This window comes from Cytobacillus sp. FSL R5-0377 (genome assembly GCF_038004385.1).
Taxonomy (GTDB): Bacteria; Bacillota; Bacilli; order Bacillales; family Cytobacillaceae; genus Cytobacillus.
The window spans coordinates 1-115,343 of the sequence record NZ_JBBORA010000001.1 but is presented as its reverse complement, the minus strand read 5'-3'; the positions used below and the strand labels follow the sequence as shown (position 1 = coordinate 115,343).

General features: G+C 41.0%; 108 protein-coding genes. 24 read left to right on the top strand and 84 right to left on the bottom strand.

Annotated features, from left to right (window positions below):
• Positions 1 to 255: 255 nt before the first annotated feature.
• Positions 256 to 405, bottom strand: coding sequence for a hypothetical protein (locus NSQ49_RS00540; RefSeq protein WP_251283001.1), 150 nt, complete (start codon positions 403 to 405; stop codon positions 256 to 258).
• A gap of 189 nt (positions 406 to 594) precedes the next feature.
• On the bottom strand, positions 595 to 1,824 hold the full coding sequence (locus tag NSQ49_RS00535; RefSeq protein WP_251283000.1) for a CNNM domain-containing protein: 1,230 nt from the start codon (positions 1,822 to 1,824) through the stop codon (positions 595 to 597).
• A 224-nt stretch (positions 1,825 to 2,048) separates the two neighbouring features.
• Between NSQ49_RS00535 and NSQ49_RS00530 the strand changes: the two genes are divergently transcribed.
• Entirely contained in the window at positions 2,049 to 3,311 is a 1,263-nt protein-coding gene (locus NSQ49_RS00530) for a TolB family protein (protein ID WP_251282999.1), read from the top strand.
• A gap of 240 nt (positions 3,312 to 3,551) precedes the next feature.
• Here NSQ49_RS00530 and NSQ49_RS00525 read toward each other — a convergent pair whose 3' ends face one another.
• Positions 3,552 to 4,613 carry a multicopper oxidase domain-containing protein gene (locus NSQ49_RS00525; RefSeq protein ID WP_159866566.1) on the bottom strand — a complete coding sequence of 354 codons (1,062 nt, stop codon included), beginning with the start codon at positions 4,611 to 4,613 and terminating at the stop codon, positions 3,552 to 3,554.
• Between the two features lie 301 nt (positions 4,614 to 4,914).
• Between NSQ49_RS00525 and NSQ49_RS00520 the strand changes: the two genes are divergently transcribed.
• The gene (locus NSQ49_RS00520; protein WP_159866563.1) at positions 4,915 to 5,745 is read left to right on the top strand and encodes an undecaprenyl-diphosphate phosphatase; all 831 of its coding nucleotides are present in this window, start codon (positions 4,915 to 4,917) and stop codon (positions 5,743 to 5,745) included.
• Positions 5,746 to 7,180: 1,435 nt separating this feature from the next.
• Here the strand turns inward: NSQ49_RS00520 and NSQ49_RS00515 are convergent.
• Positions 7,181 to 7,735: a DUF1836 domain-containing protein gene (locus tag NSQ49_RS00515; protein WP_251282998.1), complete on the bottom strand. Its 555-nt coding sequence runs from the start codon at positions 7,733 to 7,735 to the stop codon at positions 7,181 to 7,183.
• Positions 7,736 to 7,879: 144 nt separating this feature from the next.
• On the opposite strand from NSQ49_RS00515, the gene trhA reads away from it, so the two are divergent.
• Entirely contained in the window at positions 7,880 to 8,527 is a 648-nt protein-coding gene (trhA, locus tag NSQ49_RS00510; RefSeq protein ID WP_159866557.1) for a PAQR family membrane homeostasis protein TrhA, read from the top strand.
• Between the two features lie 42 nt (positions 8,528 to 8,569).
• Here trhA and NSQ49_RS00505 read toward each other — a convergent pair whose 3' ends face one another.
• Positions 8,570 to 9,943, bottom strand: a complete 1,374-nt coding sequence (locus tag NSQ49_RS00505; RefSeq protein WP_251282997.1) for an N-acetylmuramoyl-L-alanine amidase — start codon at positions 9,941 to 9,943, stop codon at positions 8,570 to 8,572.
• Between the two features lie 830 nt (positions 9,944 to 10,773).
• Here NSQ49_RS00505 and NSQ49_RS00500 point away from each other — a divergent pair.
• Positions 10,774 to 11,388 (top strand): CotY/CotZ family spore coat protein, encoded by a 615-nt coding sequence (locus NSQ49_RS00500; protein ID WP_159866551.1) that lies wholly within the window; start codon positions 10,774 to 10,776, stop codon positions 11,386 to 11,388.
• 86 nt (positions 11,389 to 11,474) lie between these two features.
• On the opposite strand, the gene NSQ49_RS00495 is transcribed toward NSQ49_RS00500, so the two are convergent.
• Together NSQ49_RS00495 and NSQ49_RS00490 are read right to left on the bottom strand one after the other, a co-directional pair.
• Positions 11,475 to 11,846, bottom strand: coding sequence for a hypothetical protein (locus NSQ49_RS00495; protein WP_159866548.1), 372 nt, complete (start codon positions 11,844 to 11,846; stop codon positions 11,475 to 11,477).
• A gap of 11 nt (positions 11,847 to 11,857) precedes the next feature.
• Positions 11,858 to 13,045: a ParM/StbA family protein gene (locus tag NSQ49_RS00490; protein WP_159866545.1), complete on the bottom strand. Its 1,188-nt coding sequence runs from the start codon at positions 13,043 to 13,045 to the stop codon at positions 11,858 to 11,860.
• Between the two features lie 175 nt (positions 13,046 to 13,220).
• On the opposite strand from NSQ49_RS00490, the gene NSQ49_RS00485 reads away from it, so the two are divergent.
• The 3 genes from NSQ49_RS00485 (at position 13,221) to NSQ49_RS00475 (ending at position 17,884) form a co-directional block, all read left to right on the top strand.
• Positions 13,221 to 14,000 (top strand): CsxC family protein, encoded by a 780-nt coding sequence (locus NSQ49_RS00485; RefSeq protein ID WP_159866542.1) that lies wholly within the window; start codon positions 13,221 to 13,223, stop codon positions 13,998 to 14,000.
• Between the two features lie 122 nt (positions 14,001 to 14,122).
• The gene (locus tag NSQ49_RS00480; protein WP_159866539.1) at positions 14,123 to 16,762 is read left to right on the top strand and encodes a hypothetical protein; all 2,640 of its coding nucleotides are present in this window, start codon (positions 14,123 to 14,125) and stop codon (positions 16,760 to 16,762) included.
• A gap of 330 nt (positions 16,763 to 17,092) precedes the next feature.
• Positions 17,093 to 17,884: a CsxC family protein gene (locus tag NSQ49_RS00475; RefSeq protein ID WP_251282994.1), complete on the top strand. Its 792-nt coding sequence runs from the start codon at positions 17,093 to 17,095 to the stop codon at positions 17,882 to 17,884.
• 349 nt (positions 17,885 to 18,233) lie between these two features.
• Here NSQ49_RS00475 and NSQ49_RS00470 read toward each other — a convergent pair whose 3' ends face one another.
• Positions 18,234 to 19,034: a CsxC family protein gene (locus NSQ49_RS00470; RefSeq protein ID WP_159866533.1), complete on the bottom strand. Its 801-nt coding sequence runs from the start codon at positions 19,032 to 19,034 to the stop codon at positions 18,234 to 18,236.
• A 286-nt stretch (positions 19,035 to 19,320) separates the two neighbouring features.
• Between NSQ49_RS00470 and NSQ49_RS00465 the strand changes: the two genes are divergently transcribed.
• Complete coding sequence (locus tag NSQ49_RS00465; RefSeq protein ID WP_201306556.1) at positions 19,321 to 19,584, top strand: DNA-binding protein; 264 nt, start codon at positions 19,321 to 19,323, stop codon at positions 19,582 to 19,584.
• Positions 19,585 to 19,718: 134 nt separating this feature from the next.
• On the opposite strand, the gene NSQ49_RS00460 is transcribed toward NSQ49_RS00465, so the two are convergent.
• The 5 genes from NSQ49_RS00460 to NSQ49_RS00440 form a co-directional block, all read right to left on the bottom strand.
• The gene (locus tag NSQ49_RS00460; protein WP_159866530.1) at positions 19,719 to 19,895 is read right to left on the bottom strand and encodes a hypothetical protein; all 177 of its coding nucleotides are present in this window, start codon (positions 19,893 to 19,895) and stop codon (positions 19,719 to 19,721) included.
• Between the two features lie 291 nt (positions 19,896 to 20,186).
• Complete coding sequence (locus NSQ49_RS00455) at positions 20,187 to 20,606, bottom strand: Mov34/MPN/PAD-1 family protein (RefSeq protein ID WP_251282993.1); 420 nt, start codon at positions 20,604 to 20,606, stop codon at positions 20,187 to 20,189.
• 10 nt (positions 20,607 to 20,616) lie between these two features.
• Positions 20,617 to 23,763, bottom strand: coding sequence for a hypothetical protein (locus NSQ49_RS00450; protein WP_251282992.1), 3,147 nt, complete (start codon positions 23,761 to 23,763; stop codon positions 20,617 to 20,619).
• A 340-nt stretch (positions 23,764 to 24,103) separates the two neighbouring features.
• Positions 24,104 to 24,787 (bottom strand): sulfotransferase family 2 domain-containing protein, encoded by a 684-nt coding sequence (locus tag NSQ49_RS00445; RefSeq protein WP_311315880.1) that lies wholly within the window; start codon positions 24,785 to 24,787, stop codon positions 24,104 to 24,106.
• 44 nt (positions 24,788 to 24,831) lie between these two features.
• Positions 24,832 to 25,935 (bottom strand): glycosyltransferase family 61 protein, encoded by a 1,104-nt coding sequence (locus NSQ49_RS00440; RefSeq protein WP_251282990.1) that lies wholly within the window; start codon positions 25,933 to 25,935, stop codon positions 24,832 to 24,834.
• Between the two features lie 316 nt (positions 25,936 to 26,251).
• On the opposite strand from NSQ49_RS00440, the gene NSQ49_RS00435 reads away from it, so the two are divergent.
• The 3 genes from NSQ49_RS00435 (at position 26,252) to NSQ49_RS00425 (ending at position 28,636) form a co-directional block, all read left to right on the top strand.
• On the top strand, positions 26,252 to 26,995 hold the full coding sequence (locus tag NSQ49_RS00435; protein WP_159866515.1) for a hypothetical protein: 744 nt from the start codon (positions 26,252 to 26,254) through the stop codon (positions 26,993 to 26,995).
• 180 nt (positions 26,996 to 27,175) lie between these two features.
• Entirely contained in the window at positions 27,176 to 27,667 is a 492-nt protein-coding gene (locus tag NSQ49_RS00430; RefSeq protein WP_251282989.1) for a hypothetical protein, read from the top strand.
• 9 nt (positions 27,668 to 27,676) lie between these two features.
• Complete coding sequence (locus NSQ49_RS00425) at positions 27,677 to 28,636, top strand: CgeB family protein (protein ID WP_159866509.1); 960 nt, start codon at positions 27,677 to 27,679, stop codon at positions 28,634 to 28,636.
• A 55-nt stretch (positions 28,637 to 28,691) separates the two neighbouring features.
• Here NSQ49_RS00425 and NSQ49_RS00420 read toward each other — a convergent pair whose 3' ends face one another.
• The 11 genes from NSQ49_RS00420 to NSQ49_RS00370 form a co-directional block, all read right to left on the bottom strand.
• Positions 28,692 to 29,570 (bottom strand): glycosyltransferase family 2 protein, encoded by an 879-nt coding sequence (locus NSQ49_RS00420; RefSeq protein ID WP_251282988.1) that lies wholly within the window; start codon positions 29,568 to 29,570, stop codon positions 28,692 to 28,694.
• A gap of 1,779 nt (positions 29,571 to 31,349) precedes the next feature.
• Positions 31,350 to 32,105, bottom strand: a complete 756-nt coding sequence (locus NSQ49_RS00415; protein WP_159866503.1) for a sulfotransferase family 2 domain-containing protein — start codon at positions 32,103 to 32,105, stop codon at positions 31,350 to 31,352.
• A gap of 45 nt (positions 32,106 to 32,150) precedes the next feature.
• Positions 32,151 to 33,206 carry a glycosyltransferase WbsX family protein gene (locus NSQ49_RS00410; RefSeq protein WP_159866500.1) on the bottom strand — a complete coding sequence of 352 codons (1,056 nt, stop codon included), beginning with the start codon at positions 33,204 to 33,206 and terminating at the stop codon, positions 32,151 to 32,153.
• A 126-nt stretch (positions 33,207 to 33,332) separates the two neighbouring features.
• Positions 33,333 to 34,064 (bottom strand): sulfotransferase family 2 domain-containing protein, encoded by a 732-nt coding sequence (locus NSQ49_RS00405; protein ID WP_159866497.1) that lies wholly within the window; start codon positions 34,062 to 34,064, stop codon positions 33,333 to 33,335.
• 105 nt (positions 34,065 to 34,169) lie between these two features.
• Complete coding sequence (locus NSQ49_RS00400; protein WP_159866494.1) at positions 34,170 to 35,213, bottom strand: glycosyltransferase WbsX family protein; 1,044 nt, start codon at positions 35,211 to 35,213, stop codon at positions 34,170 to 34,172.
• A 91-nt stretch (positions 35,214 to 35,304) separates the two neighbouring features.
• Positions 35,305 to 35,964 carry a sulfotransferase family protein gene (locus NSQ49_RS00395; RefSeq protein ID WP_236566238.1) on the bottom strand — a complete coding sequence of 220 codons (660 nt, stop codon included), beginning with the start codon at positions 35,962 to 35,964 and terminating at the stop codon, positions 35,305 to 35,307.
• 243 nt (positions 35,965 to 36,207) lie between these two features.
• On the bottom strand, positions 36,208 to 37,209 hold the full coding sequence (locus NSQ49_RS00390) for a CgeB family protein (protein ID WP_159866488.1): 1,002 nt from the start codon (positions 37,207 to 37,209) through the stop codon (positions 36,208 to 36,210).
• Between the two features lie 304 nt (positions 37,210 to 37,513).
• Positions 37,514 to 37,972, bottom strand: a complete 459-nt coding sequence (locus NSQ49_RS00385; protein ID WP_159866485.1) for a dTDP-4-dehydrorhamnose 3,5-epimerase family protein — start codon at positions 37,970 to 37,972, stop codon at positions 37,514 to 37,516.
• On the bottom strand, positions 37,969 to 38,811 hold the full coding sequence (rfbD, locus tag NSQ49_RS00380; protein WP_159866482.1) for a dTDP-4-dehydrorhamnose reductase: 843 nt from the start codon (positions 38,809 to 38,811) through the stop codon (positions 37,969 to 37,971). Before rfbD ends, NSQ49_RS00385 begins: the two co-directional genes overlap by 4 nt.
• Before the next feature lie 16 nt (positions 38,812 to 38,827).
• Positions 38,828 to 39,775 carry a dTDP-glucose 4,6-dehydratase gene (gene rfbB, locus NSQ49_RS00375; RefSeq protein WP_159866479.1) on the bottom strand — a complete coding sequence of 316 codons (948 nt, stop codon included), beginning with the start codon at positions 39,773 to 39,775 and terminating at the stop codon, positions 38,828 to 38,830.
• The gene (locus tag NSQ49_RS00370) at positions 39,772 to 40,512 is read right to left on the bottom strand and encodes a sugar phosphate nucleotidyltransferase (RefSeq protein WP_159866476.1); all 741 of its coding nucleotides are present in this window, start codon (positions 40,510 to 40,512) and stop codon (positions 39,772 to 39,774) included. Before NSQ49_RS00370 ends, rfbB begins: the two co-directional genes overlap by 4 nt.
• Before the next feature lie 353 nt (positions 40,513 to 40,865).
• On the opposite strand from NSQ49_RS00370, the gene NSQ49_RS00365 reads away from it, so the two are divergent.
• The 3 genes from NSQ49_RS00365 to sat (NSQ49_RS00355) are packed head-to-tail and all read left to right on the top strand — an operon-like array spanning position 40,866 to position 44,413.
• Positions 40,866 to 42,632 carry an SLC13 family permease gene (locus tag NSQ49_RS00365; protein ID WP_159866473.1) on the top strand — a complete coding sequence of 589 codons (1,767 nt, stop codon included), beginning with the start codon at positions 40,866 to 40,868 and terminating at the stop codon, positions 42,630 to 42,632.
• A 21-nt stretch (positions 42,633 to 42,653) separates the two neighbouring features.
• Positions 42,654 to 43,277, top strand: coding sequence for an adenylyl-sulfate kinase (cysC, locus tag NSQ49_RS00360; RefSeq protein WP_159866470.1), 624 nt, complete (start codon positions 42,654 to 42,656; stop codon positions 43,275 to 43,277).
• Positions 43,274 to 44,413 (top strand): sulfate adenylyltransferase, encoded by a 1,140-nt coding sequence (gene sat / locus NSQ49_RS00355; RefSeq protein ID WP_251282986.1) that lies wholly within the window; start codon positions 43,274 to 43,276, stop codon positions 44,411 to 44,413. Before cysC (NSQ49_RS00360) ends, sat (NSQ49_RS00355) begins: the two co-directional genes overlap by 4 nt.
• A 31-nt stretch (positions 44,414 to 44,444) precedes the next feature.
• Here sat (NSQ49_RS00355) and NSQ49_RS00350 read toward each other — a convergent pair whose 3' ends face one another.
• Both NSQ49_RS00350 and NSQ49_RS00345 read right to left on the bottom strand, forming a co-directional pair.
• Positions 44,445 to 45,239 carry a PHP domain-containing protein gene (locus NSQ49_RS00350; RefSeq protein ID WP_159866464.1) on the bottom strand — a complete coding sequence of 265 codons (795 nt, stop codon included), beginning with the start codon at positions 45,237 to 45,239 and terminating at the stop codon, positions 44,445 to 44,447.
• Complete coding sequence (locus tag NSQ49_RS00345; RefSeq protein ID WP_251282985.1) at positions 45,236 to 46,972, bottom strand: phospho-sugar mutase; 1,737 nt, start codon at positions 46,970 to 46,972, stop codon at positions 45,236 to 45,238. The genes NSQ49_RS00350 and NSQ49_RS00345 overlap by 4 nt, the downstream gene beginning before the upstream one ends.
• Positions 46,973 to 47,391: 419 nt before the next feature.
• On the opposite strand from NSQ49_RS00345, the gene NSQ49_RS00340 reads away from it, so the two are divergent.
• Both NSQ49_RS00340 and NSQ49_RS00335 read left to right on the top strand, forming a co-directional pair.
• Positions 47,392 to 48,156 carry a type II toxin-antitoxin system SpoIISA family toxin gene (locus NSQ49_RS00340; protein WP_159866461.1) on the top strand — a complete coding sequence of 255 codons (765 nt, stop codon included), beginning with the start codon at positions 47,392 to 47,394 and terminating at the stop codon, positions 48,154 to 48,156.
• Entirely contained in the window at positions 48,137 to 48,316 is a 180-nt protein-coding gene (locus NSQ49_RS00335; protein ID WP_159866458.1) for a type II toxin-antitoxin system SpoIISB family antitoxin, read from the top strand. The genes NSQ49_RS00340 and NSQ49_RS00335 overlap by 20 nt, the downstream gene beginning before the upstream one ends.
• A 261-nt stretch (positions 48,317 to 48,577) precedes the next feature.
• Here NSQ49_RS00335 and NSQ49_RS00330 read toward each other — a convergent pair whose 3' ends face one another.
• The 8 genes from NSQ49_RS00330 to NSQ49_RS00295 all read right to left on the bottom strand — a co-directional run bounded on the left by NSQ49_RS00330 (position 48,578) and on the right by NSQ49_RS00295 (position 57,219).
• Positions 48,578 to 49,948, bottom strand: coding sequence for an aldehyde dehydrogenase (locus tag NSQ49_RS00330; RefSeq protein WP_159866455.1), 1,371 nt, complete (start codon positions 49,946 to 49,948; stop codon positions 48,578 to 48,580).
• Positions 49,949 to 50,292: 344 nt separating this feature from the next.
• Complete coding sequence (locus NSQ49_RS00325; RefSeq protein ID WP_159866452.1) at positions 50,293 to 50,889, bottom strand: flavin reductase family protein; 597 nt, start codon at positions 50,887 to 50,889, stop codon at positions 50,293 to 50,295.
• A 22-nt stretch (positions 50,890 to 50,911) separates the two neighbouring features.
• A complete protein-coding gene (locus tag NSQ49_RS00320) occupies positions 50,912 to 52,159 on the bottom strand; it encodes an MFS transporter (RefSeq protein ID WP_159866449.1) in 1,248 nt (415 codons plus the stop codon).
• A gap of 24 nt (positions 52,160 to 52,183) precedes the next feature.
• Positions 52,184 to 53,692, bottom strand: a complete 1,509-nt coding sequence (locus NSQ49_RS00315; RefSeq protein WP_159866446.1) for a sodium:solute symporter family protein — start codon at positions 53,690 to 53,692, stop codon at positions 52,184 to 52,186.
• Positions 53,689 to 53,949, bottom strand: a complete 261-nt coding sequence (locus NSQ49_RS00310) for a hypothetical protein (RefSeq protein WP_159866443.1) — start codon at positions 53,947 to 53,949, stop codon at positions 53,689 to 53,691. The genes NSQ49_RS00315 and NSQ49_RS00310 overlap by 4 nt, the downstream gene beginning before the upstream one ends.
• Before the next feature lie 25 nt (positions 53,950 to 53,974).
• On the bottom strand, positions 53,975 to 54,580 hold the full coding sequence (leuD, locus tag NSQ49_RS00305) for a 3-isopropylmalate dehydratase small subunit (protein WP_251282984.1): 606 nt from the start codon (positions 54,578 to 54,580) through the stop codon (positions 53,975 to 53,977).
• Complete coding sequence (leuC, locus tag NSQ49_RS00300; protein WP_159866437.1) at positions 54,577 to 56,004, bottom strand: 3-isopropylmalate dehydratase large subunit; 1,428 nt, start codon at positions 56,002 to 56,004, stop codon at positions 54,577 to 54,579. Before leuC ends, leuD begins: the two co-directional genes overlap by 4 nt.
• Positions 56,005 to 56,016: 12 nt before the next feature.
• On the bottom strand, positions 56,017 to 57,219 hold the full coding sequence (locus NSQ49_RS00295) for a CaiB/BaiF CoA transferase family protein (RefSeq protein WP_159866434.1): 1,203 nt from the start codon (positions 57,217 to 57,219) through the stop codon (positions 56,017 to 56,019).
• A gap of 218 nt (positions 57,220 to 57,437) precedes the next feature.
• On the opposite strand from NSQ49_RS00295, the gene NSQ49_RS00290 reads away from it, so the two are divergent.
• A complete protein-coding gene (locus NSQ49_RS00290) occupies positions 57,438 to 58,109 on the top strand; it encodes a GntR family transcriptional regulator (protein ID WP_159866431.1) in 672 nt (223 codons plus the stop codon).
• Positions 58,106 to 58,990, top strand: coding sequence for a hydroxymethylglutaryl-CoA lyase (locus NSQ49_RS00285; protein ID WP_159866428.1), 885 nt, complete (start codon positions 58,106 to 58,108; stop codon positions 58,988 to 58,990). The genes NSQ49_RS00290 and NSQ49_RS00285 overlap by 4 nt, the downstream gene beginning before the upstream one ends.
• Before the next feature lie 73 nt (positions 58,991 to 59,063).
• Here the strand turns inward: NSQ49_RS00285 and NSQ49_RS00280 are convergent, their stop codons facing one another.
• The gene (locus tag NSQ49_RS00280; protein WP_251282983.1) at positions 59,064 to 60,317 is read right to left on the bottom strand and encodes a methyl-accepting chemotaxis protein; all 1,254 of its coding nucleotides are present in this window, start codon (positions 60,315 to 60,317) and stop codon (positions 59,064 to 59,066) included.
• A gap of 208 nt (positions 60,318 to 60,525) precedes the next feature.
• Positions 60,526 to 61,686 carry an MFS transporter gene (locus NSQ49_RS00275; RefSeq protein ID WP_251282982.1) on the bottom strand — a complete coding sequence of 387 codons (1,161 nt, stop codon included), beginning with the start codon at positions 61,684 to 61,686 and terminating at the stop codon, positions 60,526 to 60,528.
• 247 nt (positions 61,687 to 61,933) lie between these two features.
• Between NSQ49_RS00275 and NSQ49_RS00270 the strand changes: the two genes are divergently transcribed.
• A complete protein-coding gene (locus tag NSQ49_RS00270) occupies positions 61,934 to 62,098 on the top strand; it encodes a hypothetical protein (RefSeq protein ID WP_201306555.1) in 165 nt (54 codons plus the stop codon).
• Between the two features lie 121 nt (positions 62,099 to 62,219).
• Positions 62,220 to 63,245, top strand: a complete 1,026-nt coding sequence (locus NSQ49_RS00265; protein WP_159866419.1) for a DUF1646 family protein — start codon at positions 62,220 to 62,222, stop codon at positions 63,243 to 63,245.
• 90 nt (positions 63,246 to 63,335) lie between these two features.
• On the opposite strand, the gene NSQ49_RS00260 is transcribed toward NSQ49_RS00265, so the two are convergent.
• The 28 genes from NSQ49_RS00260 to NSQ49_RS00125 form a co-directional block, all read right to left on the bottom strand.
• Entirely contained in the window at positions 63,336 to 64,478 is a 1,143-nt protein-coding gene (locus tag NSQ49_RS00260; RefSeq protein ID WP_251282981.1) for a glycerate kinase, read from the bottom strand.
• Positions 64,479 to 64,742: 264 nt separating this feature from the next.
• Positions 64,743 to 66,011, bottom strand: a complete 1,269-nt coding sequence (locus NSQ49_RS00255) for a GntP family permease (RefSeq protein WP_159866413.1) — start codon at positions 66,009 to 66,011, stop codon at positions 64,743 to 64,745.
• A 124-nt stretch (positions 66,012 to 66,135) separates the two neighbouring features.
• A complete protein-coding gene (locus tag NSQ49_RS00250; RefSeq protein WP_251282980.1) occupies positions 66,136 to 67,236 on the bottom strand; it encodes a sugar diacid recognition domain-containing protein in 1,101 nt (366 codons plus the stop codon).
• A 94-nt stretch (positions 67,237 to 67,330) separates the two neighbouring features.
• Complete coding sequence (locus NSQ49_RS00245) at positions 67,331 to 67,939, bottom strand: precorrin-2 dehydrogenase/sirohydrochlorin ferrochelatase family protein (protein WP_159866410.1); 609 nt, start codon at positions 67,937 to 67,939, stop codon at positions 67,331 to 67,333.
• Positions 67,920 to 68,672, bottom strand: coding sequence for a sirohydrochlorin chelatase (locus tag NSQ49_RS00240; RefSeq protein ID WP_251282979.1), 753 nt, complete (start codon positions 68,670 to 68,672; stop codon positions 67,920 to 67,922). Before NSQ49_RS00240 ends, NSQ49_RS00245 begins: the two co-directional genes overlap by 20 nt.
• Before the next feature lie 31 nt (positions 68,673 to 68,703).
• The gene (gene cobA / locus NSQ49_RS00235) at positions 68,704 to 69,480 is read right to left on the bottom strand and encodes a uroporphyrinogen-III C-methyltransferase (protein ID WP_159866404.1); all 777 of its coding nucleotides are present in this window, start codon (positions 69,478 to 69,480) and stop codon (positions 68,704 to 68,706) included.
• Positions 69,481 to 69,784: 304 nt separating this feature from the next.
• Positions 69,785 to 70,384, bottom strand: a complete 600-nt coding sequence (cysC, locus tag NSQ49_RS00230; RefSeq protein WP_251282978.1) for an adenylyl-sulfate kinase — start codon at positions 70,382 to 70,384, stop codon at positions 69,785 to 69,787.
• 12 nt (positions 70,385 to 70,396) lie between these two features.
• Positions 70,397 to 71,542, bottom strand: a complete 1,146-nt coding sequence (gene sat / locus NSQ49_RS00225) for a sulfate adenylyltransferase (RefSeq protein ID WP_159866398.1) — start codon at positions 71,540 to 71,542, stop codon at positions 70,397 to 70,399.
• 26 nt (positions 71,543 to 71,568) lie between these two features.
• A complete protein-coding gene (locus NSQ49_RS00220) occupies positions 71,569 to 72,633 on the bottom strand; it encodes an inorganic phosphate transporter (protein WP_159866395.1) in 1,065 nt (354 codons plus the stop codon).
• 15 nt (positions 72,634 to 72,648) lie between these two features.
• Positions 72,649 to 73,365 (bottom strand): phosphoadenylyl-sulfate reductase, encoded by a 717-nt coding sequence (locus tag NSQ49_RS00215; RefSeq protein WP_159866392.1) that lies wholly within the window; start codon positions 73,363 to 73,365, stop codon positions 72,649 to 72,651.
• Positions 73,366 to 73,470: 105 nt separating this feature from the next.
• Positions 73,471 to 73,629, bottom strand: coding sequence for a YezD family protein (locus NSQ49_RS00210; RefSeq protein ID WP_268891662.1), 159 nt, complete (start codon positions 73,627 to 73,629; stop codon positions 73,471 to 73,473).
• Positions 73,630 to 74,177: 548 nt separating this feature from the next.
• Complete coding sequence (locus tag NSQ49_RS00205; RefSeq protein ID WP_159866389.1) at positions 74,178 to 75,242, bottom strand: M14 family zinc carboxypeptidase; 1,065 nt, start codon at positions 75,240 to 75,242, stop codon at positions 74,178 to 74,180.
• A gap of 263 nt (positions 75,243 to 75,505) precedes the next feature.
• Positions 75,506 to 76,492 carry a Gfo/Idh/MocA family protein gene (locus NSQ49_RS00200; protein ID WP_251282977.1) on the bottom strand — a complete coding sequence of 329 codons (987 nt, stop codon included), beginning with the start codon at positions 76,490 to 76,492 and terminating at the stop codon, positions 75,506 to 75,508.
• Positions 76,493 to 76,648: 156 nt separating this feature from the next.
• On the bottom strand, positions 76,649 to 77,923 hold the full coding sequence (larA, locus tag NSQ49_RS00195) for a nickel-dependent lactate racemase (protein WP_251282976.1): 1,275 nt from the start codon (positions 77,921 to 77,923) through the stop codon (positions 76,649 to 76,651).
• Between the two features lie 14 nt (positions 77,924 to 77,937).
• A complete protein-coding gene (locus NSQ49_RS00190; RefSeq protein ID WP_251282975.1) occupies positions 77,938 to 78,777 on the bottom strand; it encodes an ABC transporter ATP-binding protein in 840 nt (279 codons plus the stop codon).
• Between the two features lie 146 nt (positions 78,778 to 78,923).
• Entirely contained in the window at positions 78,924 to 79,460 is a 537-nt protein-coding gene (locus NSQ49_RS00185; RefSeq protein ID WP_251282974.1) for a gamma carbonic anhydrase family protein, read from the bottom strand.
• Positions 79,461 to 79,482: 22 nt separating this feature from the next.
• The gene (locus NSQ49_RS00180) at positions 79,483 to 80,994 is read right to left on the bottom strand and encodes a tripartite tricarboxylate transporter permease (protein WP_159866378.1); all 1,512 of its coding nucleotides are present in this window, start codon (positions 80,992 to 80,994) and stop codon (positions 79,483 to 79,485) included.
• A gap of 30 nt (positions 80,995 to 81,024) precedes the next feature.
• On the bottom strand, positions 81,025 to 81,525 hold the full coding sequence (locus NSQ49_RS00175; RefSeq protein WP_251282973.1) for a tripartite tricarboxylate transporter TctB family protein: 501 nt from the start codon (positions 81,523 to 81,525) through the stop codon (positions 81,025 to 81,027).
• A 65-nt stretch (positions 81,526 to 81,590) separates the two neighbouring features.
• Entirely contained in the window at positions 81,591 to 82,628 is a 1,038-nt protein-coding gene (locus NSQ49_RS00170; protein ID WP_251282972.1) for a tripartite tricarboxylate transporter substrate binding protein, read from the bottom strand.
• 60 nt (positions 82,629 to 82,688) lie between these two features.
• Positions 82,689 to 83,510 (bottom strand): enoyl-CoA hydratase-related protein, encoded by an 822-nt coding sequence (locus NSQ49_RS00165; RefSeq protein ID WP_341070278.1) that lies wholly within the window; start codon positions 83,508 to 83,510, stop codon positions 82,689 to 82,691.
• Positions 83,503 to 84,750 carry a CaiB/BaiF CoA transferase family protein gene (locus NSQ49_RS00160; RefSeq protein ID WP_251282970.1) on the bottom strand — a complete coding sequence of 416 codons (1,248 nt, stop codon included), beginning with the start codon at positions 84,748 to 84,750 and terminating at the stop codon, positions 83,503 to 83,505. The genes NSQ49_RS00165 and NSQ49_RS00160 overlap by 8 nt, the downstream gene beginning before the upstream one ends.
• A 165-nt stretch (positions 84,751 to 84,915) precedes the next feature.
• Positions 84,916 to 85,569 (bottom strand): GntR family transcriptional regulator, encoded by a 654-nt coding sequence (locus NSQ49_RS00155; protein ID WP_251282969.1) that lies wholly within the window; start codon positions 85,567 to 85,569, stop codon positions 84,916 to 84,918.
• Between the two features lie 253 nt (positions 85,570 to 85,822).
• Positions 85,823 to 86,815, bottom strand: a complete 993-nt coding sequence (locus tag NSQ49_RS00150; protein WP_251282968.1) for a tripartite tricarboxylate transporter substrate binding protein — start codon at positions 86,813 to 86,815, stop codon at positions 85,823 to 85,825.
• Positions 86,816 to 87,181: 366 nt separating this feature from the next.
• Positions 87,182 to 88,540: a (Fe-S)-binding protein gene (locus tag NSQ49_RS00145; RefSeq protein WP_341070277.1), complete on the bottom strand. Its 1,359-nt coding sequence runs from the start codon at positions 88,538 to 88,540 to the stop codon at positions 87,182 to 87,184.
• 18 nt (positions 88,541 to 88,558) lie between these two features.
• Positions 88,559 to 89,995: an FAD-binding oxidoreductase gene (locus tag NSQ49_RS00140; RefSeq protein ID WP_251282966.1), complete on the bottom strand. Its 1,437-nt coding sequence runs from the start codon at positions 89,993 to 89,995 to the stop codon at positions 88,559 to 88,561.
• A gap of 15 nt (positions 89,996 to 90,010) precedes the next feature.
• Positions 90,011 to 91,906, bottom strand: a complete 1,896-nt coding sequence (locus NSQ49_RS00135; RefSeq protein WP_251282965.1) for a sigma 54-interacting transcriptional regulator — start codon at positions 91,904 to 91,906, stop codon at positions 90,011 to 90,013.
• 112 nt (positions 91,907 to 92,018) lie between these two features.
• Positions 92,019 to 92,702: a hypothetical protein gene (locus tag NSQ49_RS00130; protein ID WP_251282964.1), complete on the bottom strand. Its 684-nt coding sequence runs from the start codon at positions 92,700 to 92,702 to the stop codon at positions 92,019 to 92,021.
• A 30-nt stretch (positions 92,703 to 92,732) separates the two neighbouring features.
• Entirely contained in the window at positions 92,733 to 93,899 is a 1,167-nt protein-coding gene (locus tag NSQ49_RS00125; RefSeq protein WP_251282963.1) for a pyridoxal-phosphate-dependent aminotransferase family protein, read from the bottom strand.
• Between the two features lie 396 nt (positions 93,900 to 94,295).
• Between NSQ49_RS00125 and NSQ49_RS00120 the strand changes: the two genes are divergently transcribed.
• From NSQ49_RS00120 to NSQ49_RS00110, 3 genes are read left to right on the top strand one after another with little or no spacing between them, the layout of a single operon-like run.
• Entirely contained in the window at positions 94,296 to 94,559 is a 264-nt protein-coding gene (locus NSQ49_RS00120; protein WP_251282962.1) for a hypothetical protein, read from the top strand.
• Complete coding sequence (locus tag NSQ49_RS00115; RefSeq protein ID WP_251282961.1) at positions 94,556 to 94,819, top strand: hypothetical protein; 264 nt, start codon at positions 94,556 to 94,558, stop codon at positions 94,817 to 94,819. Before NSQ49_RS00120 ends, NSQ49_RS00115 begins: the two co-directional genes overlap by 4 nt.
• The gene (locus NSQ49_RS00110) at positions 94,816 to 95,079 is read left to right on the top strand and encodes a hypothetical protein (RefSeq protein WP_251282960.1); all 264 of its coding nucleotides are present in this window, start codon (positions 94,816 to 94,818) and stop codon (positions 95,077 to 95,079) included. Before NSQ49_RS00115 ends, NSQ49_RS00110 begins: the two co-directional genes overlap by 4 nt.
• Positions 95,080 to 95,883: 804 nt before the next feature.
• Here the strand turns inward: NSQ49_RS00110 and NSQ49_RS00105 are convergent.
• The 20 genes from NSQ49_RS00105 to NSQ49_RS00010 all read right to left on the bottom strand — a co-directional run bounded on the left by NSQ49_RS00105 (position 95,884) and on the right by NSQ49_RS00010 (position 113,774).
• On the bottom strand, positions 95,884 to 96,075 hold the full coding sequence (locus tag NSQ49_RS00105; protein ID WP_159866340.1) for an IDEAL domain-containing protein: 192 nt from the start codon (positions 96,073 to 96,075) through the stop codon (positions 95,884 to 95,886).
• Between the two features lie 189 nt (positions 96,076 to 96,264).
• Positions 96,265 to 97,215: a malate dehydrogenase gene (mdh, locus tag NSQ49_RS00100; RefSeq protein WP_159866337.1), complete on the bottom strand. Its 951-nt coding sequence runs from the start codon at positions 97,213 to 97,215 to the stop codon at positions 96,265 to 96,267.
• Positions 97,216 to 97,251: 36 nt separating this feature from the next.
• Positions 97,252 to 97,626: a BMC domain-containing protein gene (locus NSQ49_RS00095; protein WP_159866334.1), complete on the bottom strand. Its 375-nt coding sequence runs from the start codon at positions 97,624 to 97,626 to the stop codon at positions 97,252 to 97,254.
• A gap of 1 nt (position 97,627) precedes the next feature.
• On the bottom strand, positions 97,628 to 97,900 hold the full coding sequence (locus tag NSQ49_RS00090; protein WP_159866331.1) for a EutN/CcmL family microcompartment protein: 273 nt from the start codon (positions 97,898 to 97,900) through the stop codon (positions 97,628 to 97,630).
• Positions 97,882 to 98,556: a hypothetical protein gene (locus tag NSQ49_RS00085; protein WP_251282959.1), complete on the bottom strand. Its 675-nt coding sequence runs from the start codon at positions 98,554 to 98,556 to the stop codon at positions 97,882 to 97,884. The genes NSQ49_RS00090 and NSQ49_RS00085 overlap by 19 nt, the downstream gene beginning before the upstream one ends.
• Positions 98,553 to 99,206, bottom strand: a complete 654-nt coding sequence (locus NSQ49_RS00080; RefSeq protein WP_251282958.1) for a phosphate propanoyltransferase — start codon at positions 99,204 to 99,206, stop codon at positions 98,553 to 98,555. The genes NSQ49_RS00085 and NSQ49_RS00080 overlap by 4 nt, the downstream gene beginning before the upstream one ends.
• A gap of 30 nt (positions 99,207 to 99,236) precedes the next feature.
• Positions 99,237 to 99,530: a BMC domain-containing protein gene (locus tag NSQ49_RS00075; protein ID WP_159866322.1), complete on the bottom strand. Its 294-nt coding sequence runs from the start codon at positions 99,528 to 99,530 to the stop codon at positions 99,237 to 99,239.
• A gap of 16 nt (positions 99,531 to 99,546) precedes the next feature.
• The gene (locus NSQ49_RS00070; protein WP_251282957.1) at positions 99,547 to 101,076 is read right to left on the bottom strand and encodes an acetaldehyde dehydrogenase (acetylating); all 1,530 of its coding nucleotides are present in this window, start codon (positions 101,074 to 101,076) and stop codon (positions 99,547 to 99,549) included.
• Between the two features lie 33 nt (positions 101,077 to 101,109).
• Positions 101,110 to 101,763 carry an ethanolamine utilization microcompartment protein EutL gene (eutL, locus tag NSQ49_RS00065; RefSeq protein ID WP_251282956.1) on the bottom strand — a complete coding sequence of 218 codons (654 nt, stop codon included), beginning with the start codon at positions 101,761 to 101,763 and terminating at the stop codon, positions 101,110 to 101,112.
• Positions 101,764 to 101,775: 12 nt separating this feature from the next.
• Positions 101,776 to 102,780 (bottom strand): ethanolamine ammonia-lyase subunit EutC, encoded by a 1,005-nt coding sequence (gene eutC, locus NSQ49_RS00060; protein ID WP_251282955.1) that lies wholly within the window; start codon positions 102,778 to 102,780, stop codon positions 101,776 to 101,778.
• Positions 102,781 to 102,792: 12 nt separating this feature from the next.
• Entirely contained in the window at positions 102,793 to 104,157 is a 1,365-nt protein-coding gene (locus NSQ49_RS00055) for an ethanolamine ammonia-lyase subunit EutB (protein ID WP_251282954.1), read from the bottom strand.
• Between the two features lie 17 nt (positions 104,158 to 104,174).
• Positions 104,175 to 105,623, bottom strand: coding sequence for an ethanolamine ammonia-lyase reactivating factor EutA (locus NSQ49_RS00050; RefSeq protein ID WP_251282953.1), 1,449 nt, complete (start codon positions 105,621 to 105,623; stop codon positions 104,175 to 104,177).
• A 149-nt stretch (positions 105,624 to 105,772) separates the two neighbouring features.
• Entirely contained in the window at positions 105,773 to 106,273 is a 501-nt protein-coding gene (locus NSQ49_RS00045) for a EutP/PduV family microcompartment system protein (protein ID WP_251282952.1), read from the bottom strand.
• A 13-nt stretch (positions 106,274 to 106,286) separates the two neighbouring features.
• Complete coding sequence (eutS, locus tag NSQ49_RS00040; protein WP_048011266.1) at positions 106,287 to 106,628, bottom strand: ethanolamine utilization microcompartment protein EutS; 342 nt, start codon at positions 106,626 to 106,628, stop codon at positions 106,287 to 106,289.
• A gap of 28 nt (positions 106,629 to 106,656) precedes the next feature.
• Complete coding sequence (eutH, locus tag NSQ49_RS00035; RefSeq protein WP_251283047.1) at positions 106,657 to 107,916, bottom strand: ethanolamine utilization protein EutH; 1,260 nt, start codon at positions 107,914 to 107,916, stop codon at positions 106,657 to 106,659.
• Between the two features lie 182 nt (positions 107,917 to 108,098).
• On the bottom strand, positions 108,099 to 108,671 hold the full coding sequence (locus NSQ49_RS00030) for an ANTAR domain-containing response regulator (RefSeq protein WP_251282951.1): 573 nt from the start codon (positions 108,669 to 108,671) through the stop codon (positions 108,099 to 108,101).
• Between the two features lie 2 nt (positions 108,672 to 108,673).
• The gene (locus NSQ49_RS00025; protein WP_251282950.1) at positions 108,674 to 110,098 is read right to left on the bottom strand and encodes a sensor histidine kinase; all 1,425 of its coding nucleotides are present in this window, start codon (positions 110,096 to 110,098) and stop codon (positions 108,674 to 108,676) included.
• A gap of 181 nt (positions 110,099 to 110,279) precedes the next feature.
• Positions 110,280 to 111,149 (bottom strand): ethanolamine ammonia-lyase subunit EutC, encoded by an 870-nt coding sequence (gene eutC / locus NSQ49_RS00020; RefSeq protein ID WP_251282949.1) that lies wholly within the window; start codon positions 111,147 to 111,149, stop codon positions 110,280 to 110,282.
• Between the two features lie 17 nt (positions 111,150 to 111,166).
• The gene (locus NSQ49_RS00015) at positions 111,167 to 112,525 is read right to left on the bottom strand and encodes an ethanolamine ammonia-lyase subunit EutB (protein WP_251283046.1); all 1,359 of its coding nucleotides are present in this window, start codon (positions 112,523 to 112,525) and stop codon (positions 111,167 to 111,169) included.
• Positions 112,526 to 112,739: 214 nt separating this feature from the next.
• On the bottom strand, positions 112,740 to 113,774 hold the full coding sequence (locus NSQ49_RS00010; RefSeq protein WP_251282948.1) for a DmpA family aminopeptidase: 1,035 nt from the start codon (positions 113,772 to 113,774) through the stop codon (positions 112,740 to 112,742).
• Between the two features lie 100 nt (positions 113,775 to 113,874).
• Between NSQ49_RS00010 and NSQ49_RS00005 the strand changes: the two genes are divergently transcribed.
• On the top strand, positions 113,875 to 115,059 hold the full coding sequence (locus NSQ49_RS00005; RefSeq protein WP_251282947.1) for an MFS transporter: 1,185 nt from the start codon (positions 113,875 to 113,877) through the stop codon (positions 115,057 to 115,059).
• Positions 115,060 to 115,343 lie beyond the last annotated feature (284 nt).

The following is a 115,343-nucleotide window of genomic DNA, read 5'->3' as shown; positions in this document are numbered from 1 at the left end:
AAATATGTATTCATCCTGCAGTATGATCATTTTTATTCTTAATCCGAGATAATCATATTCAAAATAAAAGAGAATTACAAATGATTTGCTCAGGATATTTTTTTTATCAAAAAGATCTGATGGATATTCCTCAAAAGAATGGTTATCTCCCCTTGTTTAACGGGATTTCTTGAACTGCCCCCCCCTCCATCCATGCGGAGATCATTCCAACCCTTGACGGAAATGGGCAAAAAAAAGACCCAGGATCGGGTCTTATTATTCCTTTTCTTTAGGTGAATATGGATTAGTTCCAATATTTTTTCTCATTTCATCTGTTAGTTCAAAAGGAATGCTCGAGCTTGCTTCTCCGTCCTTTTCATAGTTCATTTGTACGCTTCCATCATAGTGGAATGGTTTATTTTCCATGAAAAATTCACCTCTTTTTTATTTTTATTACTTAATTATACACTAAAAAAGACCTATTTTTTCAGAAAAAATAAAAAATATTTATTTATCTTCCTGTAACTATTGTTCCGTTTTAATGGCGACTATATCCGGATATTATAGATCAAAAAAAGAGCATTATTCCGTATTGGGAATGAATGCTCTTCAGCTTCAAGGTGTTTTTTTCTTGATTTCAACCAGTTTTATCCGGTTGTCTTCAATCGATTTTATTTCAAAGTGCAGATGATGGTATTCAAATGTTTCCCCTTCAGCTGGAAAATGGCCCAGTTCTTTTAGCAGGAATCCTGCAAGGATATCCTCATCCTCGGGAATTTTTGTTTTGAAGACTTCATTGATCCTGCGGATGGCCAGTTTGCCATGAACAATAATATGATTCTCCGTTAATTCATCAATCAGCACCTCAGTGTTGTCATCTAATTCATCTTCGATTTCCTGGCCAAGCATTGCTTCAAGAATATCCTCATGAGTGATGATTCCTTTAGTCCCGCCATATTCATCCAAAACAATGGCAAGGTGCTTCCTTTCTTTCATCATCATTTTGAATACCTTGTCAATGCTATGAAATTCGTATACAAATAAAGGCTCTAAGTCAGTAAAATCATGCAAGGCTTTCTCAGGCTGATTAGACCAGAAGAGCAGACCTTTAGCATGGAATACGCCCACAATATTATCCATATTATCTTTATACACCGGATACCTTGTAAAATGATTATCCAGCACGATCTTCTTTGCTTCTTCCATTGTGGCTTCATAGGGAATACCTTCAATGTCCATTCGCGGCGTTTTAAGTGCGTCACTGACATCTAAATTATAAAAATCAATGATTCCTTTAATCCGCTGAGTTTCTTCTTCATGGAACGTTCCTTCACTTGTGGCTATATCGACCATGGTAATGAGCTCTTCTTTGGATACTGAAACAGAATCCCCATCATTTTTGGAAAGAAATTTAATTATTCCCCTCGTAAATTTCGATATTAGAAAGGTCACAGGCTTCAGAACCAGCATAAGAAATCGAATGACTGGAAAAACAATATAAGCAATTTTATCTGCAAAGGTTGCTGCTATGGATTTTGGCAGAACTTCAGCAAATAAGATTAGCGCAACCGTCAGAAAACCTGTTGCCAGCCCTACACTGAAATTATAATCAAGGGCAATAATGGTTACCAATGTAGGCAGCATGATATTAGCAATATTGTTGCCAATCAATATGGAAGTAATCATCTCATCAGGCTTTGAAACCATATCTAAAATTCGTTGTGATTTCTTATCATTATTGTCTGCTCTGGATTTTAATTTCATTTTGTTAACTGCAGTTAATGCCGTCTCACTTCCCGACAGGAAAAAGGACATGAACATAAAGAACAAAATAGCAATAAACAAGGTTGATTTCCTCCAATGTTAATCATTTGTATTTGTTTTTACCCAATCAGCACCCAAAAAAACAGTGCTGGGCAATTTTGTCTGTTAAACCATTATTATAAAGTAAAAGCAATTTTATCGAAAATATAAGGCTTCCTTCACTGTTCTCTTTTTTATACTTTCAATAAAAAATCACTCTTTGCTCATAATAATCATGATAAAAATTGAAAGAAGATGAAATAGTTATGAACAGGATGATTATGCTTCTGTGCTGTTTCCTGCTTATTAGCCCATCAGCAGTATGGGGAAATACGGCGGATAATCAGGTACAGGCAGCTTTTATACGAAATATGCATGTATGGATTAAGACAGGAAAACTGGAAGAACGAATTACGGCAGAACCTGGCACGTTCACAAGTCCGCCAAAATGGTCCTATGATGGCCAATGGCTTCTCTATGAAAAAGAAGTGAAGGAATCCGATTCGGCTGAAACTGAGATATGGGTATATCATGTAAAGTCACAGACACATAAGAGGATTTTTAAAGGTGGCGGGAATGCCAAATGGGCACCTTCCGATTATAGAATTGCTTTTACGAGCAATGGTGGTGTCCTAAACATATCTGACCTAGATCGGTTCTATAATATTGCTTTAGGAGTAAGTGATTATAATTGGGATCCTGACGGAAAAGGGTTCATTGTGTCTTCCAGCGCCGTTTTAAGGCCGGATGGCTGGACCAGTCCCATTCTATATAAGGTTCAGCTGCCGGAAAAACTTGAAAATATGAATTTAACCCAGCATGTGAAACCCCTTTTCCCAATCCCTAAGGAAATAGGCTATGGCAAAGCTTCCATTATGTCCATCAATGCAATGTCATTTAAGTTCTCTCCAGATGGCAGATGGATCTCTTTTATTGTGAGTCCAACTGCTTCGCTGGCCATGGATAGTAATATGGTCTGCGTCATTTCAAGTGATGGGAAGAATTTCGAAGTTCTTGATGAGATGATCCTTCATTTGGACGTCCCTAAATGGGCGCCCGGCAGGAATCTATTGGGCTACATTGCAGGCGGGGGCAGAATTGTCATGGGATTCAAAAATAAAAAATTGAAGGTGGCTGAATTGCCTGCATTCAAGACCCTAAATCTTACCCCTGCTAAATTTGCAGAAATGGGCTTTACCTGGGTGGATAATGAAAGGCTGGTTGCCTCACGTGTGGAAGAAAGTGAATGGTCAAATGATCCTCAAAAACGCCCCGAACCATCACTCTTTCTAATCCACCTCGGCGATACCCAGCAGACGAGAATCACTAATCCTAAAAATTCAAATGGAGATTATAACCCTTTTTATTTAAAGACCGCTGGCAAGCTGACATGGATCAGAAAAAAACTGGCAGAGCAAAAAGGCGATATATGGCTTGCTGAGCTTAGTGGGGAAAAACCGAAGCTATGGGCAAAGGATGTAGAACAATATTCATTTTATGAAAACAATGGACAGAAAAGCGGTTCCTAAATGGAATCGTTTTTCTGTCCGGATGGTGTTCCATTCAGTTCAAATCATTTTATTGTTAGCCAAAAAGGTATATTTTTACTGTTTGAAAACCAGATCAGGTTGGCATGGTCTCATTCATCTATTTATTGCTGCTGAATACCCAGCAGGATTTATCCGTTCTGGTATCTTCTCAGAAGACCTCCTTCCATTTTTGATTTTTCTCTTGTATAATTTAGATTAAGTTGAGTTTTTTATTTATATTTAATGGCTCATTGTAGCCTCGCCGTCGTCTTCACCGGTCTCAGTTACCTTTAGAATGGCGACGGCTCCTTTTTGTGCGTGGTTAAATTGATGCGTCACTATTGGGTAGCTGCCTTCCTTCGTAACGGTAAATTCCACAATAGCTCCGCCGCTCGCCGGGAGCAAAACCGTTTGGAGACCTTTGTAATGGTTATAAGGATTGCCGTCAATGTATACGTCGTCAAACACCGTGCCAACCACATGGAAAGAGCTCACTTCATTTGGCCCCACATTATTTACATAGATCCTCACTTTGTCCCCTACTTTAGCGAGAAGCGGATTGTCCTTAAGTGTGAACGTATCCCCATTTGTATTAGGGTCTCCCGCTTTTAATGCCTTTGCAGAAAAAACTACATGAGTTGGAACACCATTTGTAAAATCATCAAGATCGTTGTATTTATACCATTCGTTTTGAATAAGAGTATATTCTCTATCAACCTCTTTATCTGTCGGATAGCCGTCTTTGGGTTTTACAATGATCGTTCCGTGCATTCCATTTGCGATATGTGATAAAACCGGTGAAGTACCACAGTGATACATAAACACACCAGGCTTATTTGCAGGGTACCTGAATGTGCCCGTTTCATCAGGTTTGACGTTCGAAAAGTCCTCTGAAGGTGCTGCATGTACAGCGTGAAAATCCATACTATGCGGTATTGCCGGATCCATGTTTTTTAAAGTGAAATTGATTATATCCCCTTCTTTGACAACAACTACCGGCCCAGGTGCTTCCCCGTTAAATGTCCATGCTTTATAGAATTTCCCTTTGTCGATTTCTACATCTGTGATTTGGGAAGTCATTTCGACATTCACTTCTTTCGCCCCGACTCTTTCAATCTTCAAGGGAACAGGTTCCTGATTTAAATTTTTGTGCGGAGCAATTGCCTCAGGCTGAGCTGTTTCTGCTGCCAGAACTTTTTCCTCGGGCTGAAGGGAATTTTGCGGTGTTCCCCCCTGGCTGCAGCCGGTTAGTAAACCTATGCCTATAGCTGAAGTTAGCAGATATTTTACCCCTTTTTTTATCTTGTTTTCCTCCTTAACTATGATTGGTTTATCTGCTTTAATCATATGGTAAACTTGGTCTAAAATTGGTGATTTTTCTCACAAGACTTAGGAATTCTGTGAAGAGTTTGTGAATAAGTGATCGAAGCCTTTGAATGGCGCTTCCTCTCTGTCATTCTTCGGTCTGCAACCAATTCTGCGTCAATTTAATAGAGACTTACATTTATATTACAATGTAAAATAGTGTTCCTATCTGCCTCAAATGGTTTATAATCATTAAATGTAGTTTATTGCATCAGATTAAAAGGAGAATTTAATAGTTATGGAATTTATTATGATTTTGAAAGCAATTATATTGGGGTTTGTTGAAGGTATGACAGAGTTTGCCCCAGTGTCATCGACAGGACATATGATTATTGTGGATGATATGTGGCTTAATACAAAGGAGTTTTTATCCAAATATGAAGCCAATACCTTTAAAGTAGTTATTCAGCTCGGTTCTATTTTAGCGGTTGTGATCATTTTTAGAGACCGGTTCATTGAAATGCTCGGTCTTGGAAAACGGGCTAAAAGCTCTGCAGAAAAACAAAATCGCCTGAAACTGTCTCAAGTAATTGTCGGGTTAATTCCAGCAGGGATTCTTGGCGTTTTGTTTGAGGATTATATTGATGAACACCTGTTTTCAACAGAGACTGTACTGATTGGTTTGGTTATTGGCGCATTTTTGATGATTTTTGCAGATATTTTTGGAAGCAAGGACCCGAAAACAACATCGGTTGACCAAATCACCTATAAACAGGCCTTATCCATTGGGCTGATTCAGTGTTTCTCCCTTTGGCCGGGATTCTCCCGTTCAGGTTCCACCATTTCCGGCGGCGTGCTGCTGGGCCTTTCACACCGGGCTGCAGCTGATTTTACTTTTATTATGGCTGTGCCGATCATGGCCGGTGCAAGTTTCCTTTCATTAATAAAGAATCTCGAATACTTTTCAGTTGAGGCGCTTCCGTTCTTTATTGCAGGCTTCATCAGTGCCTTTGTTTTTGCCTTAATTTCAATCCGATTCTTCTTGAAAATTATCGGCAAGATTAAACTAGTTCCTTTTGCTATTTACAGGATTGTATTGGCTGGGGTTATCTATTTCGTATTTTTATAAAAATGAACCCGGACTTTGGTGGTCCGGGTTTTTTGTTTTTTTGGTCATATGGAGCGGTTAATTGCTTATGGGGTTTTTATTGGTTTATTTAGGTGAGAGGATGATTTGGATTTGAAAACAGAGGTTTTGGATTTTTGAGAAAAAGGCATTTGTTCGATCCTTTATTTTTTGTTAGAGGCGGCTCTAAATTCTGACCCGAACATGAAGTTTTCAGGTTTTTGTGTCAGAAGTTGGTCTGGGGTAAGATACAATTCTTTTTGTGTGTGAAGTTGCTCCATAAATCGGACACAAAACCGAGGAATCGCCCTTATTGTGTCCAAAGTGGGCCTAGGTTCTGACTCAAAACCGAGGAATCGCCCTTTTTGTGTCAGAAGTGGGCCTAGGTTCTGACACAAAACCGAGGAATCGCCCTTTTTGTGTCCGAAGTGTCTCAAGGTTCTGACTCAAAACCCAGTATTTTCCCTTATTGTGTCCGAAGTGGGCCTAGGTTCGGACACAAAACCGAGGAATCGCCCTTTTTGTGTCCGAAGTGTCTCAAGGTTCTGACTCTATACCGAGTATTTTCCCTTTTAGTGTCCGAAGTAGCTCAAGGTTCTGACACAAAACCGAGGAATCGCCCTTATTATGTCCAAAGTGGGCCTGGGTTCTGACACAAAACCGAGGAATCGCCCTTATTATGTCCAAAGTGGGCCTAGGTTCTGACACAAAACCGAGGAATCGCCCTTATTGTGTCCGAAGTGGGCCTAGGTTCGGACACAAAACCGAGGAATCGCCCTTTTTGTGTCCGAAGTGTCTCAAGGTTCTGACTCAAAACCGAGGATTATCCCTTTTAGTGTCCGAAGTAGCTCAAGGTTCTGACACAAAACCGAGGAATCTCCCTTATTGTGTCCGAAGTGGGCCTAGGTTCTGACTCTAAACCGAGGAATCGCCCTTTTTGTGTCCAAAGTGGCTCAAGGTTCTGACGCAATACCGAGGATTATCCCTTTTAGTGTCAGAAGTAGCTCAAGGTTCTGACAGAGAACCAAGGAATCGCCCTTTTTGTGTCGGAAGTGACCACGGGTTCTGACAAAGGCCCAGGATTCGCCCTTTTAGTGTCAGAAGTGGCTCAAGGTTCGGACACAAAACCGAGAAATCTCCCTTTTTGTGTCCTAAATGCCCCCAGGTTCTGACACAAAACCCTGGATTCTCTCTTATGGTGTCCGAAGTTACCCCAAGTTCCAACTCAAATCCCCCTTTTCAAGCTCTCTTTGTCCAAACCAACTGCATCACCTTCAAACACCGTGGACTGGTCCCCCTATCAATTTCAAGATAAAAATAGTTTTTTAATAAAGCTAATCATTAACCTAGGGCTCCTCAATACAACCCGAATGAGAAATTTCTAAAACCGAGGATTTTTTCCAGAATATCTCCCAGCCGCCCTCGTTTTCACAACTTCTTATTTATCATCCGCTTCATCCTTTACCTCATCAACAATGCGTTCGGCTGCTTTTCGGTATAAGTTGCTCATGTGCACCATGGAAGCTGCCAGCAGAACTTTTTCGAGCTTGGCTGGCTGCCCTTCATTTAGATCTGCCGACCTGCTCGCCTGGTTTTCCAAATCCTTCGCAAAGGTATTGGCATTAAGTTTCGCCAAATCCAGGTAAAGCTGATAAAAATGGTCCAGATTCATCTCTCCATTTGCAGTCCTGCTGCTGACGTCATTTAGCAGGCTTTTAATGTCGCTTATAGATAATGCCCCTTTTAGCTGATAGATAAAAGCAATTAAGATAAGGTGCTCCTTGGAATATTTTTTGTTTTTAACAGGAAAAAACAATTTCCCTTTTGCATAGTTATTTATCATTGTCTTAGTAAGCACTTTTTCCTCATCATTTCTCTTCGTGCTGCCAAAGGTGTTTTCAAACAGCTGAATTACCTGGTCCATGTATAAATCTATCTGCGGGATATCTTCCAATTCAATTTGGTTATCCGCAATAAGTTTTTCCAATTCCATAGGTATCCCTCAAACCTTTCATTTATCGTTATGTAAATTTTACTTAAATGAACGCAGAATGTAAATGTTGACCAGATGATGTTTTGTATATATTATATTAAGTAGTTATAAAAACTACATGAAGATACATAAGGAGGAGATTTTATGAATTCATACATCCGGGAGCCCATAAACGGACTAACCCATTTAGCAGGAGCCATTTTATCCTTTGCCGGATTGCTTGCCATGGTAATCAAAGCCTCATTAACAAGTTCTTCACCGATTGCCATTGCCTCTGTTGTTATTTTTGGAATTAGTTTGATGCTTCTTTATTCAGCATCAGCTGCCTATCATATGGTCATCGCTAAAGATAAAGTCATAGCATTTTTACGAAAGCTTGATCATTCCATGATTTATGTATTAATTGCAGGTTCGTATACACCATTTTGCCTGATCACCTTAAATGGTGTAACGGGCTGGGTTCTTTTTGGAATTGTTACAGCTATTGCATTATCGGGCATTTTGTTTAAAATGATCTGGTTTAACTGCCCGCGCTGGCTTTCAACAGCATTATACATTGCCATGGGATGGATTATCGTGTTCGCCTTTTCTCCTCTTTCTGAGTCATTACGCTTGTCGGGTGTTCTGCTTCTTTTGCTGGGAGGCATCCTTTACACGATCGGCGGAGTAATTTATGCTATTAAGCCAAAATTTCTTGAATTCCATCATATGGGATTTCATGAGATCTTTCATATCTTCATCCTGATGGGAAGCATGGCTCATTTTCTTTGTGTGTTCATGTATGTAATTTAATCAATAGAAAAAAAGCGGACACTGTACAGTCCGCTTTTTTAATTAGATTCCTTCTATTTCCTTCAAAACAGCTTCTAATTTTTGATCCGAAAATCGGACCATATTTTTGTAAATGTTCATAATAGATTCAGCATAATTTGTTCCAGGTACGGCCCATTTGCCATTCAGTTCCCTCCACATCTTTGCCGAACCTCTTTTTACTAAGCTGAAACGCGGATCCACCAGAGGGTATTTCGTTGGCAGAGGCTGTGTGCTTGCGTAAGCATATAAATGCTGTAAATGTGCCAAAACGCCTTCTTCTTGTGTGGAGAAGCTTGCTCCTGCCGCACCATTCCCTGTTGCACCAATTCCGGCGAAATTATTCTGGCCGGGTTTAACATCACCGGTAAATCGGAGAAAGTTGGTTTCGTGCATCGCCTGTGCAAATGCCACGTCCCCTCTGATTCCATAATACTCACCGAGAGATGAATAGAATGAACCTAAATTGGGGGCATTCGGATTTATCTGTTTTGCATATTGGTTCATATGTTCTGGTGATAAATGAGTTACTCCCAGAGTGGAATAGCCTGCCGGTTCAGAAGGGACTGCCGGTGGAGCGTCAGACTGTATATAGGCATCTGATATTCCTGCCTTCTTCACTGCTGCCAGCTGTTTTTCTGCATTTTCCCTTGAACTGAAAGCCCCTGCCTGTACCCGATACCAGACCTTTCCTGATATTTGTGCAGCCGCTATAACAGATTCAATGCCTTTGCTTTTGAGGGAGGCTGCCCTTTCCTCAGCATTTTTTCTATCAGTAAAAGAACCGGCTATAACTCTGTACAGATTACTTGGGTCAGCTGGCTTTGGGGGATTTGGAGGAACGGCTGTTTTCGCTTTAAGGTTGAAGGCTTTCACGATTCCATTCACATGGCCCTGCGCCACTTTTTGTCTCCACAGCGGGTCCTTCATTAGAGCGGCATCTGCCGGATTATCAATAAAACCATTTTCAGATAATAGGGCAGGCATGGCCGACTCACGCAGCACATGAAAATCTGCCTTCTTTTTACCTCTATCAGTGAGGTTATTCAATTTGGTGACTTCCGCATGGATGATATTCTGGTAAGTGGCAGTCTGCGAGGAGCTGCTTAAGCTGCTATGAATATAATCTTCATACCCCCTCGCTGCTCCATTTGCAGCGTTACAGTGAATAGAAAGGTAAAAATCAGCCCCCCAGCTATTGGCTTCAGTTGTCCTTTGGTTCAGACTTTTAGTCGCATCATTTTCACGGCTCATCTTTACTTCTACATTCTGATAAACAGTAAGTAAGATGTTTTTTATATTTTTTGCGATATCAAGTGTAATATCCTTTTCTTTTATGCCGTTCCCCTGTGCGCCTGGGTCTGTACCTCCGTGTCCAGGGTCTAAATATAGCTTCATGGTCTCCACTCCTTTTATTAGTTATGTGCAATAGCTAAAAATTTTGGAGCATCCCAATTTATGAATCTAACATAGCAAGTATACTTGCTAATAATAGTATATGTTAGACAGCATATATGGCTTGTACACATGACCTATTTCTATCATTAGTCAGGCCCAGCAAATTTTTAAGATGATAGACCATGTTTTTATGTACATAACAGCAAGCCTGGTTTGGGCTTTCTTACCGGTTAAAACAGGACTAATATTAAGCGTGTAAAACAATAGCCTAAAATTCTCATCTTTAAGTTAATAAATCGACATCGTGGCCAGCAGGATAAGGTGGTGGTGCCCTTTTTTCAGATTGTATAAAAGGTACTTCTTTTTTCATCTCGGCACTGTCTTGGATTTCCCATTTGAATACAGTGTAGTTTTCAGTTTCCAAGTATTTTATAAAATAATCCCTGCCTTTTGTACATACTTCGGCTGAAGTTCGGACAAATGGTGAGGAACAGTAGTTACTTCAATACCCTGTCTCAAATGAAGTTCGCAGTTCTTGCCATTTTCGTCTATTCTTTCGTAATTGCAGAGTCATAGGTAATTGCTTATCATATTTGCTTCTCCACAAGTCCCCTCTAAATTAGTTTTATTTACGATTAATATATGTTTGTTAGAAATAAAAGGGATTGGACCTGTTATTCAGTTTTAGTTCAATTGTTTTTATTAAAATTTCTATAATATTAGTTGTTTATCAAATTTTTTTCCCGCTATATAGGCTAGATTCTCACTCGATATATTCATTCCAGCCGTATGCTAATGATGAAGATAATTTTTAGGGGAGTGAAAAATTCATGGGTTTGTGCGGCAAGAAATATCATAAGGGTCATGAAAAGCACGATGATTTTTGCGATGAACATGAATACGACTGCGATTGCCATTGGAAACCGGAGAAAAATAGTGATAATCATAAATTCCATCACCATTTTCATAGAAACTGTGTAGAAGAGGTGTTGGAAGCCATTGATAAAGCTCAGAGAAAGGTAAGAGATGAGGACGATTGCAAGACATCCTGTAAGGATTCCATTGATCGGCTCATGGCAGGATCCAAAAAGCCGAAGAAAAATACGATCCCATTTATCCTCTATTGTGGGGACTGTGAACCATTTAAGGCCACAGGAGTGACTGCATTTACTCATCATTCAAAAGAGAAAAAGTTTGCATGTATTACGTCTTTTATTTTTAAAATAAAAGAATTTGATGGTCAATGCGCAGTTCTTGAATTATTAACGTTCAAGCACTGCAAATCATCAAGAGATCCCTTCAAACACGCTTCAAAGGATTTTTGCTCTCCATGCAGCCAAATTGATCATGAAAATATTGAAGACCTGGCTGGTACAGGTATTTGTATCAACGTGGATCTCTCATGCTTCTGTGCCGTAACCTGCTTGCCTGCTGTCCGCATTTAGTGACTTGTAGGTATTTTTCTTGTGATGGAACTAGAGTAAAAACTGAAACAAAAAAGGTGTACCTCATTAGGTGCACCTTTTTACTTTTATCCCCCGAAAGCCTCCAGAACGTTGACTACTTCTTTTAAATCTAAATCTGCATCATCTGTCTGATTCTTAACTGTATATTCCTGATTTTCTTTCCTATTCAAAGTGATGGACCCGCCCTCTATAAGCCTTTTTAATTCTGCTATTTCAGCTAAAATCACTTCACTGCTGCTGCCTGCTGATTTAGGATGCAGATAGTTATGAAGTGCTGATAAAAGCAGATGCATTAAAGTCTGATTTGCTGAATGGTATTTAATTTGTTCCACCACTTTTGGGGATACAGTAATAGTATTTCCCGTTTTTACATCTATGAAGGATTCGGAAATCGTTATAGCAGTTTTATTAAGAGAATCCGTATATGTTTTGGACATTAGCTTCATCCCTAACTATTTACGGAAATGGCAGTGCTATTTCCTTTTTCTTTTTTTATTTGATTCATTTTCGCCAGAATCATCAAACCCTGAACATTAAGCTTTTCCATTTCTTCAGGAAACATTAGCACAATTGGCCGGCCTCTATCAGACCATTTCACTGCAGCTTCGAGTATCTGCTTTTGGGCCAGTTTGGCTGCACCACCCACTGCAATATACTTGACTGCCCCTTTAATCTCCCTCGAACTGCTCCGCACCCTGTCAAAATGCTCCAAGTATTTTGCAGCCATAGATTTTAGCTGCGGTATAATATATTTGCTGATGTCCTTTTTTACTCCTGCAAAGGGCTCCACATACCATTCTGAGATCCCCGCTGCCAATTTTTCTTCAAGCTCTGCCCGTGAATCGAAACGATATAGCTCATTTTTGCTAACCTTCTGGATAATATGGTCAAGAAACTGATTTATTCCAAAAGGTTCCCCTTCTATGGAAGCAACCGGTTTATTATGCTTTATTCCTACAAAATCAACAGAATCTCCGCCCAAATCTCCAATGATGATTCCTTTTTCGGATTCTTTAACCAGTTCATGGTTTTTAATTCCCAGAGTGTCCTGATCCCTGGTTAAACCCAGGTAGGCACAGGCTCCTTCTGCCCCTATAATTACATCTCTGATATTAAGTTTAACTTCCAGCTCTTTTGGATCAGCCAATCCAGGCACTTTGTGTAAAATAATTGTATGTGAACCGACTAATTTCTCTTTAAATACTGATTTACGCTCTTTGTATTGCGTTGTCGGCAGAGATACAGCTAATTGATCGACAGAATAGCTTATTTCCAGCTCATCAGGAGTTTGAATGGCTGCATGATATGCTGCTAATCCGAAAAGTAAAACATACGTTCGATCCTCATCAACTTTTTGATTATTGAAGGAAGTTAAGCTAACATCCTTTTGTCTGGCAGCTCCCAATCCAATATAATATATTTCTCTTTTTTCCTTAACGGCCCTGCTTTTTACTTCAACGATCAAATTCTCTTCAAGGATAGTATCCTCATCATCATATGGTTTTTCATAAAATTCGCTGTCAAAAAGCGCAATTGCATTTGGAAGCTGGTACTCGGATATTTGTCCGCTATCTGATGCCATTGCTTTATACCAGCTGTTCCCTATATCAACCGCAAGAAAATTTCTTCTATCCATTTTCCCTCACTCCTCCTTGAATCTTATGCGGGTTAGGAGTCCAGTTGTGCCCGTCTTTTTTTTAAAAAAATTTCTCCTTCAGTTTTAAAGGCTCTTTTTTTCTATAGGGCAGGTGCCCATACATAGTCATTTATCACGCATACTATGCTATATCTTGACTTCAGGAGGCCCCAATATGTCTGAACCGCATAAAGATAAACATGAGAATGCATGCTGGGCAATTACTCATAATTGTGAATGTGAAAGCTGCATCGAACATCATCCCCATGTAAACATTGGCAAAATTGTTACAAAGGTACCCGTGGTGCTGGCTGAGCTAACCTTACAAATAAATATAGATGCCTTACTGACGTTTCCAGAGCCGGTTCTGGAAATAAAGGACATTAAGAAAACAGTTAAATTAACACAATGCAGACTATTACTGCCTACAAATAAATTATTTATTAAAGGATTTGTGCGGAAAAACATTCAATATGCCAGTCCATCCCCTGATATTGAAATGCACACGGGGAAAAGCATTGCTTCTGATATACATTCATACACTGTGGATATCCCCTTTCATTGTGTGAGTGAGATTAAAAAATTCTTAACAAAGCCTCAAATGCCGGAAATGAATAATAGATTGGAATTTGACTTCCTTATTTCTAAACCTTTGCCAACAGGCCATCCCGAGAAAGATAAGCTGCAGACAAAGGACCTTTCCCAGTTCCACCAGGAAAGTATCCAGCATTATAACGAGCTTCCATTCTGTGAACTAATTTCAAGCAGAATAATAGAATGGGATGAAGCCATCGACCGGTCTCCACTTCCCAACTGCTCACCATTAGGAGAAGGTGTTTTTACAAAGGTTGAGGAGAAAATGGTTTTGGATTTAACCTTAAAAGTACTGCAAAAACAGCAGATCCGCGTATCTTCCACAACTAATGATGATGATTGTTTTGATCATTGCGATTAACGCTTTGAAGATGATTAATCTTGAAGGTAAGGAGGGGATTGGAGAGGTTGCTTTTATAGACAGCACCCCTTCCTGGAACCATGAGAAATGACAATACTCCAATTAATAATATTAAAAGAGGAATGAATAAGCAGACTGCCCAGCAAATGTATTATTATTCTGGGCAAGGGAAACCGGACAGCAAAATGATTGAAAGTGAGTCTAAGAAGTCTAAGCCTGAAGGGAAACAGGTAAAGAAGCTAAAGCCTTTGTTTTCGCCAAAAGGAGATTCAGCACCATTTATTTTTACACCTCCAAAATTAGAAGACAGGCAAGTCAGCCGTAATAAAAGAAATCCCTTAGACTCAATTTTAGATGATGGATTGATTGCACAGCCGAAACCTAAAAAAGAAAATGGTCAGATACTCGATAAAAAAAGTGTAAGTATTCCAAAAAGCTTAATGACTATGCTGACTCCTTTTTCTCCAATGCTCAGCTGGTCTCCCTCCTTACCAAGTAAATTTACAAATAAAACTGGGTATAAGGATATCGAAAAAAATGGCCAACCTGGCTATGATCATTACTCTAAAGAAAATACTCTGCCAATCCAGAACAGCATTAATGCATTAGATAAGGCAGAAATATCCCTATTTGAAAAAAGAACAAGTGCTTTCGATGAAGACAAAAGGGATACCTCTTTCCTTCAGCATGAAAAGCAGCTGGATTTAAAGACCAGTTCAAGCCAGTATGAAGTAGTGGATTTGGTAGAAGAGTTTACAGCAATCCTTGAAACTTCTAACCAAACAAACATTGACGTTCCTAATAAAGAAATAACATTAACTAATATAGATGATCCAAATTCAAGGAAAATGGACCCGCAAGAACCTATAAATGAATTTCAATTATCTTTGGAAAAAGGCTTATTACTTAATGAAGAAAGTCAGGATAAAAATGTTCAGTTTGATGAATCCCTAGACTCTAATAATGATCCCAAAGTAAATAACGATCGTTCACTGGAGAGTGAATTTGTTTCAATGCTGGAGGAATCGTCTTCTTCAGAATCGGACATTGATCCATCTAAACCGGATCAATTATTTTCAGTCGAAGCTGATAATTCATTTGGCCGTAGTGAGTCCAGTTCCTTTATGATGGAAAAATACTATGATAAATATGCTGAATTTGAAGAATCATCCTCTTCGGTGCAGGAAATGGATTATTGTTTTGGAGTTCATGAATCCTCCGATGAAAAAAAAGAAATTCTTAATGATTTTGATCAGGACGGCTCTCAAGAATGCTCCTCCCGAAAATGTGATTTACCAGCTGAAACGAAAAATACTTCTTTCCTTCCACTTCAGGAAAAATTATTCTCGTTAATGGAGGAATTATCTTATATAAGTGACCAGGTTTCATCCATTATAAGTGAGGAAGGTATTTCATATCGAAAGTATAGAGCAGATGCTGAAAATGAAAAGTATCATAAGATATCGGTCTTGTTAAATGATTTTTCTTCCATGATGGAGGAAAATGACTACATTAATGACGGAGAAGCTCAAGGTGTAGAAAAAGATAATGTTTTAAATGAAAAAAATCTTATGGATAAGTTCACGTCAGAGGGTGATTCTCCTGAAACCGTGGATAAAATGGCCCTTACTGACAGTGAAGATGGAGATGCTGCTCAAAGTGAAATGGATGTTGAACTACTAAATGACAAAGGAAGCAATCTTATTGAAAAGTTCAAGTCAGAGCTTGATTCACCTGATAGTGTAGATGAAATGCCCCCTTCTATTGTTGAAGATGGAGACACTGCTTCAGGTGAAGCGGATGATGAAGGTAATAACGATGAAAGCCGCAATCTTATTGAAAAGTTCACGTCAGAGCTTGATTCACCTGATACTGAGGATGAAATGGAGCCTTCTATTTTTCAAGATGGAGACGCTGATATGGGTGAAGTGGATGATGATATTAGTAACGATAGAAGCAGCAATCTAATCGATAAGTTCACGTCAGAGCTTGAATCATCTGATACTGAGGATGAAATGGCTCCTTCTATTGTTGAAGATGGGGATGCTGCGCCAGGTGAAGCGAATGATGACATTAATGACGATAAAAGCCGCAATCTTATTGAAAAGTTCAAGTCAGAGCTTGATTCATCAGATACTGTGGAAGAAATGCCCCTTTCTAATAGCGAGTCATCCAGTATGTGTGATAACACTGAAGAGGAAATGAATGAGAAAAGTGAATATTGCGTTTTCGAGCAGCAAGTCGCCCCTCCCTGCCGGACAGGACCAATCATTAAAGTACCTGTAATAGTTGCAAAGTCAGAATTAGAAATGAATCTATTTGAATGCCTCCCTGTTGAATTTATGGTCAAAGAAATAAAAAAAATCGAATGGTCAGTTGATTCACTGCGCTGCCGGGTTATGCTGCCATCAAACATTGCATTTATAAGAGCGATGATTTTTGCAGAAATAATTTATGAAAATAATGATACCCTGCAATTGGCGAAGATAGCAATTCCTATTGAACATACGCTGGAATTATGCTGGCTATCCCCTCCGGTGCTTCCAGAGGCTGTCAGCCAAAATGAATACATGTTTCAAGCTGAAAGTGGAAGTAATGCTCATCGTGAATTCTTTCAGCAATTTTCAGAAGAAATCTGCTGCGAGCTTAAAAAAATCCATGTTGTCTGGCATGATACTCTCGGATCCGGGCCTATTCTGGAAATCCAAGGGAATGCTATATTAAGTTTGGACTTTTTCCAAGAGCAATATGTAAAACTATAACGTGAGGGTATCTTTTAAAGGGTATCCTCTTTTTGTATTAACTTAGAAGGCAAGTGCTATACATACTGAGTCAATCATTTCGAACCTGTCAAAAACCCATAATACTTCCACTTATTTTGGATTTGCGTTCAGCAATTTAACCTCACTCATCCAAACAAGGTACTGCCTAATTAAACGATAGTTTGGATTAGCTCCTCTCCTGTTAACTATGCAAATCCTAAAGATAAGTCCCCCTTCAAAAATCCACTAATGTACTACTTCATTCATCTATAGTTTGTCTTACTTTTTGCATATGATAATTTGAGCATATTTAACAAAGGAGGAATAATTTTGAAAAAAGATAACAACTGTATCAGTACTAACCAATCCGCATCTGTAGAGCAGTGCGAGAGTTTGCCGTCAACTCCGATTACAACACCTGGAGGAGCAACTCCTGGAGGAGAAGCGATTCTAAAAGTTCCTGTAACTCTTGCCGAGCTGAATGTTAGGACAAACATATCCGCAAATATTCATTTCCCTGAACCAGTGCTGGAAATCAAGGCTATTAAAAAGAGGGTTAAAATTGTCCAATGTACACTGCTTCTACCAGGAGCTTCGGGTTTTGATCCTTTTGCACCTTCATCAACGCCAATTCCTTTATTTATAAGAGGTTTTGTCCGCAAAAACATCCAGTACGCTACTCCATGCGCATATTCCTATGGCAGTTCATGTGTTTCATCAGAAATAAAGTCATTAACTGTAGATACACCATTTGAATGTTCTACTACGATCGCTCCAGAAGACTTTTTGAACCCGCCACAGCGCCCGATGTTTAATTCTGAAGGAGAATTTGATTTCTTTAGATCCCAAGAGTTAGGAAAAGAGTTTCCTGAAAAGGACCATCTCCTTTCAAGCGATCTTTCCCAGTTTCATCAGGAAAGCCGACAATTCTATAACCAATTTCCTTTCTGTGAATTGCTCGCAAGCAGAATTGTTGAATATGATGAAGCCATAGATCGTCACCCGCTGCCGAACCACAATGCTTTTGGTGAGGGAACTTTCCAAACAATCGTTGAAAAAATGTTCCTGGAATTCACAATTAAAGTCCTGCAAAATCAGCAGGTTCGTGTGAATGTTTTATAATCTTCCTTCCTCTAAAAATTAAAACGGTTAAATTATTGCATTATCTTGGGGCCATTTTAGGACAAAATGCCCCAAGGTAATGCTTTATTATTTTCCACAAGTTATTAAACCTTCAAAATACCAGTCCGCGGGTCCAGCATATCGGTGAAAATCCAGACAAAGTATAATTCCTTAGATCAACATTAATATTACTAATATTAATGACCTTAATTAAATTCAAGTTTTTTATGTACTTATTTTATTAATAAACTATTCAAAAACCATTCTGAGTCTGTAACAGACTCAGAATGAGCAATCAGCAAATACAGGGTGATTAACTTAAAAAGAGTTAAACTCTTTTATTACAGACTTATCTGATGCGATACATACCTTGAATTTTCTCAACAAATTTCTCACGAGCCGTTGCTTGAGGCTGTACCTTTTGAGCAGGCCATGGAAGATTGCAGGCTCCCTTTTTCGGGGGCTGGACGAACTTAGGATTAAATTGCTGGTTTTGCAATAATTTAAAGAATAGAGTTATTTCCATTTTTTCTGTAATCTTTTCGAACTGCCCAAACCGGTTGAATTCCTTAAAAAGGTCAAGGTCATTAACTTCTGAGAAAATTAATTTGCAGTCAATCGGATCATTATAAAATTCGAAGGTTCTTGAACCTCCAGTTGTGTGGTCAGCACCATGTCCCGTTTTATCGAGAAATCTTCTCTCATCCACAGATGATTTTCTGCTTGGAAATTCTAATGGTGTATTAAAAACCTTAACTTGCTGATTACAGCTGAAATCAATGTCAGTGCTAAAGTCCGTAATATACCCGCTGCATTCTTCAACATATTGAATATTCTTGTGCACGACACCGGTAACGAATAACTTAACATACCCAGGGTTTTGAATGGACGGAATTGCTTTACACTGCTTGAGGGAGACATTCTTGCGAATCCATTTAATCTCTCTTGCAGGTGTAGGAAGCTTAATATCGGCTTCAACATCCGCCTGGAGCTCTACCTCTGCCAATACGACAGGAATGTCATAGACAGGAACATTTTGAATGTCTGCAATAGGGGCAAAAGATCTGGTAAAACAGTCAACTGTCTTAGTTCTCGAGACGTCGCAGGATCCGCTATGCCCATTGTTGCCGCACCCCGTATTTTTCTTCATACAATTTCACTCCTTATAGATATTAATCAAAACAGAAAGAGTACATAAGAACATGATGAGGGAATCTCTTTCTTTTGACTTACTATTTATATATGTATAGAAGACAAGGATGGCATGGACATTTATAATATGGTGGAACAATTTTTGGACATCCAATTTTTAAGATCAAATCAATCTGAGTTTTTTGAAATGACAGTTCCCCCATTTTTTGAATTAATTAACGTTCCGAAATCAGCTTAAATGCGTATGATAAACTAACTTTTAAAAATTGGAGGGAGAATTGATTTTGTCAAATACAAACCTTCGAAAAGAAAACCTGATTTATTGTTCTGTCGTAACTGAACTCCAGGCAGCACAGGTGACGAAAATTTGCCAGGATTATGGTATTCAATCGGTTATCAAGCTGAAGCCATATGTGGATATATCTCAGCTGAAAAAAGCATTAAAAACAAAAATGAAGGATAAATTATATGATCCCTGTCCCTGTGGCAAAGGCAAGAAGTTTAAGTTTTGCTGCTATAAGGACGAATTGGAGATAAAACTCTTATAATCTTGATATATATATCGCGTATTTTGTAAAATAACATATTAATAGATTAAGATTTTTAAGGGGAGCATTCTATTTGCCCCCCTTGTTTAAATTGCGGCTTAAAGAACACGGGATACTAATAGATAGCAAAATTCTTATGCCTTCTTAGCGCGTAATTTCTTTACATTCGATCCGCAGCCGCAGTCTCCATTTCCAGATCTTTTTTTCTTATAGCCCGCTCCCTTTATTGAATTACCCATGTAAATTTTATCTTCTTTTATCTGTGGATTACCTGTTTGATAACTCTTTGGCATCTCCCGTTTTTTATACAAATGAATTCCTCCTAACAAATAAATCCACCACAATATATCCTATGAGACATTTAGCTGCAACGTGTTCAGGCGAATACCCAATTTAACTGGACCAGGCCAGGCGGATGCCCGGTAAGTCTGCTTGCAGTAAATGATGCTGATAAACATAGATATTAAGTTGGTATTTTCAGCAGAAAAGACCATATCAGTTTTTCAGCAGCTTAAAAAATATATACAGTCCGAAAAATGGTAATTTCCTGCCTCAATGGCTAAATAGCTAAAAAGAATAACCGGCGCCTAATCGGTACCGGGTTAAGTGGACGAATCAATAATTTTTAGATTTAGCGGATAGTACTTCTTTCCTTCTATTTTATAGACTTTAACTTCTGTTTTTCCTCTATAAAAGGAAACAATAAAATAAGGTATTTCAGGGTAGGAATTATTATTAATATCGTGTGTTGATGGAACGGCTGGTGAATTAGGATGTGAGTGGAAAATTCCAGTTAGATCTTCACTCAATTGTTCCATTTCCTGAACGGCATCTTTGATGGATTCAGAGGACATCATAAACCGGTTCAATTTTTGAGATTCATTCTTTATTTTCCACATAGCTGTACATCGGCCATGTGCCCCTGAGAGCAGGCCGCAGGCTTCATACGGTAATTTGCTGCTGCAATAGCTTATCATATCTTCATAAATCTTTTTCTTAATCAAAATATCTTCATTTTTCATGTACTTTTCGCTAATCCTCTTTCCATTGGTTCCCGTTCCCTGGATGGGCTTGCTGTGTCGTTTTGTTCCGCAATGTGAAAAAGTCCATTGCTGGTGCGGCAGTTTGTTTTGGGACCTGCTGAAATTGCCCTTGACTGGGATGGTATTGCCCCTGAAAGCTTTGGGGACGTGCGCTGCCTCCTTGCTGCTGAGACAGCATTCTTTGGAAAAATCCGGAGGGTTGCTGGCTTTGCTGCTGTCCAGCCTGGTATTGGTTTTCCTGCGGCTGGTTTTGTACCTGCTGTTCCTCTTGGGGTGAACTTTGATCGGAAGTATTTTGAAGTAATGAAGTGTTATATGGTGATAGCGGCTGCTTGATATACTGTTTAATAAAGTTCTCCTTTTCCTCAAGGCTTGATTCCAATGCAGTAAATTGAGCCTTCATTTGCTTCATTTGTTTTTCCCAGATTTCCCTGTCCTTTTCATATTGTGAGATTTTATCCTGATACTGCTTCATATCTGCTTTGAACTGTTCTAATTGCTGGTGCAGGGCACGTTCGCTATCTTTTTTAACCTTATAGATTTCAATGTCCTTCGCCTGTAATTCTGAAGCCAGCTGGGCATTCATCTTTTCAAGCTCTTCCATTTTTTCAACAGTTGCTTTTGTTCTCTTAAGCTCACTTTTTAACTCGTCAATTTGTTTGGACCAGGAACCTTTTTCTGCATCAAACTGGTCAGATTTTTCTTTATATACATTTACCTGATCCTGAACATGCTCGAGGACCTGAAGATAAGAATCTTTTTCACGTTTATAGTGATCCGTTAATGAATTAAACTCCTCTATTTTTGTCTCAAGATCTTCTTTAAGTCTGAGTTTTTCAGATTCAAATTGTTCCAGACGTGTGAGTGAAGTTTGAGCCTTTTGCAGCTCGGTTCTCATTATCTCAATCTGATTCTCCAACTCATCCTTTCTTGCTTCTGACTTCTCATAGTCTTCCTTAATCTTTACTAGCTCCTCCATAAGCACACCCTTCTCCTTTTTAATTTGATTAAGCTCTATATTCTTTGATTCCAATTGGTGTTTTAATGAGGAAGTCATCCGTACTAATTGTTTCATTTCTGTAAATACCTGGTTTAAATTTGATGTAATTAAATCCATGCGTTTTTCGTCTGACTTGCGATGAGAAGAAAGGACTGAGAAATTCTCATTAAATTCAGCATTTTCCTTTTCCAGTTTAGCAAGCTTTTCTAGAAGATCGATTTTTTCTTTTTCAAAACTGCTGGTCTCTTCTTTTAACTTGCCCAATTCACTCTCGCGTTCTTCCAGACGGTTAAGCACTTCCAGCTTTTCTTTCTCTTTTTGTTTTAATTCTGCCTTAAAAGCTTCTACTTCTGACTTAAGATGACTGACTGACTCTACTGAATTATTTTTTTCAGACTCCAATTGGGTTATCTTTTGTAGATAAGATACGTTTGTTTGTTTTAATTGTTCCTGATTTTGGAGTAAATCCCGTAATTCTTGGCCCATTTTTTCGTTTTCTTTGATTTTTGCTGCTGCTTCATCTGATAATTTCTTAATTTGCTCCTCCAAATCTTTGGCATTTTCCTCAGCCTGGAGCCTTTTTTGAGTTGCCTCTGACAATTCACTGTGATAATGCTGATTCTCTGTTTCCATTTCACTTGCTTTTGCTTTAAGAATGCTGATTTTCTGTTCAGCCTCTTTCAGCTTCTGGCCAATTGGCTGCAATTCATTTTGTAGAGATTCAATTATTGCCTTATCTTCAATTTTTTCCTCGCGTAATTTTTCCAATTCTAATGCTTTATTAGCAAATTCCTTCTCTAATTTTCGGTTTTGCTGGAGTAAGTCTTTTTGGTTCTCCTCCAGTTGCTTCAGCTGTGCCGTTTTATCAGCGAGGTCCTTCTGAAGTTCCTGATGGGTATGTTCAGCGGTTTGGATCTGCTGCTTTAGGTGTTTATGTTCTTCTTCCAAGAGTTGCAGCTGTGAAGTTTTATCAGTAAGTTCCTGCTTCAGCTCCTGCTGGGACTGTTCAGCAGTCTGGATGTGCTGCTGTAAATGTTGAAGTTCTTTCTCCAAGAGTTGGAGCTGTGCTGTTTTATCAGCAAGTTCCTTCTCCAGGTTCTGATGGGCCAGTTCTGAAGTCTGGATCTGCTGCTTTAATTGTTCATGCTCCTCCTCCAAGAGTTGGAGCTGTGCCGTTTTATCAGCGAGTTCCTTCTCTAGTTCCTGATTGTTCTGTTCATCAGTTTTGATATGCTGCTTTAAGTGTTTATGTTCTTTCTCCAAGAGTTGGAGCTGTGCCGTTTTATCAGCAAGTTCCTTCTCCAGGTCCTGCTGATTTTGTTCAGCAGTTTGGGTCTGCTGTTTTAAGTGTTTATGTTCCTTCACCAAGAGCTCCAGCTGTTCTGTTTTATCAGCGAGTTCCTTCTCCAATTGCTGATGCGTTAGTTCGGCAGTTTGATTTCGCTGCTGTATTTGTTTATGTTTGTTCTCCAGCTGTTCCAGTTCAGTCGTCTTTTTTGCCAGAGCCGCTTTGATGGATTCGTAATCTTTTTCAGCTGACTGGATGTTTTGTAATAATTGCTTTTTCTCTTCAGTAGCCTTCTTTAGCTGTGATGCTAATTGATTTTCTCTCGTTTTTGATTCGTCTTTGTTTTTCTCATGCTCGCTTAACAGCAATTTCAGCTCATTAACATTTTCTCTCATGGTTATGAGCTCCTGATAATTATGTTTCTTTTCTGCTTCCGCTTCCTCCAGAGCTGCCGTTTTAGCTTCGAGAAATGCTTGGAGTTCCTCAAATTGCTGATCCTGATCCTTTATGTCTTCATTAAGGTACGATATCTTTTCTTTCAGGCTGCTGATTTCTTTTTCCAGCTGTTTTTTCTCTTCTAAGTGTTTTGCAGTTCTCTCCCTTTCCTGTTTGGAAATCAATTTTGGATTGAGTTCACTTTGCATGAGCCGCTCATTTTCTTTAATAAGTCTCTGCATATCCCTCTTCAGAACATCATTTTCATATTTCACTTGGTTTAATTGCTCAATATAATTTTGGACAGCTCCATCATGATTAGCCCGGAAGTATGAAAGCTCCGATTCAAGATGTATTACTTTCTGCTGCAGCTGAACATAAGTCAGTCTTTCAACTCTGCTCCTTCTTAGCATCTTTTTCCTCTCCTTTAGGCAGATACCCATTCCTTTATCTACTAGTTTATGCCTTTCAGCTAAAAACGTGTAATAATGCAGAACCAATAAATTTATCTAAGACAAACTTTGGCTGGATGGCTATACAAATAAAAAACTTGTTTCTAACATATATGTATTCAAGAAGAATAGGTAAATTATCCAAGAATCAATTAATGCCAATTCAAACAAGCCTCTTCAGTACGGAATAAATTTATTCGCATTTGCAGGCATAAAAAAAGCTAACTCAAAGTTTCGATTACATCGATCATTCGAGTTAGCCTTTTCATTATTTTTCGCTTTGGGCCCCATTTTCGCCCAATCATTTCAAAGAATTTATTTCTTTCTGTAATAACGCTTTTCCGTACTCATACAACTGAAAGTCAATTTCATTTTTCTGTTCGATCAGTTTTCTGATTTCTGCTGGAACCTGCTCCATTTTCGGGCGTCTTTTAGTTACATTGTGCTTATAATTATAAGGGACATTCCATCCAAGTTTCTTTCTCATAACAGCCATGGACTCATTGAAACGTTCCGTTATTCCAACCATCAAAAAGTGTTGTTCTATATTTTTTTTAGCTTTTTCTAATGATGGAGTACCATCACCGGAAATCATTTTCGTTTGTAAATTATATATTTGGCTTTGAATATCGCTATCCTCACACATAATAAACTCCTTTAAAGTTAACGACATAGCTTTTTTATTTAAAGGGTGCCGAGGGCTTTCCCTTAGAAAGTAATAAAAGGAAATGACACGGTCTACAGGATGACGGAGCATTGCGATATACTGAGCAGGCTGCGGTAAAACTTCATGAAGGCCAAATTGAAAATGGCCCTGTACCCACTTAACTGAAGAGAGTCTCGAGTTAGGTGTTCCCTTTAGCTTGTTATAAGCGTCCTCATATCCAGCATAAAATGAACGGATTTGACGAATAGTATACTGCTTTTCTATTATTTTCCTCATGGAGGTACCAGCTGTTTTTGGTATGTGGATAAATATTATCACCTTTTCATCCCCCGTAATTCATTATTATTCATTACAGCATTTGGTCAAAATGTTTTTATAAAATGGTGCAAATGCTCTGTGTTCAGTATCCAGTTTGCTTTATTGCCAGGAGAATTTACCTCTGCTGATTGACCGACAAAATAATGCAGCTTGCCGCCAGTTGATGTATTCACCAATATATCACTCATTTTAAAAAATGAATTAGAAGCAAGGATTAGAACTTTGGGATGATTTTGCTGAAAGACACTGTTATACATTCCTGACCCTGAAGTGCCTGCTATGACTTTTGCATTGCGGAATAAATTGATTTGCTCTGAAATTTTTAGTTCCTGAGGATGTATAATTTTGTAGCCGTTTAAAGAAAAAATCCTTTCAACAGCTTTCTCATTCAGCAAGACTCTCCTCTGATTTTTCAACTTTAATCTGGAGACATAAATCTTTTCAGGCCCTGTCCCCCTATCATAGTAGTCACCGATTGTTTTCCAAGTTTTATAGGCAAAAGATGAGGTGTATTTTCTCAAACAAAAGGACTGAACTGGTATATGAAGTCTTTCACATACGATTGGATTATCCAGATATACAATTTGATTCGTGCTAATTCCGAATGGTTTAAGAAGATCAAGCTTCCAGCCCGTTCGATCTTCTGGATTCATAATGAATTTTACCTTTTTAACATCAATATACTGAGTAATCCATAATCGGGAGATAACCTCTAATAAAAAATGGCCGAAGCCGCTTTTTTCTCCGCTTAAAAAAATACAATCACCTTTCTGGTGCTTAACACTTCCGATATTTATCTTCAGTGAAAATCGATTTAATCTCTGATTATAGGTTAGATGGTTAGTTGAGGCATTAAAATCGTAATGTCTGAAGCTATCAGGAAGGATGAATCTTCTGTTGTGGATAATAGTTTGGTTTCTTATGCATAAAGTATTTCTAAGACTTGCAACATAAAATTCCTGTGTGACACATTCATCCGGCAAGCTTATACCTGGAAAAGGCCGCACGGGTGGAACGATTTGAGTCCTTTCTGAATCACTTAAATGATATAGAGTATTCTCCGGTAATATTCCTAGTTTAAAATCCTTAAAGTCTTTAGCCGCACATATATTCCGATACGGAATTACCTTCATGTAATGTCTGCTCACATCTTTGCCCTCCAAAAATTCCAGTACAAAATATAGTATTCATCTTATTATTGATGGCTTGGATTATCGTCCAAACCATAGGAAATAACGGTTCAATTATTTTAGGCTTGACCCGGTTAACTATTGTGAGCACACTGCTTCGCAATCGGAATATATTAAAAGTGGGTTAAAGGTTTATTGGACTTATACTTTCTGGTTTGGGCAATCAGAAATGATGGCTGAATTTACGCAAAAGCCCATACACATAGCAGGAGAAGCAGCATAACATACAAGTAGGTTTAACCCTAATACAATAAAGTGAGAGGATGATCAGTTAATGGATTTTAAGTCAATTAACGGCGGACAGGAGACCTTATGTATAAAAGTAAATAAAGTATATGACTGGGTAACCCGCCAAGTAGATGTTCCACTACTTGCCTTTAATGCTAGTGATTTAGCAGCTGGCACAATTGAGTTTGACTGTGAAAATGGCGGTGTTACGCCAGATACTGATCCATGTGCAGTTCTAGGGGGGAACTACACAGTAGAGTGCTTTGCAACAGATGAAAACGGTACACCTGTTGATCCCTTAGCACCTGGATCCATTCTATGCCAGGAAATTCCTCAGCCAGATGGCCGTGCGAGCGGACAGTTCCAGTTGCCTGATGGATCAACAGTTACTTTGCAAAAGGTAAAAGTTCTGAAGAAAGGGTTTGTCGTTGTACGTGTAACGAATCCAAATGGTTTGTCTTGTACAACTGGACCTATTCCTTGGGCTGTATCTGAGAAATTCTTCTTATGTGCACCTCCAGGAACATTCCTGCAATGTGAAATCACAGACTTTGAGTGCGATGCTAACTTGATCTGCCGCGCTACAGCAACACCTGGTGAATTCGAGTTCCAGCAGCTTGATGTTTCCATTAACCTATGCCAAAACGTACAGATGGAAGCATTGGTAAAACTTGAAATTACTGCTGAGTTCTGCCAGCCGCGTCCTGACATGCCATTCGTTTGTCCGCCGCTTGCATTCCCGCCTCAGTGCCCGACTGTTTTCCCTGGTCCTGGACCATCACCAGCTTAATAGTTCATTAAAATTAGATCTAAGAGGAGTGCCCGCTCCTCTTTTTTTACATTTAAAGGCGCTGTTTGATAAAATTTTATATTTTTACTTAGCTCTTACCTTCAGAAACACTAACATTTACCCTTGCTTTAAGTCATAAAGTATAAAGAAAACATTTTGTAATGGAATAGGAGTGATACCTTGTTTTGGAAAAAGAAGGAACCTGAAATTGTTAAAAGTATCGCCTGGTTCAGTTATTCCATTATGCTTCCTGAAAAGGAGGAGGATGAAGAGGATATTATGGCAGTTGGAAACCTGAATATAAGCAATATCGGTACAGCTGCATTAAATAATCCCCTTATTTGCCTGAGGACGAAGCCTTCTGAAAATGTGCGGCTTGGCGGAAAAATCGGTTCAGTAAATCATACCGCTCTCATGATTGATGGTTCAAATACAGAAGCCTGGGTATATATAGATGATGACTGGAAGGAAAAAGCATTATCGAGCGGTGAACATTGGTTAAAGCCAAGTAAATCCAAGGCGCTTGAGCAAGGAACAAATTTAAATTTTGGTTATGAGCTGCAGGTTTCTTCTAAGAAAAAAGATAGATTCGTTCTTGTGGAAGGTTTTTTTTATTGTGATGAACAAAAAGATGGAATCAGTGCCTTAAACAGCATCTCGATTAATTTTTAGGTGAATGCTATGAGAATATTATTTATTTCATCAGGTTATACAGGGATATATAAATTTTTCGAACAATGGATTATGAGAGAGCTTCAAAAGGTGACCACTGTTAAACAATTTGATCCCCTAACTGGCATTGGAAAGCTAAAAACCACGGTAAATCAGTTTAAACCAGACATTGTCATTGTCCTTCTTGGCTTTAAGGTCCCTTTAAAATTAATCCAATGGCTAAAGGTTCAAAAGATTAAGACGGCAGTCTGGCTTACGGAAGACCCTTATTACATGGACAAAACGGAAGTGCTAATACCTCATTATGATTATATATTTACGATCGATACGGCAGCCAAAGAATACTATATTCAAAAAGGTCACCAGCAAACCTTCCACCTGCCATTAGGTACTTCTACAGAGATATTCAAGCCTATTCACGCGGGACCAGCTTTTATAAGCGATATATGTCTCCTGGGTTATCCATATCCCGATAGGGTAAAGCTGGTTCAGGATCTTCTCCAAAAAACACCTTATAAAATTAAGGTAATTGGCAAATGGAGAAATAAATTAATCCGGCTGCAAAATCATCCCAGATTGAGAATTCATGATATTTGGGTGGAACCATCGATTGCGGCTCAGTATTATAACGGAGCAAAAATTGTATTAAATACGCACAGGCCTTACAACTTACATCAAAACAAAAATCGGATTGGCATTAAAGGCAATAGCATAAATAATAGAACCTTTGATGTAGCTGCTTGCGGGGCTTTTCAGTTAATAGAGTACAAAGAAGATTTGCCAATCCACTTTATCGAAGACAAGGAAATCGTATCATTTAAAAAGGAAGAAGAACTGCTTCAAAAAATTAATTATTATATTAAACTTGAAGAAAAGCGCCAGGAAATTTCGGAACTCGCCTCTAAGCGTGTCCTAAAAGAGCACACATTTGAAAAAAGGATGGAAGACATGCTGAGTAAGTTCCAATGATAATAGATAGAATTACTTTCAGTATTAAACCATCAATTTATCATTGGCAATTAACCTACTCCGCATCTTCACTATTCCATGGTTTTGTTCCGCGATGCAGTTTTCTCTGAACCCCTTTGTCATGTACCCGATGTTCATCAGTTAATACATTTATGGGATAAAAATCCCAATGCCTTACAAGCTTTTTAAAAAAAGCTGCGTCACCGGCCTTCCAATTGTCAGGGTGGTCATCCCACCCTTTCACTACCTCTAAACAAGCTCTCCTGTGCATAAAAGAATTGTGGTCAACCCTTCCCATTGGATACCGTGTAACTCCAACCAAGGGGCGTATAAAAGTCCTTGTAATCCTATTCCCCGTATACACAATGACTTTTTGTCTGCCATATAAGACATGAATTTTGGGATTCATATGAAACGCCATTGCCATTTTCTCGAATCGGGTTGGATAGTATATATCATCATCCGTTAAATAGGTTACTAAATCTCCCGTGATCCTTTCGAGTGCCAAATTAATGCAAGTTGCATATCTGGTTGTTTTGGGTCGATCCACTTGACGTACTCCTGTCTGAATTAATGTGATCCTCGGATCTTTATCAGCAATTTCCTTTAGCACATTTTGAGTTTTTGCATTTGAATTGTCATCAACAATAATGAGCTCCCAATTAGAATAAGTTTGCTGCTGAACACTTGCAATGGCCTCACGGACTCTTTGAGGGCGATTATAGCTTGTTAAAATACAGCTTATTTTAAGGTTAGGTTTATTTTTGGTGGCTGTAGACAATTTTTTCACCTGGCTTATATCATTTTCTGAGCTGGTTTTCTTCAATAGGGCTTTGGTTTGCCTTAAAGATGGTTGAGGAGTTATTCCTCTGTTTTTTCTTCTGGGGAATTTTCCCTTTATGACTTCTGCAAAGATTTGATCTACGACCAACAAATAATACACCTCCCTTACTGCTGAATAGCTAAATAAATTGCCGATACAATTAATTTATTCACTAATTGATGGACTTAGCTCTCTTTTAAGAGGTTCGGTGTTTCATTATTTTTTAATTTTGTAGTTAGGCTGTAATGGTTTCAGGATGCCATTTGAAGACTTTACATTAATGATTCTTTTGGCAGATGGCATTTTTCTGCCTTGATACGATGCATTGGAGGAAATCTTTTTATTAACTTCATGGCAAAAGCACATAGTCTCACCGCCTTTTATTCGCACTGATTCTCGCTGGACTCTTCATAGGTCACTTAATAAGTCTGAAGCTTTCCGTTAACATATTTTTTTGTAGAGTAACCAGCTTTTGTCCCCTTCACCACAGGCATTTTATAATTGTTTGCTGTGAGTTTAACCGCTTTTCCGTAATTCGGATCACTTCCTAAATAATATTTATTTACTTTTTTACAAAGACACATAGGAACACCTCACTTTCTATTAATATTTTATGAATAAGCTTGTATATAGTTTGTGCTTTTGTACATGCTTTTCCTGTTTATTATTTTTTTTGATAGATTTTTACAAATCTTTAGCACAGATCAGTCACCAATAACATCATTGATAAGTACCTAGATTAAAAGGAAATCCAAGGAATTTTGTTTCCTTAAATTCTAATTCACATATTCATGTCTTTTCTTAAAAAAATTTAGAATTCATAAATTGCTAAACCTCATCATTTTTTGATTTCGAGGATGCCCCCAATCTCCGATATAGTCCATCTGCAATGAACTGCCTTCAATTAAATATTTAAACAAGGAAATATGGTAATGGTACGGGTTACTGTCAATATTTGTGACAATACCACCTGAATTCACCTGGTTCACCGGTCAACTTGAAACTTGCTTTCCGTCTCGAAAAAGATTGCATAAAACTTCCCTCCAGGTTTAAGGACATGTCCAATGTTAATCAAGCACCTTTCATTCACACTGCTGGAAGATGTGCAAACACCGACTGGGCAATTGCGTAGTCGAATTTCTTGTTAACAAATTAAATTGAATGCTGTCGTTTACTAATAACGTTGGTTTCTTTGACATTAACCCAGCCTTTTTAATTTCAATTTTTTTCCGGCTTCTATAAAGAAGAATTAAGATCGAGTCCAGTGTACTTTCCTTTATTTAAATACTTGATAAAGAAAATTCCTCCACGTAAACTGCCGCACCCAATTTTTAGCATCTCGTTAGGCTGCAATCCCTGCTCTTTCATAAACTTCAACTGCAATTCACCAATTTCTTTCCACATGCCGCCAATTGATTTTGATGGCTCTCCCTCAGGACATTCTAATCTGTAAGGTATAAACGGTAATATTTATTCCACAACTCAATGATCCCTCCGGCTTAGGTTTTTAAATCAATATCATACAGTCCTTACTTGCCAAAAACAACTTACGAGTAAATACCATAGTCAATTCACAACTACTTTGTTCCTCTGTCTTGCCTAAGGACCACAGGATTTATTTTAAAGATTGTTTTAATTAATAATTTTACCTGCTTAACTTTGTTACCAACAAAAATTTAAATTCACAGATAAAAATATTAAAATTATGTTGTGAAGGAGAAAAAAATCTATAGATCGAAAAAGTTGAGGATAAAATTTAAACTTAATTGATAATTTGAGGACATTGAGAACGATAAAACATTTTTATAAACATTGAACCAATCGGGGCTTTTTATATTTGAAAAAACTTAATACATCATTTGATAATCCAAGAGCTTAGATTCGAGCCAGTTATACATTGCCATTTTTTGTCTTAAAGACCTGGAGTTCCTTTTTTTGATGCGGTTCCAAATTTTCAATTTTTTTTTGCAGCAATTTTTTAGCATAATCGTACAATTCCAAATCTAATCGGTTATCCGATACGAGCTTTTCTATTAATTCTTTTGGTATTTGTTTCTTAGAAGGTCGATTATTATTAACATTATACCTCTTATAATCAACAACAAGGTTTGACCATCCTAGGGTTTCCTTCATTATAAAAATAGATTCATTAAATAACTCTGTTATTCCAACTATTGAAAAGTACTGTTCCAGATTCTCTTTTGCTTTGCTTAAGTCAGGCTCTTTTCCACCAGAAACCCAAAAAGTTTGATGATTAACATATAGGTGTTTATATCTATTATTAAATATGAAATCCTTAAAACTCATATTTTTTATAATTCGGTGCATAGAATGCCTAGGATTGTTAAGAATAAAAAAATAAAGAGATATTACCCTATCAATTGGCTCTCGCAATATAGTCATGTAAGTAAATGGCCGTGGAAAAAGTTGATGGATCCCAAAAGGAAAGTGACCAGATACACAATTTAGATTTTTTTTCATATTTTCTGAAAATAATTGCTTTATAGATTCTTGTGTGTACATTTTACCCGTTCTGTTTGTTAAAAAGATATTATTATATTGTCCTTGGAGTATCTTCTCAAGAGTGGTTCCCCCTGTTTTGAGGATATGGACAAAAATTAATAACCGATTCTCATGGTTATCCACTAATATTCCCTCCATAAAAAACTTCATAAGTCATCATATAATGCATTATTTAAAACCATTATTCCTCAGCGCTTTTTTTAAGGCTTTCAAATATTGAAATCCGTACTTCTTATCCGGTTCCAAGTATGCACCTTCTGCCCACTCATTCCATGCATTAATAAAAAGAAAGTCACTTTTATAAAGGGATACAGCTCTATGAATTTGCCGGGTTAAATATTTCGAAAATTTTTCTGGACTAGCACCGGCAAAAATTCCAGCCTCATCCCCTTTTCGGGCTGTATTGTCCCAGTCAACAAAAGCACCTGGAAATGTTTTTTTGTTTTTATCAGGTTTTCTTCTCAGGATACATGACCAGACTCGATCATAATCCTTTACATGACGATCTCCCTGAAACCCACCAACTGTTTTCGATAAATTTTGACATTCTCCGTGATAGGTTGTGTAAAGAGGTTCAAACTCAACCCTTGCATGAAATCCTTTTACATTGGAATTAGGAAAACTATTTAATGTCTCGACAAAAAAAATCCCTTTTAAACCATTTTGCTTGGCTAAGTTATCCCAGTATTTTAGCATTTCCTCGCAAAAAGGAATGTGACCTGGTCGATAAATAATAAATAAAGGTTTACCATTGACACGTATATATCTGCGGTCCAGAAAAGCCGGTAATAAATAATCAAAATGCTGTTTCCAATCTTCTTTACTACCATAGTCTTGAGGCATCAATACGTGATGATCCAATCCATCCCATCTCCTAGTCCATGGTTCATTAGCCCATGAGAGACAGAATGGAAAATCCGGTTCTCCGGTCTTGAGAACCTCTTTAAAAGGCCTCTCTAGCAGCATTTTTCCTTTAAACCAATAATGATAGTAGCAAAATCCATATATGCCGTATTTTTTTGCAATTTCCGCCTGCCATTTTCTCGCTTTTGGATCTGTTAAATTATAATAATTATTCTGAAATGGTTCTCTTGGTTGGTAATGACCTGGGAATAACGGTTTAGCTTTCCGTGTATTTGTCCATTCTGTAAATCCTTTTCCCCACCACTTATCATTTTCTGGAATTTGATGAAATTGGGGTAGGTAGAAGGCTATTATTTTCAATCTCAATCCCTCCACTATCTCTTTGTGTATTTATTCATTTTTTGTATTTTTTAAAAATATCAAAAACTTTAATCCTTATTGTAACTTTACTATTAGTTTACGGACGAATATTGTAATCTCCCTATATCAACGCTTTTGCATTGAAGTTTTAAAAGCTTTTAAAGCCTTAGTTGATTCATGCCCTAAGGCGTTAATCTCATTCTTTAATGAATTCTTAACGTATTGATATAGTTCTAAATCCATTTGATTTTTTTCCATTACTTTTTCTATTACATCATTAGGAATTTCCTTAATTTTTGGACGATTTTTAGTGACATTAAGCTTTTTATAGTTAACATTTCCCCACCCTAACTTTTCCTTCATTAAGAAAACTGATTCATCAAACATTTCAGTAACTCCTACAAATTGAAAATCCTTTAGATTTTCTTTTGCCTTTTGTAAATTAGGTAAATCTTCACCTGCTAAATACCATGTTAATCGATTATGAACATTTTCATTACTAATAAACTCTTCAAATGTCTTATTTTTAACTTGTTCATACATCGGCAAGTTAGGATTTTGAAGAACAAAATAATATAGAGATATTAATGAATCGATCGGGTCCCGTAACATAGTAACATAGTTACATGGTCTAGAAAAATGAGAGTGAACACCATACTGAAAATGTCCTAAAACGCATTTTTTTCTTCGCAAATCATTACTGGTATATTTACCTATCTGTTTTTCCAAAGAATCAAAACCGTATAATGACACTATTTCATTTGGACTATACTGACGTTCTACTATTTTACGCAGAGAGGTTCCTGCGGTTTTAGGAATATGGAGAAAGATTAACAAATTATTCTTGTTTTTATTCATATAATCACATCCCTCAATGCTTTTATCTTACGCTTGTAAATGGTATTCGGGCTAATACTATTCATCTAATAGTACGCTTTTACATTCAATTTAATCTATTAAGCACTAACTATCATCCAGTGCTTTCTTTACTTCCTCCAAATACCGAAATTTATTACGTTTATCGGGTTCTAAATAAGTACCTTCCGCCCACTCATTCCAGGCGTTTATAAACAAAAAATCACTATTGTTTACGGATTTCGTCCTTTGAATTTGCAAATGTAGATATTTTCCGAATTTTTCCGGAGATACACCCTTAAATATTAGTCCTTTTTTCCCTAATCTAGGTGAATTATCCCAATCTACAAATGATCCTGGTATAACTGGTATATTATATTTCGTAGATTGCTTTCTATTTATAATTCGACGCCATACATAATCATAATCTACCAAGGGGTAAGGTCTACGATCCAATAGTGATGGGTTTTTCGGATAATCATGGCGTAAGGTATACATGGGTTCAAATTCCACACATGCATGAAAACCCTTTTGTTCTTTATTCCAAAAACCATTTAATGTCTTTATAAAATAAATTCCGTCTAAACCTGCTTCAATTGCCAATTGGTCCCAAAACGAAAGCATCTCTTCACAACAATCGATACTTTCCGGTCGGTAAATTAGAAAAATTGGCTTATTGTTAATCCTAATGTACCTTTTATCCAAAAAAGCTTTTAACAAATAATCGAAGTGTTCTTTCCAATCTTTTTTATTTCCGTATGTTTGAGGCATTAATACATGGTTTTTTCCACCATCCCAAATGCGAGTCCAAGCCTCATTTGCCCATGAAAGACAAAACGGAAAGTCCGGTTCGCCTGTTTGAAGAACTTCATTAAAAGGTTTCTCCAAAAGCCTTTTTCCCTTAAACCAGTAATGATAATAACAGAAACCGTATATCCCGTATTTTCTTGCTATTTCCGCTTGCCATTTTCTAGCTGATGAATCAGTTAAATCATAATAATTATTCAAATATGGCTCCCTTGGCTGATTATGTCCAGAAAATAGTGGTTTAGCCTTTCGTGTATTAGTCCATTCTGTAAATCCTTTCCCCCACCATCGATCGTTTTCAGGTATGCAATGGAATTGAGGCAAGTAGAAAGCAATAATCTTCATTCTTTCACTCCTCTATCATTTATCTCATTTTTCAAATTCAGGGATTGTCCTTTGATAATGTTTTCTAAAAGAACATGTTTTTCTACTTTAATTAAAAATGCTTCAAGTGGATATCCAAAAAGGATTTTACTTTTTCTAAATTTTCATTCGGCTTTCTTCCTATTCTCTGATTGATGTTCTTAACAAACAAATCCGGTTTTTTTAATAGTTGTTCATAATGGACATCAATGATATCAGACTTTCTTTTAGCTAACATATGACGGTAGAAAATAAAATTTATAAGGTAAGGTTTCAATACTTTTTCTGCTTTTTCCAGACTTATCCCGTCCCGATTAGCCATAGAGCGAATGGAAGAATTTAAATCACGATGCACAAATATATACGTAATGTCAGATATATTTAGAAAAATAGGATTCCAGACTTCGAAGGTAATGACCGTTCTGGGATCTTTTAATCCCCATATGGGTTTAACATGGGCACTTAAAAAATTTTGAACATCCTTTTCAGGAAAAACGTATCTCAAAATTCTTGCTCTAGCTGGCGGGTTGAAAACATCACCACCACACTCTTTCATGATAGAATTATTTAAATTAACGAATTTACTATTTTCAAAATAGCCCTTGGGGTTAGCTTGATCAGGTTCAAATAGATGGTCGCCCATATGAATTCCCATATGATGCATCACGCCGGCTGTGGCGCTTGATCCAGAACGATGTAGGCAAAGCACAAGAAACAATTTGCTTTTGTTCAAACAAAATCCCTCCCTTATCCATTGACTTCCTAGCATGAGCGAATAGGAAGTTAATCGATACCACCACTTCGTTCACGTCCTCTCCTTTCGGATGATTACTCTACTGATATATAATTCAATTGAAACAAAAATGACTGGACAGTATACCTAGAGTACTTTACTCAATTATATTTTCCTCTCATAAGTTGCAGTTTATACGGAAAACGCCCAATTATTAAACACGCGACTATGGTAAAATACTGTTTAAGCAAAAACTATATCAAATAATTTTGAGATTCTGTGTGTAAAAGTATGTTCATTCCTAATTTTTTTAAACGCTCGCGACGCCACCTTCATTCTTTCCTTTTCATGAGTGAGATAATATTCTATTTTCTTAATAAGTTCTGAAGGGGATTCGTATACGGCAATATCATATCCAGGTGTATAAAAGCTGCTTAAATCCTTCCGAATATCAGTCAATTGAAAGGCTCTACATGCAGATATCTCAAATGTTCTCGGATTAGGAGAAAATGCCTGTATATTCATGCTGTTATTGGCTTTAAAGCTTTGATCGTTATGTGAACGATGCATATTAATGATTATTTTTGATCCGTTGTAGTAATTAACAACCTCTTTTGGATGCAGCCAAGTTGTTTTAATCTTGTCCTTTAACAGTTGATAGTTTGAAAGGCGGTCCCAACCCAGACCAGAAATTAGAACATTTTTACTAGACAAATAATGTGACAACTTATCGAAAAATTCGATGCGATTCCCAAATGCATTACCTACAAATAGAATATCCTTTTGATACTTAGAGTCTACAATTTTAGGGCGGTATATTTTGGGATTCACAGCAAGCGGTAGAAAGTGGACGTTCCTGCAACCTAATGATTTATAAAAGGAAAGGCAATTAATTTCTTGTGTAAAAACAAAATCAAAATAGGGGGCAATTCTTTTCGTAATATTAGAGTAGTAAGGATCATCTGTCATCCAAATTGCTGTCTTTACCCCACTCTTTGTTAATTCCTTTATTTCAATTATAGGTAATTTAAATCCATTAAAAACAAGAACAAGGTCTGGCTTCACTTTTCTGACGAGGTTTGATAAATCTTGATTTGGTAATGCTATATATACTTTTTGCGCCGTCTTTTTCAGACTTTCCAAGATTCCATTTTCTAATGGCCAATAAGTCCCTACTTTTAATCCCGATTTTACAAATATAATCGAAAGGGTTTTTAATTTATCTTCTTCAGTTAGGTTATTCATAATCACTCCTCCTTTAAACCACCTTATTAACCTCCTTATTTCGTTAATACAGACTATTCAAAAGGATTTATAGTGATTGGACGAACCTTAAAAATTTTAATTATTAATAATTAATATAGATTAGATTTAAAATATAATCTTCTTAGTATAAAAGTAATAACAATTATTATTAACCAATTAGGAAAGCAATTTAATTCCTATATTTAGTCAAATTTGTTTGTTAGTATCTTATGAGTGTTCAAAAAGCATTTGACGTCTATCCATCAAATGCTCTTTGAATGGCGATTTTAATTTTTATTTTGAACTATCTAAAACTAGTTTCCCAATTAAAATTAATGCCTGCGTCATCCCACGCTAATCGTTTTTCGTCTGGTGCATTTGGATTGTAGGATTCAGTGGTAAAATATATGATGGTAGCAGGTTTTTGACCCAGAACCCTATATCCATGTGCAACTCCTTTTGGTATAAGCAGCATTATTGGATTTTCCTCACCCATATAATAAACATCCGTTTTCCCATGAGTACTGGAGTCCTTACGAAGATCATACAGCACTACTTGAGCATTCCCAGAAGGAAAAAACCACAAATCATCCTGCTTTTCGTGATAATGGAATGCTTTAATTACACCAGGATAACTCATTGACCATGATGCTTGGCCAAATTTGGATAAAAGATGAGGCTCATCATCCCGTACGAGTTCTGAAAAGAAGCCCCGGTCATCACAATACTTTACCAGCTTTTTTACCTTTACTCCTTCTATCACAAAATAATCTCCTTCCGTATAAATTCTTTTAACGCATCCTCCCACTTTCTAGGGGAAGGTATATTCTCTTTTAATAATGCAGTGTGTCCTAGAATGGAGCTGCAGGGTCTAGGTGCTAATGCACCATATTCTTTTGTAGTGATTGGCTGAATTGTTTCAGGGTTAAATCCAGCCTCCATAAATATGGCCCTTGCAAACTCAAACCAGCTGCAAGATCCTGAGTTACTAATATGATACGTACCACTTTTTTTATCAAATAGCTGTACTATTGTCTCAACAAGGTCATTTACATACGTCGGAGATCCTATTTGATCATTAACTACCTTTATTTCCTTTCCTTTTTTACCGAGCTCTATCATTGTTTTTACAAAATTCTTTCCGTCATGTCCGTAAAGCCAAGAAGTACGTATAATTGTGCCATTATGATAATCCTGTACCATCTTTTCTCCCAGCCACTTGCTTAAGCCATAAATGGATTGTGGATTTGTTTCCTCTTCTTCCGTATAAGGCAATTGCTTATTACCATCAAAAACATAATCTGAACTAATATAGAACATACGGGCACCAACTCGACTGGCTGCCTGTGCAATATTGCCAGCACCTATTCCATTCACTTCAAAAGCCTTCTTTTGATTTTTTTCACAATGATCCACTGCTGTATAAGCAGCAGCGTGGATGATAATCTCTGGCTTTGTTTGATTAATTTTTGTTTCAGCTTCTTTTTTATTGGTAATGTCTAATTCTTTTTTTCCATAAGGAATCACTGAATGGGTTTCCGATAACTTCCTTACCAGTTGTTTTCCCAATTGGCCTTCTGCTCCGGTAATTAGAATCTTCATACCACCACCAGCCTTTTTAATTTTGGCGCTTATACCAATCTATTGTTTTTTGAATCCCTTCAGTAAAAGTGAAGAGAGGAATCCATCCCAATTCTCTTGTTATTTTAGAAGAATCCATTGCATACCTTCTATCATGCCCTGGCCGATCTTCCACCATTTCTATTAAATCTGTACTTTTACCAAGACAATTCAAAATAATTTCAATTACTTCGCGATTGGTTTTTTCCTCGGATCCGCCAATATTATAAACTTGACCTGGAACACCTTTTTCTAAAACCATTTGAACGGCACGGCAATGATCGGTTACATAAATCCAGTCACGAATATTCATGCCATCTCCATATAAAGGAATTGATTTATTTTGAATTGCATTAAAGATCGTTTTTGGAATAAATTTTTCGGTATGCTGCATTGGTCCGAAGTTATTGCTGCAACGTGTTATGATGAGTGGAAGCTGATGTGTTTTGAAATAAGATCTGACGAGCAGATCTGCAGAAGCTTTGCTTGCTGAATAAGGATTATTGGGCACTAGGGGATTTTCTTCAGTAAATGGTGAATCTGATGGCTTAAGGGACCCATATACTTCGTCTGTGGAAATTTGAATCATTTTATTTGCTTTTCCTGATAATACAGATTGGAGTAAGTTGAATGTTCCCTTGATGTTTGTTTGGATAAATGGAGTTGCGTCCTGAATACTGCGGTCCACATGTGATTCAGCAGCAAAATTGATAATTGCCTCATATTTTTGATCAAAAACTGCTTTGAGATCAGCTTCATTGTTAATATCACATTTAATAAAACGGTATCGATTTGAATTTTCCAAGTGCTTTATATTTTCATAATTTCCAGCATAGGTAAGTGCATCGATGTTTGTAATGTGATAGCTAGAGTTATTAAGCATATGGGATATAAAATTAGAACCGATAAACCCTGCACCGCCTGTAATTAATAGGTGTTTGCTCATTGGTCCCCACCCTTTTTAAAACTTTGAAATGAATATTGATTGGCTTGATACAGAGATTCATGTGTACCTGCATCAATCCACCATCCTTTTAAAATATCAAATTGCAGCAGGTCATTTTGTATATATAAATTGTTTACATCAGTGATTTCAAGCTCATTTCGATTTGATGGTTTAATAGAATTTATATAATTAAATACACTTTTGTCATACATGTATATCCCTGTAACACAATAGGATGAAGGAGGATTACTAGGTTTTTCTATAATAGACAAAATCCTTTGGCCTTCTCTATCAATTTGAGGAACACCATATCTAGTCGGATCTTTTACTTCTTTCAGAAGAACCCTTGCACCTGAGTCCTGAGCAATAAATGCTGTTACGTAGGGACTTAATGAATCTTCAAAGACATTATCACCAAGTATAACAACAAACTTTTCCTCGTTTATAAAATTTTGAGCACACATAAGGGCATCAGCAATTCCGCCTCCCTCATTTACCTGTGTTTGGAATTTTAGATTTACATTGAACTCCTCCCCATTCCCCAAGACTTTTTTGAACGAATGAAGATGCTCGTCATTTGTAACTATTAGTATTTCTTTAATTCCAGCCTCCTTTAATTTTAGTATTGGCCAAAAAATCATTGGAGAACGACCTACAGGCAATAGGTGTTTATTCATTATTTGAGTTAACGGCTTCAGCCGGGTACCTGAACCGCCAGCAAGAATAACTCCTTTCATGCAAGAACTCCTTTCAATTTTACAATTTGAAGTAACAAAATACCGGCTTTATTTTGATTTAAAACTCTTTATACTATATGTTCATACAATCTTAATGAAACAAAAATTCATAATGAACCTAAAAGATGATTAATTTGACCAAGCCTTAGAACATCAAGAGAATGTTAAACATTAAATTACTGCAGGACTATTTTATCCGATGCTCTACAATACGAACACCATGCAAGTCTTGGATAAGAATTTTTTTAATAATGCAAAATAATAAAAAACAGGCAAATATTATGTACAAGTCATCGAAATGAACATAAACATGATAAAGACAAAAAGTTACTAACAGTCTGGAGAGATCACCTATGAACCATGAGGCAATTTTTCTTTGCTTCATCTTAACATGCATGTTTATTGTTTTAATAAAGGAATGGCTATTGCCTGAGCTTACAGTGTTTTTCGCTTTGGGATCTCTTATTTTAGCAGAGATTTTGACACCAAATGAAGCTTTAGCCGGATTCTCAAACCCTGGAGTACACACCGTAGCTTTTTTGTTTATTTTAGGGGCCGCTGTGTCAAATACCGGAATACTCGATGATTTTATAAAAAGGATTTTAACAATAAATAAAAATATCCCTCAGAATATTATCCGATTGATGTTACCGGTATCATCCCTTTCTGCATTTATGAACAACACACCAATTGTTACAATGCTTATTCCAACCGTGCAGAATTGGGCGATTACTCACAATATAAAACCTTCAAAACTACTCATCCCTCTCTCATATGCAGCCATTTTGGGAGGAACAATTACATTAATAGGAACATCAACAAACCTTGTCGTACAGGGTCTTTTATTGGACAAAGGGCTCGAGGGTTTTCATTTATTCGATTTTTCCTTTATTGGAATCCCCTTAGTTCTGGCAGGCATCCTTTATTTTGTTCTGGCAGGACACAGACTATTGCCTGAGAGGGCCCACTCCATAAAAATGTTTGAAGATGGGAAGAAGGAGTTTATATTTAAATTTAAAGTGAGGGACGATTCTTCCTTGGTGGGAAAAACTATTAAGGAAGCCATGCTCAGGAACTTAAATAATTTGTTTCTGATAGAGATTATCAGGAAAGGAAAAACCATCATCCCCGATCCAAATGAGGATGTCATTCAAGCCTGTGACATTCTAGTTTTCTCAGGAAATCCAAGTGAATTTATGAAAATCAATGATCTTCTTGGGTTAGACAGGTATACACCTATAGATACATCATCAGAAAATAGTAAAAATACAACTCTGTTCGAGGTTGGAATATTGGGAAATTCTCCTCTCATAAATAAAAAAATTAAGGAAAGTTACTTCCGATCCAAATATAATGCCGTAATAGTTGCGGTAAAAAGAAGAGGAACGAAGATTACAACAGGAATAGGCAACTTAGTAGTTAAACCTGGGGACACTTTATTGCTGCTTGCTAAGAATGACTTTTCAGAGTCCTGGTCAGATTCCGAAGATTTTTATTTTCTTACTAATTCCATTCATAAAAAGAAGCCATCAACACTAGACAAATTCATCATGATGTTCATCATTACAGGCATTCTAATATGTTCATCACTGCAATTACTGTCAATCTATAAACTAACATTAATTGCATCTGTATTTTTAATAATCTCTAAAACTATAACGGCATCTGCTGCTATTAAGTCAATTAATTGGAATGTGCTCATACTAATGGGAAGCTCGATTGGGATTGGGAATGCAATTGAATCAACTGGACTGGCAAAAATAGCAGCTCAGTTATTAACCCTATTCCAGTCCAGTTTGGGTGTCATTGGAATTTTGATTCTATTTTACATCATTACTTTAGTATTAACAGAAATCTTAAATAACCTCGCAACTGCAGCCTTTATGTTTCCTATTGGCTACTCTATTTCCACTCAGCTTGATTTAGATCCAATGATGTTCGCTATGGTTACAGCTATTGCTGCATCCTGCAGTTTTTTGACACCTATCGGCTACCAAACAAACTTATTGGTGTATGGACCAGGAGGCTACAAGTTTACCGATTATTTAAAAGTTGGGCTGCCTTTAAGCTTAATTTGCATGATCATCACCATTTCTTTAATAATTCTTAAATGGCTTTAAATTGGAAAGGAGAATCACAAATTGGATAACCAGGAAAACAAAAACATTGTCTGGCATGATTCTGTTATTACAAAAGAAGATAGACAAAAGCTTCAAGGACATAGAAGCTTCATGGTTTGGTTTACTGGGCTTTCAGGATCTGGGAAATCAACTATTGCCAATGCTCTCCAGTATGAATTATTTAAAAGAGGAATAAGCGTTTATTTGTTAGATGGAGACAATCTTCGCCATGGCATTAATAAAAACCTGTCTTTTACTGAAAATGACCGAAAGGAAAATATCAGAAGAACTGCCGAAGTAGGAAAGCTTTTTGTCGATGCAGGCATTGTTGTGTTTGCTGCTCTAATTTCTCCTTTTGAACAAGATCGACAGAGCGCAAGAAATATAGTTGGGGCTGATGAATTTATTGAAGTTTATGTAAAATGTCCAATACAAGAGTGTGAATACCGTGATCCAAAAGGCCTTTATAAAAAGGCAAGGAAGGGGGAGATTAAGCAATTTACTGGGATCGATCAGCCCTATGAAGAGCCAATCAATCCGGAAATCACGATTGATACAAGCGAGCTTTCTGTGGATGAAGCGGTGACTGCTCTTCTTAAATATCTTGATAAAAAACTTCCTTTAAAAAGGAGTGAAGAAAAATGACATTAAGTATTCCCCATGGCGGAAAATTAGTTAACCGGATAGATTTAAATTATGATATTACATGTATTAAGTCTGAAATGGATATAGATGCAACAGCCCTCTCTGATCTTGAATTGATTGCGAATGGAGCTTATAGTCCTCTAACTGGATTTCTTGAGCAAAAAGATTATGAGTCTGTGCTCCATCATATGAGGTTATCAAATGGTATCGTTTGGAGTATTCCTATTACTCTTCCTGTCACTGAAGAGTCAGCGGACCGTCTCATAATTGGGGAAAAAATAAAACTGAACTATAATGGCGTATGTTATGGAATATTGGAGCTTAAACAGAAGTATATTCCAGATAAAATGCTTGAATCTCACCTGGTTTACCAAACCTTTGAAACAGCCCATCCTGGAGTAAAAAAACTATTAGAACGTCCAAAAGTATATTTGGCAGGACCGATTTTATTAACGAAGATACCACCAAAAAGCCCGCATTTTGCCCAATATCATAAAACACCACTTGAAACCCGAAAGCAATTTAATGAAAATAACTGGGAAACGGTTGTAGGGTTCCAAACAAGAAATCCTGTTCACCGCGCACATGAGTATATACAAAAAACAGCACTTGAAACCGTGGACGGATTGTTCCTAAACCCCTTAGTAGGCGAAACAAAATCAGATGATATACCTGCCGATATTCGGATGCAAAGCTATGAAGCATTATTAAAGAGTTATTACCCAAGTGATAGAGTGTATTTAGCCGTTTTTCCCGCTGCTATGAGATATGCAGGACCAAAGGAAGCGATCTTCCATGCGCTTGTCCGAAAAAACTATGGCTGTACCCATTTTATTGTTGGCCGGGACCATGCAGGTGTTGGAGATTATTATGGCACATATGACGCACAAAGAATCTTTACGCAATTCAAAGCAGATGAACTGGGCATTACTATCCTGCCATTTGAACACAGCTTTTTTTGCAGAAAATGCGAGAATATGGCTTCAAGTAAAACTTGTCCGCATGGCAAGGAAGACCATCTGCATCTCTCGGGTACAAAGGTAAGGGAAATGTTGAGAAATGGGGTCACCCCTCCTCCGCAATTTACTCGACCTGAAGTAGCTGATATATTAATTAAGGGTTTAAAACAATCATAAAAGGAGCTGTTCAAAATCTGAACAGCTCCTTTTATGGTTTATATCCAAACTCTCCTAAAGCATGCTCTTCAAAGTGATAGTCAGAACCGCCGGTCATTATTTTATTATATTTTTCGGCCAATGTTTTATAACGGTTAGAATCTTCTAATGAATGCTTCCGGTGCCACACTTCAATTCCATCCAGCGAAAGATTTAATAGTTCTTCAACAATTGTATCGTCTCTAATTAGGAGCGGATGTGCAAGGACTGCCAAACCACCTGATTCGTGAATTAACGAAATTCCCTCCTCTGGTGATAATACCATTTTGTCCACAGCACATGGTTTTCCATCAGCCAAATAAAGATCAAATACCTCCTGGACATTTTGTGCATATCCTCTATCTACAACAGCTTTAGCTATATGAGGCCGTGCAATTACGTCACCGTCGCTATGCTGTTTAATATCTTTTTCAGAGATATTTATTCCTAATTCAGCAAATTTCTTCAGGATTAGATGGGCCCGGTTTTCACGATGATCACGTATTTCCTGCAGCGTTTCCTGCAATTGGTTGGATTCCTCTATTCCATATCCAAGAATATCTATATTTTTCCCTTTGTATTTCGTGCTTAATTCTATTCCAGAAATAACATTCAATCCATATTTTTTTCCTGTTTCTACTGCCTCGTTAATGCCCTGCAGCGTATCATGATCAGTGATAGCAATTGATTCGATCCCTTTGGAAACCGCCATTTTCACAATTTCAGCTGGTGAAAGTACTCCATCTGATGCAGTAGTATGCATGTGAAGATCAAAATTCCCTCTCTTAATTATTTCTCTTAAATTCAATTGATTAACAGCTCCTCTACTTTTTGCATTAAACTATATTCGAGTTGTTTTAATATTCTTTCACTCATATCTTTAGTATAACTGTTTACAGAGAAGTAAAATTTTACTTTAGGTTCAGTGCCAGAAGGCCGAATGGAGATCCAGGAATTATCCTTCAGACTAAATTTAATGACATTGGATTTTGGCAGATTAATATACTCTTCATGCCCTGTCAGGAATTGAAGTCTCTTACTTATTTGAAAATCTTCAAATGTGGCAACCTTAACACCAGCTATTTCTTCAGGCGGGTTTTTTCTGAACTCATTAAGAATGCGCGCGATTTTTTCTGTGCCCTCTTTTCCTTTTAAAGTTAGAGATTTAAGGGACTCCTGGTAATACCCGTAACGAGCATATAGTTCATACAAAGCATCAAACAATGTCTTGCCTTTTGATTTATAATAAGCCGCCACTTCTGCAGCAAACACCGCAGCTTGTACAGCATCTTTATCCCTCACAAAATCGCCAATTAAATACCCGTAGCTTTCTTCGTACCCGAATTGAAATAGATACTCTCTATTTCCTTCAAACTCTTTGATTTTTTCGCCAATATATTTAAACCCCGTCAGTGTGTCGATTACTGTTAGGCCAAAATCCTCTGCAATGGCTCTCCCAATATCTGACGTTACGATTGTTTTGATAACCGCACCATTTTTAGGAAGTTTCCCCTGCTTCTCCTTTTGGGATAATAAGTAATGAAGCATTATAGCCCCGAGCTGATTCCCTGATAATATCTCGTAATCTCCGTTTTCATTTTTTGCAGCCACTCCCAATCTGTCTGCATCCGGGTCTGTGGCCATTAAGATATCTGCATCCATTCTCTTTCCGTATTGAATGGCCATTTTAAAGGCTGCATGCTCTTCAGGATTTGGCGATTCTACTGTACTGAAATCAGGATCAGGTTCAGCCTGCTCTGTTACGAGTGTGATGTTAAGAAAGCCAAAGGCTTTCAATCCTTCACAAACAAGTTTTTCAGCTGTTCCATGAAGAGGTGAAAAGACGATTTTTAAGTTCGTGCCTTCTTTTCTGGCAATGTTTTGATCTACTTGTATCGTTTTTAATCTTTCCAGGTATGCATGATCGATTTCTTCCCCTATGAATGTTAGAAGCCCCTTCCTAATCAGGTCTTCTTCATTCATCACCTGAACAGTTAATTCATCTTCCACCCTGTTGATGTAACTCGTAATCTTTTCAGCATCAGAAGGAATGATCTGTCCCCCATCCTCCCCGTATACTTTAAAGCCGTTATATTCAGGCGGATTATGGCTCGCAGTAATCATGATGCCTGCGGATGCATTTAAGTGACGGACGGCAAACGATAATTCAGGTGTGGGTCTCAGCTCCTGGAAAAGATATACCTTTATCCCCTGCATGCCTGCTGTCTTTGCAGCTTCCATTGCAAACTCTGCTGATTGGCGGCGGCAATCATATGCGATCACAATGCCGCGTTTTTTGGCAGTTTCTCCTTTTTTCTCAATATAATCGGCAAGGCCTTTTGCTGCCTTACGGACAGTGTATATATTCATTCTGTTTGTACCCGGTCCCAATTCTCCCCTGATGCCTCCGGTACCAAATTCTAAATCCTTATAGAAGCAATCCTCTAATTTATGCTGGTCCATATTCAACAGTAAGTTCTTTAATTCCGGATCTAAATTTTTTTGGGAAAGCCATTTTTCAGCCTTTGAATTCCAAGTCACGGTTTGGTATTCTCCCTTCTTCAAAATATTCCATTTATTATATGCAGGAGATCGTGGAATGGCTGTCCCATGGCCTATAAGAGTTTTCGCTGTTTTTTAATGTTTATTAAACTGTCAATGATTATCGGGCTTCCTAATGTATTATCAAAAGAGTATCTTCTCGAAAGCTTCTATATTCATTGCCGTAGATGATACTCAGTCGCCAGTGATCATTTGTCCAAATGAGCTCCTGACTTTGCTGTTACTATAGCAGCTTACAAATGAAAATATGATCCAGCAATAATATAGGTATTTACTCATATTTTTCCCCGAGCTTCATTTATTTTCAAATTTCTGACATAATCTCTGTTATAATGAAATTACAAATAAATTCAACAAATTTTCTGAATTTAATTCCATGGATGGACGAGGCGATATTATTGCTGATATTCTTCAAGGTTGCAGTTTGGATTATTGTTGCTTGTCTCGGTTTTTATGTTTTTTCAGTCTGGTTATGGGAAAAGAAAGTAAAAGAAAGAATGTCTGTCATAAGGAAAACCTGGTATATTCTTTATGTGCTTGGTGCCGTTATTTATTGGACCGGCAAACCGGAGTCCATTTTTACTGACTGGCAGAACTATCTGATTGTCGGGGTTATATTTGCCCTTGTTGATGCCTTTATTTTCCTTGGATCCTATCTGAAGAGAGTTGGAAATAATGAACTGGAAACAGATACAAGGGAGCTGCTTGAAGAAAATAGTGATTTGCTGAACTCGCACATGAACAAGCTTAAATCATTTCAATATTTATTGAAAAATGATCCCATAGACATTTATTATGGAAACAAGGAAGCGTATCTTGCCGGCATCGAAAAGCTGCTGGCAGACTTTGCTGAGAAAGTGGATATGAAGATATCCTTATGCAAATACTCTACCGAAGAGGAAAAGGAATATCTTCTTGAGCACTACACCGATAAAGCGCTGATTTATAGCCGCCTGGACCGCCGGGAAGTATATTATGACGCGGAAGAAAAGCTGGCGCTGATCCCGTTTTCCATATTGGAAGATGACTATGTTATTAAACTTACCTCCGACCAATTCGTAACCGAATTCGACTATTTGCTATTCACTTCACTCATATCAATATACGATCTAATGCTCCCTGCCGAACAGGAGGACGAAGACCATGAAGGAACCAGCGGATAAAAAAACAGAGAAACAGGAAATACATGCTAAAAACACGATGAAAACGCTCAAAAAGAAATCACGGGTCAGCCTGCCCGGTTTTGAGGTAAGTCCCCACACTGAAAGGATATTAAATAAGAACAAAAGGCTGATAAGCGTTTATACCAAAACGAAGGCTTAAGCATATTATGTGGCGTGGGAGGAAATTTCTTCCGCGCCCTATTCATGTTCAAATGATGGGGACATATAATAAAGATAAAAAGGGCTGATTCCAATGAAAAAAATGACCAAGAAAGTGAAAAATATTAACTTCCCCTCCTTCTCTGTTTCACCCTACACCAAAAACCTGTCCAAAAAAACAGAGGCCGCTATACAGGATTCAAATAAAGAGTTCAAACCTCCAAAAAATAATGCTTGAAAAAACCGCCTTGCAGGAAGACGGTTATTTTATAAAAAACTTCACCTTTTTTAATGCATTCTTTGTCGTCGGATAACGGAAAGGCAGATCAAATCTGGTGGTTTGTTTCAGTATGCTTTTTTCATGTGAAAACACATCAAAGCTTCCCTTTCCGTGATAAGCGCCAATTCCGCTCTCCCCTACTCCGCCGAAAGGCAGATACGGTGAACTCAAATGATAAACGGTATCGTTAATACATCCCCCACCAAAGGATATGCTGGATAGAATCTGTTTTTGTACTCCTTCGCTTTCTGTGAAAATATAAAGCGCCAAAGGCTTCGGACGTGCGGTCACCTCACCGATCATCATGGACAAGTCCTCGTATTCAAGCACCGGCAGAATCGGTCCGAATATTTCATCCTCCATGACCTTATCATTCCAGGTAATATCACTTAGAACAGTCGGTTCGATGCTTAGTGCGGTTGAATCATACCTTCCCCCGTGAATAACCGTTCCATCGGCCAAAAACTTGCTTAGGCGGCTGAAGTGTTTTTCACTGACGATTCGCGTAAAGCTGCCGGATGCAATCGGATCTTCTCCATAAAGCTCAAGTATGGCCTGTTTTAATTCTTTGAGGAATTCTTCTTTTACTCTGCTGTGGACATAAAGATAATCGGGAGCCACACATGTTTGGCCGGCGTTAATGTATTTTCCCCAGGCAATTCTTTTGGCAGCAAGCTTCAGATTGGCATCTTCATGGATGATGCACGGACTCTTCCCGCCCAGTTCAAGGGTTACAGGTGTAAGGTTTTTCGCTGCGGCTTCCATAATGATCTTTCCAACAGGGACACTGCCTGTGAAGAAAATATAGTCAAGCTTTTCATTTAAAAGCGCCGTACTTGTTTCTGCATCACCTTCAACTGCTGCAATATACTCTTCTGGAAAATGATTGCTGATTAATTTTGACAGCAATGCTGATGTTTGCGGCGTTAATTCTGAAGGCTTCAAAATGGCGCAATTTCCTGCGGCTATCGCTCCAATCAGCGGTGCAATGGCGAGCTGGAAAGGATAATTCCATGGCGCTATTATTAGTGAAACTCCATAAGGCTCGGGGTAGATATAGCTTTTGGAACCGATCTGTGCAATGGTGGATTTTACTTTCCTAGGCTTTGCCCACTTTTTTAAGTGTTTCATTGTAAAGCGGATTTCCTCTAGCAGGATTCCAATCTCTGTCAGGTATGCGTCAAACTCACTTTTATTAAGATCCGCCTTTAAAGCATCCATTAATTCCTGTTCATGCTGCTTTATGACTGAGCGCAGCTTGCTGAGTGCTTCCATTCTGAATGAGACATCCTTTGTTTTACCTTCGGTGAAAAATCTTCTTTGTTTCTGTATGAGATCGCCGTAATTTTCCATGGATACCTCCAAATGGGGTTATTTATGGATATATTATCATTTTGGCGGAGGTAAATACATTAATAGGTATGTATTGATTATAAAAACATTAGGGTGCAAGCTTTACAAATAGATTGGTCCCGCTGTTCCCTCCGAGATGCTCAGCAGAATCCGGAAGATGCGATGAGGGTGCCAAAGATTAATTCCTTTTCAATCTCACGGACCACATCCAGTTTTCTTTCTACTGCCTGCTATCGGTTTGATTCGTCTTTTCATTTCTTAAACCTTTCTATGATGGTGGAATAGCATTTAAATGAAGCTGATCAATAAAAAGAGTGCCGAACGCTGGGTCCGGCACTGGATGATTATCTGGGCAATTTAAAAAATTCCCTGCTTTCAGTATAGTTGCCTGCCAATCTGCCAAGCGGCTGCAGCTTTTCCAGATCCACCTTATAATTCCCAAGGTAGTAATCGTCTTCTATGTGATAATGAACCATTCGGCCTATAACCAGGTGATCACTTCCAAGCTGTATAATTTGTTCAAGTTTACACTCCATATGAATCGGTGCTTGCTTGACTCTTTTAGGCACCACTGAATGGCTTTCTGCAGGCGTAAGTTCTGCTAAAGTAAACTCATTTGCATCACTTGGGAGGTTCTCTGCACTTTTATGCATTTGGTTGCCCAATGGGGCAGGAACCACATTGATGACAAACTCTTTTGTCTTCCGGATGTTGACCAGTGTATCTTTTTCTGTACCTTCGCGGTCACCGACACCAGGACCAATTGAAATACAGAGCATGGGAGGATTCCTGGAGGCTACTGTAAAGAAACTAAAAGGCGCGAGATTCAGGTCTCCTTCCTCCGACACAGTGGATACCCAGGCAATTGGTCTCGGCACAACCGATCCGGTTAATAATTTATAGACATCTTTTTCTCCAAGTTCTGACGGTGTAAATTCCACTTGGAATCACTCCTTTCTTCCGTTAAATGATAATGTTATTCTTTTTATTCATAATAGTTAAAGTGGTCAGCAGGGTAAACACAATAGCCATCATGCCCGTAATTAGCAGCCAGCCTGACGAGAATTGACCGGTCTGATCCACTATAAAACCAAATAGCGGGGGTATGATTATGGCCCCGGCCGACCCCAGTGTTATACTAATTCCGCTTGAGATGCCTGCTTGTTCTTTTGGCACCAATTCACTTGCAAGGTTCATCCAGATGCCATTGAAGCCCGAAGCAGCAAATCCAAACAGAGCCGTAATAGGCGCGATTACCCAAAATGGGGCTGAGCTGATGATAGCCGCTGACGCGCTGGCAAATGCTGTAATAATAGTGATGATCATTAGAATGATAACGCGCCTGCCATCAAACAGCCGGTCACTGATTATACCCCATGCAAGCCTTCCGATCGTTCCGAATACTTCTGATATAACTAAAAGCAATCCGGATAAAATGATTGGAATCTTCAGCTGTTCATACGCAAATAAGACGATATACGTATTTAAGCACATTTGTGTACCATTCAAGCCCATAGCACTGAAGCTGATAAGCATTAATGCTTTATTTTGTACCATCTTGAACATTGATTTGTAAAATTGAAGTAAATTCGTGTCCCTGGTTTTTGCCTGTTCCAGTTCTGGCGGATCACGGTAAAAGTGATAGGAGACAAACCCTCCTGCCAATAAAAGAAGGCAAGCAATCAGCAAGACAAATCTCCATCCGAAAGAGACACTAAGGGGAAGCAGGATCAAGCTTGCCAGAGCCGAACCTGCCGTGATGCCAGTTTGCTTAATTCCCATTGCGGTCCCCCGCTGTTTAAGCGGAAACCAATAAATAATGCCCCTGTTTGTTACCGGATGCATGGATCCATATCCTATACCTCCGATAACAATCAGTAACAGGACAAGCCAAAATTCATGGAGCATACTCATGAAAAGATAACCTAGCCCCATTAAAGCTGATGCCAGAACCAGCAATCTTCGGGATCCTGCCACGTCAGTCAGAAAGCCTGCAGGCACAGAGATAATGGCCTGGCCCAAAAAGAGTGCCGCGGGGAGCATACCGATTTGCGATTTGGTCAAGGAAAGGTCCTCCCCGATTAAAACACCCAGCGGTCCAATGCTTCTGCCGACAAAGGCTACCATCAGCTGTGCGAGCAGAAGAAATAATAGCATTTTCCATGGATTTTCTTTTATGGCAAATTGCTTTTCTGCCAGTGAATTACTCATAATTAATCATCTCTTTTTTGGCTATTAAGCCTTTAAATTGATTGCTGTCATATCTTCCTCCAGAACTGTGCTCTTTGAAACAGCTGGAGCTAATAGAGAACCTGCAATACAGATAAAGAAGTTCAGTCCTAACCCAATAACTCCGCCGTGAATTCCATAGATGGTTTTATAGCCTGTAAGAGTAAGCAATCCTGCTAATATGGCTCCTGCAAGCATTCCCCAGAAGACAGCTTTTCCAGATAAGCGCTTCCAATATAAACCCAGTACAAAAGCCGGGAATACCTGAACAAGCAATTCGAATTTTAAGACGAAAATTTCATAAAGTGTTCCCGGAGGATTCCAGGCAATCCACAGAAGAAAGATGATGGCAATGATTCCGCATACTTTCCCGACCATAACCTTCTTATGTTCAGATGCCTTTGGATTGATAAATTTCCCGTATACGTCATTAGAAAGCATGGATGAAAAGCTGAGCAGAACAGAGTCGGCTGTAGAAATAATAGCAGCAACAATTCCTCCAAAGAAGATGATCATAACCCAATAGTAAAATGGATTAATGGCGGCAATCTCATTGGCCATCAGACCTACTAGCTGTTCAGATCCTGTCTTATCCAGCCCCGGAAAAAGCATGATTCCAATAATCCCTACCATAAATACAAGACCCGTTGTAATGGGCGGCATCCATGCCATGCGGGCAAAGGATTTTTTCAGTGTTTTCTCGCTTTGTGCTGAATATATTCTTTGAACAGCATGCGGATAAATACTTGCACCAAGTCCAACAAGCAGGAGCATACTCAGCCAGTTGATATTCACTTCCATTGGAGGAACCGCCGTTTTTGCAGGCTCCATTTGCGCAACATAGCTGGTAACCTCTGAGAAACTTCCGCCTACCAGGTATAATCCACCGATAAGGAAGACAATGATTCCTATCATAAGAACAATGCCTTGCATAACGTCTGTAAAAGCAACTGCCTTCATTCCGCCCATCCACTCATAGGCAAGCATAACAGCTACAAAAACGATAACAGCGATTTGGTAAGGGATCGTGCCGCCTGTCATTCCTGACACAGCCTGGCCAATTGCAACAAGCTGTTCTAAAAGATAGTTTCCAAGCCCCCAAAGCATGAGAAAAATACTAAGCAGTGTGACTGCCTTAGATTTAAAGCGGTGATCTATCCAGTCAGTAGGTGTAACAAAGTTTCTTTTTTTTGCAATCACATATAATCTTGGAGCAAACAGTAAGTAGATTCCTATAATAATTGTCATGAACGATATGGACTGAATCCATGAAAAACCTGTCCGATAAGCTGTCGGTGCATAGCCGACAATGGTATTTCCGCTATATTGCGTCGCATACAGGGTGAAAAAGAGTGCAATGAAACCGAGGTTCCTTCCGGCAAGGTAGTACCCTGAAAGACTGTGATGAAGGTTTTTCTCGCCTCTACCGGAAAGGTAACCAATTAGAAGCATGATTATGGCAAAGGCTGATAATATAATGATTCCATCTGTGCCTGCAAATGCTAAATCATTCATGCTTTATCCCCCCTTGCTTTTTCGGCTTCTTCCTGGTCCTCTACGATATTCCATTCATTTACACAAAGCCAGCTTAAATAACCGCACATGATGATTGAAAAAGCTGTCGAGATAAATGCCCATAACGGAAACCCGAGAATATAGGGTTCTGCTGCCGCATCAGGAAAATACCAGGGTACTACGCCAAGTGTTATGATGACGAGGACTATCCAAATCCATTTTTTTCGAATAGGTTCTTTTATCGATCTGTTTTCCATATGGCTTCCTCCCTTTTATTGGAATTTAAACTTCCAGCTTATAGAAAATCTTATGTGCCGATTCAAAGGAGTCTATTAATTCAGCTGATTCCAGAGTTGCTCCGATTTCATCCAGCCCTTTCAGCAGCTGATCTTTCCGATAAGAAACGATTTCAAATTCGACCATATAGCCGAAAGAGTCTTCGATTCTTTGATTCTCTAAATCCACCCTCAGCTGATAACCAGGTGATTCCCTGCTTTTTTGAAACAGAATTTCAATATCCCTTTCAGGCAGAACTATTGGCAGGATGCCATTTTTAAAGCAATTATTATAAAAAATATCGGCGAATGATGGTGCGAGGATCACTCTAATCCCATATTCTGCAATGGCCCATGGTGCATGCTCTCTGGATGAACCACAGCCAAAGTTTTTCCTGGCCAGCAGAATGGGCGCTTTACTGTAAGGTTCCTGATTTAGAATGAAATCCTGTCTTTCCCTGCCATTTTCGTATCGCCATTCGTAGAAGAGGAATTCTCCAAACCCAGTCCTTTCAATTCTTTTTAAAAACTGTTTTGGAATAATAGCATCTGTGTCAACATTTGCAGCATCAAGCGGAGCAACTATGCCAGTAAATCTGTTAAAAGACTTCATTGTACACTGACCTCCTTGCTATTCTTAACAGGCCACTCCCTTACATCTATGAACCGGCCGGCAATCGCTGCAGCAGCAGCCATTTCAGGACTGACCAAATGGGTCCTCGCATTTCTTCCCTGCCTGCCTTCAAAGTTTCGGTTAGAGGTCGATGCACAGCGTTCTTCCGGAAGAACCAAGTCCTCATTCATACCGAGGCACATGCTGCAGCCCGCTTCTCTCCATTGAAAACCGGCATTGATAAAAATCTGGTTGAGTCCCTCAGCTTCTGCCTGCATTTTTACAAGCTGTGAACCAGGAACAACTAGTGCTTCTACCTTTTCAGCAACTTTGTAACCGTTTACGATTTTGGCCGCTTTTCGGAGATCTTCTATTCGGCTGTTCGTGCAGGAGCCGATGAACACTTTATTGATTTTTATTTCTGTGATGGGTGTTCCTGGCTGAAGGTCCATGTACTTCAATGCTTTTTTAGCTGGTCCTATTTGATCTGCCGGCAAATCTTCCAACAGCGGAATATCTTCTGTAATCCCTGCTGACTGGCCTGGATTTGTACCCCAGGTAACCTGCGGGATTACTTCAGCTGCATTAAAGTCAGCAGTCAGATCAAACTCGGCATCTTCATCTGAAAAATATTGTTTCCATTCTGCGAGTGCCTCTTCCCACTCCACTCCATCAGGTACAGCTTGTTTCCCTTTCAAATAATGGAAGGTTTTTTCGTCAGGCTGAATCAATCCCGCTCTTGCTCCCATTTCAATGCTCATATTGCATATGGTCATTCGCTCTTCCATTGTTAAATTTCGAATCGCTTCACCGCGGTACTCCACAACATAGCCTGTTGCAAAATCATGGCCATATTTGCCAATGATTGATAGGATCAAATCTTTAGCTGTCGATCCTTGCGGCAAATTGCCCTGTATATTTATGGCTAATGTTTTGGATTTAAATTGCTTTAATGTCTGGGTAGCCAGAACATGTTCTACTTCACTTGTGCCAATGCCAAAGGCCAGTGCGCCAAAAGCTCCATGTGTAGATGTATGGCTGTCTCCGCAAACAATGGTCATCCCGGGCTGAGTTAAGCCAAGCTCCGGTGCAATAACATGTACAATTCCCTGATAGCGGCTTTCCAGGTCAAAAAGCTGTATGCCGAACTCGCTGCAGTTTTTTGCGAGAGCGTCGACTTGTTTTTTGGCGATTGGGTCATTAAAAGGAAGAGATCGAACGGTTGTTGGAATGCTGTGATCCATAGTAGCTACCGTCAAATCCGGCCTTCTCACCTTACGATTCTTAATTCTTAAGCCTTCAAATGCCTGAGGTGATGTGACTTCATGTACTAAATGCAGATCAATGTATAAAATAGAAGGCTTATTCTGTTCCTCTACGACTGTGTGCTTATCCCATATTTTTTCATAAAGAGTCCGCCCCATAATGAAGCCCTCCTAAATGATATTTTTTTTCTTCAATTCTTCTAATCTATCTTCATCGAAACCAAGAAGGCCTGCGTATATATCATCATTATGCTTACCCATTACTTCAGGACCGGCATGCTTCACTTCTCCTGGTGTTCTGCTTAATTTTGGAACAATTCCGGGCATCGGAAATTCCCCCAGCTGAGGATGATCAACATTAATGATCATGTCGCGTTCTTTATAATGCGGATCTTCCAGGATGTCTTTGGCTGAATAGATCAGGCCAGATGGCACTCCTTTATCTTCAAGGATTTTAAGAGCTTCTTTAGCAGGTAGAGTCTTTGTCCATTCTTCAATCATCGAGTCCAGAAGCTTCATATTCTCCCCTCTGGCATGGTGTGTTGAAAATCTCGGGTCATCCGCCAATTCCGGCTGCTCCATTGCCTCGCATAATCTTCTAAAAACTCCATCCGCATTGGCGCCGATCACAATATAGGTTTTATCCTGTGTAAAATAAATATTGGATGGAGCCACACCTGGAAGGATGTTGCCCATCCTTTCCCTTATGTATCCTGCTAAGAGATAATCCGGAATTATGCTTTCCATCACGGAGAATACAGATTCATAGAGGGCTGTATCGACTACCTGTCCCTTTCCTGAACGCTCCCTCTCATGTAAAGCAACCAGGCACCCAATTGTAGCAAAGAGTGCTGCCAATGTATCACCAATTGATACACCAATTCGTGATGGCGGCCTGTCTGGGAAACCGGTTACATTTCTTAGCCCGCCCATTGCTTCGCCCACACTGCCAAAGCCGGCACGATGCTTATAAGGCCCTGTCTGTCCATAACCCGAAGTACGGACCATAATCAATTTGGGGTTTATTTCCGACAATGTTGCATAGGAAAGATTCCATTTTTCCATTGTGCCCGGGCGGAAATTCTCAATGATTACATCAGCTTCTTTTACAAGTTCTCTTAAAACCTGCTGTCCTTCTTCTTCCCGCAGGTTTAATGTGATAGATTTTTTATTTCGTGATTGAATAGGCCACCAAAGCCCAACGCCATCCTTTGACTTCCCCCAGTTTCTCATGGGATCTGATTTTCCTGGAGGCTCGACCTTGATGATTTCAGCACCAAAATCACCAAGGAGACGTCCAGAAAATGGTCCGGCTAATAGTGTACCAAGCTCAATAACTCTAATATCCTCCAATGGAAGCTGTTTTTCTGACATGTGATTCCCTCCTGTTATTTCTTGAATGCACTTTAATACTTGAATTTTCGTAATCTTGTATACAAATCTAATCGTTTGTATACAATAAGTCAATGAGAATTTTAAAATTTTTCTGAATTTAGTAGAAAAGCCTTTATTTAATACATTAAGCCAAAAGTTTTCAGAATATTTGTTGTAATATTTTACCCGTTTGTATACAATAAAGCCGAGGTGTTGATATGGATGCATACGAATTTATTAAGGATGCCATTATCGAAGGTAAATTTGTCCCAGGCATGCGTCTTGCTGAAGAGTCATTGGCCAAGGAAATGAAACTTAGCCGCACTCCCATTAGAGAGGCCATAAGACAGCTTGAAGCGGAAGGTCTGGTCATTCCTCTTAAACGCGGGGTCAGCGTAAGACATTTTACGAAAGATGATATAAGGCAAATCTATGACCTGCGCACTCTGCTTGAAGGGTACGCTGCCAGTCAGGCTGCCATACACCGGACAGATAGTGATCTAGTGGAAATGGAAAAAGCCAATATTTTATATGAAGAAGCTATTAGCCAGCATGTGGAATCCGATATGGATAGTCTGAAAGATATTGTTAGAGTAAACCAGAAATTTCATGAAGCCATAGTTACGGCTTCCAAAAATGAGCATATTCATTTCCATATTTCCAAGGTTGTGGTTGTTCCGATCGTGTTCCGGTCCTTCTATTGGTATAACAGCTTTCAGCTTAAACAATCTCTTGAGGTACATAAAACCATCCTGGAAGCGATTAAAAATCGGGAACCTGAACGTGCCCGAATTGGAATGCACGAACATATCTACCAGGGTCGTGATCATGTATTAAAGCATTTGGAGCAAATCAAAAATATTCATCTGCTGAAGGAGGAAGGAAAATGATTGAAATTTGTGAAGTCGGCCCCCGGGATGGGTTGCAGAATGAATGCAAAAGGGTCTCAACCAGTTCAAAAGTTGAATTGATTACAAAGTTACTTGATTCCGGCATTCGCAATATTGAAGCTGTTTCTTTTGTCAATCCGAAGGTTGTTCCCCAGATGGCAGATGCAGAAGAAGTCCTGCACTCACTGCCTAAAAGAAGTGGGGTCAGATATGGGGGCCTCGTTTTAAGCCGATCCGGGCTGGAACGTGCCCTAAAGACAGATGTGAATTTTCTTCATGTTGTAACCACTACAAGTGATTCATTCAATTTACGAAATGCAAAAAGGACTGTCGAGCAGGCTGTAGAAGAGCTTTGTGTGGTCATACAAGAAGGCGCCGCTGCCGGCAAAGGTGTGGCGGGAGTATTAGGGACCTCATTTGGATGTCCGTTTGAAGGAGAAGTTCCATTAGAAAACGTATTGAAAACAGCAGAGAGATTTATGGAAGCCGGCTGTACAGAGATCACCCTGGCAGATACTACGGGCATGGCGAATCCTATACAGGTTAAGAAGCTTGCAGATTCATTTTTTTCTGCGTTTGGAGGAGATCTTTCACTTGGTCTTCACTTCCATAATACCCGGGGATTGGGATTGGCAAATGTATTGGCTGGATATCAGGCAGGTGTACGCCGCTTTGATTCCTCCATTGCCGGACTTGGCGGATGTCCATTCGCACCTAAAGCAGTCGGAAATGTTTGTACAGAAGATATGATCAATATGTTCCATGAAATGGGTGTGAAAACTGGGACTGATCTTCCTTCCGTCCTCGAAACAGCCAGGTGGATGGAAACAGTGATGGAACGGCCGCTCGATGGGATGTTAATGAAAGCGGGAATAGCTTAATTACGGGGAAAGCCATCTGTGGGATGGCTTTTTTGTTTGATGAATAAAAGTTTAGGTTTTTAAAACCTAAGCTCTATACTTTAAACCTGCTGATCAGCCCTTTTAAATCCTCGGCCATGCCCGTAAGGCGGTCAGCAGATAGTGATATTTCCTCCATTGATGCAGCCTGTTCTTCAGTCGATGCCAGTACACTTTGTGTGGCCATGGCAGATTCATTAGCCACATGGGTTATCTCATCCATGGACTGGACCATTTGCTGGGAACCGGCAGACATTTGCTGAATGGCTGAAGCGACTTCGTGCATTTGATTGGTCACCATGCTGACAGACTGACGGATTTGCTTGAAAGAATCCCCTGCCCCCTTCATGACTTCCATGCCTTCTGTTACTTCATGGTTTACCGTATCCATGGTTTGGACAACCTGATGGGTTTCTTCCTGAATTTTGGAGATCAGCTGGCTGATCTGAAGGGTGGATTCCGCCGATTTTTCGGCGAGATTTCTAACCTCGTTCGCTACCACAGCAAAGCCTTTGCCCTGTTCCCCTGCACGGGCAGCTTCAATGGCAGCATTTAATGCAAGCAGGTTGGTTTGAGCGGCAATTCCTGAGATCACTTCAATAATCTTCCCAATCTCTTGTGAACGCTGGCCAAGTCCTTTTACCACCCTTGATAAATCCTGTACATTTACATGAATCGAATTCATTTGGCAGCCTGCTGTTGAAATGGATGCATCGCCATGAATGGCTTTTTCCAAAGAATCATTGATTTGGTCTGTCACATGTTCTGAGTTTGCCGCCACCTGTGTCAGGGTTTCAGACATCTGCATAATGACATTGGAAGCTGTTCCGACTCCTTTGACCTGATTGTCGGCACCAGCTGCAACCGCCTCAATCACTTCAGCAATATGGTTTGTGGCCATATTTGTCTGCTGGGCGCCTGATGAAAGCTGCTGTGCGTATTGTGTGACTTCGTCTGAAGCCAGAACCACTTTATTCAGCACCTTCTGCCAAGCAGAGGCGGTATGATTCAGTGCTGAAGCTATAGAACCAAGCTGCCCCACTGATTTTTCATCCAGTCTCGCAGACATATTTCCATCTGCAAGTTCTTCGATAAACCTATTAATTTTGCTGATGGGTGCTATAAATTTACGGTAATTCATGAATGCGGATAATATTCCCGCCAGCGAACCAAGAATGAAAATAAATCCAGAGGTGGTCCAAAAAGCTCGGCCATCAAGCCCATTGCCAACACATACGGCAATGCTGATGACCAATACGGCAGGAATAATAACGATTAAAGTACGAAGAATATAGCTAAGCTGACTCATGAAATAGACTCCTTTATTATTATTTCATAATAATTAATTCCTTTTTCCCCCTCTATAATCATGTAATATCAAGAGACAAATTGATTATATTAGAAAAATGGAAGATATATCAATATATTTTGAGGATTTATTTTTAAAATAATTTAAATAGTCAGGCATTTAATGCTAAAAAAATGCCCGCCTCCATAGAAGCCGGCATATACAAAATTTATTCTGCTGCAGCAGTCCTTGTCACTTTTTTTGCCATGGAAAGGGCTGCTGTACCAAGAGCCAAGATAATAAAAATACTTCCTGCAGCTGCATTGTATTCAACGGAGGTTGTCTCAATCATGATTCCACCGATCATGCTGCCAAATGCCATTCCCATGTGAACTGCTGAGTTGTTCAATGTCTGCTGAATATCAGACGTTTCAGGTGTTACTTCAATTAAGTAGCTGTGTATAGCGGGTGTGACCGCCCAGCTGAGCATGCTCCAAATAACTACTGTGACAAGGAAAACCGGAAGGGAAAAAGCGGCAAAAGGCAATGCGAAAAGAGTTATTCCAAACATGGCAACCAGCGTTAGAATGACTGATTTTGCACCAAATCGATCTGCCAGGTGACCACCCAGGCCCCCTCCGATCACCGCTGCGATCCCGAAAATCAGGTACACGATACTGACCCAGTTACCATCAAGACCCATCTTCATCTTCAAGAAAGGTGTCAGGTATCCGTAAAAAGCCAAGTGGCCGGTCATTAATAAAAAGGATGTTATCTGTATCAGGGCTATTTTCCTGCTTTTCAGCGTTTTAAGCTGAACGCCAATCGGCACAGCTGGCTTTGGAGCAACCTTTCCCAGAAAGAAGTAAACCCCGGCCATTGACAAGAGTGTCAGTGCTGAAATCAGCACGAATGGGGCTCGCCAGCCAAAAGCATTTCCAAGCATTAATCCAATGGGAACTCCAAGTACAAGTGATGCACTGATTCCCATAAAAACGATACCGATCGCACGTGCACGATATTCTTCTGAAACGATGTAAGAAGCCATTGTCATGCATAACGCAATGAGCAATGAGCCGCTTGCTGCCGACAAAATCCGGCCGACTAATAAAACACCATAAAACGGGCTGAATACAGCCACAATATTACCTGCCAAAAATACAGCTAATGAAATCATCATTAAACGGCTGCGTTCCATTTTCACTGTGAGTGTAAGCAAAACAGGTGCCGCGATAGCAAAAGCGAGCGAGAATACGGTAATTAACAGCCCTGCCTGCCCCAGACCGACATCAAGATCTAAAGCAACAAGATCAAGCAGCCCGCCTATAATCAATTCCACCATTCCAACAACAAATGAGATGATTGCCAATAAATAGATGCGTTTATCCAACCTGAACTTCCTCTCCAGTAACCTAGCGAATATGTTAATTTCAATAAAATAACATCTTAACATACCTGACCGTGTACGCTCAAAGGATTGAATAGTCTAAAAACAATAAATGTTATTTTGTAAATAATATTTATTGTTTGGGGAAAAATAAGAATACCTCCCTAAGACAACTTCCAGAAATTACATGTTTGAATATAACAGTAAAATAGGAATGTAAATAACAAATACTGTAAAGGAGTTGATTCATTTGTTGGACAATCAAGCAAAAAAAGGGCATAATTTATCCCCGCTTAATCCGCCTGTAATTGAAGAAATACAGACTGCCGGTACAACTCCTAATGACACAAATGCCATCAAAAATATGGAACCTGAATTTGATCTGACTGGAACTGTATTAAACGACTATAATTAATAGATAATCCCTGCGGGTCTCTTAGCAGGGATTTTTTATGGCAAGTTTGTCCTAGGGGACGCATATGCATGTAATATTCCTTGTTTATCAGCTTGGAAAATAACCTAATGGAGAAGGATTCATGATTTATTTATTAATGGTTATTTTCATTATTGTACTTGTCATGCCTTTTCTTTCTGAGTTTGTGGAAAAAAACCTGGAGATGTTCTTATTTGTAATGGGACTTTCAGCAGCTTTGGCAAGCGGAGTCCTGAATGCCGGTCTTTTTGTACAAGCGGCACAGGAGCCAGTTAAAATTACGCTTGCGGTGTTTATTGCGGGCCTCTTGTTTAAATGGTTTCAGACAAATCTGGAAAAAAGCATCCTTTCAGTAAGCAGGCGCATGCCGTTTCGAATGTTTGCAGCTTTGATTGTCATTTTCCTTGGATTAGTTTCAAGTGTCATTACCGCGATAATCGCTGCGCTGGTACTTGTGCTAATTATCAGTGCCCTAAGGCTGGACAGGGCTTCTGAAGTCAGATTGACGATACTCGCCTGCTTTTCGATTGGCCTTGGCGCTGCATTGACGCCTATTGGCGAACCACTTTCCACCATTGCAATCAGTAAAATGAAAGAAAACTTTTTCTTTCTAATTGAATTAGTTGGACCGCAAATCCTGATTGCCCTCGTATTTTTTGGAGTAATGGCAGCAATCGCAGTTAAGCCGCCTGTTTCGGGAAGAGCATCGTTTAGCAAGAAGCCTGCTAGTGAAAGCTTTGAAGAAATTTTTGTCAGAGCTTTGAAGATTTATTTCTTTGTCATGGGCCTTACAATGCTTGGTGCCGGTTTCGAACCGCTGATCAACCACTTTTTAATTGGTATGAATCCGCTTCTGCTCTATTGGATCAATATGATTTCAGCTGTACTGGACAACGCAACGCTTGCCGCTGCTGAAATCAGTCCATCGATGGATCATTTTACAGTGGAATCAATTCTGCTTGGACTCCTGATCAGCGGCGGAATGCTGATCCCAGGGAATATTCCCAATATCATTGCTGCGGGAAAATTGCAGATTACGAGTAAAGAATGGGCCGTATTCGGAGTTCCTTTTGGGCTGGTCACTATGATTGGTTATTTTGTGTTTATTTTATTTTCTGGGATTGGATAAGGGCTGCTTGCAGTCCTTTTTTGTTTTGGTTACTTAGTTTACATAACATTATTATAATTCACTTAAAAAGAAGCTGCATTTTCCAGCTTCTCATTTAATACTCCTATTCATTTTTATAATGGCAGCTATGTTCCTCGCTGATCTTTCCATATATACCCCTGCATCCTTAAAGGCATCTGGCAGCGAAATAACTCCTGGAACAATACTGAATAGTGCTTCGATTCCATGCTCATGGACGATATGACTGTCGTCAGTTAATGAACCTGCAAGACCAATGACAGGTATTCCATGTTTCTTGGCTGCTTTCGCTACCCCAATCGGCGTTTTCCCAAAAATCGTCTGGCTGTCAATTCTTCCTTCGCCAGTGATGACAAGGTCGGCATCTTTTACTTCTTCCTCAAAGTTAACCGCTTCAAGGACGATATCAATTCCTCTTTTTAAATCAGTATTCAAGAATGCTAGCAAAGTTCCGCCAACCCCTCCAGCAGCGCCTGCCCCCTCAATATCCCGGAACGGTTTGCCAAGTTCGTGTTCAACCACATCTGCAAAGTGGCCCAGATTCTGATCCAGCAGCCCAACCATTTCAGGAGTGGCCCCTTTTTGCGGACCAAAGATAGCGGAAGCACCTCTTGGACCAGTTAATGGGTTATCAACGTCACAGGCCACTTCAATATGGACATCCTGAAGCCTTGAGTCGAGGTTTGACATGTCAATGGATGACAGCTCAGCAAGCGACCCTCCGCCCGGGCCGATTTCGGTGCCAGTTTTGTCAAGAAGCTTTCCCCCTAATGCCTGAATCATCCCAGCTCCAGCATCATTTGTTGCACTGCCCCCAATTCCAATAATGATGTGCTGAACTCCTGTATCTATTGCTGCAGCGATTAATTCACCTGTTCCCCTCGTTGAAGTCAGCAAGGGGTTCCGTTTTTCTGTGGGAACTAAATGCAAGCCAGAAGCAGCAGCCATCTCAATGACAGCTGTCTTTCCATCCCCCATCAGGCCGAAGAAAGCTTTTGCCGGCTCTCCAAGCGGACCAGTGACCGTACACTCTATAATTTTTCCTCCAGTTGCATCTGCCAGCGATTGAACCGTTCCCTCTCCGCCATCCGCCATGGGCAGTTTTTTGTATTGCGCATCTGGAAAAATCGCTTTAAATCCTCGCTCAATGGCATTCGCTGCCTCAAGTGCAGACAAACTTTCCTTAAATGAATCTGGTGCGATGACGACTTTCATGCTTGACCTCTCCCCTTTTTGTTATTTCGGTATTTTGATTTGCTTTTTTTTGATGAGTGGTATTTTTTTTAGCTTTGACGCCGCTTGTTTTGGCTTTTTTCCAATAAAAGGTATCTATCTTGTATTTAGACGGAGGTTGTTTTCTTTCGCCCAATTAATGGTAGGTGTCTATCTTTTAGTTCCGCAGCTTAATTACAATTAGCCTGATTAGGTGTATTCGGGCGATGTCCAGTAAATCCACATTTACCGGACATCACTCGTGCATTACCCAAATATCTGAAAAACCCCAAATATCAAAGTTGAAATGACGGCAAGTATGAGACCAATTAGCGACTCATATGGCATTAGCTTTAAGCGTTCTTTCATGTCCATATTCACACTTCCTGCGGTCGCATGGAAAAAGCTTCCGTGCGGCAGATGGTCGAGTACGGTTGCCCCTGCGTGAATCATGGCGGCACCTGCCAATGCTGAAATGCCCAATCCTAAGATCGTGCTGCCGAAGACACCGCTTGCGACGGCGGTCCCGGCTGTTGTGGATGCTGTTGCAGCAGACATGAAAATACCTGAAACCGGCGCCAGCAGATATGCTGGCAGACCTGAAGATGTTAACGCATTAATGATTACATCTTTTAAGCTTGAGTTTGCGATGATTCCAGCCAATGTCCCTGTCCCAAGAAGCATAATGGCGACGCCTGACATTTTATTTAAGCCGGAAATAGCATATTCATTGATTTTCCTCGTCTTTTTCATCGCAATAGCCCCGATGATTCCTCCGGCCGGCAGTGCGATCATCGGATCAATGCTGATATCCAATAAAGGACGCAGGGCCAATAAAATGATTGTTACAAGTGGCGCGACCATGGAAGTGATAAATAATGGCAGCTTTGTCTGGCTGTCCACTTCTACTTCCCCATCAGAAATTGCAGAACCTTTATTGACCAATTTTTTAGCAATGATATAGGTGACTGCCAGTCCAAAGATAGCCGGGATGATTCCAGCGGCCATGACCGATGTAAGGGGAACACCAAAAGCATCTGAAGCAGCAATGGCATTTGGATTAGGGGACATGATGTTTCCTGCTTTCCCTCCGCCAATCATCGCCAGCAAAATGGCTGTTTTGGACAGTTTCGCTCTTTTGGCAATCGCCAGGGCAATCGGTGATACAGTGATGACGGCTACATCAACAAATACACCGACAGTTGTCAGGATCATTGTTGCCACCGCTAAGGCTAGAAGCGCCCGGGTCTCTCCGAATTTTTTTACAATGGTTTCGGCAATGGAGGAAGCGGCGCCAGATTCAATCAGGACACCGGCTAATATGCCGGCAGCAAGGATTCTGAGCACCGCCGGTATGATATCCTTGGCTCCTTCCATCATTAAATTCACCGTGTTCGTGATATCTGCTCCGCCGACTAAGCCGCCTATTAAAGCACCTGCGACCATTCCGTACGCGGGCGGAACTTTTTTCAAGATTAATAGTATGGCAATGACTAAGGCTGTTACAGCTCCTAAAGCGCTTACAGTTACATCCATTATGAGTCCTCCCGTGATGTTTGCTTATGTATCTATTGTAAGCGTTTGCGCGGTCTGAATCATTGGGAATGCTGATGAAAATAAACGGTTAAAATATTATAATGATTGTGCAACTGCACAATCATTAATGCCTTTTAATTAATTTGGCAACATATAATTCAAACATCATCTTTACATTCCGCGGATCCTTTCCAGTTAATTCAGTTATCTTATCCAGGCGGTATCTTAAGGTGTTGCGGTGGATGTATAATCGGTCTGCGGTTTTGCCAAGATCCCCGCCTTCTTTCATGAAGACATCCAGTGTTTGAGCCATTTCACCCTTTTTGTCCTGTTTCCTGAGCCGGTCATAGAAGGACAGGGTGTCCGTTTCCTTTAAAGATAGCATGGATATTTCAGCTTCGAGCCAGTACTGATCATAACTGTAATAGTCTGCGCCAGGCTGAATATCCGGTCCAATTAGGGTAAGCTGCCGTGCGTGCCGAAAAGATGTTTTCAATCCGTTTGATTTTTCAGAAGTGCTCCCAATTCCAATAACCGCTTTCCTTTTTGATAGGCTGACAATCCTCTTTATAGAGGAGATCAGTTCAGAGCGCCCCCCTGCTTTTAAAATTACGATTTCATTGTTGAACGTTACCCCTGTTAAATCCTGGTTTCCCAACTCAAAATGGATCGTATTGATTAGCTTTTGATAGTCGTTCCCCAGTTCTTCCGGCAGCTTCAGCACAATGGCTGTACGCGGGATATTAAGTTCATATCCCAAAAATCCGGCCCTTTCCTCTAACCAGGATTCATTTATGGACTCTTCAGAAATAAGCAGGTTTACAATTTCGCCCTGAAGACGCTGCTTCCACTGTACTCTTTCCATTAAAAAGGACTGTTCCAAAACGAGTTCAGCTGCCATTTTAACCAGTTCCGCATAATTCCGGATTTGCTCCGGTTCCCCCGTGATGCCGACTACACCGATAATTTGATTGTTAAACTGGATGGGCAGATTGATCCCGGGTTTAGCTCCTTTTAGTCCGGAAGCATTTTTTTCATCAATTTCCACGCTTTCGCCTTTCTTCAGGACCAGCAGAGCGCCGTCATGAACCTGATTGATCCTTTCCTTTTCACCAGATCCGATAATAATGCCTTCTTCATTCATAACATTAATGTTTTTATTAAGAATTTTCATCGTGCGCTCCACTATTTCCTGAGCGAGTTCATAGGATAAAAAATGCACCATTCACGCCGCCTTCCTGATTCATTACTTACAATGTACCATAGTGAATTTGCACAATAAACTAAATAAAACAACCGTGTGTGAATTACACGGTTGTTTATGATAAGGATTGCAGATATGACCATTTGCGCGCTCTCTCATCCTTTGAAAGGCGGAAGCGGTCATCCAGAAGTTCTGCAAGCAGCCCGTTTTTTTCTGAAGGAGGGATAGAAAGCTTTTTTATTTGATCGCGGCATTTTCCCAGAAATTCTGAATATGCGGTCCAGCTTTCATCAAATTGTTCGTCAAGCTGTTTTTTTAGCATCCGGGTCAGCTTCGGGCTCGCGCCATTGGAGGTGATGGCAATCTGCAGCGGACCGCGCCTTACAGCTGCCGGAAAAACCACATTTCCTTCATCAGCTTCATCGACAACACAGACAAGCTGCCCTGAATCCAGCGATTGAGCCAATGCATGGTTTGCTTCACGGTCATTGGTGGCCAGTATGGATAAAAAAGCATCCTTAAAATCAGCAGGCTGCGCTTCTCGCTGAATGAGGTCATATCCTTTTTCTTGAGCGAAATGAATGAGGTCATCTGAAAAATCAAGAGAAACAAATGTGATATGGGCTCGTTCACCTTCAAGTGTTCTCGCTTTTCGAAACGCAATTCTGCCGCCGCCGGCAATGACGACTTTTTTGCCTGTTAAATCAATGAATAACGGCTGCATTTACATTCACCTCTCCATTTGCTTTTTCAGCGACCAGATTATGGATCACCTCATGTTTTCCCAGTGTATCAGTCAGAATCATGGAGCAGCCGGCCTTACCTTTCTTATTTACCTCTCTAATTACCTCACTTAGCAGAAGCCCTGAGAATAATAAATAAGGAATAACAATGACTTTGCCGCTTGCCTGCTGGCATATGGAATCAAGACCATTCTGAAAGGACGGAGCAGCTGCAGCCAAATAGCAGACCTGCACATTTTTCACGCCAAGGCGCTGGCTGATTCCGTTTTTAATAGATTTAAAGGCTTGGAGGATGGAAGAGTCGCTGCTGCCTCTTCCCACGATTAAAATAGAATCATCCACGCTGATTGGCTGCGCTTCTGCTGTAACCAGCTCTGAAATGGCATCAAGAATACTTTCCTGTACTCCAAACGGATCTGCCATTTTTACAGTGATGCCAGGATTGTTTTTTATTAACGGGCCAAGTGCTTCAGGAATATCCTCCTTGATATGCCCGGCGGCAAGTAAAAATAATGGCACAACGGTAATTTCAGAGGCTCCTTCCCGGACACAATATTCAAAGCCTGCCTTTATGTCCGGTTCTGTTAATTCAAGGAAGCAGAGCTTTTGTATAGGTGAGTTGACTTTTTTCATGACACTCTCGATAAAAAGGTTTGCTTCAGCAGCCCCTTTTTTTGAGCGTGTGCCATGACCGATGTATAGGACCGCTTTCATATGGCCCCCTCCTTTTCTATCAAACCGAAGCCTACCCTTGGACAGCAGGCAGATGCGGGACAATTTCCTCTTCGAACCAATTAATCTTATGGTGCATGGCGACAACATCTCCAATAACGATCATGCTTGGATTCGTGATGTTTGATTCTTTCACTTTGTTTTCAATCGTAGCAAGCGTGCCTGTAACGGTCCGCTGATCTGAAAGTGTTCCCCAGTGCACGAGGGCAATCGGCGTTTGAGGTGATTTTCCGTTTTGAATGAGGTTATTTATAATATTAGGCAAATGAGATACACCCATATATACGCAAATCGTATCTACAGCATGAGCCAAATGCGCCCACTGGTGCTCGGCCTCTTCGTTTCCGGCCTGATGACCTGTGACAAAGGCAAAACTTTTACTCAATGTTCGGTGTGTGACCGGTATTCCTGCGTAGGCAGAAGCCGCAATTCCTGCAGTGACTCCAGGCACAATTTCAAATGGCACATCATGATTGGCACATTCTTCTGCCTCTTCCCCGCCCCTGCCGAAGACAAACGGATCTCCGCCTTTTAGCCGGCAAACCAGCAGCCCTTTTTTTGCATATTTTACAAGAAGATGATTAATCGTTTCCTGCTTCATGACGTGGTGATTGGGGAGCTTGCCGCAATACACAAGCTGGGCTTCTTTTTTCGCATAGTTTAATAGTTCACGGTTTACAAGGCGATCATACAGAACAACATCCGCCTCCTGCAGGCATCGCATTCCCTTAACAGTCATCAGGTCCGGGTCTCCCGGTCCGGCACCTACCAAATAAACTTTTCCCGTCATTCTCATGCCCGCCCTTTCTGTAATGTCTTATAATATATGCACATTAATGCTTTTCCTAAGCAAATAATCTAATTGTTTTCTATAATACCATTTTTCGGGGTGAAATAGTAGGAATTGTTTTTTCAGAAAAGGAGTCTCCTATAGAAAGAGACTCCCGTTTTTATCGCAGTTTAACGGGCAGTAAGATCCCCACTTCAAGACTCAGAGGAATCAATTGAGGATAAGTGGGGTCTAACTGCCCGTAAAGGCCAGATTGGTTCATCTATCAATCAGCGGGAAAAACACCACTGATTGAAGTTTCACTTTATAAGATATTCTTTTCACGCAAATGTGTTAATATTTGCCCGACTGCTTCTTCTACTGTGTACTGATCAGATCGTACCGTAATTTCAGGCTGTTCCGGTGCTTCATATGGGGAATCAATTCCTGTAAAGTCCTTAATTTCTCCGCGCCTGGCCTTGGCATATAACTGCTTTGGATCCCGCCGTTCGCATTCTTCGAGCGGACAGTCGATGAAAACTTCAATAAATTCTCCCTCTTCAAACAGCGCCCTGACTGTTTCCCTGTCTGACCGGAATGGAGAGATAAAAGCAGTTGTAACAATCTTGCCGCTGTCCACAAACAGCTTTGCCACTTCCCCAATGCGTCTGATATTTTCATTTCTGTCGGCTTCTGAAAAACCTAGATCTTTATTTAAGCCGTGTCTGACATTGTCCCCATCCAGAACATATTCATTGATGCCCTGGCGAAACAGTTCGTGGGATACAGCATTCGCAATCGTTGATTTACCTGAGCCTGAAAGCCCGGTAAACCAGAGGACCACACTTCCATGGCCGTTCTGTGCCCGTCTGTCTTCTTTTGTAATTGCAGCTTCATGCCAGGTGATGTTTGTCGCTTTAGTCATTTTAACCGCCCCTTATACCGTTTCTTTTTCTCTCATGCCTTCAATTAACACTTCGACTACCTCTTTGCGGCTGAAGGTGGAAGGCGGCAGCTCCCCGTTGCGGAGCATTTCTCTTACTTTGGTGCCGGATAGAATGACGCGGTCTTCCTTGCTGTGCGGGCAGGTTTTATCAGATGCCATGCCTTCGCACTTATTGCAGTAAAAGCTGTGCTCAAAGAACAGCGGCTTGATGCCAAGCTCTTCTTCTGTAAAGTTGCTGAAAATATGCTGTGCATCGTATGTGCCATAATAATTGCCGACACCGGCATGATCTCTTCCAACGATGAAGTGTGTGCAGCCGAAGTTTTTCCTTGCTATGGCATGGAAGATCGCCTCACGCGGTCCCGCATATCTCATGGCTGCTGGATAAACAGCAAGCTGTGTGCGCTCTTTTGGGTAGTAATTTTCAAGCAGAACCCGGTAGCTTCTAAGTCGGACGTCTGCAGGGATATCATCTGACTTTGTTTCACCCACAAGCGGGTTCAAGAACAATCCATCCACCGTTTCCAAAGCTGCTTTCTGGATGTACTCGTGTGCCCGGTGCACAGGATTCCTTGTCTGGAAGCCAACAACTGTTTTCCAGCCTTTTTCTTCAAACAGCGCCCGTGTATCTTTTGGCTCAAACCAAACATCTTCTGCAACACCTTTACCAGGTTTTTTAATCAGTGTAACCTCGCCGGCAACATAAACTGGACCGCGTTCAAAAAGTCTTTTTACGCCTGGGTGCGCCAGCTCCTCCGTTTTATAAACTTCACGCGCTTCTTTGCTAAGGTCCGGCTCATACCATTCTGATACAGCGATGACTCCATATACTTCGCCTTCGTGAACCAGCTTAAATTTTTCACCGGCTGCAAGCTCTTTTGCTTTTTCCGCTGATACCGGAAGTGTAACCGGAATGGACCAAACCGTTCCGTCTGCGAGTCTCATTTTTTCAACAACAGATTCATAGTCTGCTTTTCCGATGAAACCAGTAAGAGGGCTGAATAAGCCAACACCGATAAGTTCCAGATCACTCAATGCGATGGCGTCTATTAAAATTTCTTTTTCAATTCCTGTCAGGTCATAATTGGGATTATAGTTTTGAATTAATTTTCCTCCATGAGGTTTCGGCAGAGCCATTTTACATCAACCTTTCTTTTTCATTTTTACTTTTTTTCAGTTATTGGGCTCACATTGGCTGGTGCCTGATTCATTAAGAATTTCACTCCAAAAACGGAGATAAGGACACCGGCCATTGCAATCACCGGATATACATTATGTTCAATGAGCAGCTGGATGAGCGTATAGGATAGGACCATCGATAAAACTGGTGAAACTACCCATACGACCAATAGCTGTACGACAATATCCTTCTTGAAGACTGAACGTCCCTGCTTTACAAATCCGATGCCGATAATGGACGATGTGGTAATTTGCGTTAAAGGGACAGGGATTCCAAAGACGGAAGCGATTGTAACAATACCTGCTCCAGTCCCTGAGATGACGCAGCCTTCTTCAAGACGGATTTTGGTAATCTTTTTGCCATTTGTCTCGAGGACTTTTTTTCCCAAGAGAACTGCTCCTAAAGCGACAAACAAGCCGCCCCAGAAAATCCCGCTGCCTGTGCTCATAATGCCGGCACCAACAAGTGGCCCAACTGCATTTGCGACATTGTTCATGCCAGCAGAGAAAGCTTCAAACACGCCCATAAAAACGACTAGTAAGGCTAAAATTGGAGCAGCCTTGGGCTTTTTAATCAGTTTCTGTACAAAATTTCTCTTTAATAATGCGGCCGCCGCTATGGCAATTAAAAAAGCGGCAAACGGTGTTATCAGCCAGAACATGACGATCCAGACAAGCTTTCCGGCAAATACGGATTGGTAGACGATGCCGGCACCAACAACAGAGCCGACCGTCACCTCACTGGTGGACAGCGGGATGCCGAATACATTTGCCAGAAACAGTGAAAGGGCCGCAGATGCAATCACAATCAGCGCGATGGCAACTGTGAAAGTCTCTTTAGGGACAATACCGCTGCCCATTGTTTTTACCACTTCTCCTCCGCCAAGCCATGCCCCGAAGAAAACGGCCATCCCGCAAAGCATGAGAGCTATCATGCGGTTTTTCAGGACACCTGAGCCATACGCAATTCCCATGGATGCTGCTGCTCCGCTTGCCCCGATATTCATGGCGAAAAATAAACCGACTGTGACCGCTATAATCGTAAGCATGGTATCATCCCCCTTTTAGCTCGTATGGAGGCCGCATTCAGTTTTGCCTGTGCCTGACCACCGGCCCGCACGGGAATCGCCATTTTCACCGACTGCCTGTGTACAAGGAAAGCAGCCGATGCTTGGATAGCCATGGTCATGCAAAGAGTTGTACGGCAGGTCTTTTTCCTTGATATAGGCCCAAACTTCATCCCATGTCCAGTGAATCAGCGGGCAGATTTTAATATTTTTGAATTTTTCATCCCTGTTCAGGAACTGCGTGTTCGCTCTTGTCGGTGACTGCTCGCGGCGAAGGCCGGAAATCCAAGCCTGCTTTGGTGTCAGCGCTTCTCTTAAAGGAATCACTTTGCGGATCTGGCAGCATGAATTCGGCTCCCTTTTCCAAAGGGCAGTACCGAACTCTGCAGCCTGCTGATCGAGTGTCAGCTTCGGTTCCTTCCGTTCAATCCTTAGAGTCGGAAAACGGGCTTCTATTTTATCAATCACTTCATAGGTTTCCGGAAAATGAAGCCCTGTGTCTAAAAAGACAATATGGGCATCAGGCTTAATTTGCTGAATAAGGTCAATTAGGACAATGGCTTCTGCCCCAAAGCTCGACGCATAAACAATTTTATCTTCAGGATAATGTTCATAAGCCCATTTCAATACAGTGGATGCGCCTTTTAATTTATTGTCAATTGGGAATGCATCAGATAATTGATTCCAATTTTCATATGTTACTGCAGTGCTCATCTTGCAGTACTCCTTTCATGTTCCTGTGTGTTCTTATTCAATCAAAAAAGGCCGTCTTCCCGACTGAAGAAAATCCTTCAGTTGAAAAGACCGCCTCTAGTTTTTCTAGTCAGCGCGCTTATTTGATTGAAGACGAACCTTTTCGTTCTTCTCAAGTTGTATAACCTTGCCATCCTGGACGACCAGCGTAATCGATCCGAATTTAATGTTCTGAAGCATCTGCTTTAAATGAGCAGATAACTCTTCCCAGTCAGCCTGTTTCAGTGAGGCTCGCCTCCTTTTTTTTGTTAAGGAAAGGATACGTTTTTTGGTTTTTTTTGTGATGTTGAGATTAATCCTACCATACCCATAGGAATTGTCAACAACTTATTAAAAGAAAATTATAAAAATCTTATAAATGGGCTTTTCTTCACGGAAAACCGTTAGTAAAGTACCAGATCTTGTTTGTCTTAATTTACGTTAAATTAGCCTATGGGTTTGTGTTTTGTTATTGAAGATTATGCTGGATCCAAGGTTTTTGCTTTTAATGTGAGGTTTGGTTGGGAGTGGTGCAGCTTGTTTTGATTTTTGGCGGTAACGTCAAGTTAATCTGACGGGTGGAAGCTGCTTATATTCCCTTTTGCTGAAACAGAGACATCTATCCTGCTCTTTGAGGCATCTTATTTCTCTTTTTCAAAATATATGGTGTAAAATGCTTAAGGTCATCACTGGTTGCCATTACCTTGCCCAGAAGAGGACAACCAGGTCTTCAACACATAGCTGTTTTCCCAACAAAAAACACCCCCGGCATGATAACCGGGGATGCAGAAATTCTATTCGTCACTTTCTCCGTTTTGCCTTGTTGTCTGCTCAGGCAGGGTATCCCAGAAGCTGATGTCAGCAGAATTGATTGATCCGTCTGCAATTGCTCTTACTGTCGCATCCAGTGTGTTAATTGTCTGCTTGATGAGGTAGCCGTTGCTCTTTTGTCCAAGGGCGTATGGCTCGTAGTTGTGGTCGGACATTCCGCGCATTTCAAAAAGAAGGGTGGAAATGTCGTAGCGGACTGCAGCGCCGTTTCGGCCAATGTTTTCACCTGTGCCGCCGACATATTTGCCAATGTGGCCCCAGCCTGTATTGTGAAGCGTGTTAAACACAACAGATCCAAGCTTTTTAGATTTTTCAAGAACCTCCGGCTTTACATTGCTGTTGGTCGGATAAAGAATGCTTCCGGATACAAGCTTTCCTTCCGTTTCACTTAAAGTGCCCTGATGGTGAAGATCGATCATGTAATCGATATTATATTTCTGGAACACATTTTCATGTAGAGCACGCGCTTCAGGCTCCATTTCGCTTGGTTCTTTATCATGTTCCCGATTCAAATCCACACGATTGGCATTATAGCGGGTTAAATGGCGGTCGCCATCGGCAAGGTAATCGTCAAGTGAGAAGTCCACATCCCCCATGGCTCCATCTGCGTTAAGCATTGGGATGACGAGAATATTGACATCTTTTAGGACTCCGCTTGATTTCCCGGTGCCAAGGTGTTTGATAAACTCCAAGGCTCCTTCCGTTGTCAGCTGCTCATTTCCGTGCTGCTGAGTCAGAAAGAGAATAGTTGGATTTTCAGGGTTGGATATGTATTTTGCCATATGAATATCACGGCCTTTAACCGTCTGGCCGATAACTTCAAGCTGCATGGCTTCCTGCTTGGCATCCTGTGTTTTCAAATAATCTGTTAAACTGGCATATGTATGCAGTATAGAAGTCTGGATGGACCCGTTTCCTGTGCCCGGCCCATTTCCTACTGCACCTGCAGGCATGCCCACTGCTGTAACAGCACCCAACGCCATTAAACCTGTCAGTGATACTGATAGAACTTTTTTCTTTAATGTCATGAAATTCATTCCCCCAGAATTGATAGATTAACTTACACTATTAATTCTAGTAGAGAAGCTATAGTGAGTTAATAGAGTATGCTACCTATTCTTTAGACAAATTTCGTGTAGCGAAATAAGTACTAATAGAGTAGTTTAAAAGCTTTAACTCTTGTAAAATTACTCCAATTTTACCAATTGAGTGATAATGACAAAAAATATCTATACTATAAAGTGTCAATAGAACTAAAAAGGACCGAACAGCAATTGTTCGGTCCTTTCGATTATTTCTGGTCAGCTGGATAAATCACACCGATTTGCCTGCGTGCTTCATCCAGAATTTCCATCGTTGCTATGGAGTTTGCAAACGAGTTCACTTCTGATTCGGTTTTGCCGGACTGAATCAGATTTATGAATTCTACTGCTTCGTAATACATGGTATCGCTTAATTGATCCCGGGTGAGGTCCTCCCTCTCTCCGTTCCGATAATGCAGTTCCACTTTTTCAGGATTGCTTATTCTGTCTATAACGAGATTTCCGTCTTCTCCTTGTATTTCGGAAGGGAGACTTGAGTCGGTTATTTTACTGAACATGATCACTGCATCCATATCAGGGTATTTAAGAACCATGCTTCCTTCCCCATCGACCCCGGACTCCAATTTAAAGCCGGCAGCTTTAATTTCCTCCGGTTTACCGAATAAAGCCACAAGGGGATAAATGCAGTAAATACCGATGTCCATTAATGAACCATTCGAAAATTCGGGTTTGAATGCATTCAGCACTGTTCCCTCCCTGTAGGCATCATACCTGGAAGAGTACTGGCAATAGTTTGCAAAATACCTGCGAACCTGTCCGATTTTAGATAGGTTTTCTTTTACCGCCAAGAAATTAGGCATTAAGGTAGATTTAAGTGCTTCCATGAGCAGAACCTTATTTTCTTTTGCAGCGTTGATCATCTTCTGCAGTTCCTTTGCATTTGAAGCGATTGGCTTTTCGCATAGAACATGAACATGGTTATTCATAAAAATAGTTGCCTGCTCTGCATGCAGGGAATTCGGACTTGCAATATAAACAGCATCAATTTCTCCGCTTGCAGCCATAGTCTGCAGATCAGTAAAAGTCTTCTCTACTCCATATTTGCCTGCAAATTCTTTTACTTTTTCATCCGTGCGGGAATATACAGCTGAGAGTTGGAAATCTTCAGCCTGCAATGCCGCTTTTAAAAATCTTTCTGTAATCCAATTTGTGCCTACTATACCGAAACGAACCAATTCTATTCCTCCAATATCTCCTATGGGATCATTATTCTCTCATTCTTAATGAAAATGAAAGAAATTGCAAGGATTTTCCCAGCCTTAACTATCATTCCTTTTCATCATAGGATAAATTGAACGAATCCAAAATTTTTTGTGATTGGTTTCTCATATTCAGCTTTTAACAGATTCCTTAATGTATGGAATGGTTAAGGGCCCAAGCGGCATAACCGCAATCCTTAAATCTTTTCCATGCTTTTGCTGCAGTTCTTTCACTGTTTTTTCAATAGAGGAAGACGGGAGGAACATAGCATTCTTAATATCTTCATTTGATAGGCTTGAATATACATACACATCAGCCCACACTTGAATAATGGCCTGTTTTTGAACTTGCCATTGGTCAAAAATTGAAAAGGCCGGATCCTCGATCATGTCTAATATTTCTTGCGGAGTTGCTTTCATTTTTAGAATTTCCGCGTAATTTCCGTGGTTTGGCAGGCCGTCGCTGCATTCGGAAGCGCAGATAATGGCGCCGCCCTTTTTTACAATTTTTTGTGCAGCGCTCATCCCTTTAACAGCCTGATATAAATTCTGGTCCAAAGGATACCCGCTATTGCTTGTAATCACAATATCGAATGGCTCTTCGCATGCCACCATTGAATGTTCTTTGACATATTCACATCCCGTTCTATGAGCCAAAATAACATCGCCTGCAAAAAAGTTGGTAATCTCTTTATCTCCGTTCAGCGTTACATTCAGCATAAAATCCGGTTTGGCCATAAGGGCTGCTTCTGTTGCTTCCCCTTGAACCGGGTTGCCTTCAATTTTACCCCAGGTACTGTCTTTATCTCCGATCATTCTGGCATTATGAAAATGCATAATGGTATCAATCCCGGCAATGCCAGGCATTATACCCTTTGGCCCCCCGCTGAACCCAGCAAAAAAGTGCGGTTCAATAAAGCCTGTAACAATTTTAAAATCACTTTGGCAATATTCACTATTAAAGTAAACCTCACCCCCGTATGAGGTTGTGCCCAGGTAGGTCTGTGTGGTCCGATCGAATGCATTATTATTAATGACCCGCACACGTTTCACAATGTCCTCCCCAAGCATTTGAATAAGCTCTTCTCTTGTATTGTCACGGTGACTGCCTGTGCCATTAATGATGATAAATTGGTCAGCCGGGACATGGCTTAATTCTTCCATTATCCACGGAACCAGCTTATAATTTGGTGTGGGTCTTGTCATATCGCTAATGACAATTGAAACCGTATCCGTGCTTTTTACCATTTCTTTTAATGGCTTTGTCCCAATGGGATTTCTCATGGCTTTAACTGCTTTTTGTTTTTCGTCATCCAAGCCGGGAATATGGACAGGTTCAATTACTTCTGTATGATCGGGAAGATTGACCAGAAGTCCTTCTTTCCCATATGCCAATTTAATTTCCAAGGTACCATTCCTCCTTACATTAGCTGCTTGCCTCCGCTTATAACGGGCTGTGAAGATTTAACACGAATCCAGGCACGGCCGTTTTCCCACTCTACTGATAAAGGAACACGGAATGTTTCCTCCAGTTTCCGCTCTGTCACGACAGTATGTTTCTCACCCTGCGCCACAACTTTGCCTGATTTCAGGAGCATTACATGGGAAATGGATGGAACGATTTCTTCAATATGATGAGTCACATAAATGACGGTGGGACCATCTGGAATGGACATCATCTTCTCTATAGAGGACAGCAATTCTTCTTTGGAATAGATGTCAAGGCCATTACATGGTTCATCCAATATTAATAAACGGGGGGAAGACATCATCGCTCTCGCAATCATTGCCTTTCGTTTCTCTCCTTGAGAAAGTGAGGTAAGCGTCTGGTTTTCAACATGGCTGATGCCAAATTGCTTCATTAATTCTTTTGCCTGTTCTAAATCTTGCTGCGTAATCTCCTCATACAGCCCAATAGACGCAAATTTACCGCTTAATACAATCTCAAGTGCCGTATCAGCCGGACGGAACTGAAATTTGTCATCCAGCGATGTGCTGACCCAACCAATGGATCTTCTTAGTTCCGGGATATTGGTTTTTCCGAAAACATTGCCCAGTACTGAAACACTTCCGCCGTTAGGCCATTTATAGCCGGTAATCATATTCAGGATGGTGGTTTTTCCAGATCCGTTTAATCCAAGGAGTGCCCAATGCTCTCCTTTCTGCACCTCCCAGGATACATGATCAAGAATGTTCTTTCCGTTTCTTTTCCAGCTGATTTGCTCGAGAGAAATGACACTGCTGCATTGTGTATGGCTCATCATGATCCTCCTATCTTAAAAATAATGCGAACTTTATAGAATAAAATAAAAAGAGAGCTGAAAGACACTATAAATTGATTTCCATAAAGGATACAGGAAATCCTGTGTATCAGCTCATCATTTTCAGATTTAGGCTAATCTTCCGTCTAAAAGGAACTGGTTAGCTCGGAAACGATTCCATTGCGGCGAAATTTTACCCCGTTTTTCTGATAGAATTTTGCCCCTTCCAGGATACGTCCTTTTAATTCCTCATTCACTGGTTTTAGAGGCTTTGCAGGAACACCTGCAGCAAGGGTATGATTTTCGATTACTTTATGTTCTCCTACAACGGCACCAGCGGCGACAACGGCCCCTTCTTTGATATGTGCTCCGTTTAAGACAATCGCTCCCATGCCTATAAGAGCTCCATCTTCGATTGTGCAGCCATGAATAACACAGTTATGTCCAATGGTTACGTTTTTTCCTATGCTGACGGGATACCCTTCATCCACATGAATCATGGTTCCTTCCTGAACATTTGTACCCCTTCCGATTTTAATAGAGTCATTGTCCCCTCTTAGCACAGTATTAAACCATATGGATACATCAGCTTCCAGCTTAACATTCCCGATCACATACGTATTTGGGGCCAAGTATACAGATTCATGGACAGCAGGTTTCATGCCTTCAAATTCATAGATCATTCAAAACAGCTCCTATTCTTTTTTATGAGGCGATTGTATTGCCTGAATCATTTAAACGGTTTTTCCTGTTCTTAACCCATTTATTTAGAAGCGGATACAATATACTGATGATTGATAGGATGATAAATGTTAACGCGATAGGCCTGGTAAAGAAGATGGATATATCATTATTGGACATTTGCATCGCTCTTCTAAATTGATCTTCGGCAATTGGGCCAAGTACCACTCCTAAAACAATCGGAGCCAAAGGGAATTTAGCATTTTCCAGGTAGTAGCCAATAATGCCGAACAGAAGCATCATGCCAACATCAAAGATGGAGTTTCGAACAGCAAAGGTTCCCACTATACAAAACAGCACGATTAATGGCCCTATCACTGTATACGGAACCTGAAGAATCTTGGAGAACACAGAAATAAACGGTTTTGCAATGACAATGATTAATAGATTAGCAACAAGAAGACCCATTAAAATGGTATAAATCAAAGATCCCTGTGTTGAAAACATGAGTGGACCTGGCTGTATTCCGTGAAGAATAAAGGCCCCCAGTAAGATGGCGGTTGTAGCACTCCCGGGAATTCCAAGAGACAGCAATGGAACCATAGCTCCCATAGCTGCTGCATTATTGGCTGATTCAGGGGCAGCAATCCCCTCTGGTATGCCAGTTCCGAAATCTTTGGAATTTTTAGACCAGCGGGCTGCTTCACTATAGCTCAGCATGGCAGCAGTCGTTGCCCCAATTCCCGGCAAAATGCCGATAAAAACACCTAATATTGATGAACGCCCAATGACACCGGATATCCGTTTCATAATATTCCAGTTAGGGAGTTCAGATCTGACCTTTTGCTTTGAATTGACTTTATGGACCTGCTGCACTCGCCGCAGCACTTCAGAAATGGCGAATAATCCAATCAGGACAGGAATGAAATCAATTCCTGACATTAATTGGCCAGAACCGAAAGTAAATCGGGGGACCCCAGTCATCGTATCGATTCCAATCGTTGCAATGAACAAACCAAATGAAACGCCAATGAATCCTTTCACAAGATTTCCGGCACTTAGGGAAGCTACTACGGTAAGCCCCATCAGTGCCAGAGCAAAGTATTCAGGAGAAGAAAACTTAAGAGCAAATGATGCAAGAAGAGGTGTTAGAAAAATCAAGACAATCGTACCAAATACACCTCCAGTGGCAGAGCTGAATATGGAGATGCCGAGTGCTTTCCCCCCTTCGCCTTTTTTAGCCATAGGGTATCCGTCAAATATGGTAGCCACAGCTTCGGGTGTCCCGGGAGTCCGGAATAAAATAGCGCTGATAGAACCGGAAAATACCGAAGTAGCATAGATGGAAGTCAGCAGCAAAAAGGCCGCAGTCGGGTCCATTGCATAGCTGACCGGCAGGAGGATAATAACGAGCATGGTTCCGCTGATTCCAGGTATGCCGCCTCCTATAAATCCAAGCAGGACACCGATCAATAGTATGAACAGATTGAATGGTTCGAAAAGATTCCCAAAACCGCCTAAAAGTCCTTCAACCAATGTGAATCACCTCTTTTATTAGAATGGCCGTTAATAAAACATCAAACTGAACACCTGGAAAATCCCTATTCCCCTTGGGAAAGGCAAGTTCAGCAGAATTGGAAACAGTACAATGGACCCTGCGGTTGAAAGGACACCGGTTAAAAACGGACGCACCCTGCCTTTCATGCCGAAGAGAATAGCTAAAGCAAAAACCCCAAAGATAGTGGAGACAATAAAACCAACATAACCCAAAACGAATGTATAGACGGCAAGAATCACCAGCATAAGGAAGAACCTTTTTGGATAAACAAGTTTTTCATCATCAGCTTCATTTTCCGAATCACTTTTCTGTATATTCTGATTATTTTTAACCTTAAACGTCCTAATCAATAAGAAAACAGACAAGATGAGCATTAAAAGCATTAGGGCTGCAGGCCAGGCTCCAGGTGCAATAAAGTTTCCTGTCCTATTTTCAATTTGTAAGGACATCACCAGAAAAAAAGATGAAAAAACAATCATTATTATTGAAAGGTTGCGTTCTAAAGTCATATTTTACCCCCCTGACTTTTTAAAAGTCATCGGGAAAATGCGTTCTCCCGATGACTTGTTTCTGCTTAAAGGCCCTCTACAATCGATTCGTATGTTTTTATTTTGTTCTCAAGATTCTTTTTAAAGTCCTCCCCATTCAGCCAGCCGTCACGTAAATGCAGATAACTGTCTTTCTCATACTTCATATATTCTTCACTGTCTTTTGCTTTCTCTAATGCCTGCTGAAGTGCGTCAACAATCTCATCTGGAGTATCGGCGTGCACCAGCAATCCGCGTTCTTGTCCTTCTGTCAGGTCAATTCCTTTTTCCGTAGAAATAGGTGTCTCTTCAAAGCCTTCTAATTTCTTGTCTGTAAATGCCAGCAGCATTTCAACAGACCTATCTTCAATTTGGGCAATGCTGGGACCGATTTCTTCAAGCATCCCATCAATATGTCCGCCTAACAAGGCTGCATGCATCTCCCCTGCATCTTCATAGGAAATATAATTAAGTTTGATCCCGGCCTTTTCTTCAAACTGCCGCAGAACCAATTCATCAAACCCTACAGCTCCTGTTCCTCCTACAGAAATTTTGCCTGGGCTCCCCTTAGCCTGTTTAATAAAATCTTCATAGTCAGTGAACTTTTTTCCTTTAAGTACCTGGAGGGACATGGTATCCTGCTGAACACGTCCTATCGCTTTATATTGCCTCAAATCATGCGGAGTGGTTTTTCGGGCAACATTGATCGGATAGTTGGAAGAAATCGCCCAGATAGTATAGCCATCCGCAGGCTGTCTCGCTGTATGGTCGCCGGCGTTAGCACCTGAGGCACCAGGTAAATTGACCACATTTATATTAACATCAAGTGTATCGCTCATTTCTTTGGCGATTGAGCGCGCAAAGGTATCGGTTCCTCCGCCGGCACCCCATCCGACAACAATTTCGATATCTCTTTCAGGATACTTGCCTGTACTGTTTTTTCCATCTGAATTGGCACTTGTCCCTGAACTGCAGCCTTGCAGGACCAAAAGCAGTATGGTAAGCAGCGATAATAGTGAGAACTTGCTCATTTTCATGTATTCTCCATCCTTTTTTATTAGTTGGAACCATTGCAGTTCCTCCATAAATTTCCTGCTCTGCCCTTAAGACTTACCTCTGCTGACTGAAGGTTAACCGGTTGATTTCTATGAATATTTGAAATTTGGTTTCCGTTTTTCCAGGAAAGATCGGACTCCTTCTTTATAATCCTCAGAGAGAAAGGATTCAATGATCAGCTTTGATGCTTCAGGTGAATCCTCCTGGGCACCAGACAGTACTTCATTGATTATTTTCTTCGACCCTCTGACGGAGGCTTGAGCATTTCTGCAAATTAACTCCGCATAAGAGAGAGTTTCCTCCTTAATGGATACGGAAGGGATGATCCGGTCAATCAGGCCAATCTGTAAAGCTTCTTCAGCATCCAGTAATCGTCCGGTGTAGAGAATATCTTTCGCTTTGGATGGGCCAACTAAGTCTACAACGTTTTTGGTTCCCGGCGTATTGTATACCAATCCAAGCTTTGCAGGGGTTATGCCAAACTTCCCGTTTTCATCTGAAAACCTGAAATCACAGGCCACCGCAATTTCACAGCCTCCCCCTACACAAAAACCCCGAATCATGGCAATCGTTGGCTTAGAGGCATTCATAATAGCTTTTTCAGCTATCATGGTAGCTTCGTTATATTTTTCTGCTCCCTCAGCCGTATATCTCAGCGTTTTAAATTCATCGATATCTGCCCCTGCAGAAAAGGCGACTGATCCTTTTCCTTTAAAGATAATCACTTTTATGTTGGAATCCTGTTCACATTCTTCCATGAGCTCAGGAATTTTTGTCCATATATCAAAGCTTAACGCATTCCGTTTTTCCGGACGGTTGAAACAAATGTATGCGATTTCACCTTCTTTTTCCAAAAAAACCGGGTCGCGGCATGTTTTTTCTTCATTTATGGCTTCAAGGTTTTTAGACATGGTTTCTACAACCTTTCTCTTCATTTTTTTTCATTAAATTCGTATCTTCCATAGTTTTCACCGCACCTGACTCTGTAAGCTTAGTAATATCATCTTGGTCGTAGCCCAGTTTTTCCAGCACGGCCACGGTATCCTGTCCGAAAAGAGGGGACGCCGTTCGTACTTTGCCCGGTGTTTCTGAGAATTTCGTTGGAATGCCGATCATCTTCATTTTTCCGATAACCGGATGCTCAACTTCTTCAATCATCCCTCTTGCATCGTAGTGGGGATCCTGCACAGCTTCTGCAAAATTATTGATTGGCCCTGCTGGAACTCCTGCTTTTTCACAGCGATCAATCCAATACTTCGTTTCGTGACGCATTAATACTTCTTCAATATCTTCTTCAAGTTCTAAGACATGCTTATTTCTTAATAAATTCGTTTTATATCGCGGGTCGGTAATCCATTCGGGCTTTTCAGCAACCTCTATGCAAAACTTTTCCCATGTTCTTTGATTTGCACATCCAAGCATCATATAGCCTGATTTTGTTTTAACAGCCTGATATGGAGCAGAGACTCTGTGCCGCCACCCAGTCGCTTGCGGAATCGTGCCTTCAGCAAAATAAGCACCTGCTTCCCATGTAAACCAAGGCAGTCCTATTTCGGCAAGAGCTATATCCAGATGCTGCCCTTTGCCTGTTTTCATTTTATGAATATAGGCTGCAAGAATGGAGTAGGCAGCTGTAATCCCTGCACCTATATCATAAACAGCTATTCCAGACTTCATGGGCCTCATCCCTTTTTCCCCTGTCATGCTCATTAAACCTGTCATCCCTTGGGCAACAAGATCGAATCCGCCTTTATGGGAATAGGGACCAGTCTGTCCATAACCTGAAATGGAACAATAGACAAGAGCTGGGTTAATTTTCTTCAAGCTTTCATAATCAATTCCGAGCGACTTCGTAACCCCGGGACGGTAATTTTCTACAACAACGTCCGCTTCTTTTGCGAGCTTATAGAAAATCTCCTTGCCTTCTTCACTTTTAAGATTAAGTGCAATGCTTTGTTTGTTGCGGTTGATCTGAAAAAAACAAGTGGATTCCCCATTCACATATGGCCCCATTTGCCGGGAATCATCACCGCCGTTGACTTTTTCTACTTTCATGACATCTGCTCCTAAATCAGCTAAAACCATCGTACAGTATGGTCCAGCCATTATTTGAGAAGCATCAAGGACTTTCATTCCTTGTAAAGGTCCCATTCCAAACACCCCATCTTTAATTTGTGTGTCTGAAGCGAGCCCGATCGAACCGGCAGTTGTTCATTTCTATACAATTTTTATCTTTATATGGTATAATTAAGGTCGATTTATTTATTATGGGTGGAACATTTCTATTTTGGCGAGTGGAGATGTTCCCCTTTTTTATTACTCGCGGATCATATTGGTTCCGCGTTCTAAATCATTCCGCAGATGAACTTTTACGTTTTGTATAACCGATTCCTCATCACGAGCTATTAGAGCATTAAGGATTTGGCGATGTTCCTTAAGGATTTCTCTGTTGTGCTCATTATTTTTGAGGATATTGGCACGGTAGAGCAATAGAAATGAACGAACCTGCTGAAGCAGGTGTAATGCCCGTTTATTCGGACTGGCTTCTAAAAGACGATCATGAAATTGTGCATTTAGCTCTAATAATTGAAGGTGATTCCCCTCTTCAAATGCCCTTTCTGCATCCAGAAGAATAATCTTAATCTCTTCCAGTTCCTTGTCTGTAATCGTTTTCAAAATTAAGCGCGTTATTGTGGGCTCGAGCATCAGCCGGCATTCATATAAATCATTAAAATCACTTTCTTCCAGCTTGACGACACTTAGCCCCAGATGGTCCTGGACCAATAACCCCTCAATTTGCAGCTGGCGCAGAGCTTCTCTTAACGGGGTCCGGCTAATGTTATATTTCTCTGCTAACTGTGAAACATTGACTTTCTCACCTGGTTTCAATTCACCTGCCAGGATCGATCTTTTAATAATGTCATAGATTTGCTGGTAAAGCGGCTGTGAAAATTGCAGGCTTTGCACCATTTAAATATTCTCCTCCTTTCAAATTCCCCTAAATTTCAGAACGGGTTTTGTTGCTGAATGCTGTATCCAGGATACAGTGTCTATGTTGATGATAAATAATATTCTGAAAAGTGTCAATATTACAAATAAAATTTTCACAGTTATGTAAAACTAGTCAAATTTCGACACTGTCCTTGGGCCTGTCACACTCTGCAGCCGATTTTCCTCATGAAACAGCAGAAAGGCTGCGTTCCTGCCTTTCTGCTGTTTTGGGTTAGTTCATATCATTTAAGAGGTTGCCGTAAGTATCAATTAATTTCTCCAGTTCAGCATTGTAATCATCCGCACCTAACCAGCCATCACGCAAATGCAAGTAACTTGCTTTTTCATATTCTTTGTATCCTGCCCGGTCTTTTGCTTCTTTAAGTGCATTTTCCAGCACCTCTATTATTTCAGGAGGTGTATCCGCATGAACCATAAATCCTCTGCCCTGTCCATCTGTTACATCGATGCCCATCTCAGTAGAGGTTGGCACATCTTCAAATCCTTTCATCTTTTCTTCGGTAAAGGCAATTAGCATCTTGATATCACCGCTTTCCAGCTGTGCGATGGAAGGTCCGGGCTCCTCTGCAATGACATCAATATGTCCTCCAAGAAGGGCCGCTGTCATTTCGCCTGAACCTTCAAAAGAGATATAGTTAAATTTGGTTCCAGTGGCTTTTTCAAATTGCTTAACCACCAGTTCGTCAAACCCTGCGGAACCTGTGCCGCCAATCGTGATTTCTCCTGGCTTTTCTTTCGCCTGTGCAATTAAGTCATCGATGTCTTTAAACTTCCCGCCGTTCTTTACTTGAAGCGTCATCGTGTCATTTTGAACCCTGCCAACAGCTGTTAATTTGCTTAAGTCATTTTTTTCTGCACCTGCCGCAATATTCACCGGGTGATTGGATGTAGCAGACCAGATTGTATAACCATCAGCCGGCTGCCTTGCCACATGGTCAGCAGAGTTGATTCCAGATGCTCCAGGCATGTTCACAACATTGATATTGACACCTAGTATGTCTTTAAGCTCTTTGGCAATAGCCCTTGCAAAATTATCGCTGCCGCCGCCTGCACCAAAGCCAACCACAATTTCAATTTGCCTTTCAGGATAATTGCCGCTTCCCTTTTCTTCCGAACTTGCTTCTTTAGGTGACGAACTGCATGCCTGCAACATGAATAGTAATGCAATGACAAGAGACAAAAACGAAAACTTCTTTAATTTCATACACATTCCCCCGTGTTAAGAAAAATTTTAAATTTCTGAAATTTTTCTTGCTTGTAAGTAATCACTTATCAAACAGGATGCAGAACCATTTCCATTTTCTTACCTTGCCGCAGCCGTCATGTCACCTCCCCAATATGTGTCTTTATTCATATAGCAAGATGCAATTTTCGTGCCGAGTTGCCAAAAGGGGGGATTAAAAAATGCTAAATTTTCAGATTAGGATAATTAAATGTAAGCCTTTTCAATAAAATTCGGACATTCTCTGTTTTAGTTTGTCTGCAGCACTCATTCCTTTTTATTGGACAATTGCCTGGTTATCGTTCTCTTTTGAAACAATCTGTCTTTCTAATCCGTATCATTATGAAACTATTTTTTGGCCGCTTCAGCTTCTGCCCTTTCAATTGATTCCATCAGATAATCAACCACATGTTTCGATTCAATTACTTCTTCCATGCCTTCCCGGTAAACACCAAGCTTCATTTGAAGATAGCATCCTGGATTGGCTGTAATTAATACAGCTGGTTTCGTTTTTTTCACATTCGTCATTTTTTTGTCCAATATTTCATTAGCAAGTTTTGGCTGCAATAAATTATAAATACCGGCAGAGCCGCAGCAGTACTTTTTCTCAGGAAGCTCTACATACTCAGCGTTCGGAATCTGTTTTACCAATTTTGCAGGAGCATCCTTTACTTTCATCACGTACTGAAGGTGACAGGAAGGCTGATATGTGACTCTTTCACCGCTTCCTGCTGCGGCAGGTAGCCTGCCTTTTTCATAAATAATTTCGCTAATATCTTTTATTTTAGAGGAGAAGACTTTTGCCTGTTCCAGCCATACTGGATCATCACGAAACAAATCGGCATATTCAGCAAGTGCTGCTCCGCATCCCCCCGCATTTGTGATGATATAGTCAACATCTGCTTCTTCAAAAGCCTGTATGTTCGCTTTTGCCAATTCAATTGTTTTATCTTTTCTCCCGCTATGGTGGTGCAGAGCTCCACAGCAAACCTGAGACCTCGGAGTGACCACATCAAACCCTGCCTTTGATAGCAGATTAATTGAATTATCATTGGTTTCTCTGAACATAACATCCATAATGCATCCATGGAAAAATGCCACCCGGCCATTTCCATTCTTTTCTTCCTGTGCCCTGGATGTAAACTCCTGGTGCTCTTTTCTCTTTGAAGGCGGGAGAATTTCTGGTGTTATTCGTTCCATCTGCCTCATCTGATCCGGGAATAATTTCAATAAACCCAGTTTTCTTGTTAGAGACTGCATGCCGCTTTTTTGATAAAACCACAGCAAGTTTCCAACCGTATTAAGCCTATTCTGATCAGCAAGAATATGGTCAAAAAAGAAGTCTTTGAAAGTGCGCGCAGTTTTGGCCGGTTTTTTAATATCCGTTTGAACAGGCAAGGAATTCTGCACGGGTGCTTCTTCAACAGCTGCTGCTATTCTCTCTTTGGCGAGCATGACAATATCAGGCACCTGGACATCAATAGGGCATGCATCCACACATGCCGAACAAAGCAGGCACCGATCCAGCTGATCTTTTATCTCCTGGTTTACAGGGATATCTCCTTCAAGCAGACTCCTTGCCATTAATACTCTTCCTCTTGGCCCGTCCGCTTCTCTTCCTGTGATATTTAATGTGGGACATACATTGCGGCAGGCCCCGCAGCGCACGCACGTACGCATAGATTCTTCCGCGGTAAGAAGCTTCACCTTCTCATCACCTCCATCCTAGTTAGGCAGTGCCATTTTCCCCGGGTTCAAAATATTGTTAGGATCCAGAGTCCGTTTAATCGCCCTCATTACTTCCATAGCAGGTCCATGTTCAACATCCATATACTTGGCCCTGACGATGCCTACTCCATGCTCTGCTGTGGTGGTTCCTTCCATTTTGATTGCCAGTTCATGGATATCGCCAATCATTTTTTGCACATTTTCCATTTCCAGCTGATTATTCATGTTAACGACAGGCCCTGTATGCATATTCCCATCGCCAACATGGCCATAAATGCCGCAGATGATGTTATACCGGTCAGCAATATTGTGAATTTCCCGCAGCGTTTCAGGAAGTCTTGATATTGGCACGCATATATCTTCTCCGCCATATACCCTGAACCCGCCTGGTTTCAATAGGCCAACAGCAGCGCCAACAAGCTTTCTGGCCTGCCAAAGCTTTTCACATTCCTCCGGTTCATCGCTAAACTTTATATAATCTGTATACTTTTCAACCACAGCTTTTAAGCGGTTAACCTGTGAAGTAACCTCTTCCTTGGCTCCATCCACTTCAAATACGAGAATGGCTTCATTTTCAAGCGGAAGATTAAGCTCCGGCTTCATCATATTGACTGCTTTTGTACAATTATAGTCCATAATTTCGATCGCAGATGGCTGCAGCCCGGAAGAAAAAACCGCATTAACAGCCTCCCCTGCTTCTTCAAGCCGTGCAAATGAACATAGGACGATTCCTCTGGTGACTGGCAGAGGCAATAATTTCAGGCGAAGACGGGTGATAATTCCAAGGGTCCCCTCAGAACCAATCATTAAGTGAGCAAGGTCATAGCCTGAAACCGACTTCAGCGCTTTCGAATTAGCTCCGCCTGTAACAATCACATCACCTGTTGGAAGCACAACTTCCATTCCGAGTACGTAATGGCGGGTGACTCCATATTTGACTGCTCTCAGACCGCTTGAATTGTTGGATACCATCCCGCCGATGGTACACATATTGGCGCTGCCTGGATCTGGAGGAAACCTCAGTCCATAAGGCTTTAAAGCCTCATTTAAATCATTTTGGATTACTCCTGGCTCAATAATAGCCTGCATATTCCGATGATCTATTTCGAGGATCCGGTTCATTTTTGATAAATCCAGCATGATGCCGCCTTTTACCGGAACAGCGCCCCCTGTCTGGCCAGTTGCAGCCCCTCTTGGATATAAAGGAATGCTGTATTTATTGGCAAGCTTAACACAAGAACTTACCTCTTCCGTCGTTAAGGCAATGACTGCGACTTGAGGCTGTTTCGGGTTAAGCTGCGTTTCAAAGGAAGCATCATAAGAGTATGTCATCATATCAGTGTAATTGGTTAAAATCCTGTCTTCTCCGAAGATATCTATTAATTGAGATAGAATGTTTTCATTCAACGGAGGCGGCGTTTTTGTTTCATTCATTCAATCTCCTCCTGACTAACTGTTCATTTTTCTCCACAGAGTCGTCCTGCCAATCCCGAGGATCTTGGCAGCTTTTGTTTTATTGCCGTTAACCTGTCTGAGGACATCAAGGATATATTCTTTCTCAATGTGCTGAAGCTTCGTTTCATCCTCTTCCTCTGCGCTATCCTGAGGCGGCTTTATGTCCCTCAGTTCTAAAAAGTCTTTTCCCCCAGCTGCCAGCACCGTTTCAGAATCAATCGCTTCTTCGGGAGAAAGAATCATAGCTCTTTCGACAATGTTTCTAAGCTGGCGTATATTTCCTGGCCAATGATAGCTTTGCAGGACTTTTGTCGCTTCAGCAGTAAATCCTTTAATATTTCTTCGGATTCCAGGTTTCAGTTCTTTTATAAAAAAATCGCATAACAGCGGTATATCCGCAATTCGTTCACGCAATGACGGGATTGGTATATCAAGGATATTAAGGCGATAATACAGGTCGGCCCGGAATTTACCTTCTTCTACCATCTCTTCGAGTTCACGGTTTGAGGCAGCAATTACCCGGATATTGATAGGGATGACCCTTTCATCTCCAAGCCGCATCACCTCTCCCTCCTGAAGGACCCTCAGAAGCTGTGCCTGCAGTGATTCAGCCAATTCGCCAATCTCATCCAGAAAAATTGTTCCCTGGTGCGCTAATTCGAACAAACCGGTTTTACCACCCTTTTTCGCACCGGTGAAAGCTCCTTCAACATACCCAAATAATTCGCTCTCCAATAAGTTTTCAGGAATAGCTGCGCAATTCACTGCAACAAATGGTCCTTCCGACCGCTTGCTGAAGCTATGGATCAAATGGGCAAAGACCTCTTTCCCCACACCTGTTTCCCCTGTTAGAAGAATGGTGGAATCCACTTGTGAGTACTTCTTCACCTTTTGAATCGCTTTTTGATACATTTCGCTTTCACCGACAATATTGTGTAAACCGTATTTCGTTACGTGCCCCCTGTGAAGCAGTTTTTTGCGGATCTCCTGTTCCTGCTGCTGAATTCTATTAATCTCCTGGAAGGTACAGACGGCTCCAAGCACTTTGTTCTCGTGCCGAATGGGTATTCGGTTTGCAACTACTTTCACTCCGTTTTCATCCTGTATTCGGTTGAGCTCCTCTTTTCCAGTCGACAGAACTTTGCTCATGCGCGAATGAACGAGAATATCATCTATGGACTTGCCGATTACTGAATCATAAGGCAGATTTAGTATGCTGTAGACGGAAGGGTTGCAAACGGTAATTACCCCTTTTTCATCCACTGCTATAACACCATCTGCAATAAAATCAAGAATGGCCTGAAGTTCTTTGGTCCTTTTTATTTCTGAACGTCTGACATTGATTAGGCTCCTTGCCTCGTTTATTGCCTGAATAACCGATTCCACACCGGACGTTAAAATCACTGTTTTTATCGTTTCTTCCTTTACTTTGTTAGTAAAAATGCTTTTGCCTATTAGAACATCAATCTGTTTTTGGCAGAGTGACTCAACTGCTGCTTCAGCTTCCTCAGGGAGTGATACACAGTGCTTTTCAATCGATAAGCCCAGCACAGATTCAATTGTTTCGATTCCCTGCAAAACTTCCTCTGTGTCTGCGATCCCAATTTTTTCTCCCAGCTTTTGTGCTTCCTTAATGGTTCGAAGCAAATCATAGCCAGTTATCGGGATCTGGACAACCGGCAAATCGATGTCAGATTCTATTAGCTTTAATGCCATGGTCCCTCTGCTAATGATTACTTCAGTCCCGTTTTTTTCAAGTTCCTTTGCAGATTCTACTGCATTCCTGAAACTGACTTTCTTAATTGCAACTTCTTCTCCCGTTTTCTTTGCGGCTTCCCTTGAAACCTGTATCAGTCCGTCAATAGGAGTCAGAATGGCCATTTCAGACATCACTTCACCTCATTTTTCCTTCTCTTGTCAACTTTAAGATGATTTTAAATTAATCTTACCAAATGCCAAGAGAAATGTCGGTGAATTTTCTAAATAATCAGTCTTCATAGAGTTATAATTTTATTTTAATGACGCTCTCAACCTGCCCTAATGGTCCATCAGCAGATAATACCCCAACCGCAGCGCCGGAAAGAGGAATAAAGTGTGACAAATTTCTTCGTTCCTGTTTGGTTAACTGCTCCAGGAGCGCTCCTCCTAAAATGACGGCATTGCCTATTAAGCTGTCATGAAATGTTTCGAGCAAATAGCTGCAGAGTGCTTCTCCGCTATATTGCTGATTTGCTGCTCCGATTAATTCGATATAAATGGTGTCGGGTATAACCATGCCGAAGGACGAAGTTGCCAGGCAATCTGCCATTGCAGCTGGAGAAATTACAATGGGAATAGATCCGCTGCCACCCATTTGCTTAATCTGCTGGTTAATCCCGGCAAGGACGGCACTATCCTGCTTAATACCTGCTTTACAAAAATAATCTTCAGGCTCACAATCTATTAAACTAATCCCGCTGTCTTTACAGAATGTAAGGAGGTAATCCTCTTTTTCTCCTGCAGCCGAAAACAAGACTGTCTCTGGATTGGTCACTTTTTTATAGCCTTGCTCCCAAAACGCTTTAAAGACAGAATGTGAATTCTTGCCGCTGATAAGTTTCCAATCTGGAGTTAATTCAATCCGATCTCCAGGGGTAACTGCAGGCAGGCTTGCCAGTTCTGCGAGTCGTTTTTCGATAAGATTCACTCTGGCTCACGTCTCCTTGGAACAAGTTAGTCAACAGTCGGGGTGTTCAAGCCAATGCCGCTGTGCCGCGGAAACTCCCGCCCCTAATTCCACTTCATATCCGCTTTTCTTTAAAGCAAGCTCCATTGCTGCGAACATCTTCAGCATATCTGCCGCATCTGTATACCCCATATGGCCGAGACGCAAGATCTGATTTTTCACCTTCCCAAGTCCGCCTCCTAAAGCGATATGGAATTCATCCCGCATCATCTTTCTGAAGTCATCAGCATTTTTCAATTTTACTGCGGTAAGCGTAGGACTGGCAGCTGAATCATCCACCAGCAATTCAAGCCCCAATGCCCGGACTCCCGCTCTGGTCATATCGCGAAGTGCCGCATGCCTTTTATATTCTGATTCAATCCCGCCGCTTTTTTCTATCATATTGCAGGCCTCAAGCAGTCCGCACACAAGTGATATATTCGGCGTATAAGGGGTTCCCGTTCCAGATTCAAGGCCTTTTTTGTACATTTTAAGGTCAAAATAAAAGGAAGGGCACTGATGATGATTCACTGTATTCCAGGCTTTTTCACTCAATGTAATCAATGCAAGTCCCGGAGGCAGCATTAACGCTTTCTGCCCTCCTGTTGCCACTATATCAATGCCCCATTCGTCCATATAAAGAGGAGTCCCGACTATCGAGCTCACCGCATCAACAAGAAATAGGGCGTCTGTTTCTTTTACAACGGCCGCAATGTCTTTAATATTGTTGATTGCAGAAGTGGATGTTTCACAGTGTGTGGCAAAAACCGCTTTTGCCTCCGGATTTTCCTTCAATGCTTTTCTTACATCTTCAGGATCGACAATATTTCCCCATTCCGCATCTACCCTGACGGTTTTACAGCCGATATGATTCGTAATCCCCTGCAGGTACTCCCCAAAATAACCGACTACGCAAAGGATGATTGTATCACTAGGGCCAACGGTATTAATAATGGCTGTTTCAAGAGCGGACGCTCCGCTTGAGGTAAGCGGGATGACCAGGTTTTCAGTCTGGAAAATCATTTTGGCTTTTTCCGTCGTTTCCTGAAGTACATCCTGGAAGGCTGGATTCCGGTAATCCATCATGGGATGATCGAAACTCCTCAGCATGGCACGCTGTATTTCTTTTGGAACCTGCACAGGACCAGGCAATCTTAAATCCAATTTTTCTTCAAACATCGCTTTCTCCCCTTTGCGCTTCTTATTTCATTTTTGCTTATAAAGCTTAGATGCAAATATTGTGCCAATGTGGTATTACCCTTTGTACTAAGGCTTGATGTATTTGGGGATTGTTTCAGTGTTTCGTTTTGAAACGATGTGGAACGGTTTAGTGAAACGGTTGGGGATGTGAGATGTTTATGTTTGTAAGATTTTGTGCGGGGGGTGGTTGAGTTAAGAGAGGGGTATTTTTGGTTTCTTGGATTTTGGGGAGCTGTTATGATGACCTTTTTCTGGGGTTGCTCTGGATTTTGGGGAGTTGTTATGATGACCTTTTTCTGTAGCTGCTCTGGATTTTGGGCTTCATGAAGCGTTTATGGCGACCATTTTCTGGGGTTGCTCTGGATTTGGGGCTTCATGAAGCGTTTATGGCGACCATTTTCTGGGGTTGCTCTGGATTTTGGGCTTCATGGAGTTGTTATGGCGACCTTTTTCTGTGGCAGCTTTGTATTTTGGGCTTCAAGGAGCTGTAATGCCGACCTTTTTCTGGGGTTGCTCTGGATTTTGGTCTTCATGAAGCGTTTATGGCGACCATTTTCTGTGGTTGCTCTGGATTTTGGTCTTCATGAAGCGTTTATGGCGACCATTTTCTGGGGTTGCTCTGGATTTGGGGCTTCATGAAGCGTTTATGGCGACCTTTTTCTGTGGCAGCTTTGGATTTTGGTCTTCATGAAGCGTTTATGGCGACCATTTTCTGGGGTTGCTCTGGATTTGGGGCTTCATTAAGCTGTTATGGCGACCTTTTTCTACGGCTGCTTTGGATTTTAGGCTTCATGAAACGTTTATGGCGACCATTTTCTGTGGCTGCTTTGGATTTTGGGCTTCAAGGAGCTGTTATGGCGACCTTTTTCTGTGGCTGCTTTGGATTTTGGTCTTCATGAAGCGTTTATGGCGACCTTTTTCTGTGGTTGCTCTGGATTTTGGTCTTCAAGGAGCTGTTATGGCGACCTTTTTCTGTGGCTGCTTTGTATTTTGGGCTTCAAGGAGCTGTTATGGCGACCTTTTTCTGTGGCTGCTTTGGATTTTGGGCTTCATGAAGCGTTTATGGCGACCTTTTTCTGCGGCTGCTTTGGATTTTGGGCTTCATGAAGCGTTTATGGCGACCTTTTTCTGCGGCTGTTTTGGATTTTGGTCTTCATGAAGCGTTTATGGCGACTTTCTTCTGCTGTTGCTCTGGATTTTGGGCTTCATGGAGCTGTAATGGCGACCTTTTTCTGCGGCTGTTTTGGATTTTGGGCTTCATGAAGCGTTTATGGCGACCTTTTTCTGCGGTCGCTTTGGTTTTTGGGCTTCATGAAACATTTATGGCGACCTTTTTCTGTGGCTGCTTTGGATTTTGGTCTTCATGAAGCGTTTATGGCGACCTTTTTCTGCGGCTGTTTTGTATTTTGGTCTTCATGAAGCGTTTATGGCGACTTTCTTCTGCTGTTGCTCTGGATTTTGGGCTTCATGGAGCTGTTATGATGCCCTTTTTCTGTAGCTGCTCTGGATTTTGGGCTTCATGAAGCGTTTATGGCGACCATTTTCTGGGGTTGCTCTGGATTTTGGGCTTCATGAAGCGTTTATGGCGACCATTTTCTACGGTTGCTTTGTAATTTGGTCTTCATGAAGCGTTTATGGCGACCATTTTTTGCTGCTTGCTCTGATTCTGGTAAGCAATCCTTCTTATTAACTACCATTTCCTCTGCACTCTTCCGGTTTTGGTCACTAATTCCTCTGATTAACTACCATTTCTTCGGCTCTCTTCCAATTTTGGTCACTAATCCTTCTAATTAAAAATCTGATCTACCCAGATTTCCGTAGTGAAACTACCCGCTTAAGTACCTTTCTCCCCTGCTCTCACCTGGTTTTAGGCACTAATCCGACTGATAAAGACCAATAAACAACAAAAGACAGCCCCATTCTTTCGAACAGGCTGCCTTTTTTACATTTAATTATGAGATTGCTACGAAATTTGCTTTAATTCTTCAGTAAGGCGCATGAATTCTTTTTTGTTTCGGCTAGTGAGAGAATCATCAATTTTTTTGCGCAGTTTTTCTATTCGGTATTCCTTAAGAGCTTGATTCAGGACTTGTTCTGCTAACAATGACACGTTTTCCTCAGACTGTTGCGGCGAGTTAAGTAGACGTTTTTCCATTTGTAATCAACCCCTTGACCTTTTTTCTATTGTAACAGAAGTTTTCAGATTATTCAAATCATTATTTACTGGAAATTTTGTTAGCAGCTGCTAAGCTTGTTAATTATAATGTACCCGGGATTTGTACAATTTAAACAACATGCAAAAAAGCTGACCAATGAGGAGATCAGTCCTCATAAGCCAGCCCTCTTACTTTTTTGCAGTTTCAAGTATGCTCATAACATTTTGTACAGATTTAACAGATTGATCCAGTCCATTTTTCTCTTCGGCAGTCAGTGGAATTTCAATGACACTTTCTATCCCATTTCCACCGAGAATTGCAGGTACTCCCAAATAGATGTTACTGTATCCATACTCACCTTCCAAATAGGCGATTGAAGGCAGTATTCTTTTTTTATCTTTCAGTATCGCTTCTGCCATTTCAACCATTGAAGCTGCAGGAGCATAATAGGCGCTTCCCTGGCCAAGCAGATTGACTATTTCTCCTCCGCCTTTTCTGGTTCTTTCCACAATCGCTTCGATTCGGTCGGCAGGCAGAATTTTCTCCAGCGGAATGCCGCCAGCATACGAATACCTGACGAGCGGAACCATATCATCTCCATGACCGCCCAGGACAAAACCTGAAATATCTTCTATGGAAACACCCAGCTCTTGCGCCACAAATGTATTAAATCGGGCTGTGTCCAATACTCCCGATTGGCCGATTACCCGATTCTTCGGGAAACCAGTGGTATTATAGCAAACATAGGTCATAGCATCGACAGGATTGCTTAATACAATGATATAGCTATCCGGTGCGTATGTTTTTATATTTTGAGATACTTCGATCATAATCTTCTCATTTACAGCGACAAGATCGTCCCGGCTCATCCCCGGTTTTCTTGGCATTCCGGCCGTAATCAATACTAAATCTGCATCTTGAATGTCTTCATAGCTTGAAGTGCCGGTTATATTGCTATTAAAGCGCTGGACCGGTCCAGCTTCAAGCATATCAAGAGCCTTCCCTTTTGTCGGGTTTGCCTGTGAAGGGACGTCTACTAAGATGATGTCTCCCAATTCCTTTTGGGCGAGCATCAATGCCGCTGTCGCACCCGTAAAGCCTGACCCGATAACGGCAAGCTTTCTTCTTTTAAAAGTCATGGCTGTACCTCCATTTCATCCTGCCAGTGGAGTACTCTATTTATCTTCAGCACTGCCTTGTTCCTCAGCAGGCATCTGTTTATTTTTGCTTCCTCCCTTTTTTACAGGAGGAGGTTCTTGTTTCAGTTCCTTAGGTTTTCTGTCATCCAATAAAGCTTTCTTGATATCTTCATCCGGATGAGGAATAACATGCGCTGACACGAGTTCACCCACTCTGGCTGCTGCTTCCTTTCCTGCATCTACTGCAGCCTGAACAGCGCTGACATCCCCCTGAACCAAAACCGTTACTAAGGCGGCGTCCACTTTTTCTTGCTTCACCAAAGTAACATCGGCTGCTTTCAGCATGGCATCTGCTGCTTCAATGGACCCAATCAGCCCTCTTGTTTCAATCATGCCAAGTGCTCTCGCCATACTATTTCACCTCTTTCTTTTCAACATCAACAGAATCGATAATGCCAATTATCAATGCATCAATGGGCAGTCTTATATCCCCGGACATATTTGATGCCGAGCTTCCACGCGTAACGAGAACTTGATCACCGACACCTGCTCCAATGCGGTCAACCGCAACGAATGATTTTTCTGCTGCAGGTCCATGAGGCTCAACAACCAAAAATTTCAGACCTGTTAAATCATCCTCTTTTCTTGTGGCCCATACATTGCCGACTACCATTCCCATTTCCATGCGCTTTCAGCCCCTTTTGTATCCATTACAATGATGCTTTTTCCTAATTCCCGTGCTGTATCACGTGCTAAAGGAGTAATGATGGTCTGTTTATCTGCGAAAATTTCATTCTTCTTGCATTCTTGGACATCTCTTTGTGTAATCAGCTTCTTTATTTCTGGCTGTGCTGTATTAATTGGCTTAGGCGATGTAAGATCCTCCAGACTGCTGATTTCCACCCCGAACTTTAGGAGCTTTTCCTTATATTCCATTAAACTTGAAAAATACTCCCCATTGGTTTTCTTCTCTCCACTGAGGATTTTATAAAGATTTGGTTTGGGAATTAAGGTTACTGGAACATAATCAATAATACAGGCTGAGAGAAGCTCGGTTTCCGGTGTGTCGCAAATGCCCAGTGCCCCTTTGACCAGCAGATCCTGTGAAGCATCAAGAAATACGGCCTTCATAACGGTATGAAGCTGTGCTTCTTCAGTAAAGTCATAAGGAAGTACATTCCAGTCTTTCTCTAAAGCTTGTAATATAGCAGGATCGGTTCTATCCAGATCCCCGACTGCAAGAATATTATGTTTCATTGCTGTATTTGGGGCAGATTTGGCACCTGCTAAACTTTTTACTACTTCTTCAACTATTTGCTCTATTAGTTGCCGGTCTATCATAAGCTTTCCTCTTGCCTGACTAACCTGCCGGCTGTTTTTCCGGCTATCAGTCCTGCATTGGCTTCATCCGTATCAATATGCATTTCAAGTCTATACCGTGGTGAAATCCTGATTAACACCTTTTCAAAGGAAATGGGACGTTCTCCCTCTATCTCAACTTTGACGTATTCCCCATTTTTCACTCCGAAAGCTTCAGCATCTTCCGGATTCATATGAATGTGTGCCTGCGCTATAATCAGACCCTCTTTTTTGTATAGACTGCCTTTAGGTCCAATCAAAGTTACTGGAGAAGAACCTTCAATATTCCCGGATTCGCGAAGCGGGGGCTTCAATCCCAGCTTGAACGAATCTGTACGGCTGACTTCTACCTGAGTCATATTACGGGCAGGTCCGAGAATGCGCACTTTTTCAAGGCTTCCTCTTGGTCCTGCAATGGTTATGGTTTCATTAGCAGCGAATTGGCCGGGCTGAGATAAATCCGCTTTTTTTGTAAGCTGATAGCCTGTACCAAATAGAATCTCCAAATCTTTTTGACTTACATGACAGTGCCGGGCTGAGACAGCCATTGGAATGGAATGGTCTTGGATTGAGGAATCTTTTAGCTTTGAAACGATTTCCTCTACAATCGATTGAAGGGCTTGCTCGTTCATGGTTTAAACTCCTAACCTAGTAATACTGTATTAAAGCTCAATATCGATTTTTGGAAGAATGCTCTCCAATTCGTTATGAGGACGAGGAATAACATGAACAGATTTCAATTCCCCAACACGCTGTGCTGCTGCAGCACCCGCATCTGTTGCCGCTTTAACAGCACCTACATCACCGCGCACAAGGACCGTTACAATTCCGCCCCCAACATGCACCTTTCCAACCAAATGAACGTTCGCTGCCTTAACCATCGCGTCAGCAGCTTCCACTGAAGCAACCAGCCCTTTTGTTTCAATCATTCCTAATGCAGTTAATTCTCTAGCCATTTTTATTTCCTCCTAATTAGTTAGTTTGATATTTTTTCATTACTTGATTAACCATGTCGGCAATCATCTTTGCATCTACTTCACCATCCGGCGATACATGCTGCAGCACTTGACTGACAATATGATCAACATCCCGGCTGCCGGCTTGTTCTTTTTCAGCTATCGAAGAAGTTGATGCCGGTTTTGGGATGGTGACTTCTTTCGTTCCGTAAGCCATTCTTTTAATGTTGATCAGGTGGCTTGCAGTCACATTATCAGAAGTTATGTTGCCGCCGAATGAACCGCATCCCAAAGTCAGGGATGGCATCAATCCTGTAGTTGCTCCAACAGCCCCAATCGAAGAGAGCGTATTGACCATCATTCTTGAAACAGGCATTTCCAGGGCAAATTCCTTTGCCACTTCATGATTATTTGTATGAAGAGAAAGACTGTGTCCCCTGCCTCCTAAGTTGAGGAGCTGCAGGCACATTTCTTTTGCCTCCTGGAAGCTTTCAGCTGTATAAAGAGCAAAAACCGGAGATAATTTTTCAATTGAAAATGGGATGTCTTTGCCTATTCCAGTTTCTTCAGCAATTAAAACTCTTGTGTCATCAGGGACTTGAATTCCAGCCATGCTTGCGATTTTAACAGCACTCTGGCCGACGATATCCGGATTCAGCTTTCCCGGCGAAGGTGAAATAACTTTTTCCAGTGCCGCCTTTTCCCGGTTGTTTAAGAGATAAGCTCCATTGTTTTTGAGTTCTCTCATGGTCATCTCTTTAATGTTGCGATCGACTACAATTGATTGTTCAGTAGCGCATATGGTTCCATTATCAAATGATTTACTGTCAATAATCATCCTAACGGACTGGGCGACCTTCGCGGTTTTTTCAATATAGCATGGCACATTACCGGGCCCTACTCCATAGGCAGGTTTGCCTGAGCTGTACGCCGCCCTGACCAATCCCCCGCCTCCTGTTGCCAAAATAAGATTGATGTCGCGATGCTTCATTAATTCGTTTGTTGCACTCATGGAAGGCTTAGAGATCCAGCCAATCAATCCTTCAGGTGCACCTGCCTGTACAGCTGCTTCATTCACAATTTTTAATGCTTCAACAGTACATTTCACTGCTCTTGGATGAGGGCTTACGACTATTGCATTTCTTGTTTTCAGCGCAATAAGCGCTTTAAATATGGCTGTAGAAGTAGGGTTAGTTGTTGGAATGATGCCTGCAATAACACCGTAAGGATAAGCAATTTCCGTTACTTTATTTACCTGGTCTACACGAATGATGCCTACTGTCTTTTTATCTTTGATAGACTCATAGACTGCCTTTGAGCCAACTTCATTTTTTATTTTTTTATGCTCGACTATGCCCATTCCGGTTTCCTCTACAGCCATACGGGCAAGGGAAAGTGACTTGGCATAGGCAGCATCTGCGGCTTGTTTGACGATCGCGTCAACCTGATCCTGCGTAAAGGACATATATTGCAGCTGCGCTTCCTTTGCACGCTTTACAGCATTCCGCATTTCCTGCATGGATTGAAGATCATGATCGAAATGCAAGCTTTTCACACTCCTTTCAGGATTTTTAAAGGTTTAGTACTTAATAGGATTCTGAGAAATTTCGATAATAGCATCCCGGAATGCATCAGCTGCAGCCTGGCAGGCTGATTGGGAGCCAGTCAAAAGCCCGCCGCCAAAATTCGTTTCAGAAGGCGGCCCGAAAAATTTCACCATTTCTACATCTGCTGCCTTTAAAGCAGCATCGAGCCCATAAACGGCTTCCAATGGCGGAGCAATCAGATATGCAAGGGGCTCTCCGATATTGATGCCTGCTTCTTTTGACAGATAGGACCCTGTTCTGGAAACAACATGTGCATAAATGGCATGTGTTGTTTCCTGATCAAGCGCTTCAAAATAGGCATCATATTCGGCTGTCTGAAGGACAGCCTCCATACCGCTTTTAACTTCATCGGGGGATGGCCCTGCGATAATTCCAATCATTTCACCTGATAATGGCCCGGAAGCATGAGCAGCGCCCGCATAAAAGGACCTGGCGTAAACCACTTCGACATCTGCTCTTTTTGTGGCTTCATCGAGTGCAGTATAGCCTACGTCATCGACTGTAGAGGTGAAAATGGCCAGGCTTCGGTGATAAGGCTTAAGCTGAAACTGCTTTGCAAGCTCCTGGTCCACATTAGGTATCACCCGAACAGCCAGTATATCGGCGTGAATGCGTTCTAATCCCATTGATTCTGCCACCTACCCTTCCTTTTTCACGAGCGATACTCCACTTGCTTCATACTTTATAACCTTTTGGATGACGGTCCCGAGATAAGCTCCGGCCTCTGCAGGAGGAATACCGCCTTTATGTATATTGGAAATAACCATCCGATCAGCTTCGATCGTTCCTTTACGGGGTTCATAGCAAAGGTAGGCACTTAGTGATTCAGCACTGACCAGACCAGGACGTTCGCCAATCAATAACACAACTACTTTAGGCTTCAGCAGTTCTCCCACTTCATCCATTACAGCCACCCTGCCTTTTTCGATATAAAAAGGGGTCCCCATTTCGAGTCCTAAACTTTTCAAGGATTGCTGAAGGGATAGGTATACATCCTCAGCATTTTCTTCAATGGCACTTGAGCTCAGCCCGTCAGACAGAATGATTTGAACAACAGGTTCCTTTTGGCATTTAGCAAGAATGGTATTTTTGGCTTCTTCTGAAAGCTTCCTGCCATAATCGGGCCTGCGGATGTACACTTCTTTTTCATTCACCATCGTTGTGACTTTGAAAAGCCCAAGACGGTTTATCAGGTCGTCATTTACATCTCCATAGACGGCATCAACTGCAGCTGCATGGTCAAAACGGAATTTCAGCCATGTGTCTGTCTTTGGTCTCGTACCTGCTCTTCCCACCCCGATTCTTGCAGGTGTTTTGCTCTTAAGCGCCTCGAGCTCAACCGGATCTGCCGGATGATCAATGCCTGTCATTTCTGAATAGCTTTTGGCCTCTTCATGATTGGTTTTATCTGATTGATTGTTTGCATGCTGATAGCTATTTATTTTAATTAACTCGTTTTTATCCTGTTTTCCTGTCTCTATAACCTCAACTGCCACCTTGGCTGTTTTCTTGACGGGACTTGATGTATGGTTCCAAAATTTTACTCCAACACTATCTTCCCGACCTTTGACATCAGTGGTTTGCTGCGATTGAAGTTTTTCCACTACAAGGCGCGTTACTTTTTCAATCAATTCAGGATTCATTCATTTCAACTCCTATCGTGAAAAAATGGTAGGGTCGCCTGCGATTTTGCTTAGCTTTCCATTTTCGAATATCCCCATTTTCTCAAGCCAATCTCTGAATACTGGAGATGGCTGCTTATTCATTGTCTGCCTAAGAGTGGCAACGTCGTGATAACTCATGGATTGGTAATTGAGCATGCAATCATCCCCCATTGGGGCAGCGATAATAAAATTCACTCCAGCTGCTGTCAGCAGCACACCAAGGTCCTCGATATCATTTTGATCAGCCTTGATATGGTTCGTGTAGCAAATATCAACTCCCATTGGAATGCCATGCATTTTTCCCATGAAATGGTCTTCAAGCCCGGCTCTGATGACCTGTTTATTGTTGTACAAGTATTCTGGTCCGATGAAACCAACTACTGTATTTACGATAAAAGGATCATAATGCCGGGCAAATCCATAATTTCTTGATTCCAGTGTCATCTGATCTATTCCAAAATGTGCTTCTGCCGAAAGCTCTGAACCCTGGCCCGTTTCAAAATATAAACGCTGTGGCCCGGTGCCAGTGCCAAGAGTTTTTGCCATGTCATTTGCTTCCTCAAGAAGTGACGCTGTAATTCCAAATGACCTGTTGGCAGCCTCTGTTCCTGCTATGCTCTGGAAGATCATATCGGCAGGTGCTCCCTGTTCGATTGCTTTCATTTGAGCTGTCACGTGCGCAAGAACACAGTTTTGTGCCGGGATTTCCCAGTCCTTTATAAAAGAATGTGTGGCATGGAGCAATCTCTTTACACTCTCAACCGAATCATCCACTGGATTAATGCCAACTACTGCATCCCCTATGCCGTAGGATAAACCTTCTTTCAGGGATGCGATCATCCCATCCACATTATCAGTTGGATGGTTAGGCTGCAGCCGCGAAGCCAGGGTCCCTTTATATCCAATCGTAATATTGCATTTGGTCAGTATTTCGATTTTGTTTGCCGCGTGAACCAAATCTAAATTTGACATAATTTTAGCGGCGGCGGCGATCATCTCGCTGTTTAATCCCCTGCTGATTCTTTTTAGATCTTCTCCTGTCGTGTCATCGTCCAGGATATACTCACGGAGTTCAGCAACTGACCAATTTTTTATGCTTTGATAGACAGGTTCATTTATTCCGCTTTCTATAATTCTCGAAACCTCATCCTCTTCAGGTGAAAGCATAGGGTTTTCACGGATATCAGACAGTGTTAAATGACTTAGAACCAATTTGGCTGCGATTCTTTCCTGGACGGTTTCTGCTGCAATGCCCGCGAGGCGGTCCCCTGACTTTTCTTCATTTGCTTTAGCGAATAAATCTTTCAGATTAGTAAACTGATATACATTTCCCAAATGATTGGTTTTCAGCTTCATAAAAGATTCCTCCTTTCTTACTGATGTAAGGTCAAAGTTTTAATGACAACAGGGACTACATTGCTTTGCAGCAGATGGCCAATATCTATGTAATCGCCGTGCTCTGCCTTAATCTGATCGATGCATATGATACTTTGCTTTTCTTGCTGAGTTTTTAGTGTCTGTCCCAGAACTTTGGCGTGGTCGCTTTCTAAAACAACAACAAGCGGCTGTTCCGGTTTCGGCTTTGCCTGCAGAGATTTTAACAGGACTGCAGATAACTGCTGGATATCCCGAAAGCCTAAATAAGGCATATCCGTTAAATACAGTGCAAAATTTTGACCCTCCTGCTGTGGATCATAAATTTCCACTGATTTCTTTACTGCCTCTTGAATACGGCTTAGTCCTTTTTCCAGATTGTCATCAAATCCGATCTGATAGACTGGCAAATTTCGAATTGGCAATTCATGTGCTTCCGCATGGATGGTTGCCCCGCTGATTTCGGTGGTTTGAGTTCCTGCTCCAAGAACGGTTGCCCTGACCGTTTCATCCGGTTCCACCCATTTAAAGGCGGCCAGTTCACGGCAATTTCTTAAGGACTGTGCCAGCATTTTTCCAATATCGTCATACTGAGCAGGCGAGGATTCAGCACTCTCAAAGCGGTACAAACATTCACTGATTCCGCCTGAAAACATGATGTAATCTATCTCCTCTATCCAATTGGGGTCATGTCCCAAATGAAGAGGGGAATCTTCCTTAAGAAGATCCTTCCTAAGCATTCGGCCAATTACTTCTGCCATGTGGTCTGTCAGCTTTCCGATGATGGGGTGATTTCTGCTGTCCCCTATTTTTAAATCAGCCCCCCATTGCCGAAGGATTTCCTGGACAGGAGGTGAAATGCTTTTTATTTTGCCATCTGTAAATTCAATCAGTCTTCCGCCGATGTGGAGCGTGCATGTTCCGCAGAGCCTTCCTGAACGATAAACTGCAGCATTGGCAGTGCCTCCGCCAATGTCGATATTAGCGACAGTTTTGCCAGTCCTCCTGGATAATTCATAAGCACCTGAACCTTTTGCCGCAATGATTCCTTCTAAATCAGGACCGGCAGTTGCGACGAGAAAATCACCTGCATGATCAGATAAATAATGGACCATTTCTTCGGCATTTTGTTTAGTTGCCGTTTCTCCTGTTATAATGACAGCACCTGTTTTGATATCAACAGGCTCGATTCCCGCAGAGATATATTCCTCACTGACAAGTCTCTCAACACCTTCAATATCTATTGCTGATGCTGACAAGAGAGGAGTGCGGTAAATCGGGCTTCGGTAGAGCACTTCTTTTTCTATAATTTCAATTCTCGGCATGTGGGTTCCGCCAGCCATATTCATAAGTGAAAATCTGCTGATGACGAGTTTGGTCGTGCTCGTTCCGATGTCGATTCCAGCGCTGATTATATATTCTTTTTGTGCATCGTAACGCTTCAACATGATCCCCGCCTTACTGCATGAATTAAGGAAAATAAAAAAGCACCCCATATGAGCAACCAATAATTGATTGTTCACATGAGGCGCCTTTGCCTGATCTATTATTTTGTATAATTAGAATATATTCTATTTTCTTCATTTTGTAAAGGGTTTCATTTGAAAATTACGACATCATCCGGCAAAGAATCTGCATAATCCTTCATTTCCTGAAAAGAATGGCATTTTACCAGGCCGCGTATTTCTTCTATTCCTTTTCCGGAAATAGAAGAAGAAATGACAATGGGTCCTTTTGGAACAGCATTTCTAAGCTGCCTGATTGCCGTATTAACATCCGCCTGGGCAGAATCGCTTTTTGTCACGACCCCTATTGGGAGCTTATTAAACCCGGTGCTGAAACCCGGCGGAAAAATGGTTTTCCGTTTTGTACAATCCTGCACATATAAGACATGTGTCACTTCCAGTGCCGTAGCCATGATATTTTTATAGAAAAATGGATTTTCCGTGTATTCCCCCGGCGTATCCACAATCCAATCATAATAGTTCAGTGCCTGAGTTTTAACCGCCTCCGCTTTGCGGCCCAGAAGAGCATTTGTTAAAGTCGACTTTCCAGCCCCGATGGAACCGATCAGCATCGCTCTGTTCATATTGGACATTAAATACAGCTCCTTATGATTTAGTTATTTCCGAAGGAGTGTACCTCAGTGTTTCAGATAGAAAACGGTTGATTTCCTCCATGGCCATTTGCACAGCTGAAACGGTACCTACAATGACAAGGCTGCCTGTGAACCGGTCCAGGAAACCGATCTGCACGTCTGCAGCTTTTGTTGCGAGGTCTCCTGCAATGATAACCGTTTCACTTGGTGTCAGTGTTAAGATCCCTAACGCTCCTGCCTGCTGGATTCCCAGTTTTTCAAACATATCGGGATCAGGATTTGCGATTAAATGGCTGAGTGTTACTTGTTTTCCCGGTACAAATTCTTGAATAAATCGTTGTTTTTCTTCATTCATTGCTTTGGCCTCCCCAGGTGACTGCTGCTTATATTGCTTTTTTTACTTTATCTTCTTTCGGTAAATATTCATCTTTTCCGATAATGCCGGCTTCACGGTCCTTTTTCTCCAATTCCAGAGCCTTAGGCACTGAAAGCCAGTATGCTAAACCAATTCCAATGATCCCTGCAGAAATTTTACCGGCTATAATTGGAAGGATGAGTGTTGGCTGAAAATTTGCTGTAAACGATAAATGGTCACCAAGCAGGAAGGCCGCACAGACAGCAAAAGAAATATTAATGACTTTATCTTTAGGCGGCATGGTTCTGACCAATTTAAACATGGCCAGGATGTTGGCGATCGTGGCAACTATTCCCGCGCTGCCTTCCTTGCTTAATCCCACTTTTCGGCCAAGAGACTCGAGCGGGCCTCCGGCATACTTTTGAAGAAGATAAACCATTGGAAATGCCCCTGCCAGCATAATGCCAATATATCCTGCAGTCTCAAGTGCCCGGAACTGATCTTCTGCATCTGCCATGATTGGATGGAAGCCCCAGCTTCCAAAGACAGTTGTGAATAATCCGGTGAAAATTTCCACGATTGAAAAGACTAAAACCAGCTTAATGCCCGCATCCAAAATGCGTCCAAACCACATGAACCCGTTGATCATTAAATCCGGAAGGAAATATAACCCCAGTGCAATCAGTACAACAAAGATTAAGAGCGGACTTAAATTCAGCAATATTTGTCCCAAACCGAGTGCGAACTGATATTTAGCCTCTCCGGATGTGGAAATGAAATCCCTGAAACTTGAGCTTGAAACCGCAATAATCACACTTGAAATGAAAGCGCCAATTGGAATCGTCAGAACGCCTGACATTACACCAAGAGCCATATATTTATGGTCTCTCTTATCAAGCATAGCCAGGCCCATCGGGATGGAGAAAACAATCGTTGCTCCCGCCATAAAACCGACTATCATCGCCATTATCCAGCCTTCCTGTGTCTGCTTTAACACTTCAGCTAACTGGTAGCCCCCCATATCGGTTGCCAATATGGCAGTGGCAGCTATGGCTGGATCTGCCCCGATGGCAGCAAAAAAAGGACCACAGACCTTATCGATAAACCATGATAAAAACGGAATGGAAGCCATTATGCCGGCAGCCGGAACAAAGATATGGCCAACAGCATGAAGCCCCTCCATAAATTGCTTTCCTAATCCCTCATCACTGTTGCGGATGGCAGCAAAGGCACCTGCTACCGCACAAGCCATGATAATGTAAATCACAATCTTACCCACCATTTCCATCATAAATCCCTCCCTAAAAAGTTTTATATGTTAACGGAATCAATGCAGCCTCTTTACAAGAAAAATAGGATAAGATAGCAGCTTGATAGTAAAAGATTAAGTAAAAAGACAAAAAGGTGCCGTACGTCAGCTTTTGTCTGACGCATGGCACCCTTGCCTGTCCTATCCACTTGTTAAAGATGTTATGCGTTATATTTTACAATGATACGCTTTGCCACATTTTCCAGTGTAACCTGTTTATTCATGCTGATCTTTCGCATTTTTCGAAAAGCATCTTCTTCAGGCATGTTAAACTTTTGCATTAAAATGCCTTTTGCTTTTTCAACTATCTTTCTTTCATTTAATTTCTGGTTCATGGTTTCCACTTGTTCCCGAATGGCATTGGCGTTCTCTGCCTGCCTGAGCGCAATCTCTACCGCAGGAATCAGACTGGCTTCATTAACAGGCTTAACAAGATAGCCGAGTATATTAGCCTGTTTGGCTTTATCAATATATTCCCGCTGGCTGTATGCTGTAAGGATCAGGATTGGTGTATTAATTTTATTGGATATGATTTCACTTGCTTTTAACCCATTCAAATTTGGCATCTTAATATCCATAAGGATTAAATCAGGCTTTAATTTAAAGGCAAGCTCGACCGCTCTTTCACCATCACCTGCCTCAGCAACCACTTCATAGCCAGCATCCTTTAGCATCAGGCTTAAGTCCATGCGGACAATGGATTCATCCTCCACAACCATAATTCTTTTTTTCACAGCTATTCCACCTTCCTTTCAAAGGGAAATTGCACAGCAGCAATGGTCCCTGTTTCAGCCCGTTCGATAAAAAAATGACCGGATAGATCATGCTCGATCATCATTTTCACAATATCTAAGCCTAGAGAAGGTTTTGCCTCCGGGGAATACCCTTCACCATCATCAATGACCTCAACCTTAACTTCATCATTGGAATAATCGAAACAAACCTCGATTTTCCCTTCATGCATTTGTTTAAATGCGTGCTTTACACAATTTTGGATAAGCTCATTGATGACCAGAGACAGGGAGACAGCTTTTTCCGAGTCGATTAAAAGCCTTGGCCCCCTATACTGTATATGTATTTTTTTCTGCTCATGCTTTGCTTCATACACCAGCATATTTCCAATTTTCTCTATTAAACTGTAAATATCCACTTCATCCACACCAGAGCTTGAGAGAATGATCTCATATACTGAAGCAATGCTTGAGATGCGGTTCAGACTTTCCACGAAATGCACCTTGCTCTCTTCCGGAACACCCCTTCTCATCTGAAGCCTTAAAAGGCTGGCAACAGTCTGCAGATTATTTTTAACACGGTGATGGATTTCCCTTATGGCCACGGATTTAACAGCAATCTCTCTTTCCTTTTCCCTGAGCTCTGTCAGATCTTTAAGGATAATGAAGGTTCCATTCGACTTTCCTTCTACGTGGAGACTAATTTTTTTCACACGGAAAACCTTCTTCATCATTTTCAATTCTTTAACAAGAAGCTCTTCCGGATCATTTAGTATCTGTTGTATACATGGTAAGCAATCAATAAGAGGAGTACCGGGCCTGATGCCTGCCTTCCCAATTTCGTGAATGAGATTCGTAGCCGATGGATTGTTATAAACTACCTTATTTTCATGATCAATAAAGAACAATGCTTCCTCAATCACCTCTGGAATAATCGGCCGATCCTCTGCCATCCCAATGAGTATCCCGCTTAACGTTTTTGTCGCTTCTGATAACGCTTCCAATTCCCGCTGACGCTGGAGCTTCTCACTGATGTCCTTTTCCATAATCAGTGCTCCTATGACCCGGTCCTGTAATCCCATAATCGGCACAACACTTTGTTCAACGGTCTTGCCTTCCTGTGTCAGTGCACGGTTGAGAAACATATTTTTCCCGGTCCTCAGGGTATACATAACGGCGGGTTCAAACGCTTCGTATGCGAACTTGCCTGCAACTGGCTTCTGATAAACAGATTTAGCTGTGCTTGGTGCAGCTTCAGCCAGCACAATCGCATGTTTTCCTTCTTTCGTAAGGCAGTCTACAAAAACATTTGCCTGGTTCAGGTCCGCGATCAATGAAAGATTGGCAGAGACCTCTTTAATCCTTTCAACATCCATTTTTGAAAGACTGGTATGGAGAGTGCATAACTCTTCTACTGAGAAGTTTGGCATGTGCTGAGATCTCCCAATCATTTATTAAAAGTGTCAGAATATATAAAAATATTAAAGGGAATGCAGAAGAATGTCAATATTGTTTTCAATAGTTCAATAGGAAGTTTGGCACATATATGGAATTCAACTGGATAATGGAAAAGGCAGCTGGAAAAAATGGATATCCTGCTGCCTTCCTGAATTAATGAAGCTTTGCTAATTTTACGCCGCTTGCCTTTTGTTTTAATATGGTCTCTATTAAATCAGCCAGATGCGCACCCGCCTCCACAGGAGGGACCCCTCCCTCATGAATATTGCTGATAACCGTGCGATCTGCTTCGACAGTATTTTCACCGGGCTTGTATATCAGGTAGGCACTAATGCTTTTTGCGGTTGCCAATCCTGGCCTTTCACCAATTAGTGAAATAACACAATCACAATTGACAATGGAAGCTACATCGTCCTGAATCCAAACTCTGCTGCGTTTTATAAATACAGGATCTCCAATGGTAATATTCTTCGATTGTAAGCCCTGTACAAGTGCAGGCAGCAGATCTCCTATATTTGCCTCAATGCCGGTTGAACTCAGGCCATCCGATACAATGATTTGAACCTGTCTATTCTTCGGAAGATTTTCGTCAGCCCATTTTCTGGAGGTTTCGTTCAGTCGCCTTCCGCTGTCCAAATCCATTAAGTATTGATCCATCGTTTCAGCTTTTGATTGAAGCACGGGCAGCTTTAATTCCTTCAGCAAATCCTCGGGAACGTCTTTGAAAACAGCATCCTGCGCTGCCGCATGATCTATTCTGAAATCAAGGTAATTCCTTGTTTTCATTCGGGTTCCTGTCCTTCCAATCCCAATTCTTGCTGGAGTGATGGATTGAACCTTCTCGATCTCTTCTCGACTGACAGGCTGATCTACACCTATTTGTTTGACCATTTTATAAACAATATGTCGTCCTTTTGCATTCTCCGTTTTTATTTCAAGATTTTCTGGACTAGTTCCAATTTTTAATTGTCCTTCTGTCTTCAGCTCCTCTATTACCTGTTTGACTATTGCTTGAATATCCATAATATAGCCCCCCTTCTTTATTCAAAAATGGATAGATCTCCCGCTCGTTCTGTCAATTTTCCATTTTCCATGATGCCCATCTTTTCCAGCCAAATCTCAAATTCACGCAGCGGGCGGAGCCCAAGCATCTCTCTTAAACTTGCATCATCATGATAGCTGGTATCTTGATAACTTAACATGACATCATCGCCTCCAGGGACGCCCATATAAAAGTTTGCTCCGGCTAACGCAGTTAACATCCCGGCGATTTCCTGGTCATTTTGATCTGCCTGCATATGGTTGGTATAAGTAGGTGCAATCCCCATTGGGAGTCCATGCATTTTCCCCATAAAAAGGTCTTCTAAATCTGCGCGGATCACTTGTTTCCCGTCGTAGATCGTCTCAGGCCCGATGAAGCCGGAAACATTATTAACCATAAAGGGCTTCCAATGACGGGCATAGCCATATGTACGTGCTTCGAGTGTCTGCATATCAATGCCAAGATGGGCATCCAGTGAGACTTCAGATCCCTGCCCAGTTTCGAAATAAAGCTGATTAGGCCCAGTGGATGTCCCTTGCTTAGCCATCAGATAAAAGGCTTCATCCAGGATTTCTTTTGAAACCCCAAAATCATCATTTGCTGCCTGTGTACCTGCAAGACTTTGGAACATTAGTGCAATAGGAGCGCCTTTTTTGAGTGCTTGCATCTGTGTTGTAATATGGGCAAGCACACAGTTTTGTGTTGGTATTTCCCATTTTTGTATAAAATCATGAGTCATGTGAAGAATTCTCGAGACAGATTCAACAGAATCATTGTTAGGGTTCACCCCAATAACAGCATCACCAGATCCATAGGAAAGTCCCTCTTTCATTGATGCAAGTATACCATCGGGATTGTCAATGGGATGATTGGGCTGGCACCTGAATGCCAGGCGTCCAGCCTCGCCTATCGTTGTATTGCAATGAGCTGTCGGCCGGATTTTCTGTGAAGCCATCACCAAATCCATGCTCGACATCAGCTTTGCTGCAGCTGAAATCATTTCGCTCGTCAGCCCTTTGCTGATTCTGAATAAATCCGAGGTGCTTGTTTGGTGGGACAAAATATATTCCCTTAATTCACCAACAGACCAGTTTGATATTTCTTTGTAAATAAATAGATTGAGATCGTCATAGATTACACGGGTAACTTCATCCGTATCATATGCAATTACCGGATTCTCATAAATTTCCTTTAGTGACAGTTCACTCAACACCACTTTAGCAGCCATTCGTTCAAGTGAAGATTCTGCAGCAATACCCGCCATTTTATCCCCTGATTTTTCCTCACTGGCTTTTGCTAAAACATCCGCAATAGAACGGAATTGATATGTTTCATTTTTTATAGTGATCGTATACATAAATAGCCTCCCTTTTAAGTCTATGGAGCCGGCCAGCAGCAAATTTCGTTCCTGGTAAGCGATTACATCACGCTCCATGCAAAAAGGCGCCTTAACAGTATAAGCCATAAATCAGCTTATCTATTAAGGCGCCTTCACCTGTTATTTTCACTTGTCCAAATTATATCAACAAATTGACTGAAAAGATAGACTTTTTAAACTGAAAATAAATGTCTTATGAAAACATCCCCTCCACTACTCGCCCCTTTCTCCCTTTTGTGGTCTTTGCCTGTGAAAGCGAATTCAGAATCGCTTCCTCCGCCGCCTCGGCGGCACCTTGAAAAAGCTGATTCAAAATTGGATGATCATCTCTGATAAAATGGGCAGTTTCCACGATTTTGCTGCTTTCATGAAGGATTTTGTTAGCGGTGGAGAATGCTATTACAATGTCACCGCTGCCGTTGCTGAAATGGCTCCCTGTCCTTCCGAGGCCTATGCCGCATCTCTTCGCGAGCCTTTTCAGCTGCCTGTCACTTACTGGCGCATTTGTAGCGAGGATGATCATGATCGAACCATCAGGTGTGTCCTTTGTGTTCGAAGGAATATCTGACAGTCCATATTTATTGAAAGGAAATTCGTCTTGATTGCCAAAATTAGAGACAACTAAACATCCGATATGATATTCGGTTGTGCTTTGGTCCTCCGTGAATACCCGTGAAGAAGCACCAACACCGCCTTTATAACCAAAACACACCATGCCTCTGCCAGCTCCAACTGCACCTTCTTCCACTATATCCGGCTTAGCATTTTGGATGGCTGATATGGCATGTTCCGGTTTTACAGGGAGTGTGCGAATGGAATTCAAATACCCGTCATTGCATTCTCCTGTCACGATATTTACGGTTCCAGTTGTGTCGCCAATTTCAGGAGTGATATTGAGCAAGTATTCCAGAGTCCCCTGTGTAACTGCCGGCACTCCAAATGTATTAGTCAGCATAATCGGCGATTCAATCACACCCAGTTCTTCCATCTGCACCAGACCTGTCGTTTTTCCAAAGCCATTTATGACATAGCAGGCTGCCGGGACCTTTTCACGAAATAGATTACCTCCATGCGGCAAAACAGCGGTTACGCCAGTACAGACATATTGGTCATCCAGCGGATAGTCCAACGTGACTTGCCCGACCATAACTCCATCAATATCTGTAATACAATTCTTTTTTCCAGGTCTCAGTGTTCCAATTGTGATTCCTCTTTCTCTAATCTTCATGTGGCTGCTCCTTTAAAATAGAATTTCCATTTGTTATCCTTTATAATAATAAAATATTTAGATTGCCTAATCATTTTACAGCACTGTTGGGAGGTATATTATGGCTGATGCTTTAACAGGAAAAGCAAAAACACAGACTGCAGTTTCTGAAAAGATTTGGTCCAGGGATTTTGTCCTGATCTTGATGTCCAACTTTTTTATTTTTCTCGGATTTCAAATGACCTTGCCCACGATTCCTCTTTTTGTGGAAGAGTTGGGCGGAAATGACCAGCTGATCGGGATAGTAGTTGGGATCTTTACATTTTCTGCTCTGTTATTGCGCCCCTATGCAGGTCATACACTGGAGACGAGGGGCAGGCGGTTTGTCTATTTAACAGGCCTTGCTATTTTCGTGCTCTCAGTTGGTTCATTCGGTTTTATTAATAGTTTAATCTTTTTATTTGTGTTAAGGATTATCCAGGGTTTTGGCTGGGGCTTCTCAACTACAGCCTCGGGAACCATTGCCACTGATTTAATCCCTGCTAAGCGTCGCGGTGAAGGAATGGGATACTTTGGGCTTTCCGGGAACATTGCCCTGGCATTCGGCCCTACCCTCGGACTTGCGCTCGCCGGAGTTATCTCGTTCAAACTTTTATTTTTAATTTGTGCCCTGATGGGTTTAGCCGCACTGGTACTTTCTTCGAGGATCAACTACAAGCAGGCTGAAAAACAAGCGGTTCCCTTAAAGCGGTGGGATATTTATGAAAAAAGTGCTTTAAGACCTTCTTTTCTTTTGTTTTTCATCACCGTAACCTTCGGTGGCATCGCATCATTTCTACCTATATATTCTGCCCAAAAAGGGATAGGCGGCATCCACTGGTACTTCCTGCTGTTTGCCATAGCTCTAATGATTTCGCGGACTTTTGCAGGCAGGTTATATGATCAAAGAGGCCATCAGGCTGTCTTTTTACCAGGAGCAGTGCTGATTTTGGCTGCGATGTTCCTGCTGGCGTGGCTTCCAAGCAGCATGATTATGTACATAGCTGCCATATTCTATGGACTCGGATTCGGATCCGTTCAGCCCGCCCTTCAGGCCTGGTCTGTAAGAGAAGCGCCTGTCAATCGTCGCGGGATGGCCAACGCCACGTTCTTCTCCTTCTTTGACCTGGGGGTTGGAATTGGGGCCATCGTGTTCGGGCAAATCGCTCATTTATTTGGGTATAGCACGATTTATTTGACTGCGGCCGGATCCGTTGTGATTTCCATTCTTCTGTATATCTGGATTGTGATGACAAAACGCGGTTAATCAGAAAGACGATTTTCCAGGGAGATGTGGAAAATCGTCTTTTTTGAATTGAGTTTTTCAGCAGGTGCAATTGGTTTGACTTTGTTTCCGGGATTTTTTCGGTATATGCCCGAAGTTAGTCAGGGTTCTGACTCTGTTCTGCGGTTTCTTGCACTTTGTGTCTGAAGTTGGCCCGGGTTCTGACTCTGATCTGCGGTTTCCTGCTTTTTGTGTCTGAAGTTGGCCCGGGTTCTGACTCTGATCTGCGGTTTCCTGCTTTTTGTGTCTGAAGTGGATCCAAGTTC

Excerpts from the sequence above, each read along its gene's own strand:
- NSQ49_RS00540 (WP_251283001.1), bottom strand. The coding sequence starts at position 405 with ATGGAAAATAAACCATTCCACTATGATGGAAGCGTACAAATGAACTAT.
- NSQ49_RS00530 (WP_251282999.1), top strand. The coding sequence starts at position 2,049 with ATGAACAGGATGATTATGCTTCTGTGCTGTTTCCTGCTTATTAGCCCA.
- NSQ49_RS00520 (WP_159866563.1), top strand. The coding sequence starts at position 4,915 with ATGGAATTTATTATGATTTTGAAAGCAATTATATTGGGGTTTGTTGAA.
- NSQ49_RS00515 (WP_251282998.1), bottom strand. The coding sequence starts at position 7,735 with ATGGAATTGGAAAAACTTATTGCGGATAACCAAATTGAATTGGAAGAT.
- trhA (WP_159866557.1), top strand. The coding sequence starts at position 7,880 with ATGAATTCATACATCCGGGAGCCCATAAACGGACTAACCCATTTAGCA.
- NSQ49_RS00505 (WP_251282997.1), bottom strand. The coding sequence starts at position 9,943 with ATGAAGCTATATTTAGACCCTGGACACGGAGGTACAGACCCAGGCGCA.
- NSQ49_RS00500 (WP_159866551.1), top strand. The coding sequence starts at position 10,774 with ATGGGTTTGTGCGGCAAGAAATATCATAAGGGTCATGAAAAGCACGAT.
- NSQ49_RS00495 (WP_159866548.1), bottom strand. The coding sequence starts at position 11,846 with ATGTCCAAAACATATACGGATTCTCTTAATAAAACTGCTATAACGATT.
- NSQ49_RS00490 (WP_159866545.1), bottom strand. The coding sequence starts at position 13,045 with ATGGATAGAAGAAATTTTCTTGCGGTTGATATAGGGAACAGCTGGTAT.
- NSQ49_RS00485 (WP_159866542.1), top strand. The coding sequence starts at position 13,221 with ATGTCTGAACCGCATAAAGATAAACATGAGAATGCATGCTGGGCAATT.
- NSQ49_RS00480 (WP_159866539.1), top strand. The coding sequence starts at position 14,123 with ATGAATAAGCAGACTGCCCAGCAAATGTATTATTATTCTGGGCAAGGG.
- NSQ49_RS00470 (WP_159866533.1), bottom strand. The coding sequence starts at position 19,034 with ATGAAGAAAAATACGGGGTGCGGCAACAATGGGCATAGCGGATCCTGC.
- NSQ49_RS00455 (WP_251282993.1), bottom strand. The coding sequence starts at position 20,606 with ATGAAAAATGAAGATATTTTGATTAAGAAAAAGATTTATGAAGATATG.
- NSQ49_RS00450 (WP_251282992.1), bottom strand. The coding sequence starts at position 23,763 with ATGCTAAGAAGGAGCAGAGTTGAAAGACTGACTTATGTTCAGCTGCAG.
- NSQ49_RS00435 (WP_159866515.1), top strand. The coding sequence starts at position 26,252 with ATGGATTTTAAGTCAATTAACGGCGGACAGGAGACCTTATGTATAAAA.
- NSQ49_RS00425 (WP_159866509.1), top strand. The coding sequence starts at position 27,677 with ATGAGAATATTATTTATTTCATCAGGTTATACAGGGATATATAAATTT.
- NSQ49_RS00405 (WP_159866497.1), bottom strand. The coding sequence starts at position 34,064 with ATGAATAAAAACAAGAATAATTTGTTAATCTTTCTCCATATTCCTAAA.
- NSQ49_RS00400 (WP_159866494.1), bottom strand. The coding sequence starts at position 35,213 with ATGAAGATTATTGCTTTCTACTTGCCTCAATTCCATTGCATACCTGAA.
- NSQ49_RS00390 (WP_159866488.1), bottom strand. The coding sequence starts at position 37,209 with ATGAATAACCTAACTGAAGAAGATAAATTAAAAACCCTTTCGATTATA.
- rfbD (WP_159866482.1), bottom strand. The coding sequence starts at position 38,811 with ATGAAGATTCTAATTACCGGAGCAGAAGGCCAATTGGGAAAACAACTG.
- rfbB (WP_159866479.1), bottom strand. The coding sequence starts at position 39,775 with ATGAGCAAACACCTATTAATTACAGGCGGTGCAGGGTTTATCGGTTCT.
- NSQ49_RS00370 (WP_159866476.1), bottom strand. The coding sequence starts at position 40,512 with ATGAAAGGAGTTATTCTTGCTGGCGGTTCAGGTACCCGGCTGAAGCCG.
- NSQ49_RS00365 (WP_159866473.1), top strand. The coding sequence starts at position 40,866 with ATGAACCATGAGGCAATTTTTCTTTGCTTCATCTTAACATGCATGTTT.
- sat (WP_251282986.1), top strand. The coding sequence starts at position 43,274 with ATGACATTAAGTATTCCCCATGGCGGAAAATTAGTTAACCGGATAGAT.
- NSQ49_RS00335 (WP_159866458.1), top strand. The coding sequence starts at position 48,137 with ATGAAGGAACCAGCGGATAAAAAAACAGAGAAACAGGAAATACATGCT.
- NSQ49_RS00330 (WP_159866455.1), bottom strand. The coding sequence starts at position 49,948 with ATGGAAAATTACGGCGATCTCATACAGAAACAAAGAAGATTTTTCACC.
- NSQ49_RS00320 (WP_159866449.1), bottom strand. The coding sequence starts at position 52,159 with ATGAGTAATTCACTGGCAGAAAAGCAATTTGCCATAAAAGAAAATCCA.
- NSQ49_RS00315 (WP_159866446.1), bottom strand. The coding sequence starts at position 53,692 with ATGAATGATTTAGCATTTGCAGGCACAGATGGAATCATTATATTATCA.
- NSQ49_RS00310 (WP_159866443.1), bottom strand. The coding sequence starts at position 53,949 with ATGGAAAACAGATCGATAAAAGAACCTATTCGAAAAAAATGGATTTGG.
- leuD (WP_251282984.1), bottom strand. The coding sequence starts at position 54,580 with ATGAAGTCTTTTAACAGATTTACTGGCATAGTTGCTCCGCTTGATGCT.
- leuC (WP_159866437.1), bottom strand. The coding sequence starts at position 56,004 with ATGGGGCGGACTCTTTATGAAAAAATATGGGATAAGCACACAGTCGTA.
- NSQ49_RS00295 (WP_159866434.1), bottom strand. The coding sequence starts at position 57,219 with ATGTCAGAAAAACAGCTTCCATTGGAGGATATTAGAGTTATTGAGCTT.
- NSQ49_RS00290 (WP_159866431.1), top strand. The coding sequence starts at position 57,438 with ATGGATGCATACGAATTTATTAAGGATGCCATTATCGAAGGTAAATTT.
- NSQ49_RS00285 (WP_159866428.1), top strand. The coding sequence starts at position 58,106 with ATGATTGAAATTTGTGAAGTCGGCCCCCGGGATGGGTTGCAGAATGAA.
- NSQ49_RS00280 (WP_251282983.1), bottom strand. The coding sequence starts at position 60,317 with ATGAGTCAGCTTAGCTATATTCTTCGTACTTTAATCGTTATTATTCCT.
- NSQ49_RS00265 (WP_159866419.1), top strand. The coding sequence starts at position 62,220 with ATGATTTATTTATTAATGGTTATTTTCATTATTGTACTTGTCATGCCT.
- NSQ49_RS00260 (WP_251282981.1), bottom strand. The coding sequence starts at position 64,478 with ATGAAAGTCGTCATCGCACCAGATTCATTTAAGGAAAGTTTGTCTGCA.
- NSQ49_RS00255 (WP_159866413.1), bottom strand. The coding sequence starts at position 66,011 with ATGGATGTAACTGTAAGCGCTTTAGGAGCTGTAACAGCCTTAGTCATT.
- NSQ49_RS00250 (WP_251282980.1), bottom strand. The coding sequence starts at position 67,236 with ATGGTGCATTTTTTATCCTATGAACTCGCTCAGGAAATAGTGGAGCGC.
- NSQ49_RS00245 (WP_159866410.1), bottom strand. The coding sequence starts at position 67,939 with ATGCAGCCGTTATTCATTGATTTAACAGGCAAAAAAGTCGTCATTGCC.
- NSQ49_RS00240 (WP_251282979.1), bottom strand. The coding sequence starts at position 68,672 with ATGAAAGCGGTCCTATACATCGGTCATGGCACACGCTCAAAAAAAGGG.
- cobA (WP_159866404.1), bottom strand. The coding sequence starts at position 69,480 with ATGACGGGAAAAGTTTATTTGGTAGGTGCCGGACCGGGAGACCCGGAC.
- cysC (WP_251282978.1), bottom strand. The coding sequence starts at position 70,384 with ATGACTAAAGCGACAAACATCACCTGGCATGAAGCTGCAATTACAAAA.
- sat (WP_159866398.1), bottom strand. The coding sequence starts at position 71,542 with ATGGCTCTGCCGAAACCTCATGGAGGAAAATTAATTCAAAACTATAAT.
- NSQ49_RS00220 (WP_159866395.1), bottom strand. The coding sequence starts at position 72,633 with ATGCTTACGATTATAGCGGTCACAGTCGGTTTATTTTTCGCCATGAAT.
- NSQ49_RS00215 (WP_159866392.1), bottom strand. The coding sequence starts at position 73,365 with ATGAGCACTGCAGTAACATATGAAAATTGGAATCAATTATCTGATGCA.
- NSQ49_RS00205 (WP_159866389.1), bottom strand. The coding sequence starts at position 75,242 with ATGACATTAAAGAAAAAAGTTCTATCAGTATCACTGACAGGTTTAATG.
- NSQ49_RS00190 (WP_251282975.1), bottom strand. The coding sequence starts at position 78,777 with ATGAGCCATACACAATGCAGCAGTGTCATTTCTCTCGAGCAAATCAGC.
- NSQ49_RS00185 (WP_251282974.1), bottom strand. The coding sequence starts at position 79,460 with ATGATCTATGAATTTGAAGGCATGAAACCTGCTGTCCATGAATCTGTA.
- NSQ49_RS00175 (WP_251282973.1), bottom strand. The coding sequence starts at position 81,525 with ATGACTTTAGAACGCAACCTTTCAATAATAATGATTGTTTTTTCATCT.
- NSQ49_RS00170 (WP_251282972.1), bottom strand. The coding sequence starts at position 82,628 with ATGGAGGAACTGCAATGGTTCCAACTAATAAAAAAGGATGGAGAATAC.
- NSQ49_RS00165 (WP_341070278.1), bottom strand. The coding sequence starts at position 83,510 with ATGTCTAAAAACCTTGAAGCCATAAATGAAGAAAAAACATGCCGCGAC.
- NSQ49_RS00160 (WP_251282970.1), bottom strand. The coding sequence starts at position 84,750 with ATGGGACCTTTACAAGGAATGAAAGTCCTTGATGCTTCTCAAATAATG.
- NSQ49_RS00155 (WP_251282969.1), bottom strand. The coding sequence starts at position 85,569 with ATGGTGCAAAGCCTGCAATTTTCACAGCCGCTTTACCAGCAAATCTAT.
- NSQ49_RS00150 (WP_251282968.1), bottom strand. The coding sequence starts at position 86,815 with ATGAAATTAAAGAAGTTTTCGTTTTTGTCTCTTGTCATTGCATTACTA.
- NSQ49_RS00140 (WP_251282966.1), bottom strand. The coding sequence starts at position 89,995 with ATGAATGAAACAAAAACGCCGCCTCCGTTGAATGAAAACATTCTATCT.
- NSQ49_RS00135 (WP_251282965.1), bottom strand. The coding sequence starts at position 91,906 with ATGTCTGAAATGGCCATTCTGACTCCTATTGACGGACTGATACAGGTT.
- NSQ49_RS00125 (WP_251282963.1), bottom strand. The coding sequence starts at position 93,899 with ATGTTTGAAGAAAAATTGGATTTAAGATTGCCTGGTCCTGTGCAGGTT.
- NSQ49_RS00120 (WP_251282962.1), top strand. The coding sequence starts at position 94,296 with ATGAAGCGTTTATGGCGACCATTTTCTGGGGTTGCTCTGGATTTTGGG.
- NSQ49_RS00115 (WP_251282961.1), top strand. The coding sequence starts at position 94,556 with ATGAAGCGTTTATGGCGACCTTTTTCTGTGGCAGCTTTGGATTTTGGT.
- NSQ49_RS00110 (WP_251282960.1), top strand. The coding sequence starts at position 94,816 with ATGAAGCGTTTATGGCGACCTTTTTCTGTGGTTGCTCTGGATTTTGGT.
- NSQ49_RS00105 (WP_159866340.1), bottom strand. The coding sequence starts at position 96,075 with ATGGAAAAACGTCTACTTAACTCGCCGCAACAGTCTGAGGAAAACGTG.
- mdh (WP_159866337.1), bottom strand. The coding sequence starts at position 97,215 with ATGACTTTTAAAAGAAGAAAGCTTGCCGTTATCGGGTCAGGCTTTACG.
- NSQ49_RS00095 (WP_159866334.1), bottom strand. The coding sequence starts at position 97,626 with ATGGCGAGAGCACTTGGCATGATTGAAACAAGAGGGCTGATTGGGTCC.
- NSQ49_RS00090 (WP_159866331.1), bottom strand. The coding sequence starts at position 97,900 with ATGGAAATGGGAATGGTAGTCGGCAATGTATGGGCCACAAGAAAAGAG.
- NSQ49_RS00085 (WP_251282959.1), bottom strand. The coding sequence starts at position 98,556 with ATGATAGACCGGCAACTAATAGAGCAAATAGTTGAAGAAGTAGTAAAA.
- NSQ49_RS00080 (WP_251282958.1), bottom strand. The coding sequence starts at position 99,206 with ATGAACGAGCAAGCCCTTCAATCGATTGTAGAGGAAATCGTTTCAAAG.
- NSQ49_RS00075 (WP_159866322.1), bottom strand. The coding sequence starts at position 99,530 with ATGGCTAGAGAATTAACTGCATTAGGAATGATTGAAACAAAAGGGCTG.
- eutL (WP_251282956.1), bottom strand. The coding sequence starts at position 101,763 with ATGGGATTAGAACGCATTCACGCCGATATACTGGCTGTTCGGGTGATA.
- eutC (WP_251282955.1), bottom strand. The coding sequence starts at position 102,780 with ATGAATCCTGAATTGATTGAAAAAGTAACGCGCCTTGTAGTGGAAAAA.
- NSQ49_RS00055 (WP_251282954.1), bottom strand. The coding sequence starts at position 104,157 with ATGAAGCTGAAAACCAATCATTTGGGAAATGTATATCAGTTTACTAAT.
- NSQ49_RS00050 (WP_251282953.1), bottom strand. The coding sequence starts at position 105,623 with ATGTTGAAGCGTTACGATGCACAAAAAGAATATATAATCAGCGCTGGA.
- NSQ49_RS00045 (WP_251282952.1), bottom strand. The coding sequence starts at position 106,273 with ATGTCCAATATGAACAGAGCGATGCTGATCGGTTCCATCGGGGCTGGA.
- eutS (WP_048011266.1), bottom strand. The coding sequence starts at position 106,628 with ATGAATGAAGAAAAACAACGATTTATTCAAGAATTTGTACCGGGAAAA.
- eutH (WP_251283047.1), bottom strand. The coding sequence starts at position 107,916 with ATGGAAATGGTGGGTAAGATTGTGATTTACATTATCATGGCTTGTGCG.
- NSQ49_RS00025 (WP_251282950.1), bottom strand. The coding sequence starts at position 110,098 with ATGCCAAACTTCTCAGTAGAAGAGTTATGCACTCTCCATACCAGTCTT.
- eutC (WP_251282949.1), bottom strand. The coding sequence starts at position 111,149 with ATGGATATTCAAGCAATAGTCAAACAGGTAATAGAGGAGCTGAAGACA.
- NSQ49_RS00015 (WP_251283046.1), bottom strand. The coding sequence starts at position 112,525 with ATGTATACGATCACTATAAAAAATGAAACATATCAATTCCGTTCTATT.
- NSQ49_RS00010 (WP_251282948.1), bottom strand. The coding sequence starts at position 113,774 with ATGAAGATTAGAGAAAGAGGAATCACAATTGGAACACTGAGACCTGGA.
- NSQ49_RS00005 (WP_251282947.1), top strand. The coding sequence starts at position 113,875 with ATGGCTGATGCTTTAACAGGAAAAGCAAAAACACAGACTGCAGTTTCT.